The organism is Arthrobacter sp. MSA 4-2 (assembly GCF_016405885.1).
Lineage (GTDB): Bacteria > Actinomycetota > Actinomycetes > Actinomycetales > Micrococcaceae > Arthrobacter_D.
Genome location: NZ_JAEKGC010000009.1, coordinates 1 through 111818, shown reverse-complemented (window position 1 = coordinate 111818; position 111818 = coordinate 1). Strand labels below are relative to the sequence as shown.

At 69.2% G+C, this 111818-nt stretch carries 115 protein-coding genes, 1 tRNA gene and 1 pseudogene (1 of these 117 running past the window's edge); 60 read left to right on the top strand and 57 right to left on the bottom strand.

Annotated features, from left to right (window positions below; genetic code table 11):
* The 6 genes from I6N91_RS11635 to I6N91_RS11610 form a co-directional block, all read right to left on the bottom strand.
* Positions 1-80: the beginning of a methyltransferase gene (locus I6N91_RS11635; RefSeq protein ID WP_233091795.1), read on the bottom strand. Its footprint begins 1048 nt before the window's first position; only the first 80 of its 1128 coding nucleotides appear in the window; its start codon is at positions 78-80; the stop codon falls past the left edge of the window.
* The gene (locus I6N91_RS11630; RefSeq protein WP_198812709.1) at positions 73-738 is read right to left on the bottom strand and encodes a YigZ family protein; all 666 of its coding nucleotides are present in this window, start codon (positions 736-738) and stop codon (positions 73-75) included. The genes I6N91_RS11635 and I6N91_RS11630 overlap by 8 nt, the downstream gene beginning before the upstream one ends.
* Positions 739-796: 58 nt before the next feature.
* Entirely contained in the window at positions 797-1288 is a 492-nt protein-coding gene (locus I6N91_RS17515; RefSeq protein WP_307843336.1) for a hypothetical protein, read from the bottom strand.
* Between the two features lie 50 nt (positions 1289-1338).
* Positions 1339-1566 carry a hypothetical protein gene (locus tag I6N91_RS11620; RefSeq protein WP_198812708.1) on the bottom strand — a complete coding sequence of 76 codons (228 nt, stop codon included), beginning with the start codon at positions 1564-1566 and terminating at the stop codon, positions 1339-1341.
* Between the two features lie 221 nt (positions 1567-1787).
* The gene (locus I6N91_RS11615) at positions 1788-2345 is read right to left on the bottom strand and encodes a RecQ family zinc-binding domain-containing protein (RefSeq protein ID WP_198812707.1); all 558 of its coding nucleotides are present in this window, start codon (positions 2343-2345) and stop codon (positions 1788-1790) included.
* A gap of 5 nt (positions 2346-2350) precedes the next feature.
* Positions 2351-3124 carry an ATP-dependent DNA helicase RecQ gene (locus tag I6N91_RS11610; RefSeq protein ID WP_198812706.1) on the bottom strand — a complete coding sequence of 258 codons (774 nt, stop codon included), beginning with the start codon at positions 3122-3124 and terminating at the stop codon, positions 2351-2353.
* A 110-nt stretch (positions 3125-3234) separates the two neighbouring features.
* Between I6N91_RS11610 and coaE the strand changes: the two genes are divergently transcribed.
* The 4 genes from coaE (at position 3235) to I6N91_RS11590 (ending at position 9402) form a co-directional block, all read left to right on the top strand.
* Positions 3235-4236 (top strand): dephospho-CoA kinase, encoded by a 1002-nt coding sequence (coaE, locus tag I6N91_RS11605; RefSeq protein ID WP_198812705.1) that lies wholly within the window; start codon positions 3235-3237, stop codon positions 4234-4236.
* Between the two features lie 91 nt (positions 4237-4327).
* Positions 4328-6406, top strand: a complete 2079-nt coding sequence (gene uvrB, locus I6N91_RS11600) for an excinuclease ABC subunit UvrB (protein WP_198812704.1) — start codon at positions 4328-4330, stop codon at positions 6404-6406.
* A 4-nt stretch (positions 6407-6410) separates the two neighbouring features.
* Positions 6411-8234 (top strand): hypothetical protein, encoded by a 1824-nt coding sequence (locus tag I6N91_RS11595; RefSeq protein WP_198812703.1) that lies wholly within the window; start codon positions 6411-6413, stop codon positions 8232-8234.
* A gap of 130 nt (positions 8235-8364) precedes the next feature.
* Positions 8365-9402: a TerC family protein gene (locus I6N91_RS11590; protein WP_120168311.1), complete on the top strand. Its 1038-nt coding sequence runs from the start codon at positions 8365-8367 to the stop codon at positions 9400-9402.
* A gap of 92 nt (positions 9403-9494) precedes the next feature.
* Here the strand turns inward: I6N91_RS11590 and I6N91_RS17510 are convergent, their stop codons facing one another.
* The 7 genes and pseudogenes from I6N91_RS17510 to I6N91_RS11560 all read right to left on the bottom strand — a co-directional run bounded on the left by I6N91_RS17510 (position 9495) and on the right by I6N91_RS11560 (position 15462).
* Positions 9495-9899, bottom strand: a complete 405-nt coding sequence (locus I6N91_RS17510; protein ID WP_307843335.1) for a hypothetical protein — start codon at positions 9897-9899, stop codon at positions 9495-9497.
* Positions 9900-9962: 63 nt separating this feature from the next.
* A pseudogene (locus I6N91_RS17505) lies at positions 9963-10259 on the bottom strand (SDR family NAD(P)-dependent oxidoreductase); the annotation flags it as partial.
* Entirely contained in the window at positions 10241-10489 is a 249-nt protein-coding gene (locus tag I6N91_RS11580; protein ID WP_120168538.1) for a DUF2630 family protein, read from the bottom strand. The gene I6N91_RS11580 and the pseudogene I6N91_RS17505, both read right to left, overlap by 19 nt.
* Positions 10490-10590: 101 nt before the next feature.
* On the bottom strand, positions 10591-10866 hold the full coding sequence (locus I6N91_RS11575; RefSeq protein ID WP_120168307.1) for a hypothetical protein: 276 nt from the start codon (positions 10864-10866) through the stop codon (positions 10591-10593).
* A gap of 215 nt (positions 10867-11081) precedes the next feature.
* A complete protein-coding gene (locus I6N91_RS11570) occupies positions 11082-12350 on the bottom strand; it encodes an alpha/beta fold hydrolase (protein WP_198812804.1) in 1269 nt (422 codons plus the stop codon).
* Positions 12351-12394: 44 nt separating this feature from the next.
* Complete coding sequence (locus I6N91_RS11565) at positions 12395-12880, bottom strand: GNAT family N-acetyltransferase (RefSeq protein WP_198812702.1); 486 nt, start codon at positions 12878-12880, stop codon at positions 12395-12397.
* A 44-nt stretch (positions 12881-12924) separates the two neighbouring features.
* Positions 12925-15462 (bottom strand): DEAD/DEAH box helicase, encoded by a 2538-nt coding sequence (locus I6N91_RS11560; protein WP_198812701.1) that lies wholly within the window; start codon positions 15460-15462, stop codon positions 12925-12927.
* Between the two features lie 39 nt (positions 15463-15501).
* Here I6N91_RS11560 and I6N91_RS11555 point away from each other — a divergent pair, with 39 nt between their 5' ends.
* Positions 15502-16308, top strand: a complete 807-nt coding sequence (locus I6N91_RS11555; protein ID WP_198812700.1) for a trans-aconitate 2-methyltransferase — start codon at positions 15502-15504, stop codon at positions 16306-16308.
* On the opposite strand, the gene I6N91_RS11550 is transcribed toward I6N91_RS11555, so the two are convergent.
* From I6N91_RS11550 to I6N91_RS11530, 5 genes are all read right to left on the bottom strand, one after another.
* Entirely contained in the window at positions 16292-16687 is a 396-nt protein-coding gene (locus I6N91_RS11550) for a DUF1801 domain-containing protein (protein WP_198812699.1), read from the bottom strand. The genes I6N91_RS11555 and I6N91_RS11550 overlap by 17 nt on opposite strands.
* Before the next feature lie 72 nt (positions 16688-16759).
* On the bottom strand, positions 16760-17458 hold the full coding sequence (locus tag I6N91_RS11545; RefSeq protein ID WP_198812698.1) for an SRPBCC domain-containing protein: 699 nt from the start codon (positions 17456-17458) through the stop codon (positions 16760-16762).
* Entirely contained in the window at positions 17448-18074 is a 627-nt protein-coding gene (locus I6N91_RS11540) for a helix-turn-helix domain-containing protein (protein WP_198812697.1), read from the bottom strand. Before I6N91_RS11540 ends, I6N91_RS11545 begins: the two co-directional genes overlap by 11 nt.
* A 150-nt stretch (positions 18075-18224) precedes the next feature.
* Positions 18225-18620: a VOC family protein gene (locus tag I6N91_RS11535; RefSeq protein ID WP_198812696.1), complete on the bottom strand. Its 396-nt coding sequence runs from the start codon at positions 18618-18620 to the stop codon at positions 18225-18227.
* A 55-nt stretch (positions 18621-18675) separates the two neighbouring features.
* Positions 18676-18891, bottom strand: a complete 216-nt coding sequence (locus tag I6N91_RS11530) for a hypothetical protein (RefSeq protein WP_198812695.1) — start codon at positions 18889-18891, stop codon at positions 18676-18678.
* A 230-nt stretch (positions 18892-19121) separates the two neighbouring features.
* Between I6N91_RS11530 and I6N91_RS11525 the strand changes: the two genes are divergently transcribed.
* On the top strand, positions 19122-19772 hold the full coding sequence (locus tag I6N91_RS11525; RefSeq protein ID WP_198812694.1) for an SGNH/GDSL hydrolase family protein: 651 nt from the start codon (positions 19122-19124) through the stop codon (positions 19770-19772).
* A gap of 37 nt (positions 19773-19809) precedes the next feature.
* On the opposite strand, the gene I6N91_RS11520 is transcribed toward I6N91_RS11525, so the two are convergent.
* From I6N91_RS11520 to I6N91_RS11495, 6 genes are all read right to left on the bottom strand, one after another.
* The gene (locus I6N91_RS11520) at positions 19810-20241 is read right to left on the bottom strand and encodes a DUF1801 domain-containing protein (protein ID WP_198812693.1); all 432 of its coding nucleotides are present in this window, start codon (positions 20239-20241) and stop codon (positions 19810-19812) included.
* Positions 20242-20375: 134 nt separating this feature from the next.
* Complete coding sequence (locus I6N91_RS11515) at positions 20376-21233, bottom strand: SRPBCC family protein (protein ID WP_198812692.1); 858 nt, start codon at positions 21231-21233, stop codon at positions 20376-20378.
* A gap of 141 nt (positions 21234-21374) precedes the next feature.
* A complete protein-coding gene (locus tag I6N91_RS11510) occupies positions 21375-21962 on the bottom strand; it encodes a TetR/AcrR family transcriptional regulator (protein ID WP_233091767.1) in 588 nt (195 codons plus the stop codon).
* A gap of 143 nt (positions 21963-22105) precedes the next feature.
* Entirely contained in the window at positions 22106-24505 is a 2400-nt protein-coding gene (locus I6N91_RS11505; protein WP_198812691.1) for a glycoside hydrolase family 65 protein, read from the bottom strand.
* A gap of 42 nt (positions 24506-24547) precedes the next feature.
* A complete protein-coding gene (locus tag I6N91_RS11500; RefSeq protein WP_198812690.1) occupies positions 24548-25270 on the bottom strand; it encodes an HAD-IA family hydrolase in 723 nt (240 codons plus the stop codon).
* 425 nt (positions 25271-25695) lie between these two features.
* The gene (locus I6N91_RS11495; protein ID WP_198812689.1) at positions 25696-26484 is read right to left on the bottom strand and encodes an SDR family oxidoreductase; all 789 of its coding nucleotides are present in this window, start codon (positions 26482-26484) and stop codon (positions 25696-25698) included.
* 238 nt (positions 26485-26722) lie between these two features.
* Between I6N91_RS11495 and I6N91_RS11490 the strand changes: the two genes are divergently transcribed.
* The 6 genes from I6N91_RS11490 (at position 26723) to I6N91_RS11465 (ending at position 30914) form a co-directional block, all read left to right on the top strand.
* Positions 26723-27220 (top strand): DUF2975 domain-containing protein, encoded by a 498-nt coding sequence (locus I6N91_RS11490; RefSeq protein WP_198812688.1) that lies wholly within the window; start codon positions 26723-26725, stop codon positions 27218-27220.
* Positions 27220-27501, top strand: coding sequence for a helix-turn-helix transcriptional regulator (locus I6N91_RS11485; RefSeq protein WP_233091766.1), 282 nt, complete (start codon positions 27220-27222; stop codon positions 27499-27501). The genes I6N91_RS11490 and I6N91_RS11485 overlap by 1 nt, the downstream gene beginning before the upstream one ends.
* A 54-nt stretch (positions 27502-27555) precedes the next feature.
* Positions 27556-28419 (top strand): oxygenase MpaB family protein, encoded by an 864-nt coding sequence (locus tag I6N91_RS11480; protein WP_198812687.1) that lies wholly within the window; start codon positions 27556-27558, stop codon positions 28417-28419.
* Between the two features lie 283 nt (positions 28420-28702).
* The gene (locus I6N91_RS11475) at positions 28703-29284 is read left to right on the top strand and encodes a protoglobin domain-containing protein (protein ID WP_198812686.1); all 582 of its coding nucleotides are present in this window, start codon (positions 28703-28705) and stop codon (positions 29282-29284) included.
* A gap of 42 nt (positions 29285-29326) precedes the next feature.
* A complete protein-coding gene (locus tag I6N91_RS11470; protein ID WP_198812685.1) occupies positions 29327-30325 on the top strand; it encodes an oxidoreductase in 999 nt (332 codons plus the stop codon).
* A gap of 247 nt (positions 30326-30572) precedes the next feature.
* Complete coding sequence (locus I6N91_RS11465; protein WP_198812684.1) at positions 30573-30914, top strand: hypothetical protein; 342 nt, start codon at positions 30573-30575, stop codon at positions 30912-30914.
* Between the two features lie 52 nt (positions 30915-30966).
* On the opposite strand, the gene I6N91_RS11460 is transcribed toward I6N91_RS11465, so the two are convergent.
* Both I6N91_RS11460 and I6N91_RS11455 read right to left on the bottom strand, forming a co-directional pair.
* The gene (locus I6N91_RS11460; RefSeq protein ID WP_198812683.1) at positions 30967-31998 is read right to left on the bottom strand and encodes a YeiH family protein; all 1032 of its coding nucleotides are present in this window, start codon (positions 31996-31998) and stop codon (positions 30967-30969) included.
* A 32-nt stretch (positions 31999-32030) separates the two neighbouring features.
* A complete protein-coding gene (locus I6N91_RS11455) occupies positions 32031-32762 on the bottom strand; it encodes a GAF and ANTAR domain-containing protein (RefSeq protein ID WP_198812682.1) in 732 nt (243 codons plus the stop codon).
* Positions 32763-32983: 221 nt separating this feature from the next.
* On the opposite strand from I6N91_RS11455, the gene I6N91_RS11450 reads away from it, so the two are divergent.
* Positions 32984-33790 carry a GAF domain-containing protein gene (locus tag I6N91_RS11450; RefSeq protein ID WP_198812681.1) on the top strand — a complete coding sequence of 269 codons (807 nt, stop codon included), beginning with the start codon at positions 32984-32986 and terminating at the stop codon, positions 33788-33790.
* Between the two features lie 22 nt (positions 33791-33812).
* Here the strand turns inward: I6N91_RS11450 and I6N91_RS11445 are convergent, their stop codons facing one another.
* Positions 33813-34307: a hypothetical protein gene (locus tag I6N91_RS11445; protein ID WP_198812680.1), complete on the bottom strand. Its 495-nt coding sequence runs from the start codon at positions 34305-34307 to the stop codon at positions 33813-33815.
* A 200-nt stretch (positions 34308-34507) separates the two neighbouring features.
* On the opposite strand from I6N91_RS11445, the gene I6N91_RS11440 reads away from it, so the two are divergent.
* From I6N91_RS11440 to I6N91_RS11425, 4 genes are all read left to right on the top strand, one after another.
* Entirely contained in the window at positions 34508-36424 is a 1917-nt protein-coding gene (locus I6N91_RS11440) for an alpha-amylase family protein (protein ID WP_198812679.1), read from the top strand.
* Between the two features lie 276 nt (positions 36425-36700).
* Positions 36701-37702 (top strand): CapA family protein, encoded by a 1002-nt coding sequence (locus tag I6N91_RS11435; RefSeq protein WP_374058947.1) that lies wholly within the window; start codon positions 36701-36703, stop codon positions 37700-37702.
* Positions 37703-37796: 94 nt separating this feature from the next.
* A tRNA-Met gene (locus I6N91_RS11430) sits at positions 37797-37870 on the top strand.
* Positions 37871-38148: 278 nt separating this feature from the next.
* Positions 38149-39063, top strand: a complete 915-nt coding sequence (locus tag I6N91_RS11425) for an NAD(P)-dependent oxidoreductase (protein WP_198812678.1) — start codon at positions 38149-38151, stop codon at positions 39061-39063.
* A 73-nt stretch (positions 39064-39136) separates the two neighbouring features.
* On the opposite strand, the gene I6N91_RS11420 is transcribed toward I6N91_RS11425, so the two are convergent.
* The gene (locus I6N91_RS11420; RefSeq protein ID WP_198812677.1) at positions 39137-39781 is read right to left on the bottom strand and encodes an MBL fold metallo-hydrolase; all 645 of its coding nucleotides are present in this window, start codon (positions 39779-39781) and stop codon (positions 39137-39139) included.
* 190 nt (positions 39782-39971) lie between these two features.
* Here I6N91_RS11420 and I6N91_RS11415 point away from each other — a divergent pair, with 190 nt between their 5' ends.
* The 13 genes from I6N91_RS11415 to secG all read left to right on the top strand — a co-directional run bounded on the left by I6N91_RS11415 (position 39972) and on the right by secG (position 54278).
* Positions 39972-40349: a GntR family transcriptional regulator gene (locus tag I6N91_RS11415; RefSeq protein WP_307843334.1), complete on the top strand. Its 378-nt coding sequence runs from the start codon at positions 39972-39974 to the stop codon at positions 40347-40349.
* Between the two features lie 86 nt (positions 40350-40435).
* The gene (gene uvrA, locus I6N91_RS11410; protein WP_198812675.1) at positions 40436-43345 is read left to right on the top strand and encodes an excinuclease ABC subunit UvrA; all 2910 of its coding nucleotides are present in this window, start codon (positions 40436-40438) and stop codon (positions 43343-43345) included.
* A gap of 59 nt (positions 43346-43404) precedes the next feature.
* Positions 43405-44076: an HAD hydrolase-like protein gene (locus I6N91_RS11405; protein ID WP_307843333.1), complete on the top strand. Its 672-nt coding sequence runs from the start codon at positions 43405-43407 to the stop codon at positions 44074-44076.
* Positions 44063-44731 carry a 1-acyl-sn-glycerol-3-phosphate acyltransferase gene (locus I6N91_RS11400; RefSeq protein WP_198812673.1) on the top strand — a complete coding sequence of 223 codons (669 nt, stop codon included), beginning with the start codon at positions 44063-44065 and terminating at the stop codon, positions 44729-44731. Before I6N91_RS11405 ends, I6N91_RS11400 begins: the two co-directional genes overlap by 14 nt.
* Positions 44732-44834: 103 nt before the next feature.
* A complete protein-coding gene (gene uvrC / locus I6N91_RS11395) occupies positions 44835-46874 on the top strand; it encodes an excinuclease ABC subunit UvrC (RefSeq protein ID WP_198812672.1) in 2040 nt (679 codons plus the stop codon).
* 72 nt (positions 46875-46946) lie between these two features.
* A complete protein-coding gene (gene rapZ / locus I6N91_RS11390) occupies positions 46947-47846 on the top strand; it encodes an RNase adapter RapZ (protein WP_120168241.1) in 900 nt (299 codons plus the stop codon).
* Positions 47846-48877, top strand: coding sequence for a uridine diphosphate-N-acetylglucosamine-binding protein YvcK (gene yvcK / locus I6N91_RS11385; protein WP_198812671.1), 1032 nt, complete (start codon positions 47846-47848; stop codon positions 48875-48877). Before rapZ ends, yvcK begins: the two co-directional genes overlap by 1 nt.
* 10 nt (positions 48878-48887) lie before the next feature.
* Positions 48888-49868, top strand: coding sequence for a DNA-binding protein WhiA (gene whiA / locus I6N91_RS11380; protein ID WP_120168237.1), 981 nt, complete (start codon positions 48888-48890; stop codon positions 49866-49868).
* A gap of 123 nt (positions 49869-49991) precedes the next feature.
* On the top strand, positions 49992-50621 hold the full coding sequence (locus I6N91_RS11375; RefSeq protein WP_133402507.1) for a superoxide dismutase: 630 nt from the start codon (positions 49992-49994) through the stop codon (positions 50619-50621).
* 202 nt (positions 50622-50823) lie between these two features.
* Positions 50824-51831, top strand: coding sequence for a type I glyceraldehyde-3-phosphate dehydrogenase (gene gap, locus I6N91_RS11370; protein WP_198812670.1), 1008 nt, complete (start codon positions 50824-50826; stop codon positions 51829-51831).
* Between the two features lie 4 nt (positions 51832-51835).
* Positions 51836-53077 (top strand): phosphoglycerate kinase, encoded by a 1242-nt coding sequence (gene pgk / locus I6N91_RS11365; protein WP_198812669.1) that lies wholly within the window; start codon positions 51836-51838, stop codon positions 53075-53077.
* Positions 53078-53164: 87 nt separating this feature from the next.
* The gene (gene tpiA / locus I6N91_RS11360; protein ID WP_198812668.1) at positions 53165-53980 is read left to right on the top strand and encodes a triose-phosphate isomerase; all 816 of its coding nucleotides are present in this window, start codon (positions 53165-53167) and stop codon (positions 53978-53980) included.
* A gap of 46 nt (positions 53981-54026) precedes the next feature.
* On the top strand, positions 54027-54278 hold the full coding sequence (gene secG / locus I6N91_RS11355; RefSeq protein ID WP_159616358.1) for a preprotein translocase subunit SecG: 252 nt from the start codon (positions 54027-54029) through the stop codon (positions 54276-54278).
* Between the two features lie 208 nt (positions 54279-54486).
* Here secG and pgl read toward each other — a convergent pair whose 3' ends face one another.
* Genes pgl through tkt form a run of 6 tightly spaced genes read right to left on the bottom strand, consistent with a single transcriptional unit; the run spans position 54487 to position 62758 of the window.
* Positions 54487-55287 carry a 6-phosphogluconolactonase gene (pgl, locus tag I6N91_RS11350; protein WP_198812667.1) on the bottom strand — a complete coding sequence of 267 codons (801 nt, stop codon included), beginning with the start codon at positions 55285-55287 and terminating at the stop codon, positions 54487-54489.
* Positions 55277-56218 (bottom strand): glucose-6-phosphate dehydrogenase assembly protein OpcA, encoded by a 942-nt coding sequence (locus I6N91_RS11345; protein WP_198812666.1) that lies wholly within the window; start codon positions 56216-56218, stop codon positions 55277-55279. Before I6N91_RS11345 ends, pgl begins: the two co-directional genes overlap by 11 nt.
* A complete protein-coding gene (gene zwf, locus I6N91_RS11340; protein ID WP_198812665.1) occupies positions 56215-57759 on the bottom strand; it encodes a glucose-6-phosphate dehydrogenase in 1545 nt (514 codons plus the stop codon). Before zwf ends, I6N91_RS11345 begins: the two co-directional genes overlap by 4 nt.
* Before the next feature lie 2 nt (positions 57760-57761).
* Complete coding sequence (locus tag I6N91_RS11335) at positions 57762-59405, bottom strand: glucose-6-phosphate isomerase (RefSeq protein ID WP_198812664.1); 1644 nt, start codon at positions 59403-59405, stop codon at positions 57762-57764.
* Positions 59406-59410: 5 nt separating this feature from the next.
* Complete coding sequence (tal, locus tag I6N91_RS11330; protein ID WP_198812663.1) at positions 59411-60523, bottom strand: transaldolase; 1113 nt, start codon at positions 60521-60523, stop codon at positions 59411-59413.
* Between the two features lie 57 nt (positions 60524-60580).
* On the bottom strand, positions 60581-62758 hold the full coding sequence (tkt, locus tag I6N91_RS11325; protein WP_198812801.1) for a transketolase: 2178 nt from the start codon (positions 62756-62758) through the stop codon (positions 60581-60583).
* A 410-nt stretch (positions 62759-63168) separates the two neighbouring features.
* Here tkt and I6N91_RS11320 point away from each other — a divergent pair, with 410 nt between their 5' ends.
* Both I6N91_RS11320 and I6N91_RS11315 read left to right on the top strand, forming a co-directional pair.
* On the top strand, positions 63169-64110 hold the full coding sequence (locus I6N91_RS11320) for a heme o synthase (RefSeq protein WP_198812662.1): 942 nt from the start codon (positions 63169-63171) through the stop codon (positions 64108-64110).
* A 31-nt stretch (positions 64111-64141) separates the two neighbouring features.
* Entirely contained in the window at positions 64142-65053 is a 912-nt protein-coding gene (locus I6N91_RS11315) for a dihydrodipicolinate synthase family protein (RefSeq protein WP_198812661.1), read from the top strand.
* On the opposite strand, the gene I6N91_RS11310 is transcribed toward I6N91_RS11315, so the two are convergent.
* From I6N91_RS11310 to I6N91_RS11300, 3 genes are read right to left on the bottom strand one after another with little or no spacing between them, the layout of a single operon-like run.
* Positions 65034-66008 carry a heme A synthase gene (locus tag I6N91_RS11310; RefSeq protein ID WP_198812660.1) on the bottom strand — a complete coding sequence of 325 codons (975 nt, stop codon included), beginning with the start codon at positions 66006-66008 and terminating at the stop codon, positions 65034-65036. The genes I6N91_RS11315 and I6N91_RS11310 overlap by 20 nt on opposite strands.
* A gap of 4 nt (positions 66009-66012) precedes the next feature.
* Entirely contained in the window at positions 66013-66756 is a 744-nt protein-coding gene (locus tag I6N91_RS11305; RefSeq protein WP_198812659.1) for an ABC transporter permease, read from the bottom strand.
* Positions 66753-67625 carry an ABC transporter ATP-binding protein gene (locus I6N91_RS11300; RefSeq protein WP_198812799.1) on the bottom strand — a complete coding sequence of 291 codons (873 nt, stop codon included), beginning with the start codon at positions 67623-67625 and terminating at the stop codon, positions 66753-66755. The genes I6N91_RS11305 and I6N91_RS11300 overlap by 4 nt, the downstream gene beginning before the upstream one ends.
* Before the next feature lie 215 nt (positions 67626-67840).
* Between I6N91_RS11300 and I6N91_RS11295 the strand changes: the two genes are divergently transcribed.
* The 6 genes from I6N91_RS11295 (at position 67841) to I6N91_RS11270 (ending at position 73038) form a co-directional block, all read left to right on the top strand.
* Positions 67841-68677: a metalloregulator ArsR/SmtB family transcription factor gene (locus tag I6N91_RS11295; protein WP_198812658.1), complete on the top strand. Its 837-nt coding sequence runs from the start codon at positions 67841-67843 to the stop codon at positions 68675-68677.
* Positions 68677-70152: a Fe-S cluster assembly protein SufB gene (gene sufB, locus I6N91_RS11290; protein ID WP_120168205.1), complete on the top strand. Its 1476-nt coding sequence runs from the start codon at positions 68677-68679 to the stop codon at positions 70150-70152. Before I6N91_RS11295 ends, sufB begins: the two co-directional genes overlap by 1 nt.
* A gap of 38 nt (positions 70153-70190) precedes the next feature.
* Positions 70191-71477 carry a Fe-S cluster assembly protein SufD gene (gene sufD / locus I6N91_RS11285; RefSeq protein ID WP_198812797.1) on the top strand — a complete coding sequence of 429 codons (1287 nt, stop codon included), beginning with the start codon at positions 70191-70193 and terminating at the stop codon, positions 71475-71477.
* Complete coding sequence (locus I6N91_RS11280) at positions 71474-71839, top strand: non-heme iron oxygenase ferredoxin subunit (protein WP_120168203.1); 366 nt, start codon at positions 71474-71476, stop codon at positions 71837-71839. The genes sufD and I6N91_RS11280 overlap by 4 nt, the downstream gene beginning before the upstream one ends.
* A 65-nt stretch (positions 71840-71904) precedes the next feature.
* A complete protein-coding gene (gene sufC / locus I6N91_RS11275) occupies positions 71905-72675 on the top strand; it encodes a Fe-S cluster assembly ATPase SufC (protein WP_198812657.1) in 771 nt (256 codons plus the stop codon).
* Positions 72676-72708: 33 nt separating this feature from the next.
* Entirely contained in the window at positions 72709-73038 is a 330-nt protein-coding gene (locus tag I6N91_RS11270; RefSeq protein ID WP_120168199.1) for a metal-sulfur cluster assembly factor, read from the top strand.
* Between the two features lie 190 nt (positions 73039-73228).
* Here I6N91_RS11270 and I6N91_RS11265 read toward each other — a convergent pair whose 3' ends face one another.
* From I6N91_RS11265 to I6N91_RS11255, 3 genes are read right to left on the bottom strand one after another with little or no spacing between them, the layout of a single operon-like run.
* Positions 73229-73909, bottom strand: a complete 681-nt coding sequence (locus I6N91_RS11265) for an energy-coupling factor transporter transmembrane protein EcfT (protein ID WP_198812656.1) — start codon at positions 73907-73909, stop codon at positions 73229-73231.
* Positions 73906-74598, bottom strand: a complete 693-nt coding sequence (locus I6N91_RS11260) for an energy-coupling factor ABC transporter ATP-binding protein (protein ID WP_198812655.1) — start codon at positions 74596-74598, stop codon at positions 73906-73908. Before I6N91_RS11260 ends, I6N91_RS11265 begins: the two co-directional genes overlap by 4 nt.
* The gene (locus tag I6N91_RS11255) at positions 74595-75269 is read right to left on the bottom strand and encodes a biotin transporter BioY (protein WP_198812654.1); all 675 of its coding nucleotides are present in this window, start codon (positions 75267-75269) and stop codon (positions 74595-74597) included. Before I6N91_RS11255 ends, I6N91_RS11260 begins: the two co-directional genes overlap by 4 nt.
* Positions 75270-75448: 179 nt before the next feature.
* On the opposite strand from I6N91_RS11255, the gene I6N91_RS11250 reads away from it, so the two are divergent.
* Complete coding sequence (locus tag I6N91_RS11250) at positions 75449-77047, top strand: ABC-F family ATP-binding cassette domain-containing protein (protein ID WP_198812653.1); 1599 nt, start codon at positions 75449-75451, stop codon at positions 77045-77047.
* A gap of 4 nt (positions 77048-77051) precedes the next feature.
* Here I6N91_RS11250 and I6N91_RS11245 read toward each other — a convergent pair whose 3' ends face one another.
* From I6N91_RS11245 to I6N91_RS11235, 3 genes are read right to left on the bottom strand one after another with little or no spacing between them, the layout of a single operon-like run.
* A complete protein-coding gene (locus I6N91_RS11245) occupies positions 77052-77879 on the bottom strand; it encodes an SURF1 family protein (RefSeq protein ID WP_198812652.1) in 828 nt (275 codons plus the stop codon).
* The gene (locus I6N91_RS11240; protein WP_374058946.1) at positions 77880-78137 is read right to left on the bottom strand and encodes a hypothetical protein; all 258 of its coding nucleotides are present in this window, start codon (positions 78135-78137) and stop codon (positions 77880-77882) included.
* On the bottom strand, positions 78134-78577 hold the full coding sequence (locus I6N91_RS11235) for a DUF3099 domain-containing protein (protein ID WP_198812651.1): 444 nt from the start codon (positions 78575-78577) through the stop codon (positions 78134-78136). Before I6N91_RS11235 ends, I6N91_RS11240 begins: the two co-directional genes overlap by 4 nt.
* Before the next feature lie 138 nt (positions 78578-78715).
* Here I6N91_RS11235 and I6N91_RS11230 point away from each other — a divergent pair, with 138 nt between their 5' ends.
* The 3 genes from I6N91_RS11230 to I6N91_RS11220 all read left to right on the top strand — a co-directional run bounded on the left by I6N91_RS11230 (position 78716) and on the right by I6N91_RS11220 (position 80950).
* Positions 78716-79453: a beta-ketoacyl-ACP reductase gene (locus tag I6N91_RS11230; RefSeq protein WP_120168184.1), complete on the top strand. Its 738-nt coding sequence runs from the start codon at positions 78716-78718 to the stop codon at positions 79451-79453.
* A gap of 97 nt (positions 79454-79550) precedes the next feature.
* Positions 79551-80300 carry an SDR family oxidoreductase gene (locus tag I6N91_RS11225; RefSeq protein WP_198812650.1) on the top strand — a complete coding sequence of 250 codons (750 nt, stop codon included), beginning with the start codon at positions 79551-79553 and terminating at the stop codon, positions 80298-80300.
* A 92-nt stretch (positions 80301-80392) separates the two neighbouring features.
* Positions 80393-80950 (top strand): hypothetical protein, encoded by a 558-nt coding sequence (locus I6N91_RS11220; RefSeq protein ID WP_198812649.1) that lies wholly within the window; start codon positions 80393-80395, stop codon positions 80948-80950.
* 60 nt (positions 80951-81010) lie between these two features.
* Here I6N91_RS11220 and I6N91_RS11215 read toward each other — a convergent pair whose 3' ends face one another.
* Together I6N91_RS11215 and serB are read right to left on the bottom strand one after the other, a co-directional pair.
* The gene (locus tag I6N91_RS11215) at positions 81011-82513 is read right to left on the bottom strand and encodes an MFS transporter (protein WP_198812648.1); all 1503 of its coding nucleotides are present in this window, start codon (positions 82511-82513) and stop codon (positions 81011-81013) included.
* A 99-nt stretch (positions 82514-82612) separates the two neighbouring features.
* Positions 82613-83515, bottom strand: a complete 903-nt coding sequence (serB, locus tag I6N91_RS11210; protein ID WP_198812647.1) for a phosphoserine phosphatase SerB — start codon at positions 83513-83515, stop codon at positions 82613-82615.
* A gap of 115 nt (positions 83516-83630) precedes the next feature.
* Between serB and I6N91_RS11205 the strand changes: the two genes are divergently transcribed.
* From I6N91_RS11205 to I6N91_RS11185, 5 genes are all read left to right on the top strand, one after another.
* Positions 83631-84419, top strand: a complete 789-nt coding sequence (locus tag I6N91_RS11205) for an ABC transporter ATP-binding protein (RefSeq protein WP_198812646.1) — start codon at positions 83631-83633, stop codon at positions 84417-84419.
* A 48-nt stretch (positions 84420-84467) separates the two neighbouring features.
* A complete protein-coding gene (locus I6N91_RS11200; RefSeq protein ID WP_198812645.1) occupies positions 84468-85280 on the top strand; it encodes an RNA methyltransferase in 813 nt (270 codons plus the stop codon).
* Between the two features lie 73 nt (positions 85281-85353).
* Positions 85354-86304, top strand: coding sequence for a hypothetical protein (locus tag I6N91_RS11195; protein WP_198812644.1), 951 nt, complete (start codon positions 85354-85356; stop codon positions 86302-86304).
* 83 nt (positions 86305-86387) lie between these two features.
* Positions 86388-86642, top strand: coding sequence for a type B 50S ribosomal protein L31 (locus I6N91_RS11190; protein ID WP_120168169.1), 255 nt, complete (start codon positions 86388-86390; stop codon positions 86640-86642).
* A 99-nt stretch (positions 86643-86741) separates the two neighbouring features.
* Positions 86742-87827, top strand: a complete 1086-nt coding sequence (locus I6N91_RS11185) for a biotin/lipoate A/B protein ligase family protein (protein WP_198812643.1) — start codon at positions 86742-86744, stop codon at positions 87825-87827.
* Here the strand turns inward: I6N91_RS11185 and pepN are convergent.
* A complete protein-coding gene (pepN, locus tag I6N91_RS11180) occupies positions 87812-90412 on the bottom strand; it encodes an aminopeptidase N (protein WP_198812642.1) in 2601 nt (866 codons plus the stop codon). The two genes, I6N91_RS11185 and pepN, sit on opposite strands and share 16 nt — an antisense overlap.
* A 61-nt stretch (positions 90413-90473) precedes the next feature.
* On the opposite strand from pepN, the gene I6N91_RS11175 reads away from it, so the two are divergent.
* A complete protein-coding gene (locus I6N91_RS11175; RefSeq protein WP_198812641.1) occupies positions 90474-91574 on the top strand; it encodes an alanine racemase in 1101 nt (366 codons plus the stop codon).
* A 67-nt stretch (positions 91575-91641) separates the two neighbouring features.
* Here the strand turns inward: I6N91_RS11175 and glgC are convergent, their stop codons facing one another.
* A complete protein-coding gene (gene glgC, locus I6N91_RS11170; RefSeq protein WP_198812640.1) occupies positions 91642-92886 on the bottom strand; it encodes a glucose-1-phosphate adenylyltransferase in 1245 nt (414 codons plus the stop codon).
* An 85-nt stretch (positions 92887-92971) separates the two neighbouring features.
* On the opposite strand from glgC, the gene glgA reads away from it, so the two are divergent.
* Complete coding sequence (gene glgA, locus I6N91_RS11165; protein ID WP_198812639.1) at positions 92972-94165, top strand: glycogen synthase; 1194 nt, start codon at positions 92972-92974, stop codon at positions 94163-94165.
* A 63-nt stretch (positions 94166-94228) separates the two neighbouring features.
* Here the strand turns inward: glgA and I6N91_RS11160 are convergent, their stop codons facing one another.
* Together I6N91_RS11160 and I6N91_RS11155 are read right to left on the bottom strand one after the other, a co-directional pair.
* Entirely contained in the window at positions 94229-96373 is a 2145-nt protein-coding gene (locus I6N91_RS11160; RefSeq protein WP_198812638.1) for an acyl-CoA dehydrogenase, read from the bottom strand.
* Positions 96370-97134: a TetR/AcrR family transcriptional regulator gene (locus I6N91_RS11155; protein ID WP_198812637.1), complete on the bottom strand. Its 765-nt coding sequence runs from the start codon at positions 97132-97134 to the stop codon at positions 96370-96372. The genes I6N91_RS11160 and I6N91_RS11155 overlap by 4 nt, the downstream gene beginning before the upstream one ends.
* Positions 97135-97197: 63 nt before the next feature.
* On the opposite strand from I6N91_RS11155, the gene I6N91_RS11150 reads away from it, so the two are divergent.
* The 5 genes from I6N91_RS11150 (at position 97198) to I6N91_RS11130 (ending at position 102949) form a co-directional block, all read left to right on the top strand.
* Complete coding sequence (locus I6N91_RS11150; protein WP_198812636.1) at positions 97198-98514, top strand: acetyl-CoA C-acetyltransferase; 1317 nt, start codon at positions 97198-97200, stop codon at positions 98512-98514.
* Position 98515: 1 nt separating this feature from the next.
* Entirely contained in the window at positions 98516-99859 is a 1344-nt protein-coding gene (locus tag I6N91_RS11145; RefSeq protein ID WP_198812635.1) for a 3-oxoacyl-ACP reductase, read from the top strand.
* Positions 99856-100854: a MaoC/PaaZ C-terminal domain-containing protein gene (locus tag I6N91_RS11140; RefSeq protein WP_198812634.1), complete on the top strand. Its 999-nt coding sequence runs from the start codon at positions 99856-99858 to the stop codon at positions 100852-100854. Before I6N91_RS11145 ends, I6N91_RS11140 begins: the two co-directional genes overlap by 4 nt.
* A 9-nt stretch (positions 100855-100863) precedes the next feature.
* Positions 100864-102114: a kynureninase gene (locus I6N91_RS11135; RefSeq protein WP_198812633.1), complete on the top strand. Its 1251-nt coding sequence runs from the start codon at positions 100864-100866 to the stop codon at positions 102112-102114.
* Between the two features lie 91 nt (positions 102115-102205).
* Positions 102206-102949, top strand: coding sequence for a GAF and ANTAR domain-containing protein (locus I6N91_RS11130; RefSeq protein WP_198812632.1), 744 nt, complete (start codon positions 102206-102208; stop codon positions 102947-102949).
* Between the two features lie 19 nt (positions 102950-102968).
* On the opposite strand, the gene I6N91_RS11125 is transcribed toward I6N91_RS11130, so the two are convergent.
* Entirely contained in the window at positions 102969-103412 is a 444-nt protein-coding gene (locus I6N91_RS11125; RefSeq protein WP_198812631.1) for a hypothetical protein, read from the bottom strand.
* Positions 103405-104559, bottom strand: coding sequence for a N(5)-(carboxyethyl)ornithine synthase (locus I6N91_RS11120; protein ID WP_198812630.1), 1155 nt, complete (start codon positions 104557-104559; stop codon positions 103405-103407). The genes I6N91_RS11125 and I6N91_RS11120 overlap by 8 nt, the downstream gene beginning before the upstream one ends.
* Positions 104560-104884: 325 nt before the next feature.
* On the opposite strand from I6N91_RS11120, the gene I6N91_RS11115 reads away from it, so the two are divergent.
* Both I6N91_RS11115 and I6N91_RS11110 read left to right on the top strand, forming a co-directional pair.
* A complete protein-coding gene (locus I6N91_RS11115; protein ID WP_233091773.1) occupies positions 104885-105670 on the top strand; it encodes a ZIP family metal transporter in 786 nt (261 codons plus the stop codon).
* A 47-nt stretch (positions 105671-105717) separates the two neighbouring features.
* Positions 105718-106146: a RidA family protein gene (locus I6N91_RS11110; protein WP_198812628.1), complete on the top strand. Its 429-nt coding sequence runs from the start codon at positions 105718-105720 to the stop codon at positions 106144-106146.
* A 6-nt stretch (positions 106147-106152) separates the two neighbouring features.
* Here the strand turns inward: I6N91_RS11110 and I6N91_RS11105 are convergent, their stop codons facing one another.
* Positions 106153-106806, bottom strand: a complete 654-nt coding sequence (locus I6N91_RS11105) for a hypothetical protein (protein WP_198812627.1) — start codon at positions 106804-106806, stop codon at positions 106153-106155.
* 92 nt (positions 106807-106898) lie between these two features.
* Here I6N91_RS11105 and I6N91_RS11100 point away from each other — a divergent pair, with 92 nt between their 5' ends.
* A complete protein-coding gene (locus tag I6N91_RS11100; protein WP_198812626.1) occupies positions 106899-107126 on the top strand; it encodes a hypothetical protein in 228 nt (75 codons plus the stop codon).
* A 6-nt stretch (positions 107127-107132) separates the two neighbouring features.
* The gene (locus tag I6N91_RS11095) at positions 107133-107420 is read left to right on the top strand and encodes a hypothetical protein (protein WP_198812625.1); all 288 of its coding nucleotides are present in this window, start codon (positions 107133-107135) and stop codon (positions 107418-107420) included.
* Here the strand turns inward: I6N91_RS11095 and I6N91_RS11090 are convergent.
* The gene (locus I6N91_RS11090; protein WP_198812624.1) at positions 107376-107915 is read right to left on the bottom strand and encodes a GNAT family N-acetyltransferase; all 540 of its coding nucleotides are present in this window, start codon (positions 107913-107915) and stop codon (positions 107376-107378) included. The genes I6N91_RS11095 and I6N91_RS11090 overlap by 45 nt on opposite strands.
* Before the next feature lie 83 nt (positions 107916-107998).
* Positions 107999-108583, bottom strand: a complete 585-nt coding sequence (locus I6N91_RS11085; RefSeq protein ID WP_233091765.1) for a DUF2231 domain-containing protein — start codon at positions 108581-108583, stop codon at positions 107999-108001.
* 53 nt (positions 108584-108636) lie between these two features.
* On the opposite strand from I6N91_RS11085, the gene I6N91_RS11080 reads away from it, so the two are divergent.
* Positions 108637-109179, top strand: a complete 543-nt coding sequence (locus I6N91_RS11080) for a TetR/AcrR family transcriptional regulator (RefSeq protein ID WP_198812623.1) — start codon at positions 108637-108639, stop codon at positions 109177-109179.
* Between the two features lie 75 nt (positions 109180-109254).
* Here the strand turns inward: I6N91_RS11080 and I6N91_RS11075 are convergent, their stop codons facing one another.
* Genes I6N91_RS11075 through I6N91_RS11065 form a run of 3 tightly spaced genes read right to left on the bottom strand, consistent with a single transcriptional unit; the run spans position 109255 to position 110493 of the window.
* Entirely contained in the window at positions 109255-109845 is a 591-nt protein-coding gene (locus tag I6N91_RS11075; RefSeq protein WP_198812622.1) for a GNAT family N-acetyltransferase, read from the bottom strand.
* A 52-nt stretch (positions 109846-109897) separates the two neighbouring features.
* Positions 109898-110077 (bottom strand): hypothetical protein, encoded by a 180-nt coding sequence (locus I6N91_RS11070; protein WP_133402460.1) that lies wholly within the window; start codon positions 110075-110077, stop codon positions 109898-109900.
* Positions 110074-110493 (bottom strand): hypothetical protein, encoded by a 420-nt coding sequence (locus I6N91_RS11065; RefSeq protein ID WP_198812621.1) that lies wholly within the window; start codon positions 110491-110493, stop codon positions 110074-110076. Before I6N91_RS11065 ends, I6N91_RS11070 begins: the two co-directional genes overlap by 4 nt.
* A 315-nt stretch (positions 110494-110808) precedes the next feature.
* On the opposite strand from I6N91_RS11065, the gene I6N91_RS11060 reads away from it, so the two are divergent.
* Positions 110809-111818: DUF222 domain-containing protein (locus I6N91_RS11060; protein WP_198812620.1), on the top strand; the 1010-nt coding region annotated here is incomplete at its 3' end.

The window sequence follows — 111818 nt, the reverse complement described above, 5'->3', positions numbered from 1 at the left end:
TCGGTGGCGTCGTAGGCCTGCAGATTGGGCGCCTCGACGTCCGGACTGCGGCTCAGGCGGTCGAAGTCGAACTCAATCAAGGTCAACCCAGGTTGTGCCTGCGGGGCGGGACACCGAGGCCCCGGCGGTTGAGGCGGCAAGCCGCCGCTGGAAATCCTCATAACTGTCTGCGTCTGGTTCAAGAGCCACCTCGATGAGCGCCTCCTCGGGGGTGTAGGAGGTGCCCCGAATGATCGTGGCGGCGGCGCGCAGCTCGTTTTCGACCCGCCCGGCCTCGGCGTGCGCCACCGGCACCGTGTAGAGAGTCAGGAGCCGTCGGTGGAGCAGGGGTGCCCCGTCCAGGGCCCGGGTCACCGACTGGGAGTAGGCGCGGATCAACCCGCCCGCGCCCAGCAGGACGCCTCCGAAGTACCGCACCACGACGGCGGCGGTGTCGCTGAGGTCTGCCGCGCCGTGACGGCTGAGGGCTTCGAGCATCGGGGCGCCGGCGGTGCCGGCGGGTTCGCCGTCGTCGTGGGCCCGCTGGATGGTGCGCCCCGCTCCGATCAGGTAGGCGCTGCAGTGGTGCCTCGCCGTGGGGAATTCGGTGCGCAGCTGTGCCAGGAGACCATTCGCCTCGGCTTCGGTTCCGACCCTGCGCAGGACGGTGATGAACCGGGACCGGCGGATCTCGAGCTCGTTCCGGTGTTCGCCCCGAACCGTTGAGTATGCGGTGGGGTGCCGGTGCGGAGCGATCATTCCTGTAATCCTAGCCGGTGGGCGCCCGGCGGACTCAGGCCGGGGACGGGAGCATCGCCTACGAGGAGTCGCTTCCGTCGCCGCGGGTGCCTTCCTTCAGGGTCCACCCCGTGTCGCCGTCCTTGTCTTCCTCGATCCCGGCGAAACTGTCACCGGCGCTTTCGGAGCCGGCGCTGGAGGCGCTCTTGGAGGTATCGGGTTCTGCGTCGCCGTCCCCGGCATCGGTGGCGTAAGCGATGGCCGGGCCGTACCCACCCGACCCGGAATCCGGGCTGGGGGTATGCTCCGACGCCGGCTCATCCGTGCTGTAGGGTGCGCGCGGTGGCGGCGGCCTATCGTCGATCAGTTCATTCGCCGCATGGGCGAGCAGGTCCCGCTGGAGTGGCGGCAGGGTGAAGGAGCCGTGCAGGTAGGCCTCCACCTCGTACTCTCCGGCATCACCGCCGATGGCAAAGTAGTGGAGCCACAGCTCGCCGAGGCCGATCTGCGCATGCCGGATGGCCCGAAGGAGCAGCAGCCGCTGGTGCTCGTGGTCTGAGGGATTCTCCACCGGGACTCCTCAGCGGGGAATGTCGGCGGATCCGTCAATCACGCCGGCAGTCAGATCACCAGGAGTCCACTCGGATCGCCGTCGGCCTGATCGCACAGGGCGAAGACGGTCTGAGGTGAAAGGGCGGCGGCCTCGGCCACAGCGGTGATACTCCCACCGCTGTTGATGGCCTCGAGGACCGTCGACTGCAGCTCGCTGGCCGCCTGGTCCCGGAAGAATTCGGCCGACTCCAGCTGAGCTGCGGCGACGGCCAGTGATTTCAAATAGTCCGTAGTCATGACGTAGTCCTTACGGCGAGCGGCGGTCGTGCCGCTGATTATGAAGGCAGGGCCGGGGCCCGCTGCGGAGAAGGGAAGGGCCCTGCCCCGCTGAGGGAGGTTTCCGGTGGGAAACGGCGGCCGGCCGATGGACCCGGGAGGCTGGTGTGCAGGCGTGCGCGAAGGGAGCGCTCACTGGAGTTGGTCGGCTGTGCGGGTGGTGTTTTCCCACTAGATGATCGTCAGACTTTGCTCCATGGCTGCTCCATACGAGGCTCCATGGCTGACTGCTCAACCTCCTTCAGAGTATGGGCCGCAGTCGGTGTTGGCAACAGGTTTACCAGCGCTTCGCGTGGGCCTCTCCACCTCCTTGCCGGGGCCGTTCGGGCCTTTGTTCTCTGGCGGCACAGCGAAACGAGGAGGAGAAATGAGCGAGTGTGCTCCACCTTCGACTGGACCACGTAGGGAATGTCCACTGCGGGCTGCTGGCCCTCCCGGGAGGATTCGTCGGCGCAGTTGTCGCAGTGACCGCAGGGCCCGTCGAACTCCTCACCGAAGTAGGCGAGCAGGAACTGCCGCCGGCAGCCCCGCGACTCCGCGTACCGGCGGAGCATCTCCACCCTCGTGGTGTCGATGGTCTCGCGGATCTGCGCCTGCTCCACCGCTCGCTCCGCGGCCTCCGCCGGAAGAAGATTCCCTGCGCTGTACCCGCCCGCCCCGGCTCGGACGGCGCCGGCGGCCTCGAGAAGGTTCATCATGCCGGCCGCCCTGCGCTGGCTCAGGCCGGTCAGGGCGCGCATCTCCTTCAGGGCAGTGGGGCCCCCTGCGCCCGAAGCACGGCAAAGAGCTGCCCAAGCCCCTCCCGGTCCGCGGCCTTGGCGGCGAAGAACCGCCGCAGCGAGAGGTCCTCGGGCCGGTAGTGAAGGGTCGCGGCCGCAGGCCCGCCGTCGCGTCCGCCGCGCCCGATCTCCTGGTAGTAGCTGTCGAGGGAGTCTGCAACGGCCCCGTGCACCACGAACCGGACATCGGGCTTGTCGATGCCCATGCCGAAGGCTGTCGTCGCCACCACCACGTCGAGCCGGCCGTTCAGGAAACCCTCATGGATCTCCTCCCGGTCGCTGCTGCGCCGGCCGGAGTGATAGGAAGCAGCGTTCATCCCTAGTGCGGACAGCTCCTCCGCGAGCATGTCGGCGGCCTTCCGGGTGGCGACATAGACCAGCCCGGGCTTCTCCAGCGCCTCCACCTGCTCCACCACCGCCCGGTGCTTGTCGGCCTCCTGCACATGGGGCACCACCTCGAGGCGCAGGTTGGGGCGGTCGGAACCCTCTACGAGGACCACCGGGTCCCCGAGGTGCAGCTGGCGGGTGATCTCCTCCTGCTCGGGTGCGGCCGCGGTTGCCGTGAGGGCCAGGACGGGGCAGGACAGCGAGTCCGCCAGGGTGCCCAGCTGCAGGTATTCGGGCCGGAAGTCGTGCCCCCATGCCAGGGCCTGCATCGCCTGCCGCTGCCCGGAGCGGAGATCCTCCCATCCGAAGACCGAGGAGGCCATCTCCTCGAGGTCCGAAAGTACTGGTGTCATGGCTCCCCTTGGAATGTAGTAAGCCGACTTAGCGTAATGGGCCGGGCGGCAGGCGAGGTGCCGGGATTGGGATTGACAGGCGGGGCGTCGCTCCGCGCTACCCTTGGCGGATGCTGAGAGTTGGTTTGACCGGAGGGATCGCCGCCGGCAAGTCCCTTGCCGCCGGGCGGCTGAGGGCGCTGGGTGCCGTCGTCATCGACGCGGACGCCCTCGCCCGCGAGGTGGTGGAGCCGGGCACTGAGGGGCTCGCCGAGGTGCTCGACGCCTTCGGAGGGCAGCTGGCCTCCGCCGACGGCTCCCTCGACCGCAGGGCCCTCGGGGACATCATCTTCGGCGACCCCCGGGCGCGGGAACGCCTCAACGCCATCCTCCACCCCCGCATCCGGGCGCTCGCCGAGGCCCGCACCGCTCAGGCGCCCGCGGACGCCGTCGTTGTCGAGGATCTGCCCCTGCTCGTCGAGACGGGCCAGGTGGCCCGCTTCCACCTCGTCGTGGTGATCGACGCCCCCGAGGACCAGCGCATCGACAGGATGGTGCGGCTGCGCGGAATGACTCCGGAGGCGGCGCTCAGCCGCCTGCGGGCCCAGCTCGGCCCGGACGAGCGGAACTCCGCGGCCGACGTCGTCATCGACAACGCCGGCAGCGAGGCCGACACCCTCGCGCACCTCGAGGCCCTCTGGCAGACCCGGATCCTGCCCTTCAACGCCAACCTCCTCGCCGGAGTCCCTGCACTCCGGGGCTCCCTCGACCCCGTGGAACCCGATCCGACGTGGCCGGCGCAGGCCGAACGGCTGAGCGCCCGGCTCCGGCGCGTCGACCCGCGGGTGCTGCACGTCGAACACTTCGGTCCCACCGCGGTGCCCGGGCGCCGGGCCCCGGATGTGCTGGAGTTTCGGCTGGCGGTGGCCACTCCGGCCGACGCTGCGGCACTGCGGCCGCTGCTCACCGCGGCGGGGTTCCCGCCGGCGCCCGGACGGCCGGGCGCCGGGCAACCCGCTGCCCGCGGCCGGCTGGGGTTCCACTCCTGCGCCGATCCGGGACGGGCCGCGGACATCCACCTCGAGCTGGCCGGCTCCGCGGCGGCTCCCGACGGCGTCCCCGGCCCGCGGTAGGGGCGGCCGGTGCGGTGCCGGAGCGTTCCTGCGGTTCCGCCTCCAGCAAAGCGGAAGCTGATTGTCCGCATAACGCGCTAACGTACTAGATATGAGTCTTGCCCAGGATATTAAGCGGGTCGTAGCTCCCTTCGAGGTCATCAGCGAATACCAGCCGGCAGGCGACCAGCCGGCGGCCATCGCGGAACTGAGCACCCGGATCAAGGCAGGGGAGAAGGACGTTGTCCTCCTTGGAGCCACCGGTACAGGAAAGAGCGCGACGACGGCGTGGCTGATCGAGCAGGTCCAGCGGCCGACCCTCGTAATGGTCCAGAACAAAACCCTTGCGGCTCAGCTGGCCAACGAGTTCCGCGAACTGCTGCCCAACAACGCCGTCGAGTACTTCGTGTCTTACTACGACTACTACCAGCCCGAGGCCTACGTTCCGCAGACGGACACCTTCATCGAGAAGGACTCCTCGATCAACGAGGAGGTGGAACGGCTCCGGCACTCGGCCACCAACGCCCTGCTCACGCGCCGGGACGTCATCGTTGTCGCCACGGTCTCCTGCATCTACGGCCTGGGTACCCCCGAGGAGTACATCGATAAGATGGTGACCCTCCGCAAGGGCCAGGAGATGAACCGGGACGCCCTGCTGCGCCAGTTCGTGGGCATGCAGTACACGCGCAACGACATGGACTTCCACCGCGGCACCTTCCGGGTGCGCGGGGACACCGTGGAGATCATCCCCATGTACGAGGAGCACGCCCTGCGGATCGAGTTCTTCGGTGACGAGGTGGAGAACATCTACACCCTCAACCCGCTCACCGGTGACGTCATCCGCGAGGAGGACGAGATGTATGTCTTCCCCGCCTCGCACTATGTCGCCGGGCCGGAACGCATGAACCGTGCGATCAAGGCCATCGAGGATGAGCTGCAGGTGCGCCTTGCCGAGCTCGAGTCACAGAACAAGCTGGTCGAGGCGCAGCGGCTGCGGATGCGGGTCACCTACGACCTCGAGATGATGCAGCAGATGGGGTTCTGCAACGGCATCGAGAACTATTCACGGCACATCGACGGCCGGGGGCAGGGCAGCGCCCCGCACTGCCTGCTCGACTACTTCCCCGACGACTTCCTCCTCGTCGTCGACGAATCGCACGTCACCATTCCGCAGATCGGGGCGATGTACGAGGGGGACATGTCGCGCAAGCGCACCCTCGTCGACCACGGGTTCCGCCTTCCGTCCGCCATGGACAACCGGCCGCTGAAGTGGGACGAGTTCCTCGAGCGCATCGGCCAGACGGTCTACCTCTCGGCGACGCCGGGCAAGTACGAGCTCGGGAAGTCCGACGGGTTCGTCCAGCAGATCATCAGGCCCACCGGGCTGGTGGACCCGGAGATCGTGGTGAAGCCGAGCAAGGGGCAGATCGACGACCTGCTTCACGAGATTCGGACCCGTGTGGAGCGCGACGAGCGCGTGCTGGTGACGACCCTGACGAAGCGGATGTCGGAGGACCTTACGGGTTACCTCCTGGAGCACGGGGTAAAGGTGGAGTACCTTCACTCCGACGTCGACACCCTGCGCCGGGTCGAGCTGCTGCGTGAGCTCCGGCTGGGGACCTTCGACGTGCTGGTGGGTATCAACCTGCTGCGCGAGGGCCTTGACCTTCCGGAGGTGTCCCTCGTCAGCATCCTCGACGCCGACAAGGAGGGATTCCTGCGAAGCTCCACCTCCCTTATCCAGACGATCGGGCGAGCGGCCCGCAACGTGTCCGGCCAGGTGCACATGTACGCCGACCGGATCACCGATTCGATGGAACGGGCCATCGACGAAACCAACCGGCGCAGAGCCATCCAGGTGGCTCACAACCTCGAGCACGGGATCGACCCGACGCCGCTGCGCAAGCGCATCGCCGACATCACCGACACCATCAACCGCGAGGACGCCGACACCCGGGAGCTCCTGGAGGCCGCCGCGAAGGGGCGGAAGAAGAAGCCCGGCCGGGGCGTGCACCGTGAGGGGCTGGCCGCCGTACCGGCCGAGGACCTCACGGACCTCATCCAGCAGCTCACCGACCAGATGCACACCGCGGCCGCGGAACTGCAGTTCGAACTTGCGGCCCGGCTCCGCGATGAGGTGGGGGACCTGAAGAAGGAACTCCGGCAGATGCAGACGGCCGGGCACGCCTAGCACCATGCCGCAGCGGGGGGACGGCTTCGCGGAGATCCGCGTGCACGGAGTGGGGGAGCAGGAGTACCTGAGCAGCATCACCAGTGCCCGGGTGACCCGGCTCAACCCCTGGGCCGAGGCCGTCGACCCTCCGCTGCTTCCGCGCCACCGCCTGAGCCTGATCAACTGGTCGCGGTCGAACCGCAGGAGAACCGGCTTCCTGTGGTACCTGGCCTTCCCGTTCACGCTGGCCAACGTTGCCGGCCGCATGCTCGAACGCCCCGGCCACGCCACCGCCGCGCCGTCGGCGGTGCTGCTGCAGGCGGGCTCGGTGCTGCTCACCCTCAGCCAGCTGGCCTGGCTGGTAGTCCTCGGCGAGACGGTCCTCGAACACCTGGCCGGTCCCCTCGGCCTGCCGGGCTCCGCCGAGGGTCCTGCCCGGGGAATCCCCGCCGCCGCGGCAACAGCCCTGGCCGCCTTCATCGCGTACCGCTGGCTCCGGGTCATCCGGGTGCAGCGGGAGGTTCCCCGGCGCAGCCACGCCGCGGTCCTTCTCCACGCCGGCGCCCTCCTCGCGGGCGGAGCGCTGCTGGCGCTGACGCTCCCGGCGGAGACCGTCTCCCCATCCTGGCCCTCGACTCCCGGCCCCGATGCCGTCCCGCGCCTCGACGCCTTGGCGCTGTGGATCGCCCTGAGCCTCGGCGTCCTAATGCTGCCCACCATCGTCAGCTCGCTGCGCCGGCCCGCCGGGGTGGGAGCGACCGGCCGCTTGCCGGCACCGGAGGGCGCCGCGGCCGGCCTGCTGCTGCTCGCTCTGTTCCTCATGCACTCGGTCAACGCCCTGGTCCGGATGCTCTTGGACGGCCTCCTCGGCTATGTAGTGCGGCTGTTCGGCGGCGAGGAGTACGACGCGCGCACCGCACGCGTGCTGCTGGCCTGGGACGATCCGCTGGATGCCGGCGACAGCCGACTCGACCTGTTCCCGCTGCTCGCCTTGATCGCCCTGGCCGGGCCCGTGCTCACCGCCGCCGTGGTGCTGCTGCTGGACCGTCGGCTCGGGCTGCGCCCGCTCTTCGGTGCCCGGGAGCCACGCCTGCGGTGGTGGCACCGCGTCGTCGCTGCGGCCCCCGCACTCCTTCCGCGCGTCCTGCCCTCCGGCACGGCACTGGGTGCGGCGGGCATGGGTGCCGCGATGATCCTCGGGGAGGGCCGGCTGGGCGGGCCGTGGCTCGCCCTCGCCGTGCTGCTGCTCCAGCTCGCCGGCGCGGCCGCCGTCCTCACCCTCCTGCTCGGGCAGCTCCGGACGGTACAGGAGGTGCTCGGAAGGGCAGCCGACGCCGCCGGCTTCTGGCCGGTCCGCGACCACCCGCTGGCCGGTGCCTCCTACCGGGAGGCGGTCATCGCCGGCATCGAGCAGGAGGCGGCCCGGCTCGGACCCACTCGGGTGGCGCTCGTCGGGTACAGCCAGGGAAGCGTCATCTGCGCCTGGCTGGTCGCGGAGACCCGGGCTCTTTCGCGCTGCCGGGAGCTGCACCTGGTCACCACCGGCTCGCCGCTGGTGTCCCTCTACTCCGCGTTCTTCCCGGCCTACTTCACCCCCGGGTGGTTCGGGCGCGTGGCTGAGCGTTCCACCACGTGGGCCAACTTCTGGCGCGCCACCGACCCCGTCGGGAGCCCCGTGCCCGGCGCGGTGAACATCGAGCTCACCGACCCCGACTCCGCCGGCACCGTCCAGGGCCACGGAGGGTACTGGAACGCCCCCGGGGTGATCAAGCATGTGGCGGCGGTCGCCGCGGGCGGACGCAATTCCCCATATCAGCACCCCGCCGGTAGGATTGACCCCACGTAGGGGAGTATCCCAAGCGCTACGAACGTCAACACGCAGGGCAGTGACGCCCCGCCGGGCGTAGCGGTCGGCTGGCAGAGTGCCACGGCGGAGAGACTTACGGACCTCCGTCGCGATCCCCGAAAGGCGCTCCATGCCCGAATTGCCCCTCGCTTTCCAGATCGGCACCTTTGTCGTTCTCGGACTTGTGCTCCTGTTCGACCTGCTGCTCGTCGTCAAGCGGCCCCACATTCCCTCGATGCGGGAGGCGGGTCTGTGGGTGGGCTTCTATGTGTCCCTGGCGCTGGTCTTCGCGGCGATCATGTTCATCTTCACCGGCCCCGAGTACGGCGGACAGTTCGTCGCCGGCTGGGTGACCGAATACAGCCTGAGCATCGACAACCTGTTTGTCTTCATCATCATCATGGCCCGCTTCTCGGTGCCGCGGAAGTACCAGCAGGAGGTGCTGATGGTGGGTATCATCATCGCGCTGATCCTGCGCGGCATCTTCATCGCCCTGGGTGCCGCCGTGATCGAGAACTTCAGCTGGGTGTTCTACATCTTCGGCGCGTTCCTGCTCTACACCGCGTACAAGCAGGCAAAAGACACGGGCGAGGACGAGGAGGACGCAGGGGACAACAAGCTCGTCGCGAAACTGCGTTCCGTGCTGCCGATGTCGGATCACTACGACGGCGGCAAGGTCCGCACCGTCGTGGACGGCAAGAAGGTGTTCACGCCGATGCTCATCGTCTTCGTCACGATCGGCCTGACCGATCTGCTCTTCGCCGTGGACTCCATTCCTGCGATCTTCGGCCTCACCCAGAGCGCCTTCATCGTCTTCACCGCCAACATCTTCGCCCTGATGGGCCTGCGGCAGCTGTACTTCCTGCTCGGTGGGCTGATGACCCGGCTGGTGTACCTCAAGCACGCGCTGTCGGTCATTCTCGCGTTCATCGGCGTCAAGCTCGTGCTGCACGCCATGCACGTCAACGAGCTGCCCTTCATCAACGGCGGAGAGCACATCGAGTGGGCTCCGGAGATTCCGACGTTCGTCTCCCTCGCTGTCATCATCGCTACCATCGTGATCGCCGTGGTCGCGAGCCTGCTCAGCTCGCGCGGGCGCAGCGAGAAGGTTGACGAGGACCTCGCCGCCGCCGATGCCAAGGCGCGGAACTCAGACCTCGAGAGCTGACCCCCAGGACAGGACCGGGCCCGGCACCAGCGCACAGCGCCGGTGCCGGGCCCGTTTACTTAAGCCCTCCCGGCACGGAGGCCGGGAACGGATCAGATGGTGAAGGAGCGCCCGAGCAGGCGCTCGCTGAGCTCCCACAGCCGGTCGGCGGCCTGCGGATCGACTGCCCACGCGTGCACGCCGGAGGGGCCTTGGTGGTCGTCGGGAACCACGACGGCGATGTCGGCGTCCTCCGTGTACACCCCGCCGAGTCCGTCGAGCTGCGGGCTGACAGCAGCCCACACCATGGTCGCCGCTCCCTGCGGGACGCTCTTGTAGGTGGGGTTGTCCACGGGCTGGCCGTGCTCGTCGACTGCGCCCAGGCCCTGGAGGTCCTCGAGGCTCAGGTGCCGCCCGATCCCGGTGGGGATGGTGCCGGGATGGACGGCGAAGGAGCGGACCCGGAAGTTCCTGCCGCGCGCGTCAAGCGCGACGGCGAACAGGGACTTCGCACTCACCGACTGGGCGTAGGCGGACCACTTCTCGTAGGGGCGGTCCGTGGCCAGGAAGCGGTCGGCGAAGGCGTCGATGGATGCGGGGTCCGCGAGATCCAGCTGTTCCGTTTCGACGCCGGCGAGCGGGGCGAGGGTTTCGGCTGCCTTCGCCGGGTCCCGGACGGCGGCAATAACGGTCGCGCCGGCTTCGGCGAGGACACGGACCGCCTCGAGGCCGAGTCCGGCGGACCCGCCGGTGACGTGGTCGACATCACCCCTCGAAGACCCCGGTGGACGCGCAAGAGGCCCCCGCCGCCGGAGCGGTGGGGGCCTCGAACTTCGTCGTCTGGATCCCGGCGCCTCAACTACTTCCGCGGCAGGTATCCCTCAACTTGGGAAATAGGCCGCGCGGCCGCCTTGTCCGGGTCGTCGCCGAACTCGCTTCGAGCGCGGCGCTGCCGGAGCAGATCCCAGCACTGGTCGAGGTCCTGCTCAAGCCGCTGCAGCCGGGCGGCGTTCTGCCCGCCGCGGGCGCTGTCGTCCCCTGCGCTGCGGAGGTCGTGTTCCTCCTCCACGAGAGACTTGATGCGTCCGAGAATGTCCTGGTCATCCAACATGGTTTCCTCCTCATTTAGGCCTGGTTCACAGGGTACTGAGGCAGGGGCGCATTGAACAGGGATCCGCGGCTGCGTGACGTGGACGGCCGGGCCGCTGCCTAGCTTTCGCCGGTGCGGGTGGTGCCGAACATGAGCGTGCGGCGGCGCACGTCGTAGTAGACCGTTTTGGCGGTGGACAGCAGGTCCTGAAGGTTGTCCGCGTCGTCCGGGTCGAGGGTGAGGACCTCCTCCCAGGCGCCCTGGTCGAGGACAAGCTGGAGGGTATAGGTGCCGGGCTGCCCGGCTTCTCCGGCAATCCACGAGAACTGGTAGTGGCTGAGCTGGCGTACCTGAATGCTGTCGTCCGTCATCGGCTGTTCTGCGTTTGAAGTCATCGCTTTCGCTCCTTCGCGGCCCGGGTGCTTCCCGGGCCCCGTGTCGGGCTGGGACGGAGGCCGCTGCGGCGTCCGTTCGGCGGAGGCGCCGCCGATCGCACCAACCTAGCTTTGGGGCATGACCAAGTAAACGGGTGGAGAAAGCGACGAAACCCTTGACGAACCGCCCGTCCGCTGGAAAGCGCGATGCACGCACGGGCGGCCCGGATCGGGGGCTAGCGCGCTTCCGTCATCTCCAGGAGCCGGTTGAAGATCGCCTCGCCGTCATCGGAGATGCCGTCGTGGTGGAAATCCGCCGTCTCCCAGACCCGCAGGCCCTTGACCGCCGCGGCGGTCCGGAGGGAGAGGCCGCGGTCGACATAGATGTCGTCGCGGTAGACGGCCGCCGCGGCGGGCACCGGGTTGCGCCGCAGCGCCCCGGGGTCGTAGAGCGGCCCCCAGTCCTCCTTCCGAGCGAGCAGTTCGGCGGTCTCCCGCAGGGGAGCGAGGGACGGATCCTCCTCGAAGTACCAGGGGTAAATCATCTCGCCGGTGAGCAGTGGGTCGGCGGCGTCGGGCCGGAACTGCGGATAACGCCCGAGCACCCGGTCGGCCGACCACGCCGAGGCGCCGCTCTGGCAGTAGATCGACTCGTGCATCACGGCGTAGAGCGGGTTGGAGCTGCGGGAGACGAGGGCGCCTACCTGATCGAGGAAGACCTGCGAGAGCCTCGGCCCGCCGGGGGTCGAAACGAATGCGTCCTCGAGCAGGTAGTGGAGCGCGTCGACGCGTGTATTGCCGCCGAGGAAGGAGCCGATCATCTGGAGCCGGCGGACGGTCAGCCGCTCCCCGGTCGGCAGGTGCTCCTCGACCTCCTCGAGGTGCCGGGCGATCCGCGTCAGCAGGCCGCGGTCGCCGGGGTACCAGCCGAAGTACTCCCGGTTGCGTTCCTCCACCCGTGCGTACGTCGCCGTGTACACCTCGTCGGGCGAGCCCGAAAGGGGCGGCAGGCCGCCGGTGATGAGCGCCCGCTCGACGCCCTCCGGGGCGAAGGAGAGGTAGCTCAGCGCGCAGAACCCGCCGTAGCTCTGCCCGAAGATGGTCCAGGGGCCCCCCACCAGGCACCGGCGGATGAGTTCGGCATCCGCGACGATCGAGTCGGCCCGGAAGTGGGTGAGGTACTCGGCCTGCTCCGCCGGGCCGCCCCGGGCGGCCAGGGTCAGCGCGTCCGCGGGGGTCGACAGGCCGGTGCCGCGCTGGTCGAGCATCAGGATGCGGAAGCGTTCGGCGGCGGCCTTCATCCAGCCGGCCAGCTGGGTCGTGCGGTTCCCGCGCCCGCCCGGGCCGCCCTGGAGGAACAAGAGCCAGGGCAGGGCGCCGACGGCGGCGTCGTCGTGATCGGTCGAGGTGTATTCCCGGGCAAAGACCGAGATGGATTCGCTGTCGGGCCGGCTGTGGTCAAGGGGAACCGTGAAGGTGTGGCCGGTGGCACGCAGGCCCCGCATCACGAAGGTGGGCCCGCTGGAGATGCCGTTGCCGGCCGCGGCCTTCACTGTGCCGCCGTTCCGGCGAAGCCGCTGAGGGCGGCACCGGTCAGCCGGAAGGTGGACCAACCGGACTGCGGGCGGGCACCCAGGCTCTCGTAGAACCGGATGGAGGGCTCGTTCCAGTCGAGCACCGACCACTCGACCCGGGCGTAGCCGCGTTCCGTGGCGATCTGCGCGAGCCGGCGCAGCAGGGCCTTGCCGTGTCCAGCGCCGCGTGCGTCGGGGCGTACGTACAGGTCTTCGAGGTAGATCCCGTTCACACCCTCCCAGGTCGAGTAGTTGAGGAACCACAGGGCGAAGCCCTGGATCTCTCCGTGCGCCTCGGCCACGTGGGCGTACACGGAGGGGCTGTCGCCGAAGAGGGCCTCCTGGAGCCGGGGGACCGTGTTCTTCACGGCATCCGGTTCCTTCTCGTAGATGGCCAGGTCGTGGATGAGCTGGAGGATGGTGGGGACGTCGCCGGGACGGGCTTCGCGGACGGTGTTCATCCTCCAAGCCTATCGAGGGCCTGTGCCGCGGCGGGGACCGTACCCTACGGCGCGCCCACCCCGGTGACCTCCACCACGGGGGTGCCGGCCGCGTCGGAGGCGGCGAGGTCGATGACGGCGTTGATGCCCCAGTCGTTGTTGCCGGCGGGATCCTTGAAGATCTGCCGGACCTTCCATACCCCCGGCAGCTTCTCGATGATGAGCAGGTTCGGCCCGCGCGCCTCCGGCCCGTCGTCGATGTCCTCGTACTCCTCGAAGTACCCGTCCATGGCCTCGGCCCACCGGTCTGCGGTCCAGCCGGAGTCGGCATCGAGTGCCCCCAGCGCCTCGTGGCGCTCGTCGGCGAACAGCTGCACGCGCTGGAACATCTCGTTGCGCACCATCACCCGGAAGGCGCGCTCGTTCGAGGTCAGCGACGGCGGCTCCTCGGGCAGGTCCACCTCGGGACCGGTGTCGATTCCCGTCGGTTCGCCGGCGCTCAGCCGCGCCCATTCGTCGAGCAGGCTCGAGTCGACCTGCCGGACGAGTTCGCCCAGCCATTCGATGATGTCGCTGAGGTCCTCGCGCAGCGCGTCCGTCGGCACTGTCTGGCGCAGTGCCTTGTAGCAGTCGGCGAGGTAGCGCAGGAGGATTCCCTCGGACCGGGTGAGTGCGTAGAACGCCACGTACTCCCCGAAGCTCATTGCCCGCTCGTACATGTCCCGCACCACGGACTTCGGGGCGAGCTCGAAGTCCCCGAGCCACGGGGCGGCGGCCCGGTAGACGTCGAAGGCCTGCTGCAGCAGCTCGGCGAGGGGCTGCGGGTAGCTGATCTCCTCAAGCCTCGCCATCCGGGCGTCGTAGTCGATGCCGTCGGCCTTCATGGCGGCGACCGCCTCGCCCCGGGCCTTCTTCTCCTGGGCCGAGAGCACCTGTCGGGGCTTCTCCAGCGTTGCCTCGATGACCGAGACGACGTCGAGGGCGTAGGCCGGCGCCTCGGGGTCGAGCAGTTCGAGGCTGGCGAGCGCGAACGGGGACAGCGGCTGGTTCAGGGCGAAGTTCGCCTGCAGGTGCACCTTCAGCCGGACCTGGCGCCCGTCGGCGTCCGGCTCGGGCAGCTTCTCCACGATGCCCGCGGCCACCAGTTCCCGGTAGATCCCGATGGCCCGGCGCATCAGCCGCAGCTGCGAGGAGCGGGACTCGTGGTTTTCCCCGAGCAGCCGCTGCGCGGCCTTGAAGGGGTTGCCCGGGCGCTCGAGCAGGTTCAGCAGCATCGAGTGGCTGACCGTGAAGGAGGAGGTCAGCGGCTCCGGCACGCCGTCGACGAGCCGCTCATAGGTCGGCTTGCCCCAGGATACGAAGCCCTGGGGCGGCTTCTTCCGCACCACCTGGCGCAGCTTCTTCTGGTCGTCGCCGAACTTGGAGACGGCCTTGGCCAGCGCCTTGGTGTTCTCCACGACGTGTTCCGGGGCCTGGACGACGACGGTGCCCGCGGTGTCGTAGCCGGCCCGGCCGGCCCGCCCGGCGATCTGGTGGAACTCCCGGGCGTTGAGCAGGCGGGTCCGGACGCCGTCGTACTTGCTGAGCGCCGTGAGGAGCACCGTGCGGATGGGGACGTTGATGCCGACGCCGAGGGTGTCGGTGCCGCAGATGACCTTCAGCAGGCCCGCCTGGGCAAGCTGCTCCACGAGCCGCCGGTACTTGGGGAGCATGCCCGCGTGGTGCACGCCGATTCCGTGGCGGACGAACCGGTTGAGGGTCTTGCCGAACCCCGAGGAGAACCTGAAGGTGCTGATCAGTTCGGCGATGCGGTCCTTTTCCTCGCGGCTGCAGACGTTCACGCTCATCAGGCTCTGCGCCCGTTCGATGGCCTCGGCCTGGCTGAAATGCACGACATAGACCGGCGCCTGGTTGGTCGAGAGCAGTTCCTCGATCGACTCCTGCACCGGGGTTTCGACGTAGTAGAAGTGAAGCGGAATGGGCCGGTCCACCGAGGTCACGGTGGCGGTGGGCCGCCCCGTCCGGGTGGTGAGCTCCTTCTCGAACATGCTTACATCGCCGAGGGTGGCGGACATGAGCAGGAATTGGGCCTGCGGCAGTTCGAGCAGCGGCACCTGCCAGGCCCAGCCGCGCTGGGGGTCGGAGTAGAAGTGGAACTCATCCATGACGACGGTTCCCAGTTCCGCGGCGGCGCCTTCCCGCAGCGCGAGGTTCGCAAGGATTTCCGCGGTGCAGCAGATGATCGGGGCGTCCGAATTGACGCTTGAGTCGCCGGTGACCATGCCGACGTTCTCGGCGCCGAAGATTTCGGTCAGGGCGAAGAACTTCTCCGAGACGAGGGCCTTGATCGGAGCGGTGTAGTAGCTGGTCCGGCCTTCGGAGAAGGAGAGCAGGTGCGCCGCGATGGCGACGAGGGACTTCCCGGAGCCGGTGGGGGTGGCCAGGATGACGTTGCTTCCGGAGGCGAGCTCGAGCACCGCCTCATCCTGCGCTGGGTACAGCGCCAGCCCGCGGGAGCCAGCCCAGGCGGTGAAGGCCTCGTACACGGCGTCTGCCTGGTGGCGGCCGGACGGGTGGGCTGGGAGATGCTCTTGGATCCTCATGGTGGTTTCAGCCTACCCGGGGTGCGGTTAGGGTGAGCTATGCGATGGGACCCCCGGAAGTACGCCGAGTTCGCCGACCAGCGCGGACGGCCGTTCTTTGACCTGGTCTCCCGCATCGGCCACCCCGCCCCGCGGCGCGTCGTCGACCTGGGCTGCGGACCGGGGGACCTCACCGCGGCCCTCGCCCGCCGGTGGCCGACGGCGGAGGTGGTCGGCATCGATTCCTCGCCGGAGATGATCGCCCGGGCACGGGACGGCGCCGAGCAGCCTGCCAACCTGACCTTCGCCACCGGCGACGCCGGCACCTGGCTGCCCGGGCCGGAGGACGACGTCATCGTCTCGAATGCGCTGCTGCAGTGGATGCCGGGGCACCGGGAGCTGCTGCGGAAGTGGGCGGCCGCGATGGGCCGGGGCGCCTGGCTGGCCTTCCAGGTACCGGGAAACTTCGACGCGCCTTCGCACGCGCTGATGCGCCGGCATGCCGCCTCCCCGCGCTGGGACTCCGCGCTGCGTGGAGTGCTTCGCCACGCCGACGCAGTGGACGAACCCGGCGGGTACCTGCGCCTGCTCGCCGGCCAGGGGCTGCAGGTCGATGCCTGGGAGACGGTGTACCACCAGGTGCTGCAGGGGGAGGACCCGGTGCTCGAGTGGGTGCGCGGCACGGGGCTGCGCCCGGTCCTGGCGGCCCTGCCCGCGGCCGAGGCGGCCGAATTCGAGGAGGGCTATGCGCGGCTGCTGCGGCGGGCCTACCCGGCCGATCCCTTCGGCACAGTGTTTCCTTTCCGGCGGATCTTCGCCGTGGCGGTGAAACCGCCGGCCGCAGCGGCGGCTACCGGGAGCCCTTGATCCGGCGCCAGCCGCCGGCCCGGTTGTTGGCGATGATCTGGCGGATCATGGCGGTCAGGGCCGGTGCGTTGACCGTTTCGCCCTCGCGGTAGGCGACGGTGCGGGCCGTGGCATTGCCGTGACCGGCGGTGATGATTCCCTCCGGGTCCGGCACGATCGCACCGTCGTAGAGGAAGACGTTGACGTGGTCTTTTGCCGCCAGGAATGCGCAGACATTGCCCTGCAGGACGAAGTACGGCTGGACCCGCCGCTTGATGGTCTCGGTGACCTCCGGGTCGGCCTCATGGATGAGTGCGCGGACCTCGGTGAGGATGTCCTGCTGCCACTGCGGCAGCGCGTCGATATACGCGTCGACGCGCGGATCGGTGAGGGAGTCCATGAGGGAACCCTGCCACCGGCGCGGGCGCCGGGCAAGCAGGTGGCAAAGTTTCCCGTCGGCGGTTCGGCAGGCTCAGGCGTAGGCCTTCTCGAAGAAGGATTCCCACTCCCGGGGCTGGACCTCGGCCGGCGCGGCCGCTCCGGTGGTGAAGCGGTGGACCGTCAGGCCGACCGGTGCCCCCCAGGCGTTGCGTCCGAAGAACCGGTAGAGGGTGTCGGCGGAGCGCAGCCCGAGGAAGTGATCGTTGCGGTAGTCGACCTCTACCCCGGTCGGCCCCTCACCGGGCAGGTCCACGACGGGCCGGTCGCCCTGGGCCGCCCCGTCGAGCCCGAGGGCGTCCAGGAGCCGGGTGAAGCCCTCAGGGGTCTGCGACGCCGCGGGGGCCTGGATGTCGGTAAATGCAACCTCGAGCCCGTCAAAGTGGCGCAGGTACTGGTCGAGGGTGTGGAGGTAGAAGGCGGTGTGGGCGGAGGCGCCGTCGTACTGCTCATCCCAGTTGTCGACGAAGATCCCGCTGTGCACGTAGTGCAGCCGGCAGCCGTTGTCGCCGAGGGGAGTCAGCACGTGCTCGAGCTGGTTGAACCAGCCGTCCGGTCCCTCCATGCGGCTGATGTGGTGCCGCGGAAACTCGTTGACGACCCGCTCCGCCTCCCAGCCGTCGGTGGGGAACATCCACGCGGGCTCGGCCTCCGTCACGGCCTTCCAGACCCGTTCCGGCGGGGCGCCCAGGGTGGTGTCGACGGTGATCTCGAAGGACCGGTCAGTGCTCATTGTGCTTCTCCTTTGAAACGGGGCGTGATGCGCTTTCATTCGGGGTGGGGTGGAGGGCGACGATCAGCCGGTGGCGGCGCCCTCCGGGGGTGTCTGCAGGGGAGGTGTAGGTCTCGACGAGGCGGGCCACGGCGGTGTCGAGCTCTTCGACGAAGGCGGCCCGGTCCGCGGCGGACCGGAAGGACAGATCGCCGTCGATGCCGAAGGTGGCAAGCTGTCGGTCCGCCTTCGCCGCGCCGGCGATGAGCCGACCCAGTTCACCGACCATGCGCGAGGCGAGGGCGAGCAGCCAGAAGGCCGAGAACCGGTCGGCGAACCGGTCGGGGTCCGGCGCCACGGGCTCGAGCACTGTTGGGGAGATGACGTAGGAGGCGGCCTTAGCCTGCACGAGGCGCTCGGTCATATTGCCGCGCCGGCGCTCCTCGACCAGGGAGACCAGCCCGACGGCTTCGAGCGCCCGCAGGTGGTAGTTGATCTTCTGCCGCGGCAGCCGCACCTTCGAGGCGAGGGAGGACGCCGAGCCGGGTTCGGCAAGTTCCTCAAGCAGCCGCGCCTTGATGGGGTCGAGCGAGGCGACGGCGGCGCCGCGGTTATCGATGGCGTGGATCGAAAGCATGGCATCAGCCTGTCACCGACAAAATATACTGTCAAGGAAAAAAGATTTGTCGGTCCGCTGTCCCGAGGATCGATCGATGCGGCGCAGCCCCTGCACCTCCCGGGGGGGGACATCCGCGGCGCCCGCCGGCGGGGCCATCCGCAGGCCGGATTACCCCTCGCCGGTCCGTGGGTCGGCAAGGTCAGTTCCCGCCGGCTGCCAGAGTTGGATCGAGTTCCCTTCGGGGTCCTGAAGGCCCGCGAAGGTGCCGTTGGGGTATTCGTCCGGGTCGCGTTCAACGTCGATGCCGGCCGCCTTGAGTTGGGCGACCATGGCGTCGAGGTTCCGCACCCGGAAGTTCACCGCCCACCCCCGGCCGGGGGCGAGTGGCGGAGAGTCCTGATCCATGCCTGTGAACACGGTCGGCCCTGGCTCCTGCCACCACGGCGGCGTGTCGTAGCTCTGAGGCGGCGGGGTGACACCGAGGTGCTCCTCGTACCACTGTGCCAGCCCCGCAGGATCGGAAGAAGCGAAAAAGAACCCACCGATACCACTCACTCGTTCCATTGGGGAAACCTATGCCGCTTCGACCGGTGCGGCAAGGGGGAGTGGCAGAGGTGCCTCAGGTCCCGGGTGTCCGGTTCACCAGGTAGGTGGAACCGTCGGAGTTGCGCACGACCTCCCACTGCTGCAGCTGACGCTGGCGCTGCTGCTGGGCGGCGTCGTCGCGGTAGACGACGGGCCCTGCCACCGAGCCCTGCTGTGCCGGCCCGAAGAACATCCGCAGTTTCCCCGTGAGTCCCATGAACCGAACAGCAAAACCGTCATTGCGCGCCATTCCAGATTCCTTCCGATCAGCCATCCCGCGGCGGAGCCGCAGCGTCCTGGTTTACTTAGTGTACTAACTATCCGAACGGCGGTTAAATTCCCCGGTAGGCCGCCGACTCGCTTCGGGCATCCGAGGGCGGTCACGACCTTCCCTCGGCAGTGGAGTCAAGGGCCGGTGCCATCGGCTGTGCCCGTTCGATCACTTACCCCGCCGACCGGGGTCCTTGGTATCTTGTCGGCATGCAAGCGGACGGAACAGGCGGAGCGCCAGGACACGCCGTCCTGCTCGGCGACTCAATCTTCGACAACGCCGCCTATGTTCCGGGCGGCCCGGATGTGGTGCGGCAGCTGCGCGGCGCTCTCCCGGCGGACTGGCGGGCTTCCCTCCTGGCGGTCGATGGGGAGGTGATCGCCGGCGTCGAACGCCAGGTCCGGTCCCTGCCTTCCGATGCCACGCACCTGGTGGTCAGTGTCGGAGGCAACGACGCGCTTCGATCCGCGTACCTGCTCGACGAGGAGATTGCCACCGTTGCCGCCGCGCTGGTGCTGCTGAGCGCTGCCCAGCGGCAGTTTGCCGCCGCCTACGACGCGATGCTGGAGGCGGTGACGGCGGTTGGCCTTCCGGTGGCGGTGTGCACGATCTACGACACGCCTCCCGGTGAACCCAACCAGCCGGTCATCGGGACCGCGCTTGCGGTGTTCAACGACTGCATCACGCGTGCGGCCTTCTCGCGCGGGGTGCCCCTGATCGACCTGCGCCTGATCTGCGACGAGGACGCCGACTACGCCAATCCGATCGAGCCGTCGGTCCAGGGCGGCGCCAAGATCGCGCGCGCCGTGGCGTCCCTCCTCACGAACCCGGATCTGCCGCGGTCCGCCGTGGTGGTCTGAGGGTCCGGGCGGCCGCCGCTGTGCGCTCCGGGTCGGCTCAGGCCGGCGGGACGGTGAAGTCGGTCGTGGTCATGTGGGCGTATCCAACGCGGATCAGTTCCTCAAGGACGCCCATGTCCACCTTGGCCAGCGAGGAGACGTAGAGACACGCGACGCTGGTGCGGTGCGGACCGAGCCGCTCCAGGAGCCCGGCCGCTTCCGGGGCGACGGTCAGCCCGTAGAGGACCAGGGCCGAACTGCGCGGCGAGAACCCGACGGCGAGCGCGTCACCCTCGCGTCCCGAGGCATAACGGTAGGAGTACCGGCCGAAGCCCACCATCGAGGGCCCCCACATGACGGGAGGGGCGCCGGTCACCTCCTCCATGAGGGCCAGCAGTGCCAGTCCGTCGCGCCGGCGGGAGGAGTTCGGGACGCCCTCAAGGAACGCCGACGGAGCGACGTCGGTCGGCTGGGTCTTGTTTTCTGCCATGGCCTGTGCGCCCGCGCTTTCTCAGGGGTAGATGTGGCGCCAGCCTAGGCGGTGCGGGCCCGCGGACACAAGAAGCCCGCGGCCGGGCGGCCGCGGGCTTCGTGGTGTCTCGCCCGGGAGGGTGCGAGCTAGGGTCAGCGGATCGGACCGTCGCCGCGGAGCGGATCAGTGCCGCGGTCCGCCGCACTTGTGGTGTCGCTCTGCGCGGTCCCGTCGGATTCGCCGTCGACATCGGCCAGGCCGTTGGTCTGGTCGAAGGGCGTGGACACGTCCCGGTCGGCGACATCGTCGGAGGAAACCCCTGTCGGAGCGCCCACGGTCCCGGTGACGGGAGTCGTAGTGACCGGGGTGACCGGGGTGACCGTCTCGTCCACCTCCGTTTCGGTGTCCTTGCTGCGCCCGGCGGCGGCAACACCGACCGCGGCAGCGGCCGCCAGGCCGACGGCTCCGGCCACGACCTTCCCCGAAACACCGGCCTTGCCGGAGTCGCCGCGGGATTCGGCCGCGTGCTCGACGCCGGGGGTGCCGACGGCGCCGCCTTCATTGACTGAACCGCGCCAGGCGCCGCTGGCATATCCTTCGGACTCGATGAAGGCCTTGAACCGCTCAAGGTCGCCTTCGGCCTGCTTCTCGATGACGTTCAGCTTGTCGCCGACCTTCTCCACGAGTCCCTCGGGCTCGTACTCCAGGAACAGCTGAACGGAGGTCTGGCCGCCTCCGATGTCCTCGAAGGTGACTGTACCGGCGTTGGTAGCGCCCTCGGTGGCCGCCCAGGAGACCTTGCGGTCCGGCACCTGCTCCAGGATCCTCGCCTCCCACTGGCGCCGGATTCCGCCGATCTCGGCCACCCATTCGAGGCGGTCGTCGCTCAGCTGCGTCACACTCTTGATACCGCCCATGAACTGGGGGAAGTCCTCAAACTGGGTCCACTGGTTATAGGCGGTGCTCACCGGCACGTTCACCAGGATGCGCTTTTCGACCTTCGTGCTCATCGTGTCTCCTTCAATCGGAACGGCGGTGACGAACCAGTAACGATTCGTCAGTATGCTTACTATACATTCGCCCGGGTGCCGTCGCTAGGGCACGGTGCTCCGCCACGGCGCCCACCTGGGCCGCCGGAGGGGTGCTTTCGCTCAGACCCGGACGGCCAGCTGGTGCTGGTCGATCAGCCACCGCGCCAGCGGCATGGCCCGCTGCGCGGCGTGGGGGTCGGACTCGGCGGCCGCCACGATTGCGCCCTTCATCAGCAGCACCCAGGCGTGGGCGAAGCCCTCGGGGTCGGTCAGGCCAGCCTCCCCAGCGAGGGTCTGAACGCCCACCCGCATCTTCGCCAGGTATCCGGCGCTGGCACGGCCCAGCGGGTGGCTGTATCCCAGCTCGAACAGGATCTTGATGTAGGAACAGGATTCATAGTCCGGCCGGTGGAACCACTCGTCGAGGACGTCGAAGATGGCGAGCAGCCGCTCCTCGGGGGTGTTCCCCCGCCGGGTGGATTCCGCGACGAGGTAGCCGTCGGTGAAAACCTCCTCCCGGCGGGCGAGGAAGGCGAGGACCAGGTCGTCCTTCGACTGGAAGTGGTAGTAGAAGGTCGCCTTGGCGATGCCCGCCTCACGGATCAGCTCGTTGACGCCCACGTCCCGGATGCCGCGCTGCATGAATAGCCGGTATGCCGCGGAAAGGATCCGTTCGCGGGGCTCCTCGAGCTCCACCTGCATTGCCATGGCTTTTCCTAACCCGTGGAGGAGGAGCGGCGGCGGCGGCTGGCGGGCTTCACGGACGGTCGGGTCCGCGGCGCGGGCGGGCCGCCTTTGCTCCTATCTGCGATTGTACGTGCCCCGGCGCCCGGGAGCCCCTGATTTCTGCCTCAGTGGGCCGCCCGCTGGTCGGCTGACGGGGCCGGCTGACCGGTCGACGGTGCCCGCTGGCCGGCGGGGCGAGCCTGCACGATGGGCATGCCTGCGGTCGCGAAGCTGCTGCGGAACACCGACGGCACCGGTGCTTCGCGGGCAGGCAGCGTCACCGTGACCTCCCGGGCGCCCACCGAGACCAGTTCGTCCCGCACCTGGACGTCGAGGGGGCCGTCCCCGTCAAAGCTCAGGGTGATCGATCCCCGGACCAGTGAAACTTGCAGCGTGCCGCCGCGGAGCTTCAGGTGGAACGCCAGGGAGGTCCACGCCGCGGGCAGCCGCGGGTCGAAGTAGGGCACCGGGCCCTGGTCTCGGAAACCGGCGAAGCCATTGACCAGTGAGAGCCACACCCCGCCGGAGGCGGCGATATGGACGCCGTCGATGGTGTTCGCATGGGAGTCGTCAAGGTCGATGAAGGCGGCGTCGGTGAAGTGGGCCAGTGCAACGTCGCCGTAGCCGACCTCCGCGGCCATAATGCCCTGGACGCAAGGCGAAAGCGTTGAGTCCCCAGTGGTGAGCGGATCGTAGAAGTCGAACGCGCGCTGCTTCTCCGCGGCGGTGAAGTCCTGCCACTGGAGGAACATGGCCAGCACGGTGTCCGCCTGCTTGAGCACCTGGTGCCGGTAGATCACCAACGGGTGGAAGTGAAGCAGCAGCGGGTACTGCGAGCGGGGCGTGGACCAGTCCCACGGTTCGAGGGTCATGAAGTCGGCGTCCTGGGAGTACACCTCGAGGGTGTCGTCGTAGGGCATCTGCATGCGCGCAGCGGCCTGCAGCCATAGGTCCCGTTCGCCTTCGTCGACGCCGGGGTGCTGAAGGGCCGCGGCGGCGCGGAGGTTGAACCTGGCCATGACGTTCGTATACAGGTTGTCGTTCACCACCGCCGTGTACTCATCCGGACCGGTGACGCCGTGGATGTGGAAGGCTCCGCGCTTGCCGAAGAAGCCGAGGGACATCCACATCCGCGCCGTCTCGATGATCAGGTCGGCACCCTCGGACTGTCGAAAGGCGGTATCGCCGCTCGCCCAGCTGTACCGGTTGGCCGCGAAGGCGATGGCGGCGCCGATGTGGAACTGGGCCGTGCCGGACGCGTAGTAGGCGCTGGCCTCCAGCCCGTTGATGGTGCGCCAGGGGAACAGGGCTCCGTCGACGTTCAGCTCGTCGGCGCGCATCCGGGCTTCGGGGAGGAGTGAGTGGCGGAACTCAAGCACCTGCCGCGCGCCGCGGGGGTTCGAGTAGGTGAGGAAGGGAAGGAGGTAGATCTCCTGATCCCAGAAATAGTGGCCCTGGTAGCCCGAGCCGCTGACGCCCTTGGCCGGGATTCCGGCGACTCCCGCCTGCGCCGTGCCCTGCTCCAGTTGGAACAGGTTCCACCGCACGGCCTGCTGGAGTTCCTCCTGGCCTCCGATGCGGATATCGGCGGTCGACCAGTAACGCCGGTAGTGGGCCGCGCTCTCGGCGAAGATCGCCGCAGTGGTTTTCAGGGCCGCTTCGGCCGCCTCCTCGATGTCGGAACCGTCACCGGCGGTGGTGAAAGCGTAGGCGACGCTCTTCTCGAGCAGCAGGGGTGCGCCTTCATCGACCGCCAGCACGTACCGTACGACGCTTTCGTCCTGGTCGGCCTGGGTGGTGAAGGGCTGCTGGGGGCCGGAGATCCGGTGATCGACGGCGACGCCGATTTTCTGCTTGGACTCCGAGGTCTCCCAGGCGAGCCGGAGCGAACCGTTGCTGCCCTCCAGCCGCAGGGGCAGCAGCACCCGTTCGGCGTGCCGGCCGGAGCGGCGTGGATCGTGGCTGGAATGGTCCTCAGCCGGCTGGTCCTGCCGGTTCACGATGGAGGAGGTGATGTCCACCGAGACCTGCCTGTCCGTCGTCAGCTCGAGGGTGATGGCCAGGCCGCCGCGCGTCTGCTGCCCCACGGCCCGGCGCTCCACCGTGGTGACCGTGGCCCCGGACCGGCACGCCCAGGTCACCCGGCTCTCGTACAGGCCGGTGGTGAAGTCGATGGTGCGCCGGTAGTCGACGACGGCGGAGCCGGCGAGGGTGAGGGTTTCGCCGTCGACGACGACGGTGAAGTTGTTGGCGTCCGGCACGTACAGGATGCGCTGCCCGGTGCGGGCGAAGCCGAAGGCATTCTCCGCGTGCTGGATATCCCAGGTCTCATGGAAACCGTTGATGAAGCTGCCGGGCAGCTCCGCGTCCGCCGGGGACCAGTGGGCTCCCCGGACACCGAGGAAACCGTTGCCGATGGAGAAAATCGTCTCGAGCGCCCCGGTGTCGCCCGCCGTGAAGTTGGTCTCCACCAGCTGCCAGGGGTGGCAGGGAAAACGGTCGCGGTCGGCGTTGATCAGTGCCATGATCGGCAGCCCTTCGTGAGGGGTGGGCGAGGGAGCGGGGTGCTAGAGGAGTTGGTCAAGGTCATCGACCACCAGGGTGGCGCCGGCGTCGAGCAGGTTCTGCCTGCCGGCTCCGCGTTCGACGCCGATTACCGAATGGAAGCGGCCCGCGCTGCCGGCACGGACGCCGGAGACGGCGTCCTCGACCACAATGCAGGACGCCGTGGGCAGCCCCAGAAGCGCGGCGGCGTATTCGAAGGTGGCGGGATCGGGCTTGCCCGGGAGTCCCGCCCCGGCAGCCGCCGTCCCGTCAACGACGACCGGGAAGTATTTCTCGAGTCCGGCGGCCCGGAGCACTGCGGCGGCGTTCCGCGAGGAGGAAACCACCGCGAGCCGGAGGCCGCGCTCCTGGGCTGCCTGAACGAAACGCACCGATCCGCTGAAGGGGCGCACCCCACGCGAGGCGACGATGTCGTTGAACAGCCGGTTCTTGCGGTTGCCGAGCCCGGAGACGGTGTTGCTCGCCGGATCGTCGTCGGCCGGGCCCTCGGGGAGGACGATGCTGCGGGAGGCGAGGAAGTCGCGCACGCCGTCGAATCGGGGCTTTCCGTCGATATGGTCGAAGTAGTCGCTGCCGCTGTAGGGCCGGAGTTCGGGCAATTGCGCCAGATACCCTTCGAAAAGCTCACGCCAGGCAGTCTCGTGTACCTCGGCAGTGGGGGTGAGGACGCCGTCGAGGTCGAACAACACCGCCGACGCGTCCACCCATGAATAAAGGGCTTTCATGGTCGTGCCGTACCCGTGCGGACCGCTGCATTGCGGGGAATCGGGCCGAGCCCGCGGCGCACTCGAGGCTGCGGTGCTCTGTGGAAGCCGGTGGCGCCCATGAGAAATCCTTCAGCAGTGAGACCCTCAGTAAACGGCAGGGAAATTCTGAGCTGCGTTCTGGTTTCCACTATACAGACAGGTCGTTCTACTTCGATAGACGTGTTGCGTGATTGCCGCGGAGGAAACCCTGTCCGTGTCCAGAGCGGGCAGTGCGCATCGGGATGGCACCATCTCCCTGTGCGGTGGTCGGGGAAACGGGGCGCGGGGACTGGATCGGTCCCCGGCTGACGGGACGGGCGGGCTCGGTCGGCAGCGTGGCGCCCGCCGGTTTCGAGGCGTGCGCGGGTCCCGGCCCTGTTCGGCTTTTCGGGAGGAAGCGGGCCCTACCTCCGCCCGGTGACCGCCCCGGCCAGGCGCGCAACGGCCCGGCGCGGAAGGAACCGCGGGGCGGAGGCGGTCAGCCGGTTCGCCTTTCCGGAGACGACGCTCGGCGCGGACCAGCGCCGGTCGAGAGTTCTCAGCGCGAACGTAACGACCTCGGAGGGAGCCTGCATCGATCCGACCTGCGCGTCTTCGCCGGCGACGTCGAAGAATTCAGTGCGGGTGGCTCCCGGCGACAGAGCGAGCACTCCGAGATGTGAACGCCGGGCCTCGACCCAGAGGGCCTCGGTGAAGCTGAGGACAAACGCCTTCGTGGCCCCGTAGACGGCCATCAGGGGTACGGGCTGGTAGGCGCCGGTGCTGGCGAGGTTGATCAGGACTCCCTTCCCGGAGGCGAGCATGGCCGGATAGAAGGCGCGGGTGAGGCCGACGAGGGCCGCGACATTCAGTGCGATCTCCTCCTGGATCCTCTCCGCATCCTCGTCTTCGAAGCGTGCCCGGGTGGCGAATCCCGCATTGTTGACCAGGGAGTCGACGCTCAGGCCCTTCGCCGCCACCACCGCAGCCAGCGCCGGGCCCGCCCCCGCCCGGGCAAGGTCGGCGGGAATCACGGTGACGGTCCTCCCCGTCGCCCCGCGCAGTTCCTCGGACAGCGCCTCAAGCCGGTCGGCGCGGCGGGCCACGAGGATGAGGTCTGCTCCGCGGTGGGCCAGCTGCCGGGCGAACTCCTCACCGAGCCCGGAGCTGGCTCCCGTGATGAGCGCAGTGGTTCCTTCGTAGTTCCGTGCCATGCCGCTCCGCCTCTTCGCTCGGTGAACATCCGTTCACCTCCTAGATTGACACGCAGCGGCCCCGGTGACCGCCGCGTGAGCGCCCGCTTCGCCGGACCTCCGCCAGTGCCGACCCGGATCCGCTGAGGCGCGCGGCCGTTTGGGAGGCGACGCGCATAAAACGCGCATCTACTGTATGTCTTGTGCTTTCTATTGAATATCGATACCTTTAGATTGTTGAACGGCTAAGGGAGATGAAATGGGAAATCTAACGGTCATCGCATTGCGCGTCGTGCTTGTGATGATGTTCGCAGGCTCGTTGTTCGTTCAGATTGTGATGGTTCCCCTGCTCGGGGTGGACCTGCGCGAAGCCGACCCCGACGTGGCAGCGATCCGCACTCCGCTTGTCGTCCTCACGGTGCTGACCATCCTCGCCCTTCAGGCGGCGATGGTCTGCGTGTGGGGACTGCTGACGATGGTGCGGCGGGGAACCGTGTTCTCCTCAAGCGCCTTTCGGCTCGTCGACATCGTCATCGGCGCCTTCACTGCGGCATCGTTGCTCACCTTCGGGCTGGGCGTCGCCCTCGCTCCCGGCGAGGCGGTCGCGCCCGGGGTGGTCCTGCTGATTGGGGGAGTCGCGGTCATGATCGCCGCCGTGGCCCTGATCGTGCTGGTGCTGAGGGCGCTGCTCGCCCAGGCCGTGGACCGCGACGCTGAAGCGCGGAAGCTTCGCACGGAGCTGGACGAGGTGATTTGATGGCCATTGTGGTGCGGATCGATGTGGAACTGGCGAAGCGGAAGATGAGCGTGGGCGAGTTTGCCGAAAGGATCGGCCTGACGCCGGCGAATGTGGCGGTGCTGAAGAACGGCCGGGCCAAGGCGGTTCGATTCACCACCCTGGAGGCCATGTGCAGGGTGCTCGGCTGCCAGCCCGGTGACCTGCTGGAGTGGGTCGACGACGACGACCCCGGGGTTCCGGGAGCGCCGGGCACCTCCGCACCCCTCATTGGCGCCCCCAAGCAGGCAGAAGGCCAGTGACCGGGACCGGGACGCCCGCTCCGCGCCGCGGTGTAGCCTGCGCAGGGGGACTCAATGCCTAGGCTGGATGCGTTCTTCCCGCCGGCCCCGCCCTCGGGGCAACCCGGGGACCCGGGCCTCTTCGGCCCGGCGTCGGCGGCATGGCGGATCGGCAGGGAACGGATCCTGCTCGCCGCAGGCCCGGCCGCGCTCCTGCTGCAGCTGGCACACCCGCTGGTCGCGGAAGGGGTTCGGGCCCACAGCAATTTCTCCTCCGACCCGCTGCGCCGGCTGCGGGGCACCCTGGACGCCGTTCTGACCATCACCTTCGGCGACCAGGACCAGGTACGCGCCGCTGCCCGGCACGTCCAGCGCCGGCACCGCCCGGTGCACGGAACGATGCCCGGCGCGGACGGTGCACTGCCGGCAGGAACGCCCTACCGCGCGGACGATCCTGACCTGGCACTTTGGGTGTTCGCGACGCTCGTCTGGACGGCGGTCACCGTCACGGACGGCTTCGCGCGCCCGGTCCCGGACGCCGAACGGGACGCCTATTACCGCGACATGACCGGGCTGGCGCACCAGTTCGGCATCCCCGCCCGGGTGCTCCCCGAGGACTATCCCGGACTGGCGCGGTACGTGGACCGCCAGGTCCGCGATGTCCTGCGGGTCGGACCGACGGCCTCGGCCCTCGCACGGCAGATCCTTGCGCCCGACCCGCCGATCCTGGCACCACCGGCACGGGCCGCAGCCACCGTGCTTGCGGCAGGGGTGCTCCCGCAGGCCGTACGGGACGCCTACGGCCTTCCGTGGCGGCACCGCGACCGGACCGCCCTGCGCGCCCTCCAGTGGGCAAGCCGGCGCACGCTACCGCTGCTGCCCGCCGGTCCCCGGTACTGGCCCCACTACCGCGTCGCACTGGACCGGTTCGGCACCTGAGCGGCTGCGGGCAGGCTCCAATGCCCTGTCTTTCTTTGATTTCCACTCAGGGCGAATTTAGACTACAAGGGTCGTCAGCGCCGACGCGCAAACCACGGCACGCGCGCCCCTCCACCTGCGCGAAGTTCAGCCGGGCCGGAGACGTAGGTTGCATCCTCAGCGGGAGGACCCGCGGAGGTGCACGACCCGCCCGGCCCCGTCGGGCACGGACCCCTGCCGGTCCCCATTCCATGCAGGCCACCGCCGCGGACCGGCCTTCCCCCGCTACTCAGGAAGGGCCGCCATGAACGGACCCCGCGGTTACACCTATGGCAGTGCCGATCTGGAAACCAGCCCCGTTTCGCTCGACGACCTTCGGAAAATCGAAGAAACTATCCTGTGGACGGACGCCGACCGGCAGGCACTCCTTCGGGCTCGGCCGATCCTGGAGCCACGCACCGACAAGATCCTCGACGTCTGGTACGGCTACGTCGGTGACCACCCGTTCCTCATTGAGAGTTTCGCCGGCGCCGACGGAGACCCCGATTCGGATTACCTTTCGGCGGTGCGTGAGCGCTTCAAGGCCTGGGTCGTCGATCTGTGTTCACGCGAGCACGATCAGGACTGGCTGAACTACCAGCACGAAGTGGGCCTGCGCCACACCTCGGCGAAGAAGAACGTCACCGATGCGGTGGAGTCTCCGGCAGCCGAGGTCAGGATGCGGTACCTGATCGGGTTCATCGTCCCCCTGACGGCGACGATGCGCCCGTTCCTCGCCGAAGGAACCTCGGATCCCGAGGAACTGGATGCGATGTACACCGCCTGGTTCAAGGGCGTCACCCTGACGGCGATTCTCTGGTCGGAGCCCTACAGCACGTCCTGGTGAGCCGGACTTCCGCCAGGGCAGTCCGGCTGATTTGATGGCCGAATGAAACTACTTGTCCTTGGCGGTACCGCCTGGCTCGGCCATGAGATCTCACTCCACGCGGTGGAGCGCGGCCATGAGGTGACCTGTGCCGCGAGGGGACGCTCGGGAGCGGTTCCCGGCGGGGCGTCCTTCGTGGACGTCGACCGCGACGACGATGCAGGGCTCCGCCGGGTGGCCGGAGGCCGCTGGGATGCCGTCGTGGACGTCTCCCGGCAGCCCGGCCAGGTCCGGCGCGCCGTCCGGGATCTCCGGAACGCCGGCTGCTACCTCTTCATATCCTCGGGCAGCGCCTATGCGGACCAGGGCCCGGCCGGTCAGGACGAGGACGCGCCCCTCCTGCCGCCCCTCGACTCCGACGTCATGGACACCATGGAGTCCTACGGGTCGGCCAAGGTGGCATGTGAGCAGGCCGTGGTGGAGGCCTTCGGCCCCGCACGCAGCATGATCGCCCGCGCCGGACTCATTGGAGGACCCGGCGACGGGTCCGGCCGCACCGGGTACTGGCCGCTGCGGTTTGCGCACCCTTCCGACCCCGGCGGGGCGGTGCTGGTCCCGGAGGCGCCGGATCTGCCCACGCAGGTCATCGACGTCCAGGACCTCGCCGCGTGGGTGGTCACCTGCTGCCAGGAGCAGCGCGGCGGGGTGTACAACGCCATGGGACATAGCAGATCCTTCGCCGACCATCTCGCCGCGGCCCGCCGGGTCGCCGGGCACGACGGACCGGTGGTGACGGCGGACGCGCAGTGGCTGCACGCCCGGGGTGTGGGCGAATGGGCAGGTCCCCGTTCGCTGCCCCTGTGGCTCAGCGATCCGGACTGGCGAGGGATGAACGCCCGGTCCAACCAGCGCGCACTGGACGCGGGCCTGGTGCTGCGCCCCCTCGAGGATACGCTGAAGGCGGCCCTGGAGTGGGAGGAGGCCCAGGGGCCGGACAGCCCCCGGCGGGCCGGACTCACCCGCGACGAGGAGCGGGAGCTCCTTGCGGCGCTGTCCGGTTAGGGACGCGGGGGCGCCTGCAGGAGGACCACCCGCGTGGTGCCCACGAATACGTGAGCCTTCAGTGCGGCTGGGCCGGGCAGCGCTCGCAGGGCCGCAGTTCCGGGCGACTGTGCCATGTGAGGGGGATTGCATGGTGGGGACGAGGCCGCCTGTCCGCCCTGCCCGGCCGCCCTGTCCGGCGGGCCCATTCGGAGGTACATTGGGCGCAGGCGGGGTCTGAACGGCCCGCCCCGAGGGGGGGGAACTAATGACCAGCACCAGGCGCCCGGCTCAACCCGGACTGTGGCTTACCGTTGCGGGGGCCTGCACCCTCGTCCTCGCCGCGGCCCTTCTGGTGCCGGGCATCGATGCCTTCAACCGGGCCACGTACGGCATGAGCGGCAGTGCGGCGGAAGCACTGACCCTCCTCGGCCTCGGCGCCGCCGCCCTGCTGGCAGGGGCAGTAGCCCTGATCGCCGGCCGCCGGCGTTCCGCCGTAAGAAGGCCCCGCACCTATTCCGACCGGCACGAGGACCACACGCTCCCGGCCGAGGACCGGCCCGTGAATCCGAACGACGCGGGTCTGCGGGGGTACCACACAGGCGTCTGACGCCCGGAGGGCGGTTCGCCGGCCCCCGACCGGTCCCGGCAACGCAGGACTCCTACGCGGTGACCAGGACTGCGCCGGCGAGGGTGACCGCCCCGAGGAAAACCGTCGATACGCCGCCGAGGATCAGACTGCGCCCGCCGGTGCGGGCCAGTTGGGGAATGTGGATCCCGGCGCCGAGTCCGAACATCGCGGCCGCCAGCAGGAGCGTGGCCGTGACCGAAGCGCCCTGCAGCACCGGGGCCGGGACGAGGCCGGTGGAACGGATAAGGACCAGCACCAGGAACCCGACGACGAAGAGGGGTACGGCCGGGGTTGAGCCGGTGCCGGCCGCGCGCGGGTGTTCCTTCGAGCGGCTGATCCCGAAGGAAACGAGCGCGGCCACCGGCGCCAGGAGGACAACCCGGCCGAGCTTTACGACCGTGGCCACCGCCAGGGCCGCAGCGCCGGCGGTGCTGGCGGTTGCCACCACCTGGGCCACCTCGTGCACGGCCAGGCCCGACCACAGGCCGAAGGTCTCATCGGACAGCCCCAGGAGGCTGCCCACCACCGGAAGCCCGAGGATCACCGCGGACCCGTACAGCGTCACCATCGCCACGGCACTGGCCACCTCGTCGTCGTCGGCGTCCACGATGCTCTGCATGCCGGCGATCGCCGAGGCGCCGCAGATGGAGAACCCGGCGGCCATCAGGGTGGAGGCGGCCCGGCTCAGGCCCAGGCGCTCGCCGATGTACCGGGTGAGGAAGAAGCTGACGAACACCGAAGCGACGATGAGCCCGAGCACAGGCAGGCCAAGGCCCACGATCTCCGGGAGGGAAAGCTGAAGGCCCAGCACCACCACCCCCAGGCGAAGGAACCGCTTGGTGGCCGCGCGGATGCCCGGAATCAGGCTCGGGTGGAAGAGTCCGCTGTTCCGTACGAGCAGGCCCAGGCCGAGGGCGATGACGAGGGCCCCGGCGAATCCCTGGAGGTTCGCCAGAAGGACGGCGAGGGCGACGGCGGCGGCCATGACGAGGAGCCCCGGGGCGTGGCCGAGCGCGGCGGTGACGGTACGCGGCAGGGTCACGGGGTCGCTTTCGGAAGGCACGTCGAGGGCATCAGCGCCGTACCGACGCGGGCCTAGTTGGTGAAGTGGGTGGTCGCCGGCGCCGTCGCGACGGACTGCACCAGCTGTTCGGCGAGGACACGGAGTTTGACGTTCTGGTGGCTCGAGGCCCGTCGAAGGATCTGGATGGCCTCCTCCTGCGTGCAGCGGTTCTGGGCAATGATGATGCCCACCGCGATGTCGATGTTCGTGCGTGACTCCATTGCCGCCTGCAGGTTCGCGGCGGCGTCCTTGTGTGCGGCCAGCTGCAGGGCGAGTTCAAGGGTGCTTGCCGCTTCCGCCGCGTACTCCTCGACCCGGCCCACGATGTCGGCGGTGAACACACCGGACTCCTCGGCGTACAGGTTCACCGCGGCTCCGCCGTCGCCTCCGGTCATGAGGGGTACCCCGAGGACCGAATAGAAGCCGCGGCCCTCGATCGCATCGAGGTATTCGGGCCACCTGGGATCGGTCCGGGTATCCTGCACGACGGTGGTCTCTCCGGTCCGGATCGCGGTAAGGCAGGGCCCGTCGCCGTAGCCGTACTGGACCTCGTCGAGCTCGGTTGCGGCGACGCTGCTGCTGGCCACGGTGGCGGCCCGCTCGTTGCGCTTGAGAGTGATGCCGCACTGCGTCTTGACCCCGGGTTCGAGGATGGTTGCGGTGTGGGAGGCGAACGCCTCAAGGAACAGTTCGACGTTTCCGGACTGAAGAATGAGCTGCTGGAGCTGGCGCGCCACCGAATCACTTCCCGCATGTTTCCGCATTGCATCAGCTTAGGGCCAGGACCCGCCGTTTAGCTCATCGGGGGCGGTGCCCCAAAGCTTTTTTCCGGATCTCGCCCGGCGGACCTTTGGCTTTTCTGCGACCCGCCCGTGGAATAACCTCGGTCGTGGACCGCATGCCGGTCCACGGTCCTGATTCCAGGGACCGGTTTCCAGGGTCCGGCACCGGCGCCGGGCCCGCGCAACGCATTCGAGGTTCTTCGGTGGATGAGCAGAGGCAGCGAGAGCTGGCGTCCCGTGCGGCCTCCGAGGCAGGGCTCCACGCCGAGGAGCTGTGGATCCGGTACTTCGCCCTCGGCGGCTCTCTCGCCCAGATCGAGATCGATGCGTATCTTCAAAGGCTCCAGATGATTCCTTCCCTGGAACGGGAAATCCTCGCCCACACACTGAGCGAGGCGTTCGAGGAGACCGGTCGGGAGCTGCCCGGCCTGCCCGCAGGGAGCGGCGGGGCGGAGCCCCGCACGGGAACGGTCCGGGCGGCACGGGCCGATACCGGTGATCCCCTCGAATCACTCGGCGCGGCGGGGGCGGTCTTCCTCACCGCGGAGCAGGCAGAGACCCAGCGAATGCGGGCCCTGATGGAAACGGGTCTCCTCGATTCACCCCCGGAGGAGCGCTTTGACCGGATCACCCGGCGGGCCCGCGAACATTTCGGGGTTTCCTCCTCGATCGTGGCACTGATCGCCGAGCACCGGCAGTTCCTCAAATCGGTCATCGGCGCGCTCGGCCAGAACCTTGAGCGGGAGAGCACCTTCTGCAACCAGACGATCCGCAGCGCGGGGCCCATGGTGGTGTGTGACACGCTGACCGACGATCGATTTCGGTCGAGCCCGCTCGTCGTCGGCGAGCCGCACATCCGCTTCTACGCAGGGCACCCGCTGCTGGGCCCGGGCGGGTGGACCATCGGCACGCTCTGCGTCATCGACCAGAATCCGAGGGGGTTCACCGGTGAGGACCGGCGGGTACTCCGGTCCCTCGCCGAGGCCGCGCAACAGGAGGTAATGCCGTAGGGGAGGTTCGATCCCGAAGCAGTCAGCGCGGTGAAAGGCCTTCGCTGTCGAGGGTCAGGGCGAGCTGGTGCGCTTGTCCGGGACACTGGGGGCCGTTGGGACGGACCACCTCCGCTGTGGCGCGGACCGGACCAAGCTCCCGCGTCTTCCCATCCTGACCGGTGACCGCCGCCCGGATCTCCACCTCGCCGGCGGGAAGGTCCAGCGGTGCGAAGCCAACCAGGGTGTTGTCCGGGCTGGCCGAGGCGGCACAAATTCCGCTGGCGTCGCAGCCCTGGTCGACGGACACCGTTCCCGCACTCAGCGCCACTTCGGCCTCAGTGCACCGGCCCTCGCGGCACACCTCAAGCTCGAGCGCGGCGACTCCGCGGACAGAGTCGGCGGCAACGGTGATCGAGACGCCATCGACCGCCCCGACCGCAGTACATCCGGCACCGAAGGGCGCACCACAGCCGCCGGCGAGCAGGAGCGCTTCACCGAAGACGGCGGAACGCAGCCAGGGCGCTCGAAAGGGCATGCCTCACCCTAACGCGGGCCGGCGGAGGGCAGGGTCGCTTTCCGGCGTCCCGTGCGGGCCCACGGGAGCGGGGCCCCGGACCCGCTCCCGGTACATGACGGCGCCCGCGCCGGGCACGCCCGCGGCCGCCCGTCAAGGCGGCACCGGGTGTGCCTCGGCCTCCGGCCCTGCGGTCGGTGCGCCTGGAATAGGCTGTGCCCATGGTTTTCCAGAAGCACCTCGGAGAAGAGTCCATCCCCGCGGAGGTCCTGGCGGCCCGGCGTCCGGGGACCTCGGACGCCGACTGGGACTCCTTCGAGGCACGGTTCCGCAGCGAATTCCCCCGCCTGCGGTCCCTGTTCCGCCGGATCTACGGCGGTGGCGCCGACGACGAGCTGGTGCTGCTGGCGGTGGAGGCGGCCGAGTCGTGGCAGCAGCGGCCCGCCGGGCTCAAGGCGCTCGACGCCGACCGGGCGACGGCACCGGACTGGTTCGAGTCCAACAGGATGCTGGGCGGGGTCTGCTACGTGGACCTGTACGCCACAGACCTCTCCGGGCTTCGGGCGCGCATCCCGTACTTCCGTGAACTGGGCCTCACGTACCTTCATCTCATGCCGCTGTTCCTCGCGCCGGAGTCGAACTCCGACGGCGGCTACGCGGTGTCCAGCTACCGGGAGCTGAACCCGGCCCTCGGGACCATTGGGGAACTCGCCTCGATCGCCGCCGAACTTCGGGCGAACGGCATCTCGCTCGTCGTGGACTTCATCTTCAACCACACCTCGAACGAACACGAGTGGGCCCGGAAGGCGCTCGCCGGCGACCCGGAATTCGAGAAGTACTACTGGATCTTCCCGGACCGGGAGATGCCGGACGCGTATGAACGCACCGTGCGCGAGATCTTCCCGGACGACCACCCCGGGTCCTTCGTGCCGCTGCCCGACGGGCGCTGGGTCTGGGCCACCTTCCATTCGTTCCAGTGGGACCTCAACTACCGCAACCCCGCGGTCTTCCGGGCGATGGCGCGGGAAATGCTCTTCCTGGCCAACCAGGGCGTGGAGGTCCTGCGCATGGATGCGGTCGCGTTCGTGTGGAAGCAGCTGGGCACGGCCTGCGAGAGTCTGCCCGAAGCGCACCTCCTCCTCCAGGCATTCAACGCGGTCTGCCGGCTCGCGGCGCCGTCCCTGCTGTTCAAGTCCGAGGCGATCGTGCACCCCGACGAGGTGGTGCAGTACATCAGCCCGGGGGAGTGCCAGCTGAGCTACAACCCCCTGCAGATGGCACTGATCTGGAACAGCCTGGCCACCCGGGAGGTCTCCCTTCTGGCCCAGGCCCTCGAGCGGCGCCATGCCATTCCGCCCGGCGCCGCCTGGGTGAACTACGTGCGCAGCCACGACGACATCGGCTGGACCTTCTCCGATGAGGATGCGGCAGAGTTCGGTATCGGCGGGTATGACCACCGGCGCTTCCTCAATGCGTTCTTCGTCAACCGTTTCCCGGGCAGCTTCGCCCGCGGCGTGCCGTTCCAGGAGAACCCGCGCACCGGGGACTGCCGCATCTCGGGCACGACGGCGTCGCTGGCCGGGCTGGAGGCGGGCGACGCCGGAGCCGTGGGCAGGATCCTGCTCGCCCACGCCATCGTGCTCAGCACCGGGGGCATCCCGCTGATCTACCTGGGGGACGAGGTGGGCCAGCTCAACGACTACGGGTACACGCAGGACCCGGGCAAGGCCGCGGACAGCCGCTGGGTCGGAAGGCCCGCCTACCCGGCGGCCCGCTACTCGCTGAGGGACGATCCGACCACCGCGCCGGGAGCGATCTTCCAGGGCCTGCAGCACCTGATCAGGGTCCGGGCCGCCACCCCGGAATTTGCAGGCGGCCGGCTCGTGCCCTTCGGCACCAACAACCCCTCCGTCCTGGGGTACCAGCGGCCGGGTGCGCCCGGCGCGAAGCCCTCACTGGTCCTCGTCCTCGCGAACTTCGCCGACTCCCGACAGGAAGTCACCGCGAAGACCCTCTCCGGCCTGCCCGGTTCCGCCGTCGACCTCATCCCGGGCCTGCACGTCACCCCGTCGACCGGTCTGAGCCTGGAGCCCCACCGCGTCATGTGGCTCCGGTACTCGCTTGAGGCGTCCGTCTGAGTCCTCCGGGAGCCCTATCATGGGCGTACACCCGGAGGAGATCCCATCACACGCAGCCAGCCACCGCGCGCCCGACGGAGAGCGCGCTACGGCCCCGCCGCCCTGACCATCCTGGCGCTGCTGTGCGCCGGCTGCCTGCCCGGCGGCGCGGGAGACCGGGAAGCGCCGGCCAACTCCGCTGCTCCCGCACCGCCGCGTGCATCCGCTCCTTCGCAGGGGGCCTGTGACGACTGCCTGGACGTCGTCGTCACGGGGGACCTGCTGGTCCACCCCCAGTTGTGGGACCAGGCGGCAGCGGACGCCGCGGTGACCGGCAGGACACCCCTCGATTTCGAACCGCTCCTCGCCGGCCAGCGTCCGTACCTCGCGGCGGCTGACCTTGCGGTCTGCCACCTGGAGACCCCGGTGGCCGACCCGGAGGGGCCCTACACCGGCTACCCGACGTTCAACGTGCCGCCTCAGATCCTCACCGCGGCCAAGGAGGTCGGATACGACGCGTGCACCTCCGCGAGCAACCACACCCTCGACGCCGGACCCGCCGGGGTGCTGCGCACCCTCGCCGCCCTCGACGCGGCCGGCCTCGAACACACCGGGTCCTATGCCAGCGCCGCGGACGCGGAACAGCCCCTTCTCCTCGATACGCCGGACGCGAAGGTCGCCCTCATCGAGGCCACCTACGCCCTCAACGGCCAGACACCCGACGAGCCGTGGCGGGTCGACCTGCTCGACGTCCCGGCGATGATCGCCAAGGCCCGGACGGCACGGGAGCAGGGCGCCGACGTCGTCCTTGCCGCCCTCCACGCCGGGGACGAGTACGCCTCCGTGCCCAACGCGCAGCAGACCGAGGTGGCTCACGCGCTCGCCGACAGCGGGCTGGTCGACTTCATCTACGGGCACCACACCCATTCGGTCCTGCCGATCGAGAAGTACAACGGCACCTGGATCGCCTACGGGCTGGGCAACGCGGTGACCGAACTGTCCCCGGTCTACGACGTGAACAACGAGGGCCTGGCGGTCCGCGCTCGATTCAGCCGGGACGAGGCCGGGCAGTGGGCGGTCAGTGACCTCGCCTGGCTTCCCTCCGTCATCGTGTCGAACCCCTACCGGTGGTGCGCGCTGGGCCCGGACCGCCCTGCCGGATCCTGTTCGACGCCCGGCCACGAGCAGGCGGTGAAGGACCGCACCCGGTCGGTGGTCGAGTCGCTCGGTGCGGCCACGGCGGGAGCTCACCCCTGGGACCTCGAGGCCGATGAAAAGAGGGCACCAGCAGATCCCTGACCCAGCAGGGCGCGGACCGGCGGACCCCCGGACCCCCGGACCCGCCGGGCGGATTCGCTTATTCGACCGCCGGGCTGTAGCGTTCTTACTACGCCGCGGGGTGGAGCAGTTCGGTAGCTCGCTGGGCTCATAACCCAGAGGTCACAGGTTCAAATCCTGTCCCCGCAACGAAAACAGAAGTCCCGGTCCCGGGTAGGGGCCGGGACTTCTGCGTTAACCTGCCGCTTCAGCCTCCCCACCCTGGACGGCTCGGGCGCCCCGGCGCCTCCCCCCGGCGCCTCCCCCCGGCGCCTCCCTCGGCCGTGCTTCCCGCGGGCGGTGCTTCACTCGGGAGGTGGAACGAAACCGGTGGGAACGTCCCATTTCGTTGGCACCCTCCTGCCACTGGACCGACACTGATTCCCGGAACGCCCGCTCGGGCGCCAATCAGTCCAACTGGAGGAAAAATGCGTGTACTAGTGGCCGGCGCCGGCGGCGCCATCGGACGTCCCATCGTCCGTCACCTCGTCTCCTGGGGCCATGAGGTGTGGGGAATAGCACGGGGAAACGAGGGCGCCGCGCGCATCGCGGCCGACGGCGCGACGCCGATTATCGCGGACGTGCTGGACCTTGAGGATGTGACGCGGGCGGTCGCAGGCGTGCGGCCCGAGGTCGTCATCGACCAACTCACGGCACTGCCGCGGCACTACTCGCCGCAGGCGATGCGCGACACCCTTGCCAGCTCGAACGAGGTAAGGGTGCGCGGAGGAGCGAATGTGCAGGCGGCCGCCCTTGCCGCGGGCGCGACACGTTTCATCGCGCAGTCGGGCTCCTACTTCTACCGGCCCGGCCAGGGGCTCGCCGAGGAATCGGAGCCCTTCGTCGCGGACGGGCCGCCCCTCGTGGATGGAAGCGCCGCAGCCTTCGTGCAGGTCGAGGACCGGATCCGGTCCCTTCCCGAGGGCACCACCGGACTGGTCCTTCGCTACGGGTTCTACTACGGCCCGGGAACCTGGTACTCACCGGACGGCGACATGGGCGAGCAGGCGCGGGCCGGGCAGCTGGGCGTGCTCGGCTCCGGTTCCGGGATCTGGTCCTTTGTCCATGTGGACGACGCGGCGGAGTTTACGGCGAGGGTCGCCGTTGAGTCCCAGGCGACAGGGGTGGTGAACGTCACCGACAGCGACCCCCTTCCCATGCGGGACGTGATGCGGGCCTTCAGTGCCTTCGCGGGGGGTGTCGCACCGGCCGAGTATCCGATCACCGAGGAGACCGACGCGGACGGGGCGTTCTACGCGACGAAGATGAGGGGAGCAAGCAACCGCCGCGCGCGGGAGGAGTTCGGGTTCAGCCCGCGCCGGCTGGAATGGCTCCGACCCTGAATCCAGCCCGGAGCGCGTTCGGCCGTGACCGTTCCTGTGCGCTGTTCCGCGTCCCGTGCGGCAGGCCGCTCCGCTACCAGCCGCGCTCGAACCACTCCGCGAGGTGCGGCCGTTCGGCGCCAAGTGTCGTCCCCTTCCCATGGCCGGGATGGACGAACGTGTCATCGGGAAGATAGTCGAACACCCGCTCATTCACGTCGGCGAACAGCGAAGCGAACCGGGCGGGGTCGCCCTGGGTGTTGCCCAGCCCGCCGGGGAAGAGCGAATCGCCAGTGAAAAGGTGCGCCGGGCCCTGCGGGTCGCGGTACAGCAGGGCCACGGAGCCCGGCGTGTGTCCGCGGAGGTGGATGGCCTCCAGATCGAATCCGTCGAAGGAACCGACGTCGCCGTGCTCGAGGGGCACGTCGGTCGGCACCTCGATGGCGGGGGCGTCGGCCGCGCCGGCGGCCGTGCGTGCCCCGGTCGCCTCCACGACGGCGGCCAGCGCCCGCACGTGGTCCCAGTGCGAATGCGTCGTGGCCACGAGGACAAGCCGTGCGGCGGCGAGGGAGTCCTGGGCACCCTCCGCCAGCAGGCCGGCGATGGCGGGCGCGTCGTCGGCCGCATCGATCAGCACCTGCTGCCCGGAACCGCGGGCGGTGAGCAGGTACACGTTGTTGTCCATTCCGCCCACCTCGAGCCGGCGGATCACCACTGAGGAAAGCTCGGCAAGAATCATGGACCCACCCTAGGACAGGAGCGCCCGCGGGGCCGCTCCGATGCGGGCGGGCTTCACCTTGGGGCGCATAGCGGCCGAGCACCTCAGCCGACGTCCCGTTCGCGGTATTGTGCACGTAACAGGGCCCCGGCGGGGCGGTTCGGCATGCGCGGCACATCAGGGGCCGCCGCGCCCGGCGGAAGGGGCAGCAGTGGAGAGTGAAATACCCGAGTGGCTGAAACTCGATCCCTCGAGCCCGTATCCGCCCTATGAGCAGCTGCGTCAGCAGATCGTCGAGGCCGCGAACAGCGGGCGCATCGCCGTCGGCGTCCGGCTGCCCCCGGTGCGGACCCTCGCGGCGCATCTGGGAGTGGCGGCGAACACCGTCGCCCGCGCCTACCGCGAGCTGGAGCGGGCGCAGATCGTGGTGACCCGCTCCCGCGCGGGAACGGTGATCGCCGCGGCCGGGGATGAGGCCCGACGGCGGGCCGCCGAGGGGGCGGCGGATTACGCCCGGATCGTCAAGGCCAGCGGGCTCAAGGAGGAGGAGGCCGTGGCCTATCTGCGGGCGGCATTGCGCCGAGCGTGAACCGGCCCGGCGCGTCGCACCGGTGTGGCGCGAATTAAACCCTATTCGAATATGTCTTCGAAGCGGGATTGAATTACAGTGGAACGGTGTCAATAGCCAACTCCCTGGAACAGCACTCTTCCGACCCCTTGATTCCGCATCCGGACCTTTCGCGCCTCGTCGTGAAGGGTGCACGCGAGCACAACCTCAAGAACGTCGACCTCGACATGCCCCGGGACGCCATCATCGTCTTCACCGGGCTCTCCGGGTCGGGGAAGTCATCCCTCGCGTTCGACACGATCTTCGCCGAGGGTCAGCGCCGGTACGTCGAGTCGCTCTCGGCCTACGCCCGCCAGTTCCTGGGCCAGGTGGACAAGCCCGACGTCGACTTCATCGAGGGCCTCTCGCCGGCCGTGTCGATCGACCAGAAGTCCACGAGCAAGAACCCGCGGTCGACCGTGGGCACCATCACGGAGATCTATGATTACATGCGCCTGCTCTGGGCGCGCGTGGGCCGCCCGCACTGCCCCATCTGCGGCGAGCCGGTGGCCAAGCAGACCCCCCAGCAGATCGTCGACCAGCTGCTCGAACTCGACGAGGGAACGCGCTTCCAGATCCTCGCGCCCGTGGTCCGCGGCCGGAAGGGCGAGTTCGTCGACCTGTTCCAGGAGCTCTCGGCCAAGGGCTACTCCCGCGCCCGCGTTGACGGCGAACTCGTCCAGCTGACGGACCCGCCAAAGCTGGGCAAGCAGTTCAAGCACACCATCGAGGTCGTGATCGATCGCCTCGTCGTCAAGGAGGGTATCTCCCAGCGGCTCACCGATTCGGTCGAGACCGCCCTGAAGCTCGCCGAGGGGCGCGTCCTGGCCGACTTTGTCGACCTGCCCGACGACGACGCCAAGCGGGTGCGCGCGTTCTCGGAGCACCTCGCCTGCCCCAACGAGCACCCGCTGGCCATCGACGAGATCGAGCCGCGGTCCTTCTCCTTCAACAACCCGTTCGGTGCCTGCCCCGTCTGCACCGGCATTGGAACGAAGCTTGAGGTGGACGAGGAACTCGTCGTCCCGAACCCCGACCTCAGCCTCGCCGAAGGCGCCATCGCCCCCTGGTCGCTGGGCACCGCGACCCTCGAATACTGGACCCGGCTCCTCGAAGGACTGGCGAAGGAACTGAACTTCAGCATGGACGTCCCGTGGCGCAAGCTTCCGGACCGTGCCCGCGAGGCGGCCCTGTACGGCAAGGACCACAAGGTGGTCGTGCAGTACCGCAACCGCTTCGGTCGGGAGCGCAAGTACAGCACCGGCTTCGAGGGGGCCGTGCAGTACATCCACCGCAAGCACCTCGAAACCGAGTCGGACCATGCCCGTGACCGGTACGAGGAATACATGCGGCAGATCCCGTGCCCCGAATGCGGCGGCGCGCGGCTTAACCCGGCGTCCCTGTCGGTGCTTATCAACGGCAAGTCCATCGCCCAGGTGGCGGCCATGCCGATGCGCGACTGCAGCGACTTCCTGAACAACCTCGTCCTGACCGGGCGTGAGGCGCAGATCGCCAACCAGGTCCTCAAGGAGATCCAGGCCCGCCTGACCTTCCTGCTCGACGTCGGCCTCGAGTACCTGAACCTCGAGCGAGCCGCCGGAACCCTCTCCGGCGGAGAGGCCCAGCGGATCCGCCTCGCCACCCAGATCGGCTCAGGCCTCGTCGGCGTGCTCTACGTCCTCGACGAGCCCTCGATCGGCCTGCACCAGCGCGACAACCGCCGCCTGATCGAGACCCTGACGCGCCTGCGCAACCTCGGCAACACCCTGATCGTCGTCGAGCACGACGAGGACACCATCCACGAGGCGGACTGGATCGTCGACATCGGCCCCGGCGCCGGTGAACACGGCGGCGAGGTGGTCCACTCAGGCCTGCTCAAGGACCTGCTCACCAATGAGAAGTCCATCACCGGCGACTACCTCTCGGGACGCCGGAAGATCGAAATCCCGGCCAAGCGCCGGAAGATCGACAAGTCGCGCCAGCTGAAGGTCGTCGGCGCCCGCGAGAACAACCTGAAGAAGCTCGACGTCTCCTTCCCGCTCGGCGTAATGACCGCGGTCACCGGGGTCAGCGGCTCCGGCAAGTCGACGCTCGTGAACGACATCCTGTACAAGGTCCTCGCGAACAAGCTCAACGGGGCCAAGCAGGTCGCGGGGCGGCACAAGCGCATCGACGGCCTCGACCACCTCGACAAGGTGATCCACGTCGACCAGAGCCCGATCGGACGCACGCCCCGGTCCAACCCCGCAACCTACACCGGGGTGTTCGACCACATCCGCAAGCTCTTCGCCGAGACCACCGAGGCGAAGGTCCGAGGCTACCTGCCCGGGCGGTTCTCCTTCAACGTCAAGGGCGGACGCTGCGAGGCCTGCTCCGGTGACGGCACCCTGAAGATCGAGATGAACTTCCTGCCCGACGTCTACGTGCCCTGCGAGGTCTGCCACGGCGCCCGCTACAACCGGGAAACCCTCGAGGTGCACTACAAGGGCAAGACCATCGCCGACGTGCTCGACATGCCGATCGAGGAGGGCGCCGAGTTCTTCGCCGCGTTCAGCCCGATCGCCCGGCACCTGAACACGCTCGTCGAGGTCGGCCTCGGCTACGTCCGGCTGGGCCAGCCCGCCACCACCCTCTCGGGAGGCGAGGCGCAGCGCGTCAAGCTCGCCAGCGAGCTGCAGAAGCGCTCCAACGGCCGCAGCGTGTACGTGCTCGACGAGCCGACCACCGGGCTCCACTTCGAGGACATCCGCAAGCTCCTCCTGGTCCTGCAGGGCCTGGTGGACAAGGGGAACACCGTGATCACGATCGAGCACAACCTCGATGTGATCAAGAGCGCCGACTGGGTGATCGACCTTGGGCCCGACGGCGGCTCCGGCGGCGGCGAGGTCATTGCCACCGGCACCCCGGAACAGGTGGCGCGCAGCGAGAGGAGCCACACCGGCACCTTCCTGGCGGAGATCCTTCCGGCGTCCTCCTGAACATTCCCTGCGGGGAATAGGAGTGCGGCGGGCGGGGAGCCTTGTGGCAAACTTGCCCGGTGACTAATTCGCAGGCGCTCGTCCTCTTCGACCTCGACGGAACCCTGATCGACCCCGCCGGGTCCATCACCGGAGGCATCGAAGCGGCCCTGCGGGAGCACGGGCTGCCCGTGCCAGACCCGCGCGTGCTCTCGAGCATGGTGGGACCCGCACTGGTCACCTCGCTGCGGAGCATCGCAGGCGTACCCGAGCACCTCATCGACCCGGTGATGGGGGCCTACCGTGCCGGCTACCGTTCCATCGGCATGGCGCAGAGCCGCCCCTACCCGGGGATTGCCGACTGCGTGCGTGCTCTGCGGACGGACGGGGCGCGGGTGGCCGTGGCGACCCAGAAGCCGGAGTGGCTCGCCGAGGAACTGCTGACGGCTCAGGGCATGATCGGCCTGTTCGACTCGGTGCACGGGGCGCCGCGGGACGAACGCGCCGCCGCGGCACTGCCGGGAAAGAAACCCATCATCGCCGCGGCGCTGGCGGAACACGCGGGCCGCTACGGCAGCGCGCTCATGGTCGGAGACCGCTCGCACGACGTGCTGGGGGCGGCCGATAATGGGCTCAGCTGCGTAGGAGTGTCCTGGGGCTTCGCCGCTCCGGGCGAGCTCGAGGAGGCTGGCGCGATCGCGGTCGTCGACAGCGCGGATAAGCTCCTGGAGGTGCTGCGTGGGAATCTATGACCTCACCCGCAGCACCACGCGCGGCCTCATCGCAGGCCTCTGCCGGCCCACCGTTGAAGGGCTCGCGCATGTCCCCACCGAGGGTCCGTTCATCGTCGCGGCCAACCACCTCTCCTTCCTCGACAGCGTCCTCATCCAGGCCTTGATGCCGCGCCGGGTGGCGTTCTTCGCGAAGGCCGAGTACTTCACCGGCACCGGCGTCAAGGGGGCGATGATGCGCTCCTTCTTCGAGGGTGTCGGCTCAATTCCCGTGCAGCGGGGCGAACAGGCCGCCAGCGTGCAGGCCCTGAAGACCCTGCTCGACCTGCTCGAGGAGGGCAGCGGCGTCGGCATCTATCCGGAGGGCACCCGGTCCCGCGACGGGCTGCTTTACCGGGGACGGACCGGCGTGGGCTGGCTGGCGCTGACCACCGGAGCCCCGGTGGTGCCGGTGGGCCTGATCGGGACCGAGGCGCTTCAGCCTGCGGGCAGCAACGGCATCCGGCCGCAGCACTTCACCATGAGGATCGGCGCGCCCCTGTACTTCGAGAAGACCGGACCGGGCCATCCGCTGCCGGCCCGGCGCAGCGCCACCGACACCATCATGGACTCCATCGCCGCGCTCAGCGGGCAGCAGCGCTCCGCCAGCTACAACAAGGGCGCGCCCGCGGATTAGCGGACCCCCGCCGGTCCGTCGTTCGATGCGCCCGCACCTCGGCACCGGTGCGCGCAGGGCGTAAGCGTCAGGGCCGCCCGGTCAGAGAACATAGGATTGAGCTGTGGCAAACCCAGCAAGCTACCGCCCCAAGACGGGGGAAATACCGCAGGACCCCGGCGTGTACCGGTTCCGCGACGAGCATGGCCGGGTCATCTACGTCGGCAAGGCGAAGAATTTGCGCTCCCGCCTCAATTCCTACTTCGCCAACCCGCAGGGCCTGATGCCCCGCACCCGGGCCATGGTCCACACCGCCGCCGGCGTGGAGTGGACGGTCGTGGGGAGCGAACTCGAGGCCCTCCAGCTCGAATACACCTGGATCAAAGAATTTAGTCCGCGCTTTAACGTGATGTTCAGGGACGACAAGTCCTACCCGTACCTGGCGGTGACGATGGGGGAGAAGTTCCCCCGCGTGCAGGTGATGCGCGGCGACAAGAAGAAGGACACCCGGTACTTCGGGCCCTTCTACCCCGCCAAGGCCATCCGGGAGACCGTCGATACGCTCCTGCGGGTCTTCCCCGTGCGCACCTGCAGCACCGGTGTCTTCCAGCGTGCCGAACGCTCCGGCCGGCCCTGCCTGATGGGCTACATCGACAAATGCTCGGCGCCCTGCGTCGGGCGGATCTCCCCGGAGGACCACAAGGCCCTCGCCGGGGAGTTCGCGGCGTTCATGTCGGGCGAGGCCAAGCGCTTCATCACCGGGCTCGAAGCGAAGATGGCCGCCTCGGTCGCCGAACTCGACTACGAGGCCGCGGCGCGGACCCGCGACGACATCGCCGCGCTCCGGAGGGTCTTCGAACGCAATACGGTCGTCCTCAGCGAGGACACCGACGCCGACATCTTCGCCCTGACCGAGGACGAGCTTGAGGCCGCGGCTCAGGTCTTCCACGTGCGCGGCGGGCGCATCCGCGGCCAGCGCGGCTGGGTCGTGGAGAAGGTCGAGGACATGGACACCCCCGACCTGGTGGAGCACCTCCTGCAGCAGGTGTACGGCGAGGGCGGGGCCGGCAACGACCGGATTCCGCGCGAGGTCCTCGTGCCCGTGATGCCCAGCAACGCCGAGCAGGTCCTCGAGTGGCTGCGCGGGCTCCGCGGGGCCCGCGTCGACGTGCGGGTGCCGGTGCGCGGCGACAAGGCCACCCTGATGGGTACGGTCCAGCAAAACGCCGCTGACTCGCTGCGCCTGCACAAGAGCCGGCGGGCCGGGGACCTCACGACGCGGTCGGCGGCGCTGACCGAACTGCAGGAGGCACTCGAGCTGCCGCAGCCGCTGATGCGCATCGAATGCTTCGACATCTCCCACGTCTCCGGCACGAACGTGGTCGCCTCCATGGTGGTGGTCGAGGACGGACTGCCGCGCAAGTCGGAGTACCGCCGCTTCTCGATCACCGGCGACGCCGCCCGCGACGACACCGCCTCGATGTACGACGTGATCTACCGCCGGTTCCGGAACTACCTCGCCGGCCGCGTGCCGGAGGACACCGGCAACGGCACCGGCTCCCTCGCCGATGGGGAGGGCACCGGCTCCCCGGCGGACAACGACGCCGACGCCGGGGCGGAGGCCCTTCCGCTGGCGGACACCACGACGGCGACGACGAAGAACCGGTTCGCCTACCCGCCGAACCTGGTCGTCGTCGACGGCGGCCCGCCCCAGGTGGCCGCGGCCTCCCGCGCGCTGGCGGACCTCGGCATCGACGACGTCTTCGTCGTCGGCCTTGCGAAGCGGCTCGAGGAGGTGTGGGTGCCCGGCAGCGACTTCCCCGTCATCCTGCCGCGGGCATCTGAGGGACTGTTCCTGCTGCAGCGCATCCGTGACGAGGCCCACCGCTTCGCCATCAGCTTCCACCGCCAGAAGCGCGGGAAGTCGATGACCGAATCGGCCCTCGACGGAATCCCGGGTGTTGGGCCGTCGAAACGCAAGGTCCTGCTGAAGCACTTCGGTTCGGTGAAGAAGCTGAAGGCCGCCTCAGTGGAGGACCTGCTCGAGGTCCCGGGCATCGGTCCGGCCATGGCCGAAGCCATCCGGAACGGGCTGGCCGGCGGGGCGGTGCAGGACGCTGCTCCCGCTGTGAACCTGACCACGGGCGAGATCCTCGATTCTTAGCTAGGCTGAGGACGGCGCCCGCTGCCTGCGGCGCAGCATATCCGCACCACCTACGCCGGAACGGACGCATACATGACTGAGGCTGACAGCCTGACCCCGGTCAAACCCACCGAATCGGAGCTGCTGGTCGTGACCGGCATGTCGGGTGCCGGACGCAGCACGGCGGCGCACGCGCTTGAGGACCACGGCTGGTACGTCGTCGAGAACCTCCCGCCGCAGATGCTCGGGACGCTGACCGAACTGGTGGCCCGCATGCCCCAGTCCATCCCGAAGCTCGCCGTGGTGATCGACGTGCGGAGCAAGAAGCTGTTCAACGACATCAAGGCCGCCCTCGCCGCGCTGCGCGCGGCCGGGGTCAACTACCGTGTGCTCTTCCTTGACGCCGACGACGCGGAGCTGGTCCGCCGGTTCGAACAGGGCAGGCGCCCCCACCCGCTCCAGGGCGACGGCCGGATCCTCGACGGCATCGCGGCCGAGCGGGACGTGCTCAAGGAGGTGAAGTACGCCTCCGACATCGTCGTGGACACCACCGACTTCAACGTCCACGCCCTGGCCACCGCCGTCACCGAACTCTTTTCGGAGTCCGGGCCGATCGTGCTGCGGCTCAATGTGCTGAGCTTCGGCTTCAAGTACGGCCTCCCCGTTGACGCGAATTTCGTGGCCGACGTCCGGTTCATCCCCAACCCGCACTGGGTGCCGCAGCTGCGTCCGCAGACCGGGCTCGATGAGCCCGTGCGGGAGTACGTGCTGGGTGCCGCCGGCGCCTCGGACTTCGTCAGCCGCTACGTCAACGCCCTGATCCCGGTCCTCGACGGCTACCGCCGCGAGAACAAGCACTATGCGACGATCGCGGTCGGCTGCACCGGAGGAAAGCACCGCTCCGTCGCGGTGACCGAGGAGATCGCCCAGCGGCTCGCCCAGCTGCCCGGGGTGCAGGTGGCCGCCCACCACCGGGATCTGGGGCGGGAGTAGTGGCACTCTTTTCGGGGCCGCTGCCCCTGATCCCGGTTCCGACGGCGAACCGGCGCGATGGCGAGCCGGCAGAGAAGACGCCCTCGGTGGTGGCGCTCGGCGGCGGCCACGGGCTGTCCGCTTCGCTGTCCGCGCTGCGCCTGCTGACCCAGGACCTCACCGCCGTGGTCACCGTCGCCGACGACGGCGGGTCCTCCGGCCGGCTGCGCAGGGAACTTGGCGTCCTTCCGCCCGGGGACCTGCGGATGGCGCTTGCCGCCCTGTGCGACGACACGGACTGGGGCCGCACCTGGCGCGACGTCATGCAGCACCGCTTCACCTCAACCGAGGGCGTCGATGGCTCGCTCGACAACCACGCGCTGGGAAACCTGCTCATCGTGACCCTCTGGGAACTGCTTGGCGACCCAGTGGCGGGCCTGCAGTGGGCCGGTGCGCTGCTGGGTGCCCGCGGCAAGGTCGTGCCAATGGCCAGCGTGCCCCTGACCATCGAGGGGGACATCCTCACCGAGTCCGGGGGAGGGCTGCGGGTGAAGACCATCGTCGGGCAGGCCCAGCTGGCGGTCGCCGCCGAGGGCGGGAACGTCAGCAACGTCCGGCTGCTCCCGGAGGCAGCGCCGGCCTGCAAGGACGCCCTCGAGGCGATCGAACTGGCCGACTGGGTGATCCTCGGCCCGGGCTCCTGGTACACCTCGGTGCTGCCGCACCTGCTGCTTCCTGAGCTCCGTGACGCGCTCTGCCGCACCTCCGCCAAACGCTGCCTGACGATGAATATGACGAACGACACCAAGGAGACCCAGGGCATGACCGCCGTGGACCACCTTGCCGTGATTAAGCGCTACGCGCCGGAGTTCACCGTGGACGTCGTGCTGGCCGATCCGGCGGTCGTGGGGGACCGTGCGCAGTTCGAGGCGGCGGTCGCCGCGATGGGTGGGCGGGCCGTTCTGGGTAAAGTGGGATCTTCAACCGGAAAACCCGTCCATGATCCGCTTCGCCTCGCAACGGCGTACAAAGACATGTTTGGGGAGAACTAGGAGTGAACTGGTGGCGCTGACTGCGGACGTCAAAGAGGAGCTCTCGCACCTCGAGGTTAAAAAGTCCTCGGTACGCAAGGCCGAGGTGTCCGCCCTGCTGCGGTTCGCCGGCGGGCTGCACATCATTTCGGGCCGGATCGTGATCGAAGCGGAGGTCGACCTCGCGTCGACCGCCCGCCGGGTCCGCTCGGCCATCGCCGAGGTCTACGGGCACAACAGTGAAATCATCGTTGTGTCCGGCGGCGGCCTGCGCCGCGGCAACCGCTACGTGGTCCGGGTGGTGCGCGACGGCGAGTCCCTCGCCCGCCAGACCGGCCTGCTCGATACCCGTGGCAGGCCCGTGCGCGGGCTGCCCTCCGCCGTCGTCAACGGCTCCGCGGCCGACGCCGAGGCCGTCTGGCGCGGCGCGTTCCTGGCGCACGGGTCCCTGACCGAGCCGGGCCGCTCGTCCTCCCTCGAGGTGACCTGCCCCGGCCCGGAATCCGCTCTGGCCCTCGTTGGCGCCGCGCGCCGCCTCGGTATCGCCGCCAAGGCGCGGGAGGTCCGGGGCGTGGACCGCGTGGTGATCCGCGACGGTGACACCATTGCGGCGCTGCTCACCCGCATGGGCGCCCACGACGCCCTCATGGTGTGGGAGGAACGGCGGATGCGCAAGGAGGTCCGTGCCACGGCGAACCGGCTGGCGAACTTCGACGACGCCAACCTGCGCCGGTCCGCGCAGGCAGCCGTGGCCGCCGGCGCCCGCGTGGAGCGGGCGCTTGAGATCCTCGGCGAGTCGGTCCCGGAGCACCTCCGGTACGCGGGGGAGCTGCGGGTCGGTCACAAGCAGGCAAGCCTCGACGAACTTGGCCGGCTCGCCGACCCTCCGATGACCAAGGACGCCATCGCGGGGAGGATCCGCCGGCTGCTGGCCATGGCCGACAAGCGGGCCCAGGAGATCGGGATTCCGGGAACCGACGCCAATGTCACCGCCGACATGCTGGACGAGTGAATCCTTGCATAGGATGGGAGGGCAAGCCTGCCGCTTCGGCGGCGGGACCCCGGCGGTCAGTCTCCGGCCCATACCGGCCCGGAAGCGGTCCCGGAAAGGTACACCATTAGATGGAGGAAATTCGTGAGCCAGTACACGCTGCCCGACCTTGATTATGATTATGCGGCCCTTGAACCGCATATCTCCGCGCGGATTATGGAGCTTCACCACAGCAAGCACCACGCCACCTATGTCAAGGGTGCCAACGACGCGCTGGCACAGCTGGCGGAGGCCCGCGAAAAGGGTGAGTTTGGGAACATCCCCAAGCTGTCGAAGGACCTGGCCTTCCACCTCGGCGGCCACACCAACCACTCGATCTTCTGGAAGAACCTCTCACCGGACGGAGGAGACCTCCCCACCGGTGAACTGGCCGCCGCACTCGACGACGCGTTCGGGTCCTTCGAGGCCTTCCGCAGCCACTTCAACGCCGCCGCCATCAGCCTTCAGGGCTCCGGCTGGGCCGTCCTCGCCTACGAGCCGCTCGGCGGCAACATCGTGATCGAGCAGCTCTACGACCAGCAGGGCAACGTTCCGGTCGGAACCATCCCGCTGCTCATGCTCGACATGTGGGAGCACGCCTTCTACCTCGACTACGTCAATGTCAAGGCCGATTACGTCAAGGCCTTCTGGAATATCGTGAACTGGACCGACGTCGCGGCACGGTTTGACCGCGCCCGGTCCGGCGCATCGAGCCTGGTCGTCCCCGGCGTCTAACGCCCGGTTGCGTTCCGCCTGTGCCCGCCTCCGCGGGACGGGCACGCGCTTCGGGGCGGGGGCGCAGGCCCCCGCCCCGAAGCACCGCAAAACCTGATGGACCGAAAGGATCATCGGACCCGCACAACGGCGTGCAGCGCAAGCAGCTGCCGGACCGGCCGAACAGGCCCTGGCAGCATCACTAATAAGGAGATGGAAACCAGTGACTACCCGTATTGGAATCAATGGCTTTGGCCGGATCGGCCGTAACTACTTCCGGGCGGCGCTCGATCAGGGCGCGGATCTGGAAATCGTGGCGGTCAACGACCTCACCAGCCCCGAGACCCTGGCCCACCTGCTCAAGTACGACTCCGTGGCGGGCCGCCTGGGCGTGAGCGTTGAGGCCGACGGCGGGGACCTGGTGGTCGACGGCAAGCGCATCAAGGTCCTGGCCGAGCGCGACCCCGCGAACCTGCCCTGGGCAGACCTGGGCGTGGACATCGTGGTCGAATCGACAGGGTTCTTCACCAAGGCCTCCGACGCGCAGAAGCACATCGATGCCGGTGCGAAGAAGGTCCTGATCTCGGCCCCCGCCTCCGACGAGGACTTCACCGTGGTCCTGGGCGTCAACGACGGCGACTACGACCCGGCGAACCACCACATCATCTCCAACGCCTCCTGCACCACCAACTGCCTGGGCCCGCTGGCGAAGGTCCTCCAGGACTCCTTCGGCATCGAACGCGGTCTGATGACCACCGTCCACGCCTACACGGCGGACCAGAACCTCCAGGACGGCCCGCACAAGGACCTGCGCCGGGCGCGCGCGGCCGGCATCAACATGGTGCCGACCTCCACCGGAGCCGCCAAGGCCATCGGCCTGGTCCTGCCCGAGCTCAAGGGCAAGCTCGACGGGTATGCCATCCGCGTCCCCGTGCCCACCGGCTCGGCCACCGACCTGACCGTCACGGTCGGCAGGGAGGTCACCGTCGACGAGGTCAACGCCGCCTACAAGGCCGCCGCCGAAGGCCCCCTGAAGGGCTACCTGACCTACACCGAGGACCCGATCGTGTCCTCGGACATCGTCGGGGACCCGGCGTCCTCGATCTTCGACTCCGGGCTGACCAAGGTCATCGGCAACCAGGTCAAGGTCGTGTCCTGGTACGACAACGAGTGGGGATACTCGAACCGCCTCGTTGACCTCACCGAAATCGTCGCTTCCAAGCTCTCCTGACCCAGTGGGCTACGCATCGATCGACGACCTCCTGGCGGAAGGGGTCCGCGGCCGGCGGATCCTGGTCCGCTCGGACCTCAACGTTCCCCTTGACGACTCCCAGCGGGTCACCGACGACGGGCGCCTTCGGGCGTCGCTTCCCGTGCTGCGCAAGCTCAGCGAGGCCGGAGCCGCCGTCATCGTGATGGCTCACCTTGGACGCCCCAAGGGTGCGCCCGAGGCGAAGTACTCGCTCCGCCCCGCCGTCGACCGCCTGGCCGAGCTCGCGGACTTCTCCGTGACGCTCGCGGGGGATACCGCCGGGGAGCAGGCGCGGGCAGCAGCCCAGGCGCTCTCCGACGGGGAGGTCCTGGTGCTGGAGAACGTGCGGTTCGACCCGCGCGAGACCAGCAAGGACGAGAGCGAACGCGCCGCACTCGCACACGAGTTCGCGGGGCTCGCCGGCAGCTCGGGGGCGTACGTCAATGACGCTTTCGGTGCCGTGCACCGCAAGCATGCAAGCGTGTACGACCTCGCCGCGATCCTTCCCTCCTACCAGGGCGACCTGGTGAAGGCGGAGGTCGAGGTGCTCCAGCGGCTCACCACTGACCCCGAGCGGCCCTTCGTGGTCGTCCTCGGCGGATCGAAGGTCTCCGACAAGCTGGCAGTCATCGAGAACCTGCTGGGCAAGGCCGACCGGCTCCTGATCGGCGGAGGAATGGTCTTCACGTTCCTCGCCGCCCAGGGGCACAAGGTGGGTGCCTGCCTGCTTGAGGCCGACCAGCTGGATACAGTGCGCGGCTACCTCGACCGCGCGGCGGAGGCGGGCACGGAGTTTGTCTTCCCGACGGACATCGTGGTTGCCGAGAAGTTCGCGCCCGACGCCGGACACGGGGTGCTCGCGGCCGATGCAATCGAGTCCGGCCCCTACGGCGCCGGCGGGATCGGCCTCGACATCGGACCGGTCAGCGGCTCCGATTTCGCGGCGCACATCGCGCAGGCGAAGACCGTGTTCTGGAACGGGCCCATGGGCGTGTTCGAGTTCGAGGCTTTCGCCGAGGGGACCCGCGTGGTTGCACAGGCCCTCGTCGAGGCGCAGCGCAACGGCGCCCTGACGGTGGTGGGTGGAGGCGACTCCGCCGCCGCGGTCCGGGGCCTCGGGTTCGAGGACACCCAGTTCGGCCACATCTCTACCGGAGGCGGGGCAAGCCTCGAATACCTCGAGGGCAAGGAGCTCCCCGGCCTGACGGCGCTCGAGCGCGCCTGAGGCCACCGGCACGGGAACATTTCCGCCGCAGGACCCGCCCGCACGGGCGGGTCCTGCGGCTCCTGACGACTGAAAGAGAGTTCGGCTATGACCACCTCGACGAACGGCGTGTTCGACCGGCGCCCCCTGATCGCCGGTAACTGGAAAATGAACCTGGACCACGTCCAGGCCATCACCTTCCTGCAGAAGCTCGCGTGGACCCTCGACGACGCCAACCACGACTTCGGCAGGGTTGAGGTGTCGGTGTTCCCGCCGTTCACCGATCTGCGCGGTGTGCAGACCCTCGTCAAGGGGGACGACCTGCCCGTCGTGTACGGCGGGCAGGACCTTTCCCCGCACGACTCCGGCGCCTACACCGGGGACATCTCCGGGCAGTTCCTGAAGCGCCTCGGCTGCACGTACGTGCTGGTGGGCCATTCCGAGCGCCGCACCCTCCACGCCGAATCCGACGAACTGCTCAACACCAAGGTGCACGCCGCGTACCGGCACGACCTTGTGCCCGTGCTCTGCGTCGGGGAGGGCCTTGAGATCCGCCAGTCCGGCACCCATGTGGAGCACACCCTCGAACAGCTCCGCCGGGGCGTGGCCGGCCTCGACGCCGGTCAGGCCGCCCGGCTGGTCGTGGCCTACGAGCCCGTCTGGGCGATCGGCACCGGCGAGGTGGCCGGACCGCAGGACGCCCAGGAGATGTGCGCGGCGATCCGCGCAGAACTGGACGAGCTCTTCGACGGCGACACGGCTGCGAAGGTCCGCCTGCTCTATGGTGGGTCGGTCAAGGCCGCCAACGCCGGAGCGATCCTCAAGGAACGCGACGTCGACGGCGTGCTCGTCGGCGGTGCGAGCCTCGACGTGTCCGAGTTTGCTAGTATTGTCAGGTTCGAACAGCACCTGGTCACAGGCTAGTCGCGCCTCCCCGCCAACGGCGGGTTCTCAGCCTTGAAAGGGCCCCGTGGAAATTCTCCGAATCATCCTGCTCGTACTGCTGGGCGTCACCAGCCTGCTCCTGACGCTGCTGATCCTGCTGCACAAGGGCCGCGGCGGCGGCATGTCCGACATGTTCGGCGGCGGCATGACCTCAAGCATGGGCTCCTCAGGGGTTGCCGAGCGCAACCTCAACCGCTTCACCGTGGCCCTTGGCCTGGCCTGGGGCACCGTGATCATCGCCCTTGGACTGATCCAGCGGTTCCTCGGAGATTCCTGACCCCTCCGACACCGGAGCGTCCTTCGGCGCCGGCGTCCCGGGCACAGCAGCCCGCCGGACGCCGCGGGGAATCAAGCCCTGACGCCGGACCAAGCCAGCCGCAACGCAAAAGCCCCGCCGCTTCCGTAATGGAAGCGGCGGGGCTTTGTCGTTGAACGGTGCTTTCCCGTTGAGCGGGTGGCGCGGGTCGCACCACCCGCTTGAGGGTCTACTGCTCGGCGTCCTCGCGGTTGATCAGGCGGCCGGGGAGCTGCACGGCAGCCTCCTGGTCGATCAGCCACAGGGTTTTGTTCCGGCCGCGGGCACCGGCGGCGGGCACCTGGACCGAGCCGGCACCGGCAAGGGCCAGACCCACCGCTCCGGCCTTGTCCTCACCGGCCACCGCCAGCCAGACCTCCTCCGCCGAGTTAATGCTCTCCAGCGTGAGGGAGATCCTCTCCGGCGGCGGCTTCGGTGCGTCGGCGACGCCTACCACGGTCGAGCCCTTCGTCCGGATCCCCGCCAGCTCCGGGAAGAGCGAGGCGATGTGGGCGTCCGGGCCGACGCCGAGCATCAGCACGTCGAACCGCGGGAGCCGCGGATCGGCGGCGCCGTCCAGCGCTTCCGCTTCGGCCGCTTCCTGCAGCCGTGCCGCATAGTCCTCGGCTGCGGCGTCCTGGTCGGCGAAGTCATCGCTCGAGCCGAACTCGTGCACTTTTGCCGGATCGACCGGAAGGCGGTCAAGCAGCGCCTCGCGGGCCTGTACCGCATTGCGGTCGGGGTGACCGGCCGGCAGGAACCGCTCGTCGCCCCACCAGAAGTGCACCTGCGACCAGTCCACCGTCCGGCAGGTGGGGGAATCCCATACGGACTTCAGGGCCGCCGTGCCGATGGAGCCTCCGGTCAGCACCACGGTGGCCGTCCCGCGCTCGTTCTGCACATCGACGAGGCGGGTGATCAGGCGAGACGCCACCGAGGCGGCAAGCAGGGTCGGGCCGGGGTGGATACTGATCTTTGGCTCAGCGTTCACTGGTTTGTACGCTCCTTAGGTTCGTTTTCGCAAGGCCTTCGGTGATAACTTCCCCGAATACGTCGTCCGGGTCAAGTCGACGAAGCTCCTCGGCGAGGCACTCCTCCAGGCTGCGGCGCGGCAGGGAAATCCGCTGGACCGGCTGGCCGGGCTGGTGCAGCTCGGCCACATCCCGGCCCGGACGGTACAGCTCGATGTCCCCGTTGTCCCGCGAGAGCCGCACCCGGTGCAGGCCGGTACCGGCGGGACCGGCGGCAATTGTCACCGGAGCATCCAGGGCCTGGGTCAACCAGGCGGCCAGGAGGACCGTGCTGGGGGAATCCTCGGCGCCTTCGACCGTGACCTCGGTGATCGTCGACGGCTCGGCCTGGTCGAGGACGGCCGCGAGCTGGATGCGCCAGTTCGTCAGGCGCGTCCAGGCCAGGTCCGTGTCGCCTGCGGAATAGGTCTTCTGCAGGTTAAACAGTGCCGCGGCCGGGTCCGCCTCGTTGGAGGAGTCGGTGATCCGGCGGTGGGCGATGGCCCCGATGGAGGTCTGGGCCGCCGCGGCCGGCATGTGGTGCGACCACCAGGCCACGATCGGGGCGTCCGGCAGCAGCAGGGCCGACACGAGCGACTCGTTCTCGTTTGCCAGGTCTCCGGAGCCGCGGAGCACGATCACCTCGGAGGCACCGGCGTCACCGCCCACCCGGATCTGGCCGTCGAGGCGCGTGGGGTCGTCGGGCGATCCCTGGGCCAGGACGATAATGCGGCAGGGGTGCTCCCGGCTCGCTTCGTTCGCTGCCCGGATCGCCTCCTCCTCGGCCCCGGCGCGGGTGATCACCACGAGGGTGAGCACCCGGCCGAGGGCGACGACGCCGCCCCGGTCGCGCAGGCTCGTGATCTCCTTGGAGACCTTCGACGTGGTGGTGTTCGGAAGATCTACGATCATGGCCTTCTCCAGCTTCTGCCATCGGCGGCCAGCAGCTCATCGGCGGAGGATGGACCCCAGCTGCCCGGCCTGTACTTTTCGGGCTGCTCGTTCAGCGACGCCCAGAACTTCTCGAAGGGATCGAGGATCTGCCAGGACAGTTCGACCTCCTGCTGGCGCGGGAACAGCGGCGGTTCGCCCAGCAGCACGTCGAGGATGAGCCGCTCGTACGCCTCGGGGCTCGACTCGGTGAAGGAGTGGCCGTACCCGAAGTCCATGGTGACGTCGCGGACCTCCATCTGCGTGCCCGGGACCTTCGACCCGAACCGGATCGTCGCCCCCTCGTCAGGCTGGACGCGGATGACGACGGCGTTCTGGCCGAAGTCGTCTTCGTTGTGGTCGAGGAAGAGCAGGTTCGGAGCGCGCTTGAAGACGACCGCGATTTCCGTGACGCGGCGGCCGAGGCGCTTGCCGGCCCGCAGGTAGAACGGCACACCGCTCCACCGCCGGGTGTTGATGTCCAGGCGGATCGCGGCGAAGCTCTCCGTCGTGGAATCGGCTGGGATGCCGTCCTCGTCGAGGAAGCCCTTGACCTCCTCGCCGCCCTGCCAGCCGCTGTCGTACTGGCCGCGGGCCGAGTAGCAGGTCAGGTCCTCGGGAAGCCGCACCGCGGCGAGGACCTTCTCCTTCTCCGCGCGCAGGTCCTCGGCGTTGAAGGAGATGGGCTCCTCCATGGCCGTGAGGGCGAGCAGCTGCAACAGGTGGTTCTGGATGACGTCGCGTGCGGCGCCGACGCCGTCGTAGTACCCGGCGCGGCCACCGATGCCGATGTCCTCGGCCATCGTGATCTGCACGTGGTCGACGTAGTTGGCGTTCCACAGCGGCTCGAACAGCTGGTTTGCGAAGCGCAGGGCCAGGATATTCTGGACCGTCTCCTTGCCAAGGTAGTGGTCGATGCGGAACACGGCGTCGGGCGGGAAGACCTGCTCGACGATGTTGTTCAGCTCCCGGGCCGACTCCAGGTTGTGTCCGAACGGCTTCTCGATGACAACCCGCCGCCACTGGCCGTCACGGGGCTGGGCGAGCCCGTGCTCGGACAGCTTCTGGCATACGATCTCGAAGGCCTTCGGTGGGATCGAGAGGTAGAACGCGTGGTTTCCGCGCGTTCCCCGGGTCTCGTCGAGCTCGCTCAGTGACTCCTGGAGGCGGACGTAGGCGTCGTCGTCGTCGAAGTTGCCCTGAACGAAGCGGATTCCGGCCTCAAGCTGCTCCCACACCGTGTCGTTGAACGGGGTGCGCGCATACTGCTTGACGGAGTTCCGGACCTCCTCTGCGAACTGCTCGTGCGTCCAGTCGCGCCGGCCGAATCCGATGAGGGCGAAGCTGGGCGGGAGCAGGCCGCGGTTGGCCAGGTCGTACACGGCCGGCATGAGCTTTTTGCGGGCGAGGTCGCCGGTGACTCCGAAGAGCACCAGCGACGACGGCCCCGCGATCCGGCTCAGGCGCCGGTCGCGGGGATCCCGCAGGGGATTTGCCTGTTTGGGGGGAAGGGTCTCGTGCATGGCTAGCCGTTCTGCTGGGATTCCCGGCCGGCTCCGGCCAGGAAGTCAATGACACCGCTGAGCTGGCTCAGCCCCGCCGCGCGGTCTGTCAGGTGCAGGCGGACCACGGGACGGCCGTGGGCCTCAAGCACCTGTGCGTCTCCGGCCGCCTGGGCCGAGATCAGTTCCCCGAAGGTGAAGGGCAGTCCCGGAATCTCCAGGTCCGAGCCGGCTGCGCCGGTGATCTGGAGGTACACCCCGGAGGCCGGTCCACCCTTGTGGAACTGGCCGGTCGAGTGAAGGAACCGCGGGCCCCATCCGAAGGTGACGGGCCGGCCGGTCAGGGCGGCCAGCGGGCTGCGCAGCTCCTCGAGCGGTGCCTGGGCGTGCCGGTCCAGGTAGGCCTGGACCGACAGGTAGCCGGTGGGTTCGAGGGTGCCCAGGAGCGCCTGGAGGGCGTCCCCGACGGTGGTGGCGTCCCCGAGCAGTTCCGCGTCGCCGCGGATTTCGATGGCGCCGTCGACGAAGTTCGCCGGCGCCGGAGCGGGCTGGGCGTCAAGGAGGCCGCGGGCGGCCTTCTTCGCAGCCTCCACGTCAGGCTGGTCGAAGGGGTTGATCCCCAGCAACCGGCCCGCGACCGCGGTTGCGAACTCCCAGACGAACATCTGGCTTCCCAGCGATCCACTCACCACCGCGCGGGTCTGTCCGTCCGTGGACACCTCGGCGTCGGAACCGGCCAGGACGACCGGGACGACGTCGTCGGCCACCGTGGCGACCTCGGGGGAGTCCAGGGAGGCCACGACGGGCAGCAGGCCCGTGCCGAGCTTCCCGGTGGACTCCGCGATGAGCTGCTCGGCCCAGTCGGCGAAGCCCGGCAGGCCGGAGCCGCCGTCGGCGAAGACAATCTTGTCGCGCAGCGGCTTGGTGCCCCCGAGCACGGCGCCCAGCCGCAGGCCCGCGTTGTCGGGTCCGTCCTCACCGAGGAACTCGGAGATTTCCTCGGCATCGGCCACGAGGGCTTCGATGTCGGCGCCGGCAAGGCCCGAGGGGACCAGGCCGAACGCCGTCAGGGCCGAGTAGCGTCCGCCGACCTGCGGGTTCGCGTTGAAGACCTGGCGGTAGCCGGCCTCCCGCGCCGAACCGTCAAGCGGCGAGCCGGGATCGGTGACGATGATGATGCGGGACTTCGCGTCGATGCCGGCGTCGGTGAACGCCTTTTCGAAGGCCCGGCGCTGCGAGTCGGTCTCCACGGTGGAGCCAGACTTCGAGGACACCACGATCGCCGTCTCGGCGAGGCGCTCCGCGAGGGCGGCGCTGACCTGGTCGGGGTCGGTCGAGTCGAGGACCACGAGGTCGACCCCTGCGGTCCGGGTGATGACCTCGGGGGCCAGGGAGGACCCGCCCATGCCGCACAGCACGAACCGGGAGACGCCCTCGGCCGCAAGCTCCTCGCGGAGTTTGGCGGTCTGAGGGATCAACGCCCGTGACTCGTCGAACAGGTCGATCCAGCCGAGGCGGATGGAGGCCTCCGGCTCGGCGTCGGGGCCCCACAGGGTGGCGTCCTTGGCCATGAGCCGAGAGGCGACCTTATCCTCGACCAGGGCGGGTAGGGAGGCCTCGATGGCGGCTGCGGCCTCACCGGAAGCGGCGAGCTCGAATGAACCCATCGGTATCAGCGTCCTTCGGTGTCGAGCGCGGTCTGGACGGTCTCGAGGAGTTCGGACCAGCTGGCCACGAACTTGTCGAGGCCTTCCGTCTCAAGCTGCTCGACGACCTCCTTGTAGGAGATGCCCAGGCCATCGAGGTCGTTGAGGACGGCGTTTGACTCCTCGTAGGTGCCGGTGACCGTGTCCCCTTCGATGACGCCGTGGTCGGCCGTTGCCTCGAGCGTCTTCTCCGGCATCGTGTTGACGACACCCTGGGCGACAAGGCCGGTCACGTACAGGGTGTCGGGCAGTGACGGGTCCTTGACCCCGGTGGAGGCCCACAGCGGACGCTGGGGGTTCGCGCCGGCACCGGCGAGGACCTGCCAGCGCTCGGTGGCGAACTGCTCCTCGTACACCTGGTAGGCCAGGCGGGCATTGGCAAGCCCGGCCTTGCCCTTGAGCGCCTTGGCTTCGGGGGTGCCCAGGGCGTCGAGGCGTCCGTCGATCTCGGCGTCGACGCGGGAGACGAAGAAGGACGCGACGGAGTGGATCTTGCTCAGGTCGTGCCCGTTCTCCTTCGCCTTCTCAAGGCCGACCAGGTAGGCGTTGATAACCTCGCGGTACCGCTCAAGCGAGAAGATCAGGGTGACATTGACGCTGATCCCCGCGGCGATGGTTTCCGTGATCGCCTCGAGGCCCTCAACTGTGGCCGGGATCTTGATCAGGACGTTGGTGCGCTGGACCTTGGCGTAGAGGCGCTTGGCCTCCTCGATGGTTCCCTTGGTATCGCGGGCGAGGCGGGGGTCGACCTCGATCGAGACGCGGCCGTCGAAGCCGCCGGTGCGCTTCGCCGCTTCGGCGAAGATGTCGCAGGCCTGGGCGACATCGTGGGTGGTGATGTCGAAGACGGCCTGGTCGAGGGAGGCACCGGCCTGCGCCAGGGCGCCGACCTGCGAGGCGTAGGACTCGCCCTGCTTCAGCGCGGCGGCGAAGATGCTGGGGTTGGTGGTGACACCGACGACGTTGAGCTCTTCGATGAGCCGCTTAAAGGCACCGGAGTTGATGCGTTCGCGGGACAGGTCGTCGAGCCAGATCGAGACGCCGGCCGAGGAAAGGTCGGCCGTTGGGTTGGAAGTCATTGAATTCTCCTTTGAGTCCGCGTTCACGGACACTCGTGTCGGACGGAAGCGGTCGGGCTACTGGTGGTCGCCGGTCTCGGTGGCGCGGGCGCCCGACGGCATGGCCGGGGTGCCGTTAGCTGCCAGCGGGGTGCCGGCGGCGGCGGTGATTGAGTCATGGGCCGCGGCCACGACGGCCTCCGCGGTGATGCCGAACTCGCGGTAGAGGGTCTTGTAGTCCGCCGAGGCACCGTAGTGCTCGAGGGACACGGCACGGCCGGCGTCGCCGAGCAGGCCCTGCCAGCTCTGGGCCACGCCCGCTTCGACGGAGACCCTGGCGCGCACGCTGCGCGGCAGGACCGACTCGCGGTACGCCTCGTCCTGGCTGTTGAACCACTCGAGCGAGGGCACCGAGACCACGCGGGCGGCGATGCCTTCGGCTTCGAGGGTTTCGCGGGCCGAAACGGCCAGCTGCACCTCGGAACCGGTGGCCATCAGGATGACCTCGGGCGCGCCGTTGCGTGCCTCGGCGAGGATGTACGCGCCCTTGGCCACGCCTTCGGCCGAGCCGAAGGTGTCACCGGTGGCTGCCCCGTCGCCGCGCTCGTACGTGGGGATGTTCTGCCGGGTCAGCACGATGCCCGCGGGGTTCTGGGTGTTTTCCAGGATGGTCCGCCAGGCCACGGCGACCTCATTGGCGTCACCGGGGCGCACGACGTCGAGGCCGGGGATGGCACGCAGCGAGGTGAGCTGCTCAACGGGCTGGTGGGTGGGTCCGTCTTCGCCGAGGCCGATGGAGTCATGCGTCCAGACGTAGATGGCCGGCACGCCCATCAGGGCGCCCAGGCGCACCGCAGGCCGCTGGTAGTCGCTGAAGATCAGGAAGGTGCCGGAGAACGCGCGGGTGCTGCTGTGCATCACGATGCCGTTGACGATGGCCGCGGCAGCGTGCTCGCGGATCCCGAAATGGAGCACCCGTCCGTACGGGTTGCCCGACCAGGCCTCGGTCTGCCGGCTCGTCGGCACGAACGACGGGGAGCCTTCGATGGTGGTGTTGTTCGACTCGGCGAGGTCGGCGGAGCCGCCCCACAGTTCGGGAAGGACCGGGCCGATGGCGGTGAGGACCTTGCCGGAGGCGGCACGGGTCGACATGTCCTTGCCTGCGGGGAACTCGGGCAGTGCCTCCTCCCAGCCTTCGGGAAGGGTGCGGGAGGCGATGCGCTCGAGCATCTTCGCCTCGTCCGGGTGGGCTCCGCGCCAGGCGTCGAAGGAGGTGTCCCAGTCGGCGCGGGTGCTGGCGCCGCGCTCAACGACCTTGCGGGCGTGCGCCAGGACCTCGGGGTCGACGTCGAAGTGCTTCTCCGGGTCGAAGCCCAGGGCCTGCTTCAGCGCGGCCACCTCGTCCTTGCCGAGGGCGGAGCCGTGGATCTTGCCGGTGTTCTGCTTGGTGGGGGCAGGCCAGCCGATGATGGTCCGGAGGGACACGATCGAGGGCTTCGAGGTTTCGTTCTTTGCAGCGACCAGGGCGGAATACAGTTCGGCGACGTCTTCGACGTACTCGCCGGTCTTCGTCCAGTCGACCCGCTGGACGTGCCAGCCGTACGCCTCATAGCGCTTCAGCACGTCCTCGGTGAAGGCGATGTCGGTGTCATCCTCGATGGAGATGTGGTTCTCGTCGTAGAGCACCACGAGGTTGCCGAGCTCCTGGTGGCCGGCGAGCGATGAGGCCTCGGAGGTGACGCCTTCCTGGAGGTCGCCGTCGGAGGCGATGACCCAGATGGTGTGGTCGAAGGGGCTCTCACCCTGGGGGGCCTCGGGGTCGAACATGCCGCGCTGGCGGCGCTGGCCGAAGGCGAAGCCGACGGAGGTCGCGAGGCCCTGGCCCAGCGGGCCGGTCGTGATCTCCACACCCTTGGTGTGGCGGTATTCAGGGTGGCCGGGGGTCTGCGATCCCCAGGTGCGCAGCGCCTTGAGGTCATCGAGTTCCAGGCCGTAACCGGCCAGGTACAGCTGGATGTAGAGCGTCAGCGACGTGTGGCCGGGGGAGAGGACGAACCGGTCGCGGCCGGTCCATTCCGGGTCGGACGGGTCATGGCGCATCAGTTTCTGGAAGAGCAGGTAGGCGGCGGGAGCAAGGCTCATCGCGGTACCCGGGTGGCCGTTGCCCACCTTCTCCACTGCATCCGCGGCGAGGACGCGGATGGTGTCCACCGCCTTGTCGTCCAGTTCGCTCCAGTTAAGTTCCTGCTCTTGCATTCGTGCCACGTTGACCGGGCCTTTCTCTGTCCAGGTCGGCCAGCGCCACGGCGCCGTGGGGAGCTGGGGGCAGGGGTACGCGGAGGCACCCGCAGCCTGCTGGCCGTTCACCGTTGAATCCTGCATTTATCCGTGTATTCCCAGTGATGCAGGCACCCCCGCAGGAGGGCCACTTGGGCTTCAAAACCAACCATATCCCTTCCTCGCATCAAAGGAAGTTCACTGGGTAACAAGTCAGAGATGTTGCCGTCCATTCCCCAAAAGTTCCCTTATCGTTGGTGAGCAATGTCACGGGTGGTCACTCCCGGCCCCGGCCTGCGCGGCAGGGTAGGCGGGGCCCGATTTCTACGCGGCGTAAAAGGGTATGATGATTCTGTCTTTTGCCCCAAAAGAAATGAAAGTGTTGCCTTGTGAAGACCCAGCAGGTTTCTGCGCCGGCACGGCCGCCCCGGGCCCGAGGGGGCGTCGGGCGCAAAGCCAGGGCGTATCTCGCCCTGACCAAGCCGCGGGTGATCGAGCTCCTGCTGGTGACGACCCTTCCCACGATGATCTTCGCCCACGGCGGGTTCCCGCACCCCGGGCTGATCCTCGCCACCATGGTGGGTGGGGCGTTCGCCGCCGGCAGCGCCGGCGCCTTCAACTGCTATATCGACCGCGATATGGACAAGGTGATGCACCGGACGGCTAACCGCCCGCTGGTGACCGGGGAGGTCACCCCCCGGGAGGCGCTGATCTTCGCCTGGGCGCTCGGCGCCGCGGCCATCGGCATCCTGTGGTGGGGCGCGAACCCGCTGGCGGCCTGGTTGGGCGTCGCCGCAATCTTCCTCTATGTCGTTGTCTACACGCTCATCCTCAAGCGCCGGACCGCGCAGAACATCATATGGGGCGGCGCCGCCGGCTGCATGCCGGTGCTGATCGCATGGGCTGCGGTGACGAACTCGGTCGAGTGGCCCGCCATCGTGCTCTTCCTCATCATCTTCCTTTGGACACCCCCGCACTACTGGCCGCTTTCGATGAAGTACAGCGACGACTACAACGCGGCGAACGTCCCGATGCTCGGCGCCATTGCCGGGGCGCGCGTCGTCTCCGTCCAGGTCGTCCTGTATGCGTGGGCGACTGTCGCGTGCTCGCTGCTGCTGGTGCCGGCCGGAGCCGGCTGGGTCTACACGGTGGCCGCCGCGGCTGCCGGCGCCTGGTTCATCCGGGAGACCCACCGCCTTCACGCCAAGGCCCGCCAAGGAACCCTCGAGAACCGGGCGGCCATGAAGGTCTTCCACGGCTCGATCAGCTACCTCACGGTGCTCTTCCTCGCGCTGGCGATCGACCCGTTCGTCGGCGGCCCCGTCTTCTAGCGGGAGCGGACGGCGCCGCTAGCATGGGGGAATGACCTTCACCGGGCTCGTCGCCTACCCCATAACGCCCTTCACGGCCGACGGCGGGGTGAACACCCCCGAACTTGCCGCCCTGATCTCTTCCCTGGCGGTCTCCGGGGTCGACACCATCGCCGTCCTGGGTTCCTCCGGGAGCTTCGCCTTCCTCAGCTCGACCGAACGCGATGCGGTGGCCCGCACCGCCGTCGAGGCGGCCGCGGGCGCTGTGCCGGTGGTGGTCGGCATCAGCTCAGTGGGAACCCGCGAGGTGCTGGCGGCCGCCCGGTCCGCCGAACGCGCCGGAGCGTCGGGCCTGGTCCTGTCGCCGGTCTCCTACGTGCCGCTCACCGAGGAGGAGGTGTCCTTCCAGGTGCGCTCCATCGCGGAGTCGACCGACCTGCCGATCTGCCTCTACAACAACCCCCGCACCACCCAGTTCAGCTACGGGCTTGAGCTGGTGGCGGAACGCCTCGCGCTTCCCTCGGTGGTGGCGTTCAAGGACACCGCCGCGGACGTGGCCTCCTTCCGGCAGCGGTATGACCGCCTCCGCTCCCTGACGGACGCCACCTTCAGCCACGGCCTGAGCGGCGACCTGCTGATCGCCTCGGGGGAACTTGCGGCGGACGCCTGGCACACCGGCCCGGCCGCGCTGCTTCCGGCCTATTACGCCCGGTTCCGCGCGGCGGTCACAGCGGGGGACGCTGCCGGGGTTGCGGAGTGCCGCAGGGTGCTGCTGCCCGTGGTGCAGCATGTGGTGAACCTGCGCAAGATCAGCGGGCTGCACCTGCTCGCGCGCGTCTGCGGCATCGACGCGGGGGATCCCCGCCTGCCGCTGCTCCCGGTCCCGGGCAGCGAACAGCGCGAACTGGCGCGGCTCGTCGACGTGGTTGAGGAGGCGCTGGCCCTCAGCGGACCGGTGTCCTGACCTGCCCGAGAGCCCCGGCGGCGGCGCCGGTCGGCTGACGGGTGTACCCCGTGTAGACGGCGTGGACCGCCGCTGCGGTCAGCAGGGAGGCGCCGAGCAGGTGCAGGGCCACCAGCCCGATCGGCAGGTGAAGGAAATGCTGGGCGTATCCCACGGCGCCCTGGGCCAGGACCACGACGGCAAGGAGCACCAGCGACCGGCGCAGGGCCGGCGCCACCCGGTGCCGGTAGGCCAGCGCTACGGCCAGCGCCACGGTCATCACCAGAAGGTAGACCGGTGCGGCGTGAATGCGGGTCATCAGCTCAGGGTCGAGGTTGTTCCGGGCGGCTCCGTGGTCTCCGGCGTGGGGGCCTGATCCGGTCACGATCACCCCGAGGACGACGACGAGCCCGGTGAGTACGGCAATCACCGCCAGGAGCTGGCGCAGGATCCGCGGGGCCGCCTGCGGCAGGCGCTCCCGGCTCTGGGCGGTGGTCAGCCGGGTCCGGTTCACGAGCACCGTGGCGACGCTCACGAGGGCCATGGAGACCAGGAAGTGCCAGCCGACCACCCACGGGTTCAGGTCGGTCCACACGGTGATGCCGCCGATCACGGCCTGCGCGGGGATGCCCGCCAGGAGCGCCACCGAGAGGCGGAAGAGATCCCGGCGCTGGCGGCGCAGGTTGAGCACGGACACCAGCATGGCGACCGCGATCACCACCAGCACAAAGGTGAGCAGGCGGTTGCCGAACTCGATGATCCCGTGCAGACCGAGCTCCGGGGTGCTCACGATCGAGTCGGCGGTGCACCGCGGCCACTCGGGGCAGCCAAGGCCCGAGGCGGTGAGCCGTACCGCTCCGCCGGTGACGACGATGACGATCTGGGACACCAGGGACGCGATCGCCAGCCGGCGGATGAGGGGGGTCTCGGTGGCCGGTAGCCGGGAGCGCAGGCGGGTCAGGGCAGAAGACGGCATGTTCTCAACTCCATCGGAACCAGCGGACGGCGGCGGCACTGGCCACCGCGGCCCAGCCCAGCAGGATCAGGCAGGACAGGGGATGAAAGGATCCCTCAAGGAAGGCGGTGCGCAGCCCGTCGCCCAGCGCGGACGACGGCAGGATCCGCACGAACGGCTCGACGGCGGCGGGAAGTCCGGCGGCGGGAAGGATGATCCCTCCGGCGGCGGCCAGCACGATCCACAGCAGGTTCGTCACCGCGAGCGTCGCCTCCGGCCGCAGCGTCCCGGCCACGAGGAGGCCGAGTGCGGTGAAGGCCGCCGCGCCGAGGGCGAAGGTCAGAACCGCCCAGGGCAGCCCCGACAGTTCCGGGCGCCAGCCCATCAGCACCGCGGCGCCGCCGATCAGCACCACCTGCAGGGCGAGCACCACGGCCACGGCCGCGGCCTTGCCGAAGACCAGGCCGGAGCGGCCCAACGGGGTGGTTGAGAGGAACCGGAGCACACCGTACCTGCGGTCGAAGCCTGTCGCGATCCCCTGGCCGGTGAACGCCGTCGACATGACGCACAGCGCGAGCACCCCCGGGGCCGCGGTGTCGATCCTGCTGGGACCGAAGCCGTCGAGGAGGGGCGTGGCCACGAGGCCGGCGAGGGCCAGCAGGGGCAGGGCGACGGCGAGCACGAGCTGTTCGCCGTTGCGGAGCATCGCGGCGGCCTCGTAGCCGCCGTGGCGCAGCACCCTCCGGGCGAGGGGGGCGGCATGGGTCATCGGATGCTCCGTCCGGCGATGTCGAGGAAAACGTCTTCGAGGGACCGAGGGGCCATGGAGACGGATACGGGCAGGATTCCCTCGGAGTCCCACCACTGGGCCAGGGCCGCGAAGTCGGCCGCCGTGAGGGCGCCGCTGACCAGGTAGTGGCCCGGCTCCGGTTCCGCGCGGTGAAGGTGCGGCAGGAGTCCGGGGGGAATTTCAAGGCCCGGCACGCTCTGGAAGCGCAGTTCCCGGAAGTTCTCCGGAGCGGCCCCGGCCGTCAGGTCGGCCACGGTGCCCTGGGCCACGGTGCGCCCGCCCTCCATGATGTAGACGTAGTCCGCAAGCTTCTGGGCGTCGTCGAGCAGGTGGGTGGTGAGGATGATCGCGAGTCCCGCGGCGCGCAGTTCCTGAATCAGTTCGAACACGATCGTGCGTGACTGGGGGTCGAGCCCGGCGCTGGGCTCATCAAGGAAGAGGACCTCGGGCCGCCCGATCAGGGCGCAGGCGAGGGCGAGCCGCTGCTTCTGGCCGCCGGAGAGGCGGCGGATGGCCGTACCGCCGAAGTCGTCGATCCCCAGCCGTTCGGCGAGTTCATCGACCGGGCGCGGATCCGTGTACATGGAGGCGACGTGGCGCAGCAGGGCCATCGGCTTCACCGAAGGAGGCAGTCCGCCGTCCTGCAGCATGACGCCGACCCGGGCGCGCAGTTGGGGACTCGCGCGGTACGGGTTCTCGCCGAGGAGCCGGACCGTGCCGGCGGTGGGGCGCTGGAGGCCCTGCGCGCATTCGAGCGTCGTGGTCTTGCCGGCCCCGTTGGCACCAAGGATCGCGGTGACGCTGCCCATCGCCGCCTCGAGGTGGACCCCGTCGAGCACCCGGACCATCCGGCCGTCGAGCGAGGGGACCGGCCCGAAATCCTTGGTGAGGCCCTCGATCACCAGGGCGGCGGCTGTATGGTGCACCCGGCTATTCTACGGTACGTAGTAACCGCCCTTGTAGGGGTCGACGGCGGGGGAAGCCTCCCCTTACTGGCACCGAAGTGCACATTACGTCATGATTGTGTTGTGTATTTTTTGACGCGGGCGGGAGGGATGACGCCATGAGTGTGGTTGACCATACCGCCGGGCGGGCGGGGCTTTCCCCTGCGGGGGGCGACACCGACGAGCGCACCCGCGACCGGGTCCTGTCGGCCGTGCTTGAGCGCGGACCGGTCAGCGCCGCCGAACTGGGCAGCGGGCTCGGCTTCACGCCGGCCGCCGTCCGGCGCCACCTCGACGCCCTGTCCCGTGACGGGCTCATTGAAGTCAAGCGCGGCGGAAGCACCGCGACGGGCGCCGGACGGCCCGCTCGACGCTACGTGCTCAGCCAGCGCGGGCAGAGCCGGCTCGGCAACGACTACCTCGACATCGCCCGTGCCGCCCTTCAGCAGCTGGGCGCGGCTGCCGGCCCCGACGCGGTGGCGGAGTTCGCCCGCTCCCGCTTCGCCGGCATGGAGGAGCGCTACCGCCCGCTGATCGAGGCCGCCGGGCCCGACCTCGAGGCCCGCGCACGCGCGCTGGCCGAGGCACTGAGCACCGATGGATTCGTCGGCTCGGCCCGGGTTGTCGGCCCGGCCGGCGCCGCGCGGCCGGCCGCCGGGGGAGCCGCCCCGCGCGGCACCCTGCTCAGTGTCCAGCTCTGCCAGGGCCACTGCCCGGTGCAGCAGCTCGCCGCTGACTTTCCCGCGTTCTGCGACCAGGAGACGGCGGCGTTCTCCCGGCTGCTCGGCGTCGACGTGCGCAGGCTCTCCACCCTGGCCAGCGGCGGCCATGTCTGCACCACCCACATTCCCCTCGGGCGCACAGCAGCCGCGCCCCCGGCGGGTGCCTCCCGCGCCGAACCCGGCGCCGCACCCCGCTCCTCGAATTTGCCAAACCATCAGCAAGGAAGGCCGTGATGACGGATCAAGTAGACCAGAAGCCACTGACCCCGACCCCCGTCCCGGAGTCGGTCATCAGCGACATCCTGGAAAAGAACCCCGAACTCGAAGGCATCGGCACCTACCAGTACGGCTGGGCCGATAAGAACGAGGCGAGCGCCAACGCCCGCCGCGGCCTGAGCGAAGAGGTCGTCCGCGACATCTCGGCGAAGAAGAACGAGCCCGAGTGGATGCTCGACCTGCGCCTGAAGGGCCTGAAGTACTTCGACCGGAAGCCCATGCCCTCCTGGGGCGCGGATCTGTCCGGCATCGACTTCGACAACATCAAGTACTTCGTGCGGTCCACCGAGAAGCAGGCGAACACGTGGGAGGACCTCCCCGAGGACATCCGCAACACGTACGAGAAGCTCGGCATCCCCGAGGCCGAGCGTGCCCGCCTGGTCTCCGGCGTCGCGGCCCAGTACGAGTCCGAGGTGGTGTACCACCAGCTCCGCGAGGACCTCGAGCGCCAGGGCGTCATCTTCCTCGACACCGACACCGCGCTGCGCGAACACCCGGAGATCTTCAAGGAGTACTTTGGCTCGATCATCCCGGTGGGCGACAATAAGTTCGCCTCGCTGAACACGGCCGTCTGGTCGGGCGGTTCCTTCGTGTACGTGCCGAAGGGCGTCCACGTCGAGATCCCGCTGCAGGCCTACTTCCGGATCAATACAGAGAACATGGGCCAGTTCGAGCGGACCCTGATCATCGCCGACGAGGGCTCCTACGTTCACTACATCGAGGGCTGCACCGCCCCGATCTACACCTCCGACTCGCTTCACTCGGCCGTCGTCGAGATCGTCGTGAAGAAGAACGCCCGCGTCCGGTACACGACCATCCAGAACTGGTCGAACAACGTGTACAACCTCGTCACCAAGCGCGCCGTGGCCCACGAGGGCGCCACCATGGAGTGGATCGACGGCAACATCGGCTCCAAGGTCACCATGAAGTACCCGGCCGTCTACCTCGTCGGCGAGCACGCCAAGGGCGAGACCCTGTCCATCGCGTTCGCCGGTGAGGGTCAGCACCAGGACACCGGGTCGAAGATGGTCCACATCGCCCCCAACACCAAGTCCTCGATCATCTCGAAGTCGGTGGCCCGCGGCGGCGGCCGTGCCGCCTACCGCGGCCTGGTGCAGGTGCGTGAGGGTGCGAAAAACTCGGCCAACACGGTCCGCTGCGACGCGCTGCTGGTGGACACCATCTCCCGCTCCGACACCTACCCTTACGTCGATATCCGCGAGGACGACGTCACGATGGGCCACGAGGCCACGGTGTCCAAGGTCAGCGAAGAGCAGCTGTTCTACCTGATGTCCCGCGGCATGCCCGAGGACGAGGCCATGGCCATGATCGTGCGCGGATTCATCGAGCCGATCGCCCGCGAGCTTCCCATGGAGTACGCGCTCGAACTGAACCGCCTGATCGAACTCCAGATGGAAGGGGCCGTAGGCTAGCAATGGCTGAAGCGACCAAGATGAACAACGAAGCGTCAATGGCCGGACCGGCCGGTGCCGCAGCCGACGAAAAGGCCCGGATCGGCGCCCCGTCTTCGGCGCCCGCAGCGATCGCAGGGTTCAGCGAAGAGGGCGAGAGCCTCTCCGAGCTGAACACCGGCACCGCCCAGCACGGCCTGAAGAAGCACAGCCACGGCAACGCCCCGGTGGTGCCTGAGGCCTCCCGCGGGGAGCGGCTGAAGTCCTATCGCCTTGAAGACTTCGCCCCGCTCACCGGCCGCGAGGAGGACTGGCGGTTCACCCCGCTGAACCGCCTGCGCGGGCTCCATACCGAACCCCTCACCGGGACCGGCCCCTCCGTGCGGGTCTCCGGCGCCTCCAACATCCAGGTGGAGACCGTCGGGAGGTCCGACGCCCGGATCGGCTCCGCCGCCACACCCGAGGACCGCATCTCGGCGGCGGCCTGGGCCGCGGCCGACGGCGCCACCGTCGTCACCATCCCCGCCAACACCGTGGCCGACGCCGAGGTGACCGTCACGGTCCTGGGCGCCGACAAGGCACCGGCGGCCCAGCACCTGATCATCGAGGCCGGGGCGTTCTCCACCGCCGTGGTGGTCCTTGACCACTCCGGCTCGGCGACGCTCGCGCAGAACGTCGAGATCGTCGTCGGCGACGGCGCCCGGCTCACCGTCGTCAGCGTGCAGGAGTGGGATGACGACGCCGTCCACGTCTCCTCGCAGCAGGCGAAGATCGGACGCGACGCCCGCTTCAAGCACGTCGTCGTCAGCCTCGGCGGCGACCTGGTCCGCCTCACCCCGTCCTCGGTGTTCACCGCGCCGGGCGCCGAGGTCGAGATGTACGGGCTGTACTTCGCCGACGCCGGCCAGCACCTGGAGCAGCGCCTCCTGGTGGACCACGCGGTGCCCAACTGCAAGTCCCGCGTGACCTACAAGGGCGCGCTCCAGGGACAGGGCGCCCACACCGTCTGGGTCGGCGACGTGCTGATCCGCAAGGAAGCCGAGGGGACCGACACCTACGAGGTGAACCGGAACCTGCTGCTGACCGACGGGACGCGCTCGGACTCGGTGCCCAACCTCGAAATCGAGACCGGCCTGATTGAAGGTGCCGGCCACGCCAGCGCCACCGGCCGCTTCGATGACGAGCACCTGTTCTACCTGATGGCCCGCGGCATTCCCGAGCGGGACGCCCGCCGCCTCGTGGTGCGCGGCTTCCTCACCGAGGTCATCCAGCAGATCAAGGTTCCCGCCCTCGAGGAGCGCCTCGCGCTGGCCCTCGAGAACGAGCTCGCGGCAGGCAACCTGTGAGCGCGGAGGCCACCCCGCGGGGTGAACTGATCTGCAGCGTCGACGACATCGAGATCAAGCAGGCCCTGCGCGTGCTCATCGATGACTACCCCGTCGCGATCGTGCGGGACTCCATGGGCGACATCCACGCCCTGGGGGACACCTGCTCCCACGCCGACATCTCCCTTGCCGAGGGCGACGTCGAGGGCTGCGCCATCGAATGCTGGGGCCACGGCTCCCAGTTCGACCTGCGCAGCGGCGCGCCCCTCCAGCTGCCGGCCTACGAGCCGGTTCCGGTGTTCGCCCTGGAGATCCGGGACAACAATGTGTACGTGGACATCACCACGGTCACCAATGGAGCACCCACCCCCCAGCTCGGCTGACCGGCCCGGCACCAGCACACTTAGACGACGCCCTGGCCGCCAGGGCAAAGGAGAACGGAAAACAGATGTCCACCCTTGAAATCAAGGACCTCTACGTCAGCATCGTGACGGAGCAGGGCTCCAAGCAGATCCTCAAAGGCGTCAGCCTCACCATCAACACGGGTGAGATCCACGCGATCATGGGCCCCAACGGCTCGGGCAAGTCCACCCTGGCCTCGACCATCGCCGGCCACCCCCGGTACACCGTCGACAGCGGCTCGATCACCCTCGACGGCGAAGACGTCCTGGCCATGAGCGTCGACCAGCGCGCCCGTGCCGGGCTCTTCCTGGCCATGCAGTACCCGGTCGAGGTGCCCGGAGTGACCATGACCAACTTCCTGCGCACCGCCAAGACGGCCCTCGATGGAAAGGCCCCGAGCCTGCGCCACTGGACCAAGGACGTCAAGCAGGCGATGTCCCAGTTGCGCATCGACGCCGACTTCGCCCAGCGCAACGTCAACGAGGGCTTCTCCGGCGGCGAGAAGAAGCGCGTGGAGATCCTCCAGCTCGAACTGTTCCGCCCCCGCTTCGCCATCCTCGACGAGACCGACTCCGGCCTCGACGTCGACGCACTCAAGGTCGTCTCCGAGGGCGTGAACCGCGAGCACGCCAAGGGAGAGATGGGCACGCTCCTGATCACCCACTACACGCGCATCCTCCGCTACATCAAGCCCGACTTCGTGCATGTGTTCGTCGACGGGCGCATCGCCGAGGAGGGCGGCCCCGAGCTGGCTGACCGGCTCGAGGAAGAGGGCTACGACCGCTTCGCTGCGGCCACCCCAGCAGTCGAAGCGTAGGACTCGAACTCCACGCCCGGGAAAGGAAACACGATGAGTGAAGTAGAAGCAGCGCAGACAGCGCTCGAAGACGTCGAAGAGGCGTTGAAGGATGTCATCGACCCCGAGCTCGGGGTGAACGTCGTTGATCTGGGCCTGCTGTATGGGCTGAAGTACGCCGAGGACGGCGCCCTTCTGATCGACCTGACGCTCACCACGGCCGCGTGCCCGCTGACCGACGTGCTCGAGGAGCAGGTCGGCCAGGCCCTCGATGGCGTCGTCGATGACTGGCGGCTGAACTGGGTGTGGATGCCGCCGTGGGGCCCTGAGAAAATCACCGAGGACGGCCGCGACCAGATGCGCGCCCTCGGGTTCAACATCTAGGACGACCGCAGGTCCGCGCCCGGAGCGCATGTAAGCAGAGAAGAGGGGCGGCTCCTCTGGATCCGCCCCTTCTGTGCGTTCCGGCCCTGCTGCGTTCCGGTCGTGCTGGGTTTCAACTCTGCTGCGTTCCAGCCCTGGTTCCGGCCATTGGAGGTGCCGCGGTCGTGCCGCGGCGGCCGTCCGGACCGGGTCAGGCGCCGTCCCGTCCGTCGGCGTCGGACCCGTCCGCCCCATCCACGTCATCCGCCTCGGCGTGCTCGCCGAGGCCCCGTGCGGCCAGGGCCTGCCCGGTGGCCTGGGCATAGGCGACGGCATTGACCACCACCGGGACCACCACAGCCCGCGGGCTGCGCTGCAGGCCACGGGCCTTCGCCGCGTCCCGCAGGTCCGACAGCGAACCCACCAGATACGGGATGCTGCGCACCATGATGGACAGGGCGAGGGCGAAGCGTTCGGGGTCGGCCCCGAGCCGCCGCAGCGGGCGCACGAGGCGCACCAGCCCGTCGAGCAGTTCCTGTCCGGGCGTGGTGACGGTCAGCAGCCGCGCCGCGAGGATGCACACGGCGATTCCGCCGGGTACCACGAATGCCGATTCCGGGCCGCGGGTGAACCAGGAATAGAGCGCGAGCAGGGCCAGCACAGGCAGCGCAGGCACGAGGGCGCCGAGCACTTTCCGCGGCGGCAGTCGGGCGCCAACGGTCATCAGGAGCAGGAAGAGAACGAGCCCGGCGGCCGTGGTAAGCGGCTGGCGGATCAGCACCACCGGGGTGCTGGCCCCCACGCAGAGAAGTGCCTTGAGCGCCAGGGGAGTCCGGTGGAGCAGCGACTGCCCGGGAACATAGAGTCCGAGGAGCTGGCCGTGACCCCTCACCGGAGGCACAGCTCCTGATAGAAGGCGACGGCCTCGGCCGGTTCGCCGTTGAACACCACGCGGCCGCCGTCGAGCACGAGCGTGCGGTCGCTCTCCTGGGCGAAGGACAGGTTGTGGGTGGTGAAGAGAACCTGCTGGGGGAGTCCGCGGAGGACGGCGCGGATGGTCTGCTCGTTGCGGAGGTCCAGCAGGGTGGTGGGCTCGTCGGCGACGAGCACCGCGGGCTCCACGGCCGCCACCACCGCGATCGCCAGGAGCTGGCGCTCACCACCGGAAAGGTCGTAGATGGAGCGGTCCGCAAGGTGTCCGATGCCGTAGGACTCAAGCACCCGCATACCGGCGGCCCTGCGCTCATCCGCGCGCCGGATCCGGCCGCGCAGGGACAGCTCCACGTCCTCGCGGCCCGTGGGCATGACCAGCTGGGACAGGGGATCGGTGAACACGAAGCCGACTCTGCGGCGGACCTCCCTGCCGCGCCGGGCGGTGTCGAGGCCGTCAACGCTGACGCTGCCCGAGGTGGGCAGCGTCAGACCGTTGATCAGTTTGAGCAGCGTCGATTTCCCCGAGCCGTTGGCGCCGATCACCGAGATGCGGTGCTCGCCCAGCTCGAGGGTGACCGGGTGGAGGATGGTACGGCTGCCGCCGTCCTCCCCGGGGGCCGTGACCGACGCGTCGGAGAAACGGATCATGCCGTGCGCGCGGCCCCCTCAGCGCCAACGTGCCCGGGCGCACCGGCGCCTGTGTGCGGCAGCAGCCGGGGGAACGCCCGGTGCACCGCAGCCGCGATGCCGGCCGCGAGCAGGTTCTTCAGAACGTCTCCGGGCAGGAAGACGGCGTCGGCGGCGATCGCATCTCCTACGCTCAACCCGCCGTTGACCACCAGGCCGGTGATTCCGAGCGGGTGGATGAGCAGGAGGCTCGCCGTGAAGCAGGCAATAAACAGCACGCCCACACGGAACCTGCGGGTCCGGCGGAGAAGCGCGGCGGCGAGGAAGCCGGCGAGCATAGCGGCCAGCGGGAAGGCGATCAGGTAGCCGGCGGACGGTCCCGCGAGGACGGCAAGGCCGCCGCGGAAGCCGCTGAAGATTGGAAGGCCGGCCAGTCCCGCCAGGACATACAGCCCGACGGCGGCCCCACCCCGGCCGGGACCGAGGACCACCCCGGCGAGCATCACCCCGAGCGTCTGCAGTGTGATCGGCACCCCGAGCGCGCCGACCGGGATACCGGGTACGATTGCGAGGGCGGCAATGAGCGCGGCGAAGACTGCGATCAACGACAGATCGGTGGAATTCCACCGTTTCCGGGCGCGCCGACGGGATGCGACAGCTGCCCCGGAGGAACTCGGGTGGGCCTGGCTCATGGGTTTCTTCCTCGCGGTATCGGACCTGGGCAGCATCCGGAGTGGATGTGGCCTTGTGGCGATGCGACAACTGCATCGCGTCTCATCCCGACAATAGCGCCAGACCCGCAACATTCCTTTGTAGATTATCGACAAAAATGTCCCTGTGCAGCGCACAGGGGCACCGAAAGGCCACGGAATTGATTACCGTATCGAACCTGGAGCTGCGAGCAGGAGCCCGGCTGCTGATGGAGTCGGTGTCCTTCCGCGTGGACCGCGGCGACAAGATCGGCCTCGTCGGCCGGAACGGCGCCGGCAAGACCACCATGACCAAGGTCCTCGCCGGCGAATCCCTGCCGGCGGGCGGCTCGGTCTCACGCAGCGGGGAAATCGGCTACCTGCCGCAGGACCCCCGCACTCCTGACATGGACCAGCTCGCCCGTGACCGGATCCTCTCCGCGCGCAAACTCGACACCGTGGTCCGCGACCTCCGGCAGGCCCAGGAGGACATGGCCAGCGAGAACACCTCGGTCCGGTCCAAGGCGATGAACCGCTACGACCGGATCGAAGCGGCGTTCCTCGCCGGCGGCGGCTACGCAGCCGAGGCCGAGGCCGCGGCGATCTCCTCCAACCTCGCCCTGCCCGAGCGCATCCTGAACCAGCCGCTGCGCACGCTCTCCGGCGGCCAGCGCCGCCGTGTGGAACTCGCCCGCATCCTGTACTCGGGCGCCGAGACGATGCTCCTTGACGAACCGACGAACCACCTCGACGCCGACTCCATCACCTGGCTGCGCGAGTTCCTGCGCACCCACCAGGGCGGGCTGATCGTGATCAGCCACGACGTCGACCTGCTCGAGGCCACGGTCAACAAGGTGTTCCACCTCGACGCGAACCGGGCCACCATCGACATCTACAACATGGGCTGGAAGCGGTACCAGCAGCAGCGTGAGACCGACGAGCGTGCCCGCAAGCGCGAGCGCGCCAACGCCGAGAAGAAGGCCCAGGTCCTCATGGACCAGGCCAATAAGATGCGCGCCAAGGCCACGAAGGCCGTTGCGGCCCAGAACATGGCAAAGCGCGCCGAACGACTCCTGGGCGGCCTCGATGCCGTCCGAGCCAGCGACCGCGTCGCGGCGCTGCGGTTCCCGGACCCGTCGCCGTCTGGCAAGACTCCGATGACCGCCGAGGGCCTCAGCAAGTCCTTCGGGTCGCTCGAAATCTTCACCGACGTCGATCTGGCGATCGACCGCGGCTCTAAGGTGGTCATCCTCGGGCTCAACGGTGCAGGGAAGACGACCCTGCTGCGCATGCTCGCCGGAGTCGACACCCCCGACACGGGTCGGGTAATCCCGGGCCACGGTCTCAAGGTCGGCTACTACGCCCAGGAACACGAGACGCTCGACACCGAGCGGACGGTCCTCGAGAACATGAAGAGCGCGGCACCGGATATGAAGGACGCCGAGGTGCGCGGCATCCTGGGATCGTTCCTGTTCTCGGGCGATGACGTCGAAAAGCCCGCTGGGGTGCTCTCCGGCGGTGAGAAGACGCGCCTGGCGCTGGCGACCATAGTGGCCTCCTCGGCGAACGTCCTGCTGCTCGACGAACCGACCAACAACCTCGACCCCGCCAGCCGGGCCGAGATCCTCGGGGCGCTGGCCAACTACACCGGCGCCGTCGTCATGGTCAGCCACGATGAGGGTGCCGTCGAGGCACTCAAGCCCGAGCGGGTCGTGCTGTTGCCGGACGGCGTCGAGGACCTCTGGAACGAGGACTACCTCGACCTCGTGACGCTGGCCTAGCGGCTCAGCGGTAGCCCTGGGCGTCGAGGAGCGCGTCCTCGGCTTCCTCGGCCGTGGGGCGCCGCCCGGGACGTCGAGCGGCCTCCGGCCGGCCCCCCGCCTCCTCGCGGTCAAGGCGTGCCTGCTGCCGGGCGGCATAGCCGAGCCCGACGAAGAGCAGCACGCCGAACGCGAACCACTGCAGGGAGTAGGAAAGGTGCGGTCCCTCGTTCAGGGACGGTTTGGGGAACTGCGCGGGCGCGGCGGCCGGCGCGGGATCTTCGGCGGCCATCAGCCCGTACGCGCCGGTCTGCACCGGGTAGCCGAGCTTCGCGGCGTACCCCTTGAGGTCGATCGAGGCGACCTGGCCCTTGGGGGCGCCCCGGTTCAGTGCCGGCTCGCCGGGCTTGATGCGCGCCGTGACCGTGACGGTTCCCTCCGGCGGCGCCGGTATCGAATCCGGCCGCCCGGCCCGGTCGTTGCCGATCGGCAGCCAGCCCCGGTCGATGATGACCGCTGTGCCGTCGGCCAGGCGCAGGGGAGTGAGCACCTCATAGCCGGGCTGGCCGTTCATCGGGCGGTTGCGCACCACGACCTGCGCAGCGGTGTCGTATTCCCCGGTGAGCTTCACCGGAGTCCATTCCCGCAGGGGATCGTAGGTGGCGAAATCGGTGTTGCCTTCTTCGCAGGGCACGGCGGACTGCTCGTAGTTCGCCTCGATGCGTCCGATGTCGGACACCACGGCGTTGCGCCGCTCCAGCTGCCACATGCCCAGTGCGGCGCAGGCCGCTGCCAGCGCCGTCACCAGCGCGAACCAGGCGAGCCAGCGGCGGGAGATCAGGAACCGGTACACCTAGGACGCACCGCCGGCCAGCGATACTGTCTCTTTCCAGAGTTCGCGGACCTGGAGGTAGTCCTGGAGCCAGTCGACATGGGCGGAGCAGGCGGCCCACGCCTTACGGCGCTCGGGGGTGTGAATGCGGGGGTTGTTCCACAGCAGCTGCCATTCGGCCGCCTCGCGGCAGCCCTTCCGGGAGCAGACCGTCGATTCGGCCGCCTGCTGAGGGGCACCCGAGAGGGAGTCGAAGATGTTGAAACCGGGTGTGCTCACGCGGCGGTGTCCGTCCTTCCGCGCAGCGGATCGTCGTTTTCATTCAGGTCATCGGTCGGTGCCAAGCGCTCATCCTCGATGATCTCTCCGGCCAGGACGTCCGGACCGGAGTCCTCCGTCTCGACCGTGGCGGTGGAGGCTTCAATCTCGCGCACCGGTGCGCGGTCGAGCAGGGCGTCGGTATGGCGGATGTCGCTGGTGTCGCTGCCCCCATTGGCGATGATGACGGCGAAGTAGGGCAGGAGCACCGCCCCCGCGATCACAACCCACACCATCCACCCTTCGACGAAGAAGACGAGGATGAGGCAGACCATCCGAATGCCCATTGAGATCGAGTACTTGATCATGCGCGAGCGCATTTCGTCGGTGTGGGACTCCCGGGCGTCGGAAATGCTGTGAACGTCGGTTTCGTGCCTGCTGTGCCTTGTCTGCTTGCTCATTTCACTCCCAAGGGGCTTCGTCCATTATCTCATCCCACTGCCCGTTGTTAAAGTTGGCTGCCTCGCGGCTAGGATCGACGGGACACTTTGACATGAGTTCGTTAAGTAACAACGTGTAGCGAGAAGCGGAGGATCCCTGTGCAGGAAACGAATCGCAGCGATGAAGAAAGGCCCGGACGAAGCGTCCTCGTTACGGGCGGCAACCGGGGCATCGGGCTCGCCATCGCGAATGCGTTCCTTGCCAACGGTGACAAGGTGGCGATCACCTACCGCAGCGGCGAGGTCCCCGAGGGTCTGCTGGGCGTGAAGGCCGACGTGACGAGCGAGGAGCAGCTCGACGCGGCGTTCACCGAGGTCGAGGCAGCCCACGGGCCCGTCGAGGTGCTCGTCGCCAACGCCGGCATCACCCGCGACACGCTGCTTCTGCGCATGAGCGAAACCGACTTCACCGACGTCATCGACACGAACCTCACCGGCGCATTCCGGGTGATCAAGCGCGCATCCAAGGGCATGATCCGGCTGCGCCGCGGGCGCGTCGTCCTCATCTCCTCGGTGACCGGCCTCTACGGCGCCCCCGGCCAGATCAACTACTCCGCCTCCAAGGCCGGGCTGGTCGGGATCGCCCGCTCGCTCACGCGCGAACTGGGCTCCCGCGGCATCACCGCGAACGTCATCGCGCCGGGCTTCATCGACACCGACATGACGGCGGAGCTTCCGGAGGACACCCGCAAGAGCTACCTCGCCACCATCCCCGCCGGGCGCTTCGCGTCCCCGGACGAGGTGGCCAAGGTGGTGCGCTGGGTCGCCAGCGAAGAGGCAGGTTACATCTCCGGCGCCGTCATCCCGGTCGACGGCGGCCTCGGCATGGGCCACTAGGCCCCACCAGCATTCCGGCGGCAGCGTCCGCTGCCGCCGCACCGGAAACGCGAAGTTACGATGCGCGGGAACCAGCCCGCGCCAAGAAGGAGTAGTCATGGGTGCTTTGGACGGCATTGGAGCAATCGTCACCGGATCATCGCGGGGCATCGGGGCCGATGTGGCCCAGCTGCTCGCCGCCGAAGGCGCGGCCGTCGTGGTGAACTACCGGCAGAAGGCCCCCCGGGCCAACAAGGTGGTCGCCGGGATCGAGGCCGCCGGCGGACGGGCCGTCGCCGTGGGCGCGGACCTGACCACCCCCGAGGGCCCGGCCGCACTGGTCGACGCCGCGGTGAGCAGCTTCGGCGGGCTCGGCCTGCTGGTGCTGAACGCCTCGGGCGGCATGGAGAGCGGTGTCGGCGAGGACTACGCGCTGAAGCTCAACCGGGACGCCCAGGTCAATATGCTCAAGGCAGCCGCCGAGGTCATGCCCGCCGGCTCCCGTGTGGTTTTCGTCACCAGCCACCAGGCGCATTTCATCGACACCGTACCCACCATGGACGCCTACGAGCCGGTGGCCCGCAGCAAGCGCGCCGGCGAGGACGCCCTGCGCGAACTCATCCCGATGCTCGAGGACAAGGGCATTCGCCTCGTCGTCGTCTCCGGCGACATGATCGAAGGCACGGTAACGGCCACTCTGCTGGACCGGGCCGCCCCCGGTGCGATCGAGGCCCGGCGCAGCGAGGCGGGCAAGCTCTACTCGGTGGCGGAGTTCGCCGCGGAAATCGTGAAGATGGTCACCGCCGACGTGCCGACCGGCCACACCGAACTGGTCGGGGGAGCGCGCGGCTTCGTGCCGCAGGGCTGACCGCAGGAATTGATTGAATGAACTAGAGGCCCGCCGCCGAACACCCGGTGGCGGGCCTTTCCGTGCACCGCACTTTTGATTACCCTCGCCGGATGGGGGACATTCAACGCGCCAAGGTTGGCACATGGGAAAAAGCCGGATATCTGCTGTTTTTTGGATCGCTTTTCCCGGCCCTGATCATTTCGGATGTGTTCGAGGCCCTCGGCTTTGAATTCTGGGGACGGGTAGCGCTCACGGGGCTGGTGTGCCTTGGTGTCGGATATCTGGTGTCGCGCCCGGCGGCTGCAGGGCGTTCGCGGCGTCTTGCGTCCGATCTGAGCCGCGGCATCTTCGACTGCGCGATCCGGTACCCGGACTCACACCCCGGATCCCTTCGGGACAGGTGGAATCCTGGAGTGGCCCAGCTGGTCGCCGGGAAGCTGCGCTTCCAGCCACAGAACTCCCCGACGGACCCGAGCCCGATGCCGCTGGGTGCGCCCCGCGAACTAGGCATCGACAAGGTCGAGGGAGTCATCGCGACCGAGGGCAGACGGCCGGTCGAACTCCGCCGGGGCTGGAAGGTCCTGGCGGTCGACACGCCCTCCGGGAAGATGCACCTGGCCGCCGGGGATCCGGCCGTGGAGTTGCTGCGGGAAGAGTTCCGGGGCTAGCTTGTCCCGGTTCGTGGCTAGCCGGGCCGGGTGCGCGGACCCGCACCCGCGGCCTCCCGCTTACTGGGAGGCCGGGGAAGTGCTGTCCGCGGCCGCCTTTGCCTCAGCGGCTGTCTGCGCATAGGAGGCCGAGATCCGGCGGTAGACCGGGGTCAGGAAGGCAAGCAGCGCGGCAAGGATCAGGATGATTCCGGCGATGAGGAACACCAGGGCGATGCCGCGGGAGGTGCCCTCGCCAAGGAGCGGTGCCAGCTGGGCGGCGCCCTCATCGGAGCGCGCGTACGGGATGATCCAGAACTGCGCGATCGGAGCGATGAGGAATGCCGTGACCGGCGCGGCCGCCGACTCGAACGCCATGGCGAACCCGAAAACCCGGCCCTGGCGCTGCAGGGGCACCACCTGCTGGATGACCGTCTGCTCGGCCGCCTCAACGAAGGGTATGAGGACGAGATAGGCCCAGATCCCGGCGATGTACAGCCACGCCCATTCGCGCAACGTGAAGACCGCTCCGAGGACCCCCATGACGATGACTGCGATCAGCATGGTGCGCAGCGGGTTGGCTCCAAGGCCGAACTTCCCGATCAGAGCACCGCCCACGAGGAACCCGGTAGCCCCGAGCGCGAAGAAGGTACCCCACAGCTCCACGGGGAACAGCTCCAGGCCGTAAGGGTCCATCAAGGCCATGTACACGCCGCCGACGAAGTTGTTGAAGGTGGAGAAAAGGATCAGCGCGAACAGTCCGGACACGGCAAGCACGGCGGCCAGTGAGCCGCGCAGGTCGAACCCGCCGTGGGCGTCCGTCGCCGCCGCGCGCAGCTCCTCGGGCATGTGCAGGGTCAGCAGGTGGGCAAAGGCCAACGCGGTGAGCACCAGGGCGACGACGATCGTCCAGCCCATGCCTAGCAGCCCGACCGACAGCCCGGAGAGCACCGAGGTGACGATGAACATCAGGCCCTGCACCATGCCCACGAGCCCGTTGGCATTGGCCCGCCGGTCCGGCTCGATGAGGATGGTGACCGTCGTGGAGAGGGCGATATTGCGCAGGTTCTCCACCACCGCACCGATCAGGATGATCAGCATGAAGACCCAAAACCACGGCCGGGTCAGGTCAAGCAGCGCCGGAGTGGGCGTCAGCGCGAACATAATCCCGGAAAGCACGAACATGACGAGGGTGAAGCCGGCGGCGAAGCGCATCACGGCCAGCTTGCGGTAGCGGTCCACGTAGGTGCCGAAGCTGATGCTGGAGAGGGCGATGAGCAGCATGTACGCCCCACCCACCACGCCGGTGGCGATCACGTTACGCGTCTCCAGGTACACCCAGAACGTCAGCGCGAACCACAGGTAGCTGGTGGTGATATTGGCGATCCCGGTGTTCACCAGGATCCCCGTGAAGGTGCGGGACCGCTCCGCCGGGGTGCGCAGCGAGGTGTCGATGGCGTCGCTGTCCGCGGGCGGCGGAGCCGCATCCTCCCCGACCAGCGTGGAGGGGGCGGCTGCATCTACGCGCGTGCCGTCAAGGGGATCCGCAGCGGCCCGGGGCTGGGCCGGTTCGTGCCCGGTCATGCGTCCCAGTGTAGTGACCGGCACCGACACTGTCGCCGCGCCGGCAGGACCTGTTGCGCGCCGCTGCGGACATCCCCGGGAACGGTGCCGGTCCGGGCTTCAGATCCCGGCGAAGTGCCGCACGACGTCGAGGTAGGGCAGGTCGATGACGGCGTCCGCAGCGGCCCGCACGGCGGGCTTCGCGTTGAACGCCACCCCGAGCCCGGCGGCGCCGAGCATGTCCAGGTCGTTGGCGCCGTCGCCCACAGCGATGGTCCGCTCTAGCGGAATGCCGGCGTCCTGCGCCCACCGCCGCAGGGAGCGCTCCTTCTCCGCCCGGTCGATGACCGGGCCCGACACCCGGCCGGTGAGGATGCCGTCGCGGATCTCCAGCAGGTTCGCCCTGGCGTGGGACAGGCGCAGGCGCGCGGCCAGGGGGTCGAGGATCTGGCTGAACCCGCCGGAGACCACCGCCACAAGGTGGCCTGCCCCAAGGAACGCCTCCGCCATCACCTCGGCACCCTCGCTCAGCTCGATCTGTGCGCCGACCTTGTCTAGAACCGCCTCGGGCAGTCCTGCCAGTACGGCGACGCGGGCATGAAGGCTCTGGGCGAAGTCGAGTTCACCGCGCATGGCGGCTTCCGTGACGGCGGCCACCTCCGCCTCGCGGCCCGCATAGGCGGCCAGCAGTTCGATGACCTCCTGCTTGATCAGCGTCGAGTCGACGTCGAGCACCAGCAGCTTGTGCCCCGGGCCGGAAACCTCAGGCGGAACCACCGCGGTCCCGATCGGCCGCACCGGCGCTCCGGCGGCGGAATCGCCCGCTCCCGGCAGGGCGGCGCGCAGGTCCGCCACCGGACCGGAATACGCGACCGTCAGCGTCCGCACCCGGTACCGGGAGTCGCCGCCGTCACCGGCCGCCACGATGCTCGCGCCGGCGGCGCAAACGGCGTCCTCGACGGCCCGGAAGCCTGCCTCGGAATCTTCTCGACCGTAGCTGACGACTCGGAACGGCGCGGTCATTAAACCTCCAGGGGATGCAGGGGTGCACAGTGGGCCGGGACGGGTGCCACGGGCGGGGCCGGACGGCGGTGCTGGTTTCGCCAACTAGCCCGGTCTTAGCCTAGTGTCTAGTGCTATGAGTGACGTTCTTGAATTGGCCGGGGTGAGCCTCGTTCGGAGTGGAAAAACGCTGCTGAACAGCGTCGACTGGCAGGTCAAGGAGGGCGAACGCTGGGTCATCATGGGCCCCAACGGAGCCGGAAAAACGACACTCCTCCAGATCGCCGGAGCGCGCCTGCACCCCACCACGGGAGTGGCAGGGATCCTGGACGAAGTGATGGGCGCCGTCGACGTTTTCGACCTGCGCCCCCGGATCGGACTCGCCTCAGCGGCCCTGGCCTCGCAGATCCCAGAGCACGAAACGGTCCTCAATGTCGTCGTCACCGCCTCCTACGGGGTCACGGGCCGCTGGCGTGAGCAGTACGAGAAGCTCGACGAGCGCCGCGCCTTCCGGCTGCTCCACACCTGGGGCATGTCGACCTTCCTGAACCGCCCCTTCGCCTCGCTCAGCGAGGGCGAACGCAAGCGCGTGCAGATCGCCCGGGCGCTGATGACCGATCCCGAACTGCTGCTGCTCGACGAGCCGGCAGCCGGCCTCGACCTCGCCGGACGTGAGGACCTCATCCGCCGGCTGACCGAACTCGCCCAGGATGAGGAAGCCCCCGCTACCGTCCTGGTCACCCACCACCTGGAGGAGGTTCCGCCCGGGTTCACCCACGCGATGCTGATGCGCGACGGCGGAATAGTCGCCGCCGGACCGCTCGAGGACGTCCTCACCGAAGAACACCTCTCCGAGGCGTTCGGCCTGCCGCTGAAGGTCAGCCGCGCTGACGGCCGCTACAGTGCTGTTGCCCGCACCGCGTAGGCGGGAGGCCGGAGCGCATCACCGCACGGCTCCAACGGGAGCGGGCGCGTGGGCCTGATCCGGCTCGAGGGCCCGGGTGACCCGCGCACCTCGGACTACCGCAACCTCACCGACACCCAGCTCCGCCGCCGCCTCGAACCCGCCAACGGCCTGTACATCGCCGAGAGCTCCAAGGTGCTGCGGCGCGCCATCGATGCCGGGCACTCACCGCGGTCCTTCTTCCTCGCCGAGAAGTGGCTGCCGGGCCTTTCGGACATCATCGACCGGTTCCCGGAGGTTCCGGCGTTCATCGGCGACGAGGCCACGCTGGAGCAGATCACCGGCTTCCACCTCCACCGGGGGGCACTGGCCGCCATGAACCGTCCGGCCCCGAAGACCCTCGACGAGGTGCTCGCCGGGGCCCGCAGGGTCGCGGTGCTCGAGGACATGGTCGACCACACCAACCTCGGGGCGCTGTTTCGGTCCGCCGCAGCGCTGGGCATCGACGCGGTCCTCATCAGCCCCCGGTGCGCCGACCCGCTCTACCGCCGGGCCATCCGCGTGAGCATGGGCAGCGTCTTCCAGGTGCCCTGGGTCCGCCTCACGGACTGGCCGGGGCAGCTTTCGGCCCTCCGGGAGGCGGGGTTCACCATCGGGGCGCTGGCGCTGGGGCCGGACTCGGTGCCCGTCCAGGACGTCGGAACGGCCGGTCACGAGCGGCTGGCGCTGGTCCTTGGCACGGAGGGCGAGGGCCTCTCCGCCGGGGCCCTCGCCGAGACGGACCTGTCCCTTCAGATCCCCATGCACGCCGGGGTGGATTCGCTCAACGTGGCCGCGGCGGCCGCCGTCGCCTTCTGGGAGTGCCGCTACCGCGGACTCTAGTGGCGGGGGCAGCGGAGGAAGGCGCCGGAAACCGGCAGTAGCGGGCGCCCGGACCCGATGGAACACTGGGAGGGTGACCGCTCCACCGGCCCGCATCAAGGCTCCCGGCGCACGGACCGTCCCCGTGGCCGCGGTGCTCCTCCTCGGCGCGGCCGTCGCGCTGAGCGGATGCGGCCGGCTCGCCGAACAGATCGACGCCGTCGAATCCCAGCCGCCGACCGCCCCCGCCGCCGGGCCCCTGGCGACCGCGCCGGTCCAGACCCCGTCACCCGCACCGGCGACCACCGCACCGGCAGCTTCGGCGGCCCCGAAACCGGCTCCACCGCCGACGAAGGCCCCCGAGCTTTCCCTGACCCAGAGCCAGCAGTCCCTGCCGGCGGAGGTGGTGAAGGCCTGCGGTGCCCTGCTGACCGGCACGCTCCCGGAACGGCTGCCCGCCGCTGAGGCGGGTGCCTGCGTCGAAGCCTCGATGCGCGCCGGCACCGGCGCGCAGCAGACCCTGTCGACCCGTGCCACCGGCCTTCCCGCCGGAGAGCACACCGCGGCACTGAGCACGGCACCCGAGTTCGGCCTGCACCTGCGCAACGAGGAGCACGGGGTGGAGATCATCGTCAGCGACGGCGAGGGGTACCTGCTCACCCCGAAGGGGGGAACACCGGCCGACGCCGAGGGCGGGCCGGAGGAGCGCTTCGCCGCGGTCCTGGTGGAGGCGGCCTCCGCTACCGCCGACCCCGCCGCCGTCGGCGCCCTGCTGGCGGACTCCGGGGAGTTCCTGGTGACGCCGCGCAGCGAACGGGACGGCATGCTCTACACCCGGCTTTCGGCCGTGTCCGGGCCCGAACTCCAGGGCGTCGAAATGGCCACCCTGGACATCGAACTCGACGAACTGATGCGCCCGGCGCACCTGAATATCAGCGGCTTCGAACACGAGATACTCACCTCGGTGGAGGTCGGATTCTCCGAATGGGGCACCCCTCAGGCCATCACGCCCCCCGCTTTAGCGCAGCTGGGCGGTTTGCGCTAGGATTACTAGCTGGTCCCGAAGGACCGTTTCCGCTTTCAATCCCAGTGCCTGGCAAAATCCAGGCAACCAGAGAAGGTATTCCTGTGAAGTCTGATATCCACCCCCAGTACCACGCCGTCGTTTTCCGCGACCTCGCCTCCGACAAGTCGTTCCTGACGAAGTCGACGGCCACGTCCAAGAAGACCATCGAATGGGAAGACGGAAACACCTACCCGCTGATCGAGGTGGAAATCTCCTCGGAGTCCCACCCGTTCTACACCGGCAAGCAGCGGATCATGGACTCCGCCGGCCGCGTGGAGCGCTTCAACGCCCGCTTCAAGGGCTTCGGCAAGAAGTAGTCCCGGCTCTTCTCAGCACCTCAGTTTCGACAGTGAAGCCACGCGCGCACGACGCCGTGGCTTCACTGCGTTAAGCCAACCAAGCAGGAGGAAACCGCAATGGGACAGGGCCAGGACACGACCGGCGGCGGACGGCGGCACGGCGAGTACAAGACGCCGGGGGGCAAGCTGACCGCCGTCGACCTCGCGGTGGTGGACGGACGCCTGGCCCACGTGTCGGTGAACGGCGACTTCTTCCTCGAGCCCGACGAGGCCCTCGACGACATCAACGCCGCCCTCGAGGGCCTGCCGGTCGAGACGCCCCCGTCCGAGCTGGCAGAGGCCGTCCGGGCCGGGCTCGACCCCTCGGCCCAGCTCTTCGGGTTCTCCCCGGAGGCCGTGGCCACCGCCGTGCGACGCGCCCTGGGGCGCTCGACGGGCATTGCAGACCACACCTGGGAGATCGTCCCGCCGACGCCGCTGAGCACCGCCATGCACGTCGCCATGGACGAAGTGCTCACGCGCGACGTCGGGGACGGGCGCCGCAACCCCACCCTGCGGTTCTGGGAGTGGGAATCACCCTCGGTCGTGATCGGCAGCTTCCAGTCGGTGCGCAACGAGGTGGACCCCGACGGCGTCGCCCGCCACGGGGTGAGCGTCGTGCGCAGGATCAGCGGCGGCGGCGCCATGTTCATGGAGCACGGCAACGCCATCACCTACTCGCTGTACGTCCCGCAGACGCTGGTTGACGGCATGAGCTTCGCCGATTCGTACCCATTCCTCGACGCCTGGGTGATGGAGGCCCTGGCCACCCTGGGCATCAAGGCCTGGTACCAGCCGCTCAACGACATCGCCACCGACCTGGGCAAGATCGGCGGGGCGGCGCAGAAGCGGCTCGCCAACGGCGGGATGCTTCACCACGTCACGATGAGCTACGACATCGACGCCGACAAGATGCTCGAGGTGCTGCGCATCGGCAAGGAGAAGCTTTCCGACAAGGGGACTAAGAGCGCCAAGAAGCGCGTCGACCCGCTCCGGCGCCAGACCGGGCTGGCCCGGGAGGAGATCATCGCGGTGATGATCGAAACCTTCCGGCGCCGCTTCGGCGCCGTCGACGCCGGCCTGAGCGAGGACGAGCTGCGGCGCGGTGCCGAACTTGTCGAGGAGAAGTTCGGCACCGAGGAGTGGCTCTACCGGGTGCCGTAGGCCTGGGCCGTGAGGGAGCGCAGCAGGTGGTCGCGCTCCTCCACCAGGATGCGCCGGAGCGCCCCCGGGGCGTCCGGGTTGGAGGCGAGCCAGCTATCCGTGGCCAGCATCACCGGGTGCTCCTCCGGGCGGCCCTGGAGGTTCTGGCGGCCGGGATAGAGGCCGCGCACCACGCGGGTGGCCATCTCGATGCCCCGTGCCTCCCACACGTCCCTGAGCGCCTCGAAGTACGGTCCGTTGTAGGGGGCCCTCAGCTCCGGCCCGCCGAGGGTGAATCCCTCGATGGTGGAGCTGAGCAGTTCGTTCGACAGCCGGGTCCCATAGACCGCCTCGCGCCAGGCGAGATCCTTCACCGCGGCGTCCGGCACGGCCGAGCAGGCCAGCGTGAACGCCGCCTTGCCTGATGCCGTATTGTCGCGGGCCAGCTCGGCCTCGAGCTCGTCGACGGACGCAAGGCCCTGCGCGGCAAGTGCGGCGAGGAACATCCAGCGCAGTTCGTCATCCAGGACCAGCCCCGGCACGCTGTCGGTGCCGTCGAGCAGGCCGCGCAGCACCGCCGCAGCGGAGCCGGTGGAGCGCCCGCCTGCAGCCAGGGCCCGCGCCCATGCGAGCTGCAGGTCCGAGCCCTCCGCGGCGTCCCGCAGGCCCTGCTCCAGGAACCGGGCGTAGCGTTCCTGCAGCGCCGCCCGTCCGGCGGGTGCGGTGTAGCGTTCGACGGCGGTGCCGGCGTTCTGCAGCAGCACCTGCAGCACTCCGACGCCCGGTTCGGCCGGTGCGGCCAGCTCCACGGCGCCGAGATAATCGGCGGCGGCCAGATCGGCATCCCGGGTGCTCGACCAGAGGGCGGAGAGGCAGATGGCGCGGGCCAGCGGGTCGGCGATCCGGTCCACCGACCGCAGCAGCGTCGCCAGGGAGCGGGGGTCGAAGCGCAGCTTGGCGTAGGTGAGGTCCTCGTCATTGACCAGCAGCAGGTCCGGCTGGGTCCGGCCGACGAACCCGTCGAGCGGGGCGGAGGCCCCGGTCACCTCGACGGCGTGCGACTCGGTGCGGACCAGGGAGCCGTCGGCGTCGTAGCTGTAGAAGCCCACGCGCAGGGAGTGGGGGCGGGGCTCGGGCACCCCGGTGATGGGGTCGAGCGCGTCCTGCCGGATTGCCGCGGCGGTGTACACGCCGTCCTCGACGGAGACCTCCGCGGTGAGTGCGGGCACGCCTGAGGTCTGCAGCCACTGACGGGCCCAGGCCGTCATGTCCTGCCCGGAGGCCTCGCTGAGGGCGGCGAGCAGGTCCGCAAGGGTGGTGTTGCCGAAGGCATGCGCCCGGAAGTACTTCCGGGCCGCCTCGGTGAAGGCGTCGAAGCCGACGTAGGCGACGAGCTGCTTGAGCACCGAGGCGCCCTTGGCGTAGGTGATGCCGTCGAAGTTCTGCTTCGCCGCCTCAAGGTTGGGGATGTCCGCCACGATCGGGTGGGTCGTCGGCAGCTGGTCCTGCACGTACGCCCACGCCTTGCGCTTGTTCGCGAAGCTCACCCACGAGGTCTTCCACTCGGTGGCCTCCGCCACGCCGAGGGCGCCCATGTAGTCCGCGAAAGATTCCTTGAGCCACAGGTCGTCCCACCAGGTCATGGTGACGAGGTCCCCGAACCACATGTGCGCCATCTCATGCAGGATGGTGTTCGCCCGCGCCTCGTACTGGGCGGCCGTGGCCGCGGAACGGAACACGTAGTTCTCCGTGAACGTCACCAGCCCCGGATTTTCCATCGCCCCAAGGTTGTACTCGGGAACGAAGGCCTGGTCGTACTTGCCGAACGGATAGGGGTAGTCGAAGAGGCGGTGGAAGAAGTCGAGCCCGCGGCGGGTGGTATCGAAGATCGCCTCGGCGTCGAAGGCGGACGCCAGCGACCGGCGGCAGTAGAGCCCGAGCGGAATTTCGGGCGAGCCGGTGCCGTCCCCGCCAGCCCAGGAGCCGGCGACGTGGTGGTACGGGCCGGCGAGCACCGTGGTGATGTAGGTCGAAATGCGCTCCGTGGGCGCGAACTCCCAGCGCAGTGCCCCGGCCGAGACCGGGGCGGGGGCACCCAGCGCCGGGGCGTTGGAGGCGACCGTCCAGGCCTCCGGGGCGGTGACGGTGAAGGTGAAGGCGGCCTTCAGGTCGGGCTGTTCGAAGTTGGCAAAGACCCGGCGGGCGTCGGCGGGCTCGTACTGGGTGTAGAGGTAGGTTCGACCGTCTGCGGGGTCGACGAACCGGTGCATCCCCTCGCCGCTGCGGCTGTAGAGCGCGGTGCCGCGCACGGTCACCGTGTTCGCCTCGAGCAGGTCCGGAAGGTGGATGCGTGAGCCGTCGACGGCCCTGCCCAGTTCAAGGGCCTTCCCGTTGACGAGCACTTCGTCGACGCCGCCGTGGATGAAGTCGAGGAAGGTGGACGCGCCGGGGGAGGCGCAGCGGAACACCACGGTGGATTCGCTGGGGAACCCCTCAGCCGAGGGGTCCTCGGCGCCGCTGAGGTCGAGCCTCACATCGTAGCTTTCGACCCGGATCAGCAGGGAGCGGGCGTCGGCCTCGTCACGGAGCAGGTTCTCGTTGCGCATCCGGTCATTCAATCACGCGCCGCGCACCGGCCGGCACGGCGGGTCATGATGGAATCGAAGCATGGACACGACGATTCCCGGGAACGAGCCCACTCCGAGCGTGCAGATCGACGCCGACCGGTTGGAGGCGAACATCACGGCCATGGCCGCGGCCACGCGGGCGCGCGGGGTGGCGCTGCGCCCCCACGCCAAGACCCACAAGATCCCCGAGATCGGCGCGCTCCAGGTGGCGGCGGGCGCCGTCGGGCTGACCGTGGCCACGGTCGGCGAGGCGGAGGTCTTCGCCGGGGCCGGAGTTGAGGATCTGTTCATCGCCTACCCGCTGTGGGTTGACTCGGCGAAAGGGGACCGGCTGCGTCGGCTCGCGGCAAGAGCGCGGATCACTGTGGGCGTGGATTCCGCCGAGAGCGCCACCGCCCTGGCACGCAACCTCGGCCCGGCGGTCGGCGAGGTCGCGGTCCGGGTTGAGGTCGACAGCGGCCACCACCGCAGCGGCGTGGCGCCGGGGGATGCCGCCGGCGTGGCCGTGGCCGCCGCGGAAGCCGGTCTCCGGGTCACCGGAGCCTTCACCTTCCCGGGCCACAGCTACGCCCCGGGGATGCCGGTCACGGCGGCGCGGGACGAAGACGCGGCGTTGGATCGAGCTGCCGCCGGGCTCCGGGCCGAGGGCCTTGCCGCCGCCGAGCTGAGCGGCGGGTCGACCCCCTCGGCGCTGATGGGAGGAGGTACCGCCACCGAGCTGCGTCCGGGGGTCTATGTGTTCGGCGATGCCCAGCAGTGGGAGCTCGGCACGATCGGCCCCGGCGATATCGCCCTCACCGTGGCCGCCACCGTGGTCAGCCACCACCGGCGCACCCCGGGGGAGCCGGGGCACTTCCTGCTCGATGCCGGGAGCAAGATCCTCGGCAGCGACCGGGCGGCCTGGGCGACCGGCTACGGCAGGCTGCTGGAGCACCCGGAGGCGCGGATCGTCGCCCTCTCGGAGCACCACGCCACGGTGCAGTGGCCGGCGGGGGAGCCCCTGCCGGCCCGCGGCACCCGGCTGCGGGTGGTCCCGAACCACGTCTGCCTGCCCGTGAACCTCGTGGACGAGGTGCAGGTGGTCCGGGACGGCGCGGTCATCGACCGCTGGGCGGTCGCCGCCCGGGGCCGGAACAGCTGACCGGCCCCGGCGGAACGGCTCAGTCCGCGGCTCGGGCCGCCGTTCAGGCCGCGGTTCCGGCCGCGCCTCAGCCTGGGGGGACGATCTGGCCCTTGCTCAGGATGGTCAGCCCCGACTCGGTCACGGCGAACCCGCGGCTGAGGTCGAGCTCACGGTCCACGCCGATGCGTGCCCCGGCCGGAATCTTCACGTTCTTATCGATGATCGCGCGCCTGACGATGGCGCCGGGACCGATGGTCACCTTATCCATCAGCACCGAATCGCTCACCTCCGCGTTCTCCTCCACGAAGACGTCGGTGGCGAGGATCGAACCCTGAACGGTGCCGCCGGAGACGACGACGCCTGCCGAGACGATGGAGTCGTGGGCAGCCCCGGACCGGCCGGTGGCGCTGCGCACGAACTTCGCCGGCGGCGAGACGCTCTGACGGGTGTAGATCGGCCACTGCAGGTTGTACAGGTTGAACAGGGGCAGCGGGGAGATCAGGTCCATATTGGCGTCGTAGTAGGAATCCATCGTCCCCACGTCGCGCCAGTACTGGCGGTCCCGGTCGGTGGATCCCGGGATGAGGTTCGTCGTGAAGTCGTAGACGGCGGCGTCCTTGCGGTCGACGAAGTGGGGGATGATGTCCCCGCCCATGTCGTGCTTGGTGTCGAGCCGGGCGGCGTCCTCCTCGAGGGCCTTCAGCAGCGCGTCCGTGGTGAAGACGTAGTTGCCCATTGAAGCGAGGAAGCTGTTGGGGTCATCGGGCAGGCCCGGGGTGGTCTTCGGCTTCTCGACGAAGGCGGCGATGCGGGTCGGGTCCTGCTGGTCGACCTCGATGACGCCGAACTGGTCGACGAGGTTCATGGGCTGGCGCACCGCGGCGACACTGACCGAGGCGCCGGATTCGACATGCGCGTTGACCATCTGCTCGAAGTCCATGCGGTACACGTGGTCGGCGCCGATGACCACCACGATGTCGGGCTGGGCGTCGTGGATGAGGTTGAGCGACTGGTAGATCGCGTTGGCGCTGCCGAGGAACCAGCTCTTGCCGCGGCGCTGCTGCGCCGGCACCGAGGCGATGTACTGCTGGAGCTGCGTCGACATCCGCCAGGTCTCGGAGACGTGCCGGTCGAGGCTGTGCGACTTGTACTGGGTGAGCACCACGATCTGCAGGTAGCCGGAGTTCACCAGGTTCGAGAGGGCGAAGTCGATCAGCCGGTAGCTTCCGGCGAACGGCACGGCGGGCTTGGCCCGGTCCGCGGTGAGGGGCATCAGGCGTTTGCCTTCGCCACCTGCCAGTACAACCGCCAGAACTTTCTTAAGTGCCACGGGTAACCCCCTTCGAGTATTCCAACGTGTCGGTCCAATTCTGTTCACACTAGAGGACTGAGGCCTCCTGCACTACGTTGGGGGAGTGCGAGTAGATATTGTCTCCAAGGAATTCCCCCCAGAAATCTATGGCGGGGCAGGTGTCCATGTTGCGGAACTGAGCCGGGTGCTGGCCGGACAGGTGGATCTGAACGTCCACTGTTTCGGCGCGGAGCGGCCCGCCGACTACCACGGGGCGCGGGTGCGCACCTACGGCGTGCCTCCGGGGCTGGCCGGGGCGAATGCCGCCGTGCAGACCCTCGGGACGGACCTTGAGATGCTCGGGAACATCGGCGGCGCCGACCTGGTCCACTCCCACACCTGGTACGCGAACATGGCCGGGCACCTTGCCTCCCTGCTCCACGGCATCCCGCACGTGCTCAGCGCCCACAGCCTTGAGCCGCTGCGGCCGTGGAAGGCCGAGCAGCTCGCCGGAGGCTACGCGCTGTCGTCCTGGGCGGAGAAGACCTCGTACGAGGCCGCCGCGGCGGTGATCGCCGTGTCGGCGGGGATGCGCGACGACATCCTGCGCAGCTACCCCGCCGTCGACCCGGGGAAGGTGCACGTGGTGCACAACGGCATCGACGTCTCCGAGTGGGTGCGCGACGAGGACGACGACGCCGTGCGGGCCCTCGGCATCGACCCGGACCGTCCCAGCGTGGTCTTCGTGGGGCGCAACACCCGCCAGAAGGGCGTGCCCTACCTGCTCCGGGCCGCCGCGCAGCTGCCCGCGGACGTTCAGCTGATCCTGGTGCTCGGCGCGGCGGACACCCCCGAGCTCGCGGCGGAGACCGAGAAGCTGATCAATGAGCTCCGGGACCGGCGCGGCTCGGTGGTGCTCATCGAGCGGATGCTGCCGAGGCGCGAGGTGGTCCAGGTCCTGAGCCACGCGACGGTGTTCGCCTGCCCGTCCATCTACGAGCCCCTGGGCATCGTCAACCTCGAGGCGATGGCCTGCGGAGCCGCTGTCGTGGCCAGTGCCACCGGAGGGATCCCCGAGGTAATCGAGGATGGCGTCACCGGGACCCTGGTGCCGCTCGAACAGGTCTCCGACGGCACCGGGACGCCCCTCGATCCCGAACGGTTCGTCTCGGACTTCGCCGCCGCACTCACAGAGATGCTTTCCGATCCGGCGAAGGCCCGCCGGATGGGCGAGGCCGGCCGGACCCGCGCCGAACAGCACTTCGCGTGGGACTCCATCGCCGAGGCGACCCTCGAGGTGTACCGCAGCGTGCTTTAAAGGTGAAAGCCCCTGTCCGCCGGGCGGACAGGGGCTTTCTGACTTCCGGCGGATCCGGACGGGTCAGGCTGAGGTCTTCTCGGGTACCTGCCGCGACTTGCGCGGTGCACTCTTGCCCCGCGTCTTGGCCTGTTCCGCCTGCCGGGCCAGCAGGGTCTTCTCCTCGATCGGTGAGCCGCTGCTGGCGCGCTCTGCGCGGGCGTGCGCGGCGGCCTCGTCCTGGCGCCGCTTCTCGGCCCCGGTGGCGATCGCGGCGCGGAGGTGCTCGGGCCCGTAGCCGAAGGCCTCGACCAGGTCGAGGGCGTGCGGGCGGAGCTTGGCGAGCAGCCGGTTGATGTAGGGCGTGAGGGTCCGGGCCCGCTGCGAGGAGAGCCGGCCGTTCATCAGGTACCAGGCGAGGTTCCGCTCTAGCAGGCACAGCCCGAACAGGTCGCGCAGCCAGGTCAGGACCTGCCGGGTTCCGGGCTCCTCGACCCGGTGCAGCGCCGCCGTGAACGCCTCCCACTGCAGCAGTTCGGCGTGCGCCCGGGCCGTTTCGATCAGTTCGTGCTGGTGTTCATTGAACAGGGCAGCAGCCTTGGCCTGCGGCATGGTTCCGGCCCCCCGCAGGGCGCCGGCGAGTTCGGCCACCATGGTGCCGACTCGGTCCGAGAGCAGTCCGTGCTGCGTGTCCTCATCGCGCAGGGCGATCGCCGACTTCTTTTCGGACCCGGTGTCCACGACTGTCTGCACCACACGGCGGAGCCCGGAGCGGTGCACCGTCCGCCCCGCGGCCTGGGAGACCGCGTAGCGGGCGAGGACGCCGAAGTCCATGCCCTTGAACTCGCGGGCGTAGTCCGTCAGCAGGCGCTTGGCGACGAGCTGGAGCAGGACGTTGTTGTCACCTTCGAAGGTGGCGTAGACATCCATGTCCGCCCGAAGCGAGGTGAAGCGGTTCTCCGTGAGGAACCCGGCGCCGCCGCAGGCCTCCCTGCACTCCTGCAGCGTATCCAGGGCCAGCCAGGTGGACAGCGGCTTGTAGGCCGCGGCGAGGGTCTCGAGGTCCTGGCGGTCGGCGTCGGTGTCGGAGGTGCCCGAGAACACGCCGTCGAACTTCTCCAGCAGTTCCTCGTGGGCGAACGACGCAGCGTAGGTGGCGGCCAGCCGCGGCAGGAGGCGCCGCTGGTGGCGCTGGTAGTCGAGGATGACCTCTTCGGAGAGGTCCGAGGACGCGTTGAACTGGCGCCGCTCGGAGGCGTAGGTGATGGCGGTCTTCAGCGCGATCTTGCTCACCGCGACGGCCGCGCCGTCGAGGGACACGCGGCCCTGCACGAGCGTGCCAAGCATGGTGAAGAAGCGGCGGCCCGGCGAGGCGATGGGGGAGCTGTAGGTGCCGTCGGGGGCGACGCTGCCGTACCGGTTCAGCAGGTACGTCCGGGGCACCCGGACGTTCCCGAAGTGCAGCCGGCCGTTGTCGATGCCGTTCAGGCCGCCCTTGAGGCCGTCGTCCTCGCCGCCGATTCCTGGCAGGAAGGCGCCGTCGGCGTCGCGCAGTTCGACGTAGAAGGCGTGCACCCCGTGGTTGACGCCCCGGGTGATGAGCTGGGCGAAGACGACGGCGGCGCGGCCGTCGACGGCGGCATTGCCGATGTAGTCCTTCCACGCCGCCCGGAAGGGGGTGTTCAGGGTGAAGGATTCGTCCTCTGGGGAGTAGACGGCGGTCGTGGCGATGCTTGCCACATCCGAGCCGTGCCCGGTCTCCGTCATGGCGAAGCAGCCCGGGATGTCCATGTTCATGATGCCGGGCAGCCATGCCTTGTGGTGCTCCTCGGTGCCCAGGTGGAGCACCGCCGCGCCGAACAGGCCCCACTGGACGCCGGCCTTGATCTGCAGGGAGGGATCGGCGACCACGAGTTCCTCGAACCCTGCGACGTTGCCGCCGTGGTCGTCGTGCCCGCCGAGCGCGGTCGGGAAGGCCCGGTGCACCGCCTGATTCTTCACCAGGTAGTGGAGCTGGTCGAAGCAGCGGCTGCGGTGCTCGGCCGCTGTGAGTCCTTCGATCTTGTGCACTTCGGGGCGCCCTGCGAGCTCCCGGGCGGTCCGGCGCACCGAGGCCCATTTCCCGAGGAGCAGTTCCCCGAGCACGGCGGGGTCGAGGACGGCCGCGTCATTGTCGGTGATCGTGCCCGCCGGGGGGACCTGCCGGGGGCCGGTCGCTGTCTGCGTCATGAGTTGTCCTTTGCAGGGGAGGAGGTGGTGGAGTCCGGTGCCGGGCGGGATGGTTGCCCGGTGGGCACCTGGTGGCTGATGCCTTCGAAGAGCCAGTCGGTCAGCTGGTCGGCGAGCTGCTCCACGCCGGGCTTGCCCGGGCCGGCGGGCGCCGCCAGCCACAGCTCACCGGCGGAGCGGACCATGCCGATGGCGGCCCGCGGCCAGTAAACGAGCCGAGGGTCGGCGGGGCCGCTCAGGTGGGGCGAGGACCGCAGGTAGGCCCGCATGGGGCGGGCCAGCATCTCGGTGACGGCCTCGAGGAAGTGGGTCAGGGGGTCGGCGGGCCGGGCCTCATCGGACGGGCCCGCGGCCAGGTCGGCCGGGCCGACCCGCGTGACGAACGCGTACACGTTCGGTGAGGTCTGTGCCATCTGCAGGTAGACGGAGATCATGGCGCGCAGGCCCTCGCGCGGCGTCTGGGCCTGCCGTGCCGCGGCAAGGATCTTCTGCTGCATCTGGCCCGTGACGACCTCGGCCATGGCCTGCTGCAGGCCGGTCTTGTCACCGAAGTAGCGGTAGTACACGGATTTGGAGGTGTCGGCTGCCGCCGCGATGTCCTCCATGGAGGCGCCGTGGCCGAGGGTGTCGACGGCGCGGCGTGCGGTGCTGATCAGCGCGCGCCGGCGCTCGGCACGGTGTCCCTCCCACCGGCTGGACCGCCCGTCGGGCACCGTCCCCGTTCCGGCGGGCACGGCGGAGACCGCTGAGGAAGTGTTCATGATACTCAGCGTATCAGGTACGCTGGGTATCGGTAATCCACCACCACCACCAGGAGATCCCTCATGTCGAACCAGCCAGGAGCAGGCGCGGGCACCACCACCGTCCGCAACGCCGTCGTCATCGGCGGCAACCGCATTCCCTTTGCGCGCTCGGGCGGGGCCTACGCCCATTCGTCAAACAAGGACATGCTCATCGCGGCCCTCGACGGCCTCGTCGCGCGGTTCGGCCTGCAGGGCGAACGCGTCGGCGAGGTGGCAGCAGGCGCCGTCCTCAAGCATTCCCGGGACTTCAACCTCACCCGCGAGGCGGTGCTGGGCTCAGCCCTCTCCGCGCACACCCCTGCCTACGACCTGCAGCAGGCCTGCGCCACCGGCCTTGAGACGGTTGTGGGCCTCGCCAACAAGATCAAGCTGGGCCAGATCGACTCCGGCATCGCCGGCGGCGTCGATTCAGCCTCCGACGCGCCCATCGTGGTCAGTGAGGGGCTGCGCCGGGTGCTTCTCGACCTCTCCCGGGCCCGCACGCCCAAGCAGAAGCTCGCCGCGGTCAGCAGGCTGCGCCCCCGGGACCTGGCACCGAACGCCCCAACCACGGGTGAACCCCGCACGGGGCTCTCCATGGGCGAACACCAGGCACTGACCACCGCGGCCTGGGGTATCACCCGCGAGGCCCAGGACGAGCTGGCCTATTCCAGCCATGCCAACCTCGCCGCGGCCTACGAGCGCGGGTTCTTCGAAGACCTGATGACCCCCTACCGCGGGCTGACCCGGGACGCGAACCTGCGCGCCGACACGTCGCTGGAGAAGCTGGCGAAGCTGAAGCCCGTGTTCGGCGCCGGGCTCGATACGCCGGCCACCATGACGGCGGGCAACTCCACGCCGCTGACCGACGGCGCCGCCGTCGTCCTGCTCGGCTCGGAGGACTACGCGCGGGCCAACAACCTGCCGATGCTCGCCAACGTCGTCGACGCCGAAGCCGCCGCTGTGGACTTCGTGAACGGCCAGGAGGGCCTGCTGATGGCCCCCGTCTACGCGATGCCGCGGCTGCTCCAGCGAAACGGGCTGCACTTCGACGACTTCGACTTCTTCGAGATCCATGAGGCCTTTGCCTCCACGGTCCTCAGCTCCATCGCCGCGTGGGAGAGCGAGGAGTTCTGCCGGACCCGCCTCGGCCTCGACGGAGCGCTAGGCAAGATCAATCGATCCAAGCTCAACGTCAACGGCTCCTCACTGGCCGCCGGCCACCCTTTCGCCGCCACCGGCGGGCGGATCGTGGCCTCCCTGGCCAAGGCGCTGGCGGAGAAGGGCTCGGGCCGCGGCCTGATCTCCGTGTGCGCTGCCGGCGGGCAGGGCGTCGTTGCCATCCTCGAGGCGCGCTGAGGTGGCGGATACCTACCTCGGCCTCGTCAACACACCGCTGCCGGGCAAGCTGGCCAGGACGCTGGGGCTGCCGCGCCCGGCGGTGCTGCGCCGCTACACCCCCGGCGACCCGCTCGTCCCCGGCCCGGTACTGGTCCTGGGCAGCGGCCCGGGCGCCGACACCCTGGCTGAGGCACTGCTCGGCTGGGACCAGGACGTCCGCCGGCACCTGCGCCCGGAGGAGAAGCTCGGCGCGGTGGTCGTTGCCCTCGATGCGGTGTCGCGTCCGGAGGACCTGGGTGCGCCCCTGCTCGAGCTCGGCCCGGCTGTCCGGGCCCTTCTGCCCGGCGGGAGGGTCGTCTCCCTTGGCCGGCCGGCGGAGGAAGCCGCGGACCCTGCCACAGCCGCCGCCCGCCAGGGGGTGGACGGCGCCGTGCGTTCGGTCGCCAAGGAACTGCGGGCCGGTGCCACAGCCAACGGGATCGTGCTTCTGGACGGGGCGGCGGCGGACAGCCCCGGGGCCCTGGGGGCCCTGCGGTTCCTGCTCTCCGGCCGCAGCGCCTATGTCGACGGCCAGTTCCTGCGGGTCTCCGCTATGCCCGAGCCGGAGGAGCCGGCCGGTGCCGGTGCTCCGCTGGCCGGCAGGACCGCGGTGGTGACCGGCGCGGCGCGGGGCATCGGGGCGAAGATCGCCGAGGTTTTGCACCGGGACGGGGCGAAGGTCGTCGTCGTTGACGTGCCCGCGGCAGGTGAGCAGCTGGCCGCGGTCGCAAACCGGGTCGGGGGAACGGCACTCCAGGTCGACATCACCGCTTCCGACGCCGCCGCCCGGATCCTGGACCACGTGAAGGAGCGCCACGGCACCCTGGACATCTTCGTGCACAACGCGGGAATCACCCGGGACAAGCTCCTTGCCAATATGGACCCGGCACGGTGGAACGCGGTCATCGCGGTCAATATCTCCTCGCAGCTGCGCATCAACGACGAACTGCTTGCCTCCCCGGTGTTCTCGCCCGAGGGCCGGATCATCAGCCTCGCCTCGACCAGCGGCATCGCGGGAAACCGCGGACAGAGCAACTACGCCGCCTCGAAGGCAGGGGTGATCGGCATGGTCCGCGCCACCGCGGCCGCGTTCGCTGGGTCCGGACGCACCATCAACGCCGTCGCCCCCGGGTTCATCGAGACCGACATGACCGCGAAGATGCCAATGCTCACCCGTGAGGCGGCCCGCAGGCTCAGTAGCCTGCAGCAGGGCGGGCAGCCGGTGGACGTGGCCGAGACCATCGCGTTCCTGGCCTCCGGGCCGGCCGGCGGCATCAACGGCCAGGTCATCCGGGTCTGCGGACAGAATCTGGTCGGAGCATGAACGAGGTCGTCCTGCCGGCAATGCCGGCGCTGGCGGGGCTGTACCGGCAGGCGGTAGTCGGCGCCGTGCTGCGGCGGGCCGGCCGGCGCAGCGCCGCGTCGGCGCTGCCGGTGGTCCGCCTCCGTGCCTCCGGCGGCCCCGTGGACCGGGAGCGGCTCACCGCCTTCCAGCATCTCGTCGGACAGGCGGCACGCGACGCCGTTCCCTCGGCTCACGTCCACACGCTGGCCTTTCCCGTCGCCATGAGTGTCATGGCCCGCCCGGACTTCCCGCTCCCGCTGCTGGGAATGGTCCACCTGAGCAACACGGTGGTGCAGACCCGGGCGCTGCGCGTGGGGGAGGAGTTTGAGTCGGTGGCCTACGCCGAAAACCTGAGCCCGCACCGGTCCGGGACCTCGGTGGACCTCGTCACCGAAGTGTCCGTGGACGGCGAGCGGATCTGGACGGGCCGCTCGGTCTACCTGGCCCGCGGCGTCCGGACCGTCAACGGCCGGGAGGAACATCCGGAGCCCTCCCCGGACGGATTCCCTGACGGATCCCCGGGGACGAGCCCGGCGGCCACTGACGACGGGAGGGACGCTGCCCTGCCGGGGAACGGAGACGCCTTCATCCCGCCGGTGCCCACGGCACAGTGGCACCTGGCCTCCGACACCGGACGGGCCTACGCCGCCGTATCCGGCGACTGGAACCCGATCCACCTGAGCGCGCCCTCCGCACGGCTGTTGGGGATGAAGCGCGCCATCGCGCACGGGGTGTACCTCGCCGCGCGCATGGTGGAGCTGGCGGAGCCGGCCGCGCCGGACGCTCTGTCGTGGGGCGTGAACTTCCTCTCCCCGGCATTGCTCCCGGGCACGCTCGCCGTCGCCGTCCGTCCCGGGGAGGCAACCGGCGGATCGGTCCGGCGCACCGAGGTCACCGGCTGGGCGTCCGGCGCGAAGCGGCCGTCCTTCACCGGATGGGTTACGGGGCAGGCGGTGGACCCGGCGTCCCCTTAGACTGGGCCAATGGCTGACGATCCGCTCCTGCAGCGCGCCCGGGAACTCGACGATAAGGACCCGCTGGCCGGGTACCGTGACCTGTTCATCACCGACGAAACCGACGGCATAGCGGCCTACCTCGACGGAAACTCCCTCGGGCGCCCCCTCGCGGCGACCGAACAGAGCCTTGCCGATTTCGTCCGGCACCAGTGGGGGTCCCGCCTGATCCGCGGCTGGGATGAGGGCTGGCTGGAACTGCCCGAACGGATCGGTGACCGGCTGGGGAGCATCGTCCTGGGCGCCGCGCCCGGGCAGTGCATCGTTGCCGATTCCACCAGCGTCCTGCTGTACAAACTCGCCCGTGCCGCCGTCTCCGCCAGGCCGGGCCGCACCGAAATTGTCATCGACCGTGACAATTTCCCCACCGACCGGTTCCTGATGGAAGCCATCGCCCGCGAGCGCGGGCTCACCGTTCGGTGGCTTGAGGTTCCCTACGACGGCGGGGCGAGCGCGGAGGCCGTTGCCGGCGTCGTCGGGCCCTCGACCGCCCTTGTGGTGCTGAGCCACGTGGCGTACCGGTCCGCCCACGCCGCCGACGTTCCCGGCATCACCTCGGTGGTTCACGACGCCGGGGCCCTGGTGTTGTGGGACCTGAGCCACTCGGTGGGCTCTGTGCCCCTTGAGCTCGATGCCTGGGGAGTCGACTACGCTGCCGGCTGCAGCTACAAGTACCTCAACGGCGGCCCCGGCGCCCCCGCCTGGGCGTACGTCGCCGCACGGCACCTCGATTCCTTCGACCAGCCCATCCAGGGCTGGCTTGGCAGCGCCTACCCCTTCGCCATGGGCGGGTCCTATGAGCCGGCGCCGGGGATCCGCAGGATCGTCTCCGGCACTCCGCCCATCCTCGGCATGCTCGCGCTGCAGGACATGCTCGATGTGCTGGAGAAGGCCGGCATCGGGGCGGTGCGGGAGAAGTCGGTGGCCCTGACCGGTTTCGCCATCGAAGCGGTCGACGCCCTCCTGGGCCCCGCCGGAGTAGTGGTGGCCTCGCCGCGCGCACCGGGCGAGCGCGGCGGCCACATCACCATCGACCATCCGGCGTTCGCCACCATGGTGCCAGGCCTCTGGGAGCAGGGGATCATCCCCGACTACCGGAACCCCTCGGGCATCCGCCTGGGCCTGTCTCCGCTGACCACGTTATTCGAGGAGACATTGGTCGGAATCCGCGCCATCGCCGACAGAATGGTTGTCGAAGGGGCGGGGCCTGTCGCTCGCTGAGCGAGGCGGTCTATTGTTGGGCTATTGCCCGGACCGGAGCCGGGTGTCCTTAAGGGACGGCTGATCAGTGCGGACAAGTGGAGGCAAGGACATGGCTGAGGACGAGGGCGATTCACCCACCCTGCAGGTGGGGACCCTCCTCCAGGACATGGTGCTCGACAGCACCGATGTCGAGGAGTTCCTGACGGAGCTGGTGAAGCTCGCGGCCGCAACCCTCGAGGGACGGCACGGCGAGATGCTTTGCGGTGTGACCCTGCTGCGTCCCAAGCGGACGGGCACTGTGGCCAGCAGCAGCGAGCACGCCCGGAACATGGACGAGATCCAGTACAACTTCGAGGATGGGCCCTGTCTGCGCGCCGCCCGGGAAGAGAAACTCGTCCACGTTCCGGACATCACCCGGGACACCCGGTTCCCGGATTACCGGGACGCCATCGCCGAACACGGCATCCGCTCGATCCTCGGAGTCCCGATCCTGCTTGAGGGCGACGCAAGCGCGGGGCTGAACCTCTATTCCGACCACGTCGACGCGTTCGATGACGATGCCATCGCCGCGGCCGAAACCTTCGCGGACGAGGCGTCGAAGGCCCTGCGGCTGGCCGTGCGCATCGCCCGGCTGACCGAATCCGCGAACGACCTCAAGACCGCGATGGAGTCACGGACCACCATCGACCTCGCCGTGGGGATCATCATGGGCCAGAACCGCTGCAGCCAGGATGAGGCGTTCGGCATCATCCAGTCGGCCTCGAACACCCGGAACATGAAGCTGCGGGACATCGCCACCGCCATTGTGGCCTCCACCGGAAAGTCCACGCCGAAGACCCACTTCGAGCTCTAGCCGCGCCACGGCGGCCGGCTCAGTCGGACCTTCCCGCCAGGCCTTCGGTGAGCCGGCCCAGCAGACGCAGGAGGGTGGAGTAGTCCCCACCGGGCAGCGACTCGCTGACCTGCCGCCGCACGTCGGCGACGGGCCCGCTAAGTGCCTTGTGCACGTGCCGGCCGGCCTCCGTCAAGCGCAGCAGACCGGCGGCTTCCTCCACCAGGCCGCGCTCCGTCAGATCGGCGATGACGCCCGAGATGACGGCCGGCGGATCGAAGGGGCTCAGCAGGTCAACCAGGCGGGCAGGGCTTTCAGGCCGCCTCGCCAGGGAGGCGAGCACCTGCCATGTCCGGCGGTCGCTTCCATGTCCCTCGAGGGCCCGGTCGAAGGCGCCGTCGAGCCGTCGGTCGGCCTCCTTGAGCCACCAGCCGATGGGCCTGTCCTGCTGACCCGGCGCGGGTTCCGGCCCCGGGTCAGCCACGTCCCGCGAGGACCTGGTGCGGGTATTGGGCGCCGCGGCCCTGGAAGTCGAGGATGGCCGGGTTGATTACCTCTCCGTCCCGGATTTCAATGGCGCGCCTCAGCGTCTCGTTGGCATCCCAGGCCTCCGGCCCCTCCAACACCGGGCCGAGGAACGGCAGCAGCGCCTCGCTGATCTCCCAGGTGGCCGAGTCCCACAGATAGGACGGGGTGTGGTCGACGGCGTAGTAGCGGACGTGGTCCCCGACCTCGAACATCGGTTCGGCGAACGAGGTGGGCCGGGCCCAGCTGAAGCCCATGCCCCGGTCACAGGAGACATCGATAATGAGGCTGCCACTGGAGAACAGGGGAAGGTCGGCTTCTCGGAGGTACATCTGCGGCGCGTTGGGGTTCTGCAGGGTGCAGTTCACCACCAGGTCATAGCGGGCTAGGTAGGGGGCCAGGGGCAGCCGGCCATCCTCAGCGAGGACCTCGCTCAGCTGCGGGTCCTCGGCGGTGGCTTCGATCTGGGCGATGCGGGCCGAGTGGATGGGTGATCCGACGGCCGCCACGCCCCGGTTCGTCAGGATCTGCACGTCGCTGATGCCGTGGGCGTTCAGGGCGGTGACGGCGCCACGGGCGGTGGCTCCGAAGCCGATGACGGCCGCGGTGAGCCGCCGGCCGTAGTCCCCGGTGAGGCCGGAGAGCTGCAGCGCGTGCAGGACCGAGCAGTACCCTGCCAGTTCGTTGTTCTTGTGGAAGACATGGAGGGAGAACCCGCCGTCCTCCGTCCAGTGATTCATCGCCTCGAAGGCAATCAGTGTGAGCCGCTTGTCGATGGCCAGCTGGGTGATCTCACGATCCTGAACGCAGTGGGGCCATCCCCAGAGGACCTGACCGTCGGCCAGTGAAGCGAGGTCGGACGCCTGCGGCTTGGGAAGGAGAACGACGTCGGAGGAGGCGATGATCTCCTCGCGCCTCAGCAGGGGCCCGACCAGCGGCTCCAACTGCGCATCGGAGAGCCCGAACTGGGCACCGTAGCCCTGCTCGACGCGCATCCGCCCGCGGACCGCGGCGTCGATGCGTTCGAAGTGGTGAGGGTGGAGGGGAAGCCGGCGTTCATCCGGCTTGCTGGAGAGGGCGAGGACACCAAGGCGCAGGTCCGTCATGGTTTACGCCCTCCCGAGTCGGGCGGGGGCCGCCGACGCCGGATCCCGTGTTCCCGGTGGGGACGGGGTGCAGGGCGTCAGTGGGACCGAATGTGGGCAGGTCTGGATCATCGTTGCTCCCTAGGAGGAACCAGGGGGTTCCGTGCGTTGACACTACACCCAGCAGGGCGTGGCCCTTCACCCTTCCTCCGGGCAACCCGGGTAGGGGAGCCTTCGATGCCTGCCGAACCGGCCGCAGCCGTCCGGTAGCCCCGATCCTCCCCGGAAGTCAATAGGTGTGCGCCCTACCGCTTCTGTGGGCGGCTTCTATACTTTCGGTGTGGCAATGTCGCTCCTGTTCGGTGTCGTGGCATCGAGCGCCCTGGTGATGGGGGCGCTCATCGGAGTGCGTTTCGACCTTCCGAAGCGGCTGCTGGCCATCCTCCTGTCCTTCGCCGCCGGTTCGCTCATCACTGCACTGGCCTTCGAGCTCTTCGAGGATGCGTTTGAGCACGGCGGGATCTGGCGGGCCGCGATCGGGCTCGCCGCGGGGGCCATCGTCTTCACGGTCCTGAGTGCGCTGCTCGACCGTTGGGCCCAGGCCGGGTCGCAGGACACCCCGGCGGACGAATACCAGGGCAGCGCCAAGCTCGACACCGACTCCGCCGCCCAGGACCGCCCCTCCTCGAAGGCCTCGACGAAGGGTGCCGCGGGCATGGCGCTGCTGGCGGCGGTGACCCTCGACGGCGTGCCCGAGAATGTCGCCCTGGGCGTCGCCCTGGGGGAGGGGACCGGTGGGCTGGCCCTGCTTGCCGCCATCTTCGTTTCGAACTTCCCGGAGGCCCTGGTTGGTGCGTCCTCGATGCGCGACCAAGGAAAGGCCTCGGCCGCGATCGTCGGCCTGTGGGTTGCGTGTGCGGCGCTGCTGGTGATCGCCGTCCTCATTGGGGCAGGACCGCTGTCGGGCAGCAACCCCGAGACCATCTCCATTCCGCTTGCCTTTGCCGCCGGCGCGGTGATCGCTTCACTGGCCGACACCCTGATGCCCGAGGCCTATGAGAACGGCGGGCCCGCCGTGGCGCTGAGCACCGCCGCGGGTTTCCTGCTTTCCTTCGTGCTCTCCCTCATGTGAGGTTTCGGGCGGGTCCGGCCCTCCGGAGGCACTTGTACTGTAGGGCGATGAGCGAAACCACCTTCCTGCGCAGCTCGATGCTTTATACGGGAGCCCAATATGCGGCGGCGGCACGGGTGCCCACCAGGGAGCACCTGATCTTCACTGCCGGGGCGTGTCCGCTGAATCTCGACGCATCGACGGCGGCCGTCGGCGACTACCGGGGGCAGGCGGCCAAGGTGATGGACAACCTTCTCCTGGCGCTCGCCGCCGGTGGCGCTGACTTCTCCCATCTGGCTAAGACAACAGTCTTTGTGGCATCGAGCGACCGTGAGGATCTGGCCGAGGTCTGGAACGTCGTCCGGGCAAGGATGGGGGACCGGGACGTGCCGAGTACGCTTCTCGGCGTCGCGGTGCTTGGATACCCGGACCAGCTGGTGGAGGTCGAGGCCATCGCTGCCCTTCCGGTCCCGGATACCCCGGCACCTGCCCCCTGACCTGCATCACTTTGGGGCGCCAGTTCCGCCGCCGCCAGTCCCGCGTTCCGCCCGCGCCGGCGGAGACAGTGCGGCGTCCAGAGCGGACCGCACCCTCGCATCGAGCCCACTGAGGAGAAGGGGCAGGTCGTGGGCCGCATAGGAGGTGCCTCCCTGCCAGTCGGTTCTGACGACCCTGTCCCCGTCCCACCAGAACGTGTTCCGCGGCTCCCCCTCGACCTCCAGCAGGACCTTCAGTGCCTCCTGCCGGCCCCACGGCGTCTCGACCGTTTCCCGCCCCCGCACGGCGAAGACCGCGCCAAGGGCCGTCCCGTCGCCGTCCTCAATGAACTGGCTGAATGCCACCCGATCCTTCCCCGCCCGCAGTGCCTGCACCAGGAGCAGGTGTGCTGCATAGCTCGGAATCGAACGGTGGGCTGCCCCGCCCGCGTCATCAGCGGGGACTCCGGTGATATCGACGTCGGAGCCGTGGTCCACATAGCTGTATGAGGTCCAGCCGAGGACATCGCTCCCATACCGTGTCTCCTGGGTTAGGTGAACAAGGTGTCCGTCCGGGAGCAGAAACGCGACCGTGGTCCGGAGTGCGCCGCCTCCGGTCTCACGCACCAACGCGCCGGTCCGCCGCCCGTCGATGTAGAACGCCTCCGCTTCCAACCCCATCAGCACAACGTAGTCCCCCGTCGGGGGGCTGCCGGCGATGCCACGCGGCGACAGTGCCCACCCGCCAAGAACTGGCAGGCATAATGAGGCGCATGCAGCCACAGTGGAGCCCCCGGATCGGCTGGATGGACCTGCCCGCGCACGTCCGGGCCGGCGTCGAAGGAGTCCTTGGGGAGCCCATGGCCGAGTTCGCCGGCCAGCAGGGAGGATTCTCTCCCGGCAGCGCGGACCGGGTGGTGACCCCCACCGGCCGGCGGGCGTTCGTCAAGGCGGTGGGCCCGGCCCTGAACGCCGCCTCACCGGGGATCCGCCGGAAGTAAGCAGCGGTGACCGCCGTCCTGCCAGGGACCCTGCCCACAGCGTCCCTGATCGGCACCTTCGACGACGGCGAATGGATCGCCCTCGTGCTCACCGACGTGGACGGACGCCACCCCCGCCTGGCAGCCCGACGAGGTGGGCTGGTCCTCGATGCCCTCCTGACGGTGGCCCGGACACCGGTCCTCCCGGCGCTGGGCCACCTTCCGGACCTGGCCTTGGACGTCGGTCCAGAGCCAGCCGACGGCGTTGTTTCAGTCGAGGAGGTCATCCCAGTCGAGCGGCGTCACGGTGTTTGACTCCCAGTCCTGCCGGAGGATCGAATACGCCACGGAGGCCAGCCTCCCTCCATCAGCGGTCGGCCACCCCAGACGGTAGTGCGCCTCCTTGAGAAAACCGGCACGCAGGAAAGTCCTGCGCATGGCGATGTTGTCCTCGCGCGTCTGGCCCTCGAAGCGGACGATGTCCGGCATGGAGGTAAACACCAGCGCACACAGCGCCCGCAGGGCCGCGGTCCCGGCACCCCGTCCGCGGTGGGAGTCGCCCAGACCTAGGTCGAACATCGGCGTGTCATCGCGCAGGTCCTGGAGAACGGCCATGCCGATGCAATGTCCGGCATCGTCAATCCAGTAACCCTGGGTTTCCTCGTTCCAGAAGCGGCCCGCCTGCACACCGGGGCGGAGGCTGCCGAGGGTGGAGGAGGTCAGGACGTGGAAGGGGAAGGTGTTGGAGGCGAGGAACTCCACCACGGCGTCGGCATCGTCGGAACCAATGGCCCTCAAGGTGATGTGCATGGACGGAGCCTATGGGCAGCACACGTACGACAGTGGGAGGTGCGCTGCCCCGGCCGGGGTCCATCCAGGCCCGGGACCGGACGCTACGCGCGGGCCGCCCGGCCCCGGCCCATGTGGCCGCCAAGGAAGCCGCCGATCACCAGGAGCGCTCCGCCCACCCTGCCCAGGCCCACGCCGATGCCATGCCGGCCCCGTACGCGCGCACACCAGGAGCCGAAAAAGACGAGAACGGCCATGCCGTTGGCTGCCGCGTGCACAATTCCCACCCGGCGAGTGGGCCGGTCGGCCATCGCCCACTCAGCCCAGCCGGTGATCCCCGCCGCCCCGGAGGAGGCGAGCCCGAGCGCTACCAGCCGGGTGGCTGCCTGCCGTGAGCCGGGATCGGGAAACAGGTCGAGGAACTGCGCCATGAACCATGCGCCGAACGGAAGGTCCTTGACGATGATGTGCAGGGGTATGCCCGTGGTGTCGCCGTGGAAGAGCCGGCGTGCGCGCTCGCGGACGATGAGGCGCTGGGCTGCGGGGGCAGCGGCGTCGACGTACCGGTCCAGGCCGCCTGCGTGCTCAAGCGCCCCGAGAAGCCGGGGGTACAGTCCGGAGTTCGACGCCCCCGGGTCGCCAGCGTTGAATGAGTCCGGCTGGGGGAGATGCATCGCATCGGATGACATGGAAGCAGGCTACTACGTTCATAGTGGAAAGTCACTATGTTTATAGTGGGTTCATGCAACCCCTCCGTTTCCGCGCCCTCGACGCTGCCGTCGACCTCCTGGGTTCCTCCGGACTGCGCGCGCTGACACATGCCCGGGTCGATGAACGGGCGGGGCTGCCTCGGGGATCGACCTCCAACTACTTCCGGACCCGCCGGGCGCTGCTGGCGGGCGTTGTGGACCGCATCGTGGAGAGGGAACTTGATGCGTACGGCCCGCAGTTCTCTCCGGGCTCCACGGCCGAATTCGTCGACGGGCTCTGCCTCCTGTTCGAGCAGACGAGCGGCGCCAACCGGACCCTGACGGCGGCACGTCTGGCCCTGTTCATGGAGGCGGGCCACGATCCCGCCATCCGGGACGCCGTCGTGCGGGGCCGGGCCGCCATGGAGTCCGCTCTGCTGCCGGCCCTCGTGGGGCTGGGCGCTCGGGATCCACGTACCTCCGCCGCAGCGGTGATGGCCTGCTTCGAGGGTCTCCTGCTGCACCGCATCGCCCGGCACGACGAAACCGACCCGCGTCCGGTGTTCAGCTTCGTGGTGGCCGCTGCCCTCGACTGACGGCGATGCCAAGGCGGCTGCCCTGGGAGCGGGTGCGACGCGCGGGCCAGCGGACCGCCGTCCGGCCTGAAGGGGTCAGCGGGCGCGCTCGAGGCGGTGCCGGAGACCGGAGGCGACCGCCGGCCACTCGGGGGCGGTGATCGAGAAGACGACGGTGTCCCGCAGGGTGCCGTCGGCCATGCGGCTGTGGGCCCGGAGTACGCCGTCCTGGCGGGCCCCCAGCCGGGCGATGGCTTCCCGCGACTGGAGGTTGTGCCAGTGGGTGGTGAAGGTCACGGAGGCACAGCCCTCGGTTTCGAAGGCGTGGGTCAGCAGCAGGAGCTTGCTTTCGGCGTTGGTCCCTGTCCGCTGGGTCGACAGCCGGTTCCAGGTGTAGCCGATCTCCACGCGCGGCGTCGCCCTGTCGATGTCGCAGAAGGTCGTCATCCCCAGCACCTCGCCGGTCCGCGCGTCCAGAGTTGCGAAAGGGAGCATTTCCCCTTCCGCCTGACGTGCAAGCCGACGGTCGATTTCCTCCGCCATGCCTTCGGGGGAGGGAATGCTCGTGTACCAGAGCTTCCACAGCTCACCGTCACGGACGGCATCGACCAGCCCCTGGTAATGGCGGTGGGCGAGGGGTTCGAGAACAACGCGGGAACCGGTAAACGTCAGGGGTTTGAAAGCCATGGAATCATCCAAGCACAGCCGACGTGCTGCCCGGTTCGCCCGGAGGTGCGTCCTACAGCGGCTTTTTCGCCAGCTGCTTCACCCAGGAGGGCGTTTCCTTGCCCAGCTTCCGGTCGGTGGTCAGCCGCAGGCGTGCCGCACGGATCCGGACCCGCTGCTCGTCGCCCTGGGCGGGGTGGTCGGCGGGCTGGCGGCGTCCTGCGTTCACATTGCGGCTTGCGGTTGCGCTCATTGCCCTGCCTCCTCCACAATCGGTTCCCCTGCTGCTCCATTCTCTCCCACGCCGTCAACCCCGTCCACTTCCGACGGGAGAAACCGCGCCCAGACGACCTCGAGGATCGCGACCTCCTCGGGGCCGGCGAGATCGCTGGCGGCGAGGCTGTCCAGGACGCCCAGTCCGATCTCCTGGCGCGGAGGGTCCTCCGACATTGCGGCATCAAGTGCCCATTCGGCCCGCGCCCACCACTGTGAGCGCTGGTCCGCCTCCCGGCGGTCCCGCACGTTCCGCCACGCGAACACTCCGGTGATGACCGCCGTCAGGAGGATCGCCAGCGGCCCGAATGAGCTGACCACCTCCCACCAGGGTGTGCCGTTGGAGACGATGTCGACCCTGACGGGATCGGGCGGGGTCGTAGCGGACGGCAGCATGTTCCCAGCCTAACTGGGCGCGGCGACGCCACCGTCGATGGCCCGACGGCACCCTCCGGGAGTGGTGATGACCGCCTACCGAGCCGGTCATCCGTCTGCGGCGAACTTCGGCTCCCGCGCTGGTTTTCCGGCGGGTTCTCCACCCGATTGTCGACTGTCAGCAGTGTTGCCGCCTTATTGTCCGGGCTGGCTTCCCTGCTGATCTGCGGGCCAGTGGTGCCGCCTTGAAGTCGGGCGGTTCGGCTGGTTTCCCGGGTGGTTTTCCGGTTGGTTTTCCGGCCGAGGAATGTCAGAGGCGGGTGAGATCCTTGGGTCATGGAGAGGGCAGGAATCCCGGATCCGGGGGTGGATCCCACGGCGCAGGACCCCGGGTGGCTTGAGGCCGCCGCGGACATCCTGGGTGCCGGGTTCCTGACCGGCCCGACGCCGGAGACCGCCGGGCTGGATGAGGCGATCGGCGGGCTGGAGGCGCTGGCGCGGCTGAAGAACTGGGCCGAGGCCCAGACCGTGAGGTTCACCGAGCGGGTCCGGACCCTCACCGCAGAACGCCTCCAGGAGCGCGGGATGCAGGCCGGGTCCCTGGCCGATGCCCTGGCCGCCTCCGAGGTCGCCTGCGCCCTGCGGATCCCCGAACGCACCGCCGGGACCCTGATCGAGCACGCCTTCGTGCTCACCGGGCACCTCCCGGCAACCCTGACGGCCCTGGAGTCCGGGGCCATCTCCTGGCGGCACGCGGCCACCCTGGTCCAGGAGTGCGCCGGCCTGCCCGGCTTCGCCCTGCCCTACTTCGAACAACAGCTCCTGCCCGTCGCCCAGGACACCACCGCCGCGAAACTGGCCTACCGGGCCCGCCGGCTGCGCGCACAAATGCACCCGGAGACCATCAGCGACCGGACTCAATCGGCCCGGAAGAACCGCCGGGTCGACTTCCACCCCGACGACGACGGCATGGCCTGGCTGAACGTGTACCTCCCGGCGGACAAGGCCGTGGCCATCGACGGGCGCCTCACCCGGCTCTCCCGGGCGCTGCAGTGCCCCGAGGAGACCCGGACCCTGGCCCAGCTGCGCACCGATGCCCTCACCGACCTGCTCACCCACACCTGCCCCAGCCCCGCAAACACCGGCCCCGCAAACACCGGCACCGCTTCCCTCCCCGCCGATGCCGGTGTGGGTGCCGCCGGTGCGGGTGCGGTTCCGGGCCGGCCGGTTGGGCCCTACGGCTGGAACGGGATCCAGGCCCAGGTGCATGTCACCGTCCCGGTGCTGACCCTCCTCGACGTCGACGACGCCCCCGGCGAGCTCGAAGGCTACGGGCCCATCGACCC

Coding starts and splice junctions, on each gene's coding strand:
- I6N91_RS11630 (WP_198812709.1), bottom strand. CDS start 738: ATGATCGCTCCGCACCGGCACCCCACCGCATACTCAACGGTTCGGGGC.
- I6N91_RS11620 (WP_198812708.1), bottom strand. CDS start 1,566: ATGACTACGGACTATTTGAAATCACTGGCCGTCGCCGCAGCTCAGCTG.
- I6N91_RS11615 (WP_198812707.1), bottom strand. CDS start 2,345: ATGCGCGCCCTGACCGGCCTGAGCCAGCGCAGGGCGGCCGGCATGATG.
- I6N91_RS11610 (WP_198812706.1), bottom strand. CDS start 3,124: ATGACACCAGTACTTTCGGACCTCGAGGAGATGGCCTCCTCGGTCTTC.
- coaE (WP_198812705.1), top strand. CDS start 3,235: ATGCTGAGAGTTGGTTTGACCGGAGGGATCGCCGCCGGCAAGTCCCTT.
- uvrB (WP_198812704.1), top strand. CDS start 4,328: ATGAGTCTTGCCCAGGATATTAAGCGGGTCGTAGCTCCCTTCGAGGTC.
- I6N91_RS11595 (WP_198812703.1), top strand. CDS start 6,411: ATGCCGCAGCGGGGGGACGGCTTCGCGGAGATCCGCGTGCACGGAGTG.
- I6N91_RS11590 (WP_120168311.1), top strand. CDS start 8,365: ATGCCCGAATTGCCCCTCGCTTTCCAGATCGGCACCTTTGTCGTTCTC.
- I6N91_RS11575 (WP_120168307.1), bottom strand. CDS start 10,866: ATGACTTCAAACGCAGAACAGCCGATGACGGACGACAGCATTCAGGTA.
- I6N91_RS11570 (WP_198812804.1), bottom strand. CDS start 12,350: ATGCGGGGCCTGCGTGCCACCGGCCACACCTTCACGGTTCCCCTTGAC.
- I6N91_RS11565 (WP_198812702.1), bottom strand. CDS start 12,880: ATGAACACCGTCCGCGAAGCCCGTCCCGGCGACGTCCCCACCATCCTC.
- I6N91_RS11560 (WP_198812701.1), bottom strand. CDS start 15,462: ATGAGGATCCAAGAGCATCTCCCAGCCCACCCGTCCGGCCGCCACCAG.
- I6N91_RS11555 (WP_198812700.1), top strand. CDS start 15,502: ATGCGATGGGACCCCCGGAAGTACGCCGAGTTCGCCGACCAGCGCGGA.
- I6N91_RS11550 (WP_198812699.1), bottom strand. CDS start 16,687: ATGGACTCCCTCACCGATCCGCGCGTCGACGCGTATATCGACGCGCTG.
- I6N91_RS11545 (WP_198812698.1), bottom strand. CDS start 17,458: ATGAGCACTGACCGGTCCTTCGAGATCACCGTCGACACCACCCTGGGC.
- I6N91_RS11540 (WP_198812697.1), bottom strand. CDS start 18,074: ATGCTTTCGATCCACGCCATCGATAACCGCGGCGCCGCCGTCGCCTCG.
- I6N91_RS11535 (WP_198812696.1), bottom strand. CDS start 18,620: ATGGAACGAGTGAGTGGTATCGGTGGGTTCTTTTTCGCTTCTTCCGAT.
- I6N91_RS11530 (WP_198812695.1), bottom strand. CDS start 18,891: ATGGCGCGCAATGACGGTTTTGCTGTTCGGTTCATGGGACTCACGGGG.
- I6N91_RS11525 (WP_198812694.1), top strand. CDS start 19,122: ATGCAAGCGGACGGAACAGGCGGAGCGCCAGGACACGCCGTCCTGCTC.
- I6N91_RS11520 (WP_198812693.1), bottom strand. CDS start 20,241: ATGGCAGAAAACAAGACCCAGCCGACCGACGTCGCTCCGTCGGCGTTC.
- I6N91_RS11515 (WP_198812692.1), bottom strand. CDS start 21,233: ATGAGCACGAAGGTCGAAAAGCGCATCCTGGTGAACGTGCCGGTGAGC.
- I6N91_RS11510 (WP_233091767.1), bottom strand. CDS start 21,962: ATGGCAATGCAGGTGGAGCTCGAGGAGCCCCGCGAACGGATCCTTTCC.
- I6N91_RS11505 (WP_198812691.1), bottom strand. CDS start 24,505: ATGGCACTGATCAACGCCGACCGCGACCGTTTTCCCTGCCACCCCTGG.
- I6N91_RS11500 (WP_198812690.1), bottom strand. CDS start 25,270: ATGAAAGCCCTTTATTCATGGGTGGACGCGTCGGCGGTGTTGTTCGAC.
- I6N91_RS11495 (WP_198812689.1), bottom strand. CDS start 26,484: ATGGCACGGAACTACGAAGGAACCACTGCGCTCATCACGGGAGCCAGC.
- I6N91_RS11490 (WP_198812688.1), top strand. CDS start 26,723: ATGGGAAATCTAACGGTCATCGCATTGCGCGTCGTGCTTGTGATGATG.
- I6N91_RS11485 (WP_233091766.1), top strand. CDS start 27,220: ATGGCCATTGTGGTGCGGATCGATGTGGAACTGGCGAAGCGGAAGATG.
- I6N91_RS11480 (WP_198812687.1), top strand. CDS start 27,556: ATGCCTAGGCTGGATGCGTTCTTCCCGCCGGCCCCGCCCTCGGGGCAA.
- I6N91_RS11475 (WP_198812686.1), top strand. CDS start 28,703: ATGAACGGACCCCGCGGTTACACCTATGGCAGTGCCGATCTGGAAACC.
- I6N91_RS11470 (WP_198812685.1), top strand. CDS start 29,327: ATGAAACTACTTGTCCTTGGCGGTACCGCCTGGCTCGGCCATGAGATC.
- I6N91_RS11465 (WP_198812684.1), top strand. CDS start 30,573: ATGACCAGCACCAGGCGCCCGGCTCAACCCGGACTGTGGCTTACCGTT.
- I6N91_RS11455 (WP_198812682.1), bottom strand. CDS start 32,762: ATGCGGAAACATGCGGGAAGTGATTCGGTGGCGCGCCAGCTCCAGCAG.
- I6N91_RS11445 (WP_198812680.1), bottom strand. CDS start 34,307: ATGCCCTTTCGAGCGCCCTGGCTGCGTTCCGCCGTCTTCGGTGAAGCG.
- I6N91_RS11440 (WP_198812679.1), top strand. CDS start 34,508: ATGGTTTTCCAGAAGCACCTCGGAGAAGAGTCCATCCCCGCGGAGGTC.
- I6N91_RS11425 (WP_198812678.1), top strand. CDS start 38,149: ATGCGTGTACTAGTGGCCGGCGCCGGCGGCGCCATCGGACGTCCCATC.
- I6N91_RS11420 (WP_198812677.1), bottom strand. CDS start 39,781: ATGATTCTTGCCGAGCTTTCCTCAGTGGTGATCCGCCGGCTCGAGGTG.
- rapZ (WP_120168241.1), top strand. CDS start 46,947: ATGACTGAGGCTGACAGCCTGACCCCGGTCAAACCCACCGAATCGGAG.
- tpiA (WP_198812668.1), top strand. CDS start 53,165: ATGACCACCTCGACGAACGGCGTGTTCGACCGGCGCCCCCTGATCGCC.
- I6N91_RS11345 (WP_198812666.1), bottom strand. CDS start 56,218: ATGATCGTAGATCTTCCGAACACCACCACGTCGAAGGTCTCCAAGGAG.
- zwf (WP_198812665.1), bottom strand. CDS start 57,759: ATGCACGAGACCCTTCCCCCCAAACAGGCAAATCCCCTGCGGGATCCC.
- I6N91_RS11335 (WP_198812664.1), bottom strand. CDS start 59,405: ATGGGTTCATTCGAGCTCGCCGCTTCCGGTGAGGCCGCAGCCGCCATC.
- tal (WP_198812663.1), bottom strand. CDS start 60,523: ATGACTTCCAACCCAACGGCCGACCTTTCCTCGGCCGGCGTCTCGATC.
- tkt (WP_198812801.1), bottom strand. CDS start 62,758: ATGCAAGAGCAGGAACTTAACTGGAGCGAACTGGACGACAAGGCGGTG.
- I6N91_RS11315 (WP_198812661.1), top strand. CDS start 64,142: ATGACCTTCACCGGGCTCGTCGCCTACCCCATAACGCCCTTCACGGCC.
- I6N91_RS11310 (WP_198812660.1), bottom strand. CDS start 66,008: ATGCCGTCTTCTGCCCTGACCCGCCTGCGCTCCCGGCTACCGGCCACC.
- I6N91_RS11305 (WP_198812659.1), bottom strand. CDS start 66,756: ATGACCCATGCCGCCCCCCTCGCCCGGAGGGTGCTGCGCCACGGCGGC.
- I6N91_RS11300 (WP_198812799.1), bottom strand. CDS start 67,625: ATGGTCCGGGTGCTCGACGGGGTCCACCTCGAGGCGGCGATGGGCAGC.
- I6N91_RS11295 (WP_198812658.1), top strand. CDS start 67,841: ATGAGTGTGGTTGACCATACCGCCGGGCGGGCGGGGCTTTCCCCTGCG.
- sufB (WP_120168205.1), top strand. CDS start 68,677: ATGACGGATCAAGTAGACCAGAAGCCACTGACCCCGACCCCCGTCCCG.
- sufD (WP_198812797.1), top strand. CDS start 70,191: ATGGCCGGACCGGCCGGTGCCGCAGCCGACGAAAAGGCCCGGATCGGC.
- sufC (WP_198812657.1), top strand. CDS start 71,905: ATGTCCACCCTTGAAATCAAGGACCTCTACGTCAGCATCGTGACGGAG.
- I6N91_RS11270 (WP_120168199.1), top strand. CDS start 72,709: ATGAGTGAAGTAGAAGCAGCGCAGACAGCGCTCGAAGACGTCGAAGAG.
- I6N91_RS11260 (WP_198812655.1), bottom strand. CDS start 74,598: ATGATCCGTTTCTCCGACGCGTCGGTCACGGCCCCCGGGGAGGACGGC.
- I6N91_RS11255 (WP_198812654.1), bottom strand. CDS start 75,269: ATGAGCCAGGCCCACCCGAGTTCCTCCGGGGCAGCTGTCGCATCCCGT.
- I6N91_RS11235 (WP_198812651.1), bottom strand. CDS start 78,577: ATGAGCAAGCAGACAAGGCACAGCAGGCACGAAACCGACGTTCACAGC.
- I6N91_RS11225 (WP_198812650.1), top strand. CDS start 79,551: ATGGGTGCTTTGGACGGCATTGGAGCAATCGTCACCGGATCATCGCGG.
- I6N91_RS11220 (WP_198812649.1), top strand. CDS start 80,393: ATGGGGGACATTCAACGCGCCAAGGTTGGCACATGGGAAAAAGCCGGA.
- I6N91_RS11215 (WP_198812648.1), bottom strand. CDS start 82,513: ATGACCGGGCACGAACCGGCCCAGCCCCGGGCCGCTGCGGATCCCCTT.
- serB (WP_198812647.1), bottom strand. CDS start 83,515: ATGACCGCGCCGTTCCGAGTCGTCAGCTACGGTCGAGAAGATTCCGAG.
- I6N91_RS11205 (WP_198812646.1), top strand. CDS start 83,631: ATGAGTGACGTTCTTGAATTGGCCGGGGTGAGCCTCGTTCGGAGTGGA.
- I6N91_RS11185 (WP_198812643.1), top strand. CDS start 86,742: ATGGGACAGGGCCAGGACACGACCGGCGGCGGACGGCGGCACGGCGAG.
- pepN (WP_198812642.1), bottom strand. CDS start 90,412: ATGCGCAACGAGAACCTGCTCCGTGACGAGGCCGACGCCCGCTCCCTG.
- I6N91_RS11175 (WP_198812641.1), top strand. CDS start 90,474: ATGGACACGACGATTCCCGGGAACGAGCCCACTCCGAGCGTGCAGATC.
- I6N91_RS11160 (WP_198812638.1), bottom strand. CDS start 96,373: ATGACGCAGACAGCGACCGGCCCCCGGCAGGTCCCCCCGGCGGGCACG.
- I6N91_RS11155 (WP_198812637.1), bottom strand. CDS start 97,134: ATGAACACTTCCTCAGCGGTCTCCGCCGTGCCCGCCGGAACGGGGACG.
- I6N91_RS11150 (WP_198812636.1), top strand. CDS start 97,198: ATGTCGAACCAGCCAGGAGCAGGCGCGGGCACCACCACCGTCCGCAAC.
- I6N91_RS11140 (WP_198812634.1), top strand. CDS start 99,856: ATGAACGAGGTCGTCCTGCCGGCAATGCCGGCGCTGGCGGGGCTGTAC.
- I6N91_RS11135 (WP_198812633.1), top strand. CDS start 100,864: ATGGCTGACGATCCGCTCCTGCAGCGCGCCCGGGAACTCGACGATAAG.
- I6N91_RS11130 (WP_198812632.1), top strand. CDS start 102,206: ATGGCTGAGGACGAGGGCGATTCACCCACCCTGCAGGTGGGGACCCTC.
- I6N91_RS11120 (WP_198812630.1), bottom strand. CDS start 104,559: ATGACGGACCTGCGCCTTGGTGTCCTCGCCCTCTCCAGCAAGCCGGAT.
- I6N91_RS11115 (WP_233091773.1), top strand. CDS start 104,885: ATGTCGCTCCTGTTCGGTGTCGTGGCATCGAGCGCCCTGGTGATGGGG.
- I6N91_RS11110 (WP_198812628.1), top strand. CDS start 105,718: ATGAGCGAAACCACCTTCCTGCGCAGCTCGATGCTTTATACGGGAGCC.
- I6N91_RS11105 (WP_198812627.1), bottom strand. CDS start 106,806: ATGGGGTTGGAAGCGGAGGCGTTCTACATCGACGGGCGGCGGACCGGC.
- I6N91_RS11100 (WP_198812626.1), top strand. CDS start 106,899: ATGCAGCCACAGTGGAGCCCCCGGATCGGCTGGATGGACCTGCCCGCG.
- I6N91_RS11090 (WP_198812624.1), bottom strand. CDS start 107,915: ATGCACATCACCTTGAGGGCCATTGGTTCCGACGATGCCGACGCCGTG.
- I6N91_RS11085 (WP_233091765.1), bottom strand. CDS start 108,583: ATGTCATCCGATGCGATGCATCTCCCCCAGCCGGACTCATTCAACGCT.
- I6N91_RS11080 (WP_198812623.1), top strand. CDS start 108,637: ATGCAACCCCTCCGTTTCCGCGCCCTCGACGCTGCCGTCGACCTCCTG.
- I6N91_RS11075 (WP_198812622.1), bottom strand. CDS start 109,845: ATGGCTTTCAAACCCCTGACGTTTACCGGTTCCCGCGTTGTTCTCGAA.
- I6N91_RS11070 (WP_133402460.1), bottom strand. CDS start 110,077: ATGAGCGCAACCGCAAGCCGCAATGTGAACGCAGGACGCCGCCAGCCC.
- I6N91_RS11065 (WP_198812621.1), bottom strand. CDS start 110,493: ATGCTGCCGTCCGCTACGACCCCGCCCGATCCCGTCAGGGTCGACATC.